Genomic DNA, 113,282 nt, shown 5'->3' on the forward strand with positions numbered 1-113,282 from the left:
CTGGCGCACGTCGCGGAGAACATCACCAATCTCGTGACGAAGAACTACCATCTTGCGCTCCTTAGGCTCCCGGTGTGCGTCTTCCGCCAACCCTACATCCCGCCAGCGGATCACGCCGTTCACGGATACGGGTTGCTTAACCATGTGTATCGTCCTGCTCCCTGTGAGTACGGACTGCGGCGGTACCGCAGACTGTCCAAAGATCGTAATAAAGGAACCTTGGCGGTTCCTGATACTAACAACTGACGCCCTGCCGGTTTTGTTCCCGCCTGCGCAGCTTCCCGATTCGTCCGTTGCGCTAACGGTCTTCCAGCACTGACGCCAGCATGGAGAGTGCTTCACTGCAGGCCGCTGTTCGAATGGCCGTACGGTCCCCCGGGAACAGAAACTCCCGGAAGGAGGTCCCTTCGGAAGTAGCGATCCCCACGAACACGGTACCAACCGGTTTGCCGTCGTGTGTCTCAGGCCCGGCGACGCCGGTGGTGGAGACCCCGACGTCGGCGCCGAGAACACGCCGCGCTCCGGCCGCCATGTGCTCAGCCACCCTCCCGTCGACGGATCCGGCTTCGGCCAGAAGCTCGGCCGGAACCCCGAGGACGGACAGCTTGATTCCATTTTGATACGCAACCACGCCGCCCTGCAAAACCGCGGAAGCGCCGGGCACGGACCCCAGTTCGGCGCAAAGCATGCCCGCGGTGAGCGACTCGGCAGTCGCTACGGTCTGTCCCGCCTTCCGGGCTGCGGCCAGCACCTCGCCCGCCAGGACAGCGGCAGGCTCGTCGCTCATGCGCGTTTGCCGGCGCGGCGCAGCTTGACGGCCTGCAGGACGTAATCGATGCCCGTGACGACCGTGATGACGAGCGCGGCGGCCATAAGGACGGCTCCGATCCACCATGCCCAGGCGCCAAGCCACGCGGTCAGCGGAAGCAGGAACACAAAGATGGCGAAGGTCTGGACGACGGTCTTGAGCTTGCCGCCCCGGGAGGCGGCCATAACGCCGTACCGGATCACGACGAAGCGCATGAGCGTGATGCCCAGTTCGCGGACCAGGATAACGATGGTCACCCACCACCACAGCTCGCCCAGCAGGGAAAGCATCACCAGCGCCGAACCGATCAGCAGCTTGTCGGCAATCGGATCGGCGATCTTGCCGAAGTCGGTAATCAGCCCGCGGCTGCGGGCAATGTCGCCGTCGAGCTTGTCGGTGTAGATGGCGACGGCGAAGGTTGCCACGGCGAGCCAGCGGAACAGGCCGTCACGGCCGTCGTCGGACGCAAGGAACCAGATAAAGAGCGGAACCATCAGGATCCGCGCCACCGTCAGGGCATTGGCGATATTGAGGGTCGGAACCCTATCGGTAGGAGAATTGCTCACGTCTTCAGCGTAGCGAAGTTTCACCGGCCGGTAAGGTTCCAGGCGTCTTCGGAACCGTCCGGGTCGTCCGCGTCGTCGTGGTAGTCGCTCGCCTGCGGCCTGCCCTCCAGGTCAGCAGCCACCAGGTCCGTCGGTCCGGCAGGGTCGAAGCCGTGGTTGGCATTGGCGTTCTCCGCCAGCGCCGCAGCTCCGGCTCCCCCGGACGGTGCAGGGGCTTCACCTCCGCTGATGGCAGCGAGGGTGGCGGCCAGGTCATCCGGCTTCACGAGAACGTCGCGGGCCTTGGAACCTTCGGACGGTCCCACCACGCCGCGGGATTCCAGCAGGTCCATGAGCCGGCCGGCCTTCGCGAAGCCCACGCGCAGCTTGCGCTGGAGCATGGAGGTGGAACCGAACTGCGTGGTCACTACGAGTTCGGTTGCCTGGAGCAGGACGTCGAGGTCGTCTCCGATGTCGTCGTCGATCTGCTTCTTCGGCGCCGTGACCGCTACGTCTTCGCGGTAGACGGCCTGCAGCTGGCCCTTGACGTGCTCAACGACCCGGTGGATCTCCGACTCGGTAACCCAAGCCCCCTGCACACGGATGGGCTTGTTGGACCCCATCGGGAGGAACAGGGCATCGCCCTGGCCCAGGAGCTTTTCGGCGCCGGGCTGGTCCAGCACCACGCGGGAGTCGGTCACCGAGGAGGTGGCGAACGCCATGCGGGAGGGGACGTTCGCCTTGATCAGGCCGGTGACGACGTCGACGGAGGGCCGCTGGGTGGCCAGCACCAGGTGGATGCCGGCGGCGCGGGCAAGCTGGGTGATGCGCACAATGGAGTCTTCGACGTCCCGCGGGGCGACCATCATGAGGTCGGCGAGCTCGTCCACGATCACCAGCAGGTACGGGTAGGCCCGGATGACCCGCTTGGATCCGGCCGGGGGCACCACCTTGCCGTTGCGGACGGCCTTGTTGAAGTCGTCGATGTGCTTGAAGCCGAAGTTCGCGAGGTCGTCGTAACGGGTGTCCATTTCGCGGACCACCCACTGCAGCGCTTCCGCGGCCTTCTTCGGGTTGGTAATGATCGGGGTGATCAGGTGCGGTACGCCTTCATAGGCGGTCAGTTCCACACGCTTGGGGTCCACCATCACCATGCGCACTTCATCAGGTGTGGAGCGCATCAGGATGGACGTGATCATCGAGTTCACGAAGGAGGACTTACCGGCACCGGTGGCGCCGGCCACCAGCAGGTGGGGCATCTTGGCCAGGTTGGCGACCACGAAGCCGCCTTCGACGTCCTTGCCGACGCCCATCACCATGGGGTGCTCGGTCTTCCGTGCGGAGTTGGACCGCAGGACATCGCCCAGGGCAACAACTTCCTTGTCCGCGTTGGGGATTTCAATGCCGATGGCGGACTTGCCCGGAATGGGCGACAGGATGCGTACGTCGGAGCTCGCCACGGCGTAGGCAATGTTCTTGGACAACGCGGTGACGCGTTCCACCTTGGTGCCTTCGCCGAGTTCGATCTCGTAGCGCGTCACCGTCGGGCCGCGGGAGAACCCGGTGACCTTGGCGTCCACGTTGAACTGCTCGAGCGTGTGCGTCAGTGCCGCCACGACGGCGTCGTTGGCTTCGGAGCGTTCCTTTGCCGGCGGTCCCGGGGGCAGGAAGTCCGACGGCGGCAGCGTATAGGTGATGTCGCCGGAGAGCTGCAGCTGCTCGGTGCGCTGCGGGATGGGCGTGGCCGGAGGCACGGGCTGGACCGGCCGGGAAGGCACCGGTGCTACGGGCGGAACGGCCGCCAGGTTCAGGACTTCGGTGGCGCCGGGGACCGTGCTGATGGCCTCGGTGGGCGGCTCGGCGGTGTCCGTGCCGCCGTCGACGGGCAGGCCCTGGTTGCGCCGGATCTTCTGCGTGGCCAGTTCGGACTGGGTGGGACGCCGGACTCCCGGGGGTACCGCCGGTGCGGCGGCGGCAGCGGCAGCGGCTGCCTCTTCTTCTTCGTCCTGCAGCAGCGCGCGTTCAAACGCTTCATCGCCGGCGAAGCCGTCCTGCACGGCGGCGGCCTCGGCTTCTTTCTCACGCCGGGTCTTGCGGGGCTTGCGGACCTTTTCCGGCTTCGGCGAGCCGTAGAGGTAGCTCTGGTCGTGTGCCTCAGGATCATCGGGGTCCAGGTCCTGGCCCATGAGGTGTTCATACATTGCCCGCAGGCGCAGCGGAATATGGCGGAACGGCGTGGCCGTGATGATCAGGACACTCACGAACACCAGCAGCGAAAGGAGGACCAGCACCGGCCATTGAGTCAGGGCGGCGGACAACGGCCCGGCCACGAGGAAGCCGACGATGCCTCCGGAGGCCCAGAGCCGGTCGAAACCGTCAGACAAAGCTGGTAAGCCGCCGGCAATGTGCGTGATGCCCGAGCCGGCCAGCAGCATGATCACGAGGCCGATGCTGATCCTGCTGTTGGCGCGGTGCCGCTCCGGGTAGCGGAACAGGCGCACTGCGCCGGCGGTGAGCATAAAGGGCAGCACCACGGCCATCCAGCCGAATGTGCCGGCCGCGCCGGCGTGGATCACGTCGGCGACGGGACCGCGCAGGGCCCACCACTCGACGGTGGCAACGGCGAGGGCAAGCAGGATCAGGAAGAATCCGGTCCCGTCGCGGCGGATTTCGCGCTCGGGAGAGACATCGGCGCCGAGCTTGCGGACGCCGGCCCCGGCGAGGCGGGAGATGCCCATCCAGGCGCTCTCCACCGCGCGCAGCGGCAGCGGCAGCTGGTCCGGGGGCGCCTGGCGCGACACGGAGGTCCCCCGGCCCCCGGATCCGCCGCGCGCGCTGGACTTGCCTGATGTCTTGCTTGAGCTGCCGCCGGCGCTCCGGGCCGTTGTCCGGCCGGAGGCACCGCTGCGTGCGGCAGGGGAAGTACGAGTCGCCATACCAGCCACGCTACCCGATGCCGCCCCCGATACCCTGAATTTACGCGGCCGGGAAGGGCTTTGGGACTACTTACCCACCGCGTAGCACGGCGCGGACTAGGCCTCGACCACTACCGGCACGATCATGGGACGGCGCCGCAGCCGGCGGTTGACCCAGGTGCCCACGACCCGCCGGACCACCTGCTGCAGCTGGTAGGTGGTGTGATCGGTGTTGGAGCGCACAGCCTCTTCCAGTGCCGCACTGATCTTGGGGATGATCTCGTCGAAGACCGCGTCGCCCTCGGCAAAGCCGCGCGCGTGGATCTCGGGGCCGGAGACGATGGTTCCGGTGCTGCGGTTCACCACGGAAATGATGGAGATGAAGCCTTCTTCACTGAGGATCCGCCGGTCCTTCAGATCGGTGTCGGTGATCGCTCCGACGCTGGACCCGTCCACGTAGACGAAGCCGCACTCTACTTCCCCGACCACGCGGGCCTTGCCGTCGCGCAGATCGACCACAGTGCCGTCGTCGGCCAGGATGATGTTCTGCTCGGGGACACCGGTGGCAGCGGCCAGGCGGCCGTTGGCGATGAGGTGCCGCGTCTCGCCGTGCACCGGCATGGCGTTTTTCGGCCGCAGGATGTTGTAGCAGTAGAGCAGTTCCCCGGCGGCGGCGTGCCCGGAGACGTGGATTTTCGCGTTGCCCTTGTGCACGACGTCTGCGCCTAGGCGCATCAGTCCGTTGATCACGCGGAAAACGGCGTTTTCGTTGCCCGGAATCAGGGACGAAGCCAGGATGACGGTGTCCCCCTTGCCGATGCGGATCCGGTGGTCGCCGTTCGCCATCCGGGACAGGGCAGCCATGGGTTCGCCCTGGGATCCGGTGGACATCAGCACCACCTTGTTGTCCGGCAGGTCGTCGACGTTCTTCAGGTCCACGAGGATTCCCTCGGGCACGTGGAGGTAGCCGAGCTTTTCGGCGATCGCCATGTTGCGCACCATGGACCGGCCGACGAAGCAGACGAACCGGTTGTGCGCGGCGGCGGCGTCGAGGACCTGCTGGACGCGGTGGATGTGGGAGGAGAAGGAAGCGACGATGATCCGCTTGTCCACCTTGCCGAACAGTTCCTGCAGCACCGGGCCGATTTCGCGTTCCGCGGTGGTGAAGCCGGGGACGTCGGCGTTGGTCGAGTCGGCCATAAACAGGTCCACGCCCTCTTCGCCCAGCCGGGCGAAGGCGCGCAGGTCGGTGATCCGGCCGTCCAGGGGCAGCTGGTCCATCTTGAAGTCGCCGGTGTGCAGCACGGTGCCGGCTTCGGTCCGGATGAACACGGCCAGCGCATCGGGGATGGAGTGGTTGACCGCTACGAATTCGCACTCGAACGGACCGAGCTGTTCGATCTGCCCCTCGGTGACCGTCAGGGAGAACGGCTTGATGCGGTGTTCCTGCAGCTTCGCCTCCACCAGCGCCAGCGTCAGCTGCGAGCCGATCAGCGGAATGTCGTTCTTCAACCGCAGCAGGTACGGCACCGCGCCGATGTGGTCCTCATGTCCGTGGGTGAGCACGACGCCGACCACGTCGTCCAGGCGGTCCTCGATGTAGGAGAAGTCCGGCAGGATGAGGTCGACGCCGGGCTGTGTTTCCTCGGGGAAGAGGACACCGCAGTCCACGATGAGCAGCTTGCCGTCGATTTCGAAGACGGCCATGTTCCGGCCGATTTCCCCGAGGCCGCCCAACGCGACGATCCTCAGGGTGCCCGCCTCCAGCGGCGGCGGGGTCAGCAGGCCGGGTCCGGCGGTTTCGGGGGTTTCGCTCATGATTGCTTACGCCTCGGTCCGGGAGAAGTCCATGCCGGCTTCTGCCAGATCGGTCAGGATGGTTTCCATCTCGACGGCGTCGGGCGCCACCAGCGGCAACCGGACGGTCGCAGTGGGAAGAACCTTCTGCATCGCCAGGATCTGCTTGGTCGAAACGGTGCCGGGAATGTGGGTCATCACCGCACGGACCACCGGATCCAGTTCGAAGTGGATGCGGCGGGCGGTGGCGAAGTCCCCGGCTGCCGCGGCGTCGACCAGGGCGCGGAACTGCGCAGTGGCGACGTGCGCGGACACGCTGACCACGCCGACGGCGCCGGCCACCATCCAGGGCAGGGTCAGGCCGTCGTCGCCCGCGTACACGTCGAGGGTGGTGTTGGCCAGGACCCGGGTGATGCCGGCGAAGTCACCCTTCGCGTCCTTCAGGGCCAGGATCCGGGGGTTCTCCGCCAGCTTGAAGATAGTGGAGGTGCTGAGGGCGATGCCGGCGCGGCCGGGAATGTCGTACACCATGACCGGCAGGTCGGTGGCTGCGGTGACGGCGTCGAAGTGCGCGATCACGCCGGCCTGCGTGGGCTTGTTGTAATACGGGGTAACCACCAGCTGGCCATCAACGCCGGCACGCTCTGCACGGCGGGCCATCTCCACCGAGTGGGACGTGTGGTTGGTGCCGGTGCCGGCAATAACCTTGGCACGGCCGCCAACGGTCTCGGCGACCACGCGGAACAGGTCTTCCTTCTCACTGTCTTCCAGCGTGGAGGTTTCACCGGTGGTGCCGGAAACCACCAGGCCGTCGCAGCCGTCTTCGACGAGCTTGTTCGCGAGGTAGGCAGTGGCATCGAAGTCCACTTCTCCGTCCTCGGTAAACGGGGTCACCATGGCGGTGACGAGGGTGCCGAAAGGAAGCGTGCTGTTTTGGAAATCCATGGGTAAAACGTTACCCGCTAAGCAGCGCAATGGGACAACAAGGCGTAGGAAGTGGGAGCCGGCCGAGCTTCAGGGGGCGACGGCCTTCTGCAGTGTCCTGTGAGACGATTCTGTGCATGAACCAACGCCGCCTGACCGGCATCGATGCTGCCCGCGGAATCGCCCTGCTGGGCATGATCGCCACGCACGTACTGCCGCTCTACAACCAGGAAACCGGCGATCCCAGCCTGACCGGGCTGGTGTTCTCCGGACGTTCCTCGGCGTTGTTCGCGGTGGTTGCCGGCGTCGGGCTGGCGCTGCTGACCGGCGGCAGCGAACCCCATGAGGCGAAGGCAGTGAACCGGGACCGGCGTGGAATTGCCGTGCGGGCGCTGATCATCGCCCTGGTGGGCCTGATCCTGGGCGGACTCGAAACCACCATCGCCGTCATCCTCTTCCATTACGCCGTGCTGTTCCTGCTGGCGCTGCCGTTCCTCGGCATGCCGCTGCGCCGGCTGGCCGTCTGGGCCGGGGCCTGGCTGCTGCTGTCCCCGGTGCTTGCCTACGTGGTGAGGGACTGGCTGATCCGGAACCTGTCGCCGTCGGACATCAGTGGGAACATCACCTGGGAGGCGTTCCTCTCCCCCGCCGCGCTGGCAGCGGACGTCTTCGTCACGGGGTTCTATCCGGTGCTGCAGTGGCTGAGCTATATCCTGCTGGGGCTCGTGATCGGGCGCCTGGCGCTGACCAGCCTGCCGGTGCAGGTGGGACTGCTCACGGGCGGGGTGTTTGCCGCCGTGACCGCCAAGTTGGTCTCTAATTACCTGCTTGATGAGCTGGGCGGTTTTGATGTCCTCCGGGCCACGGAGTCCGGGCAGCAGTGGCCGCTGGCACGGATGTTGGAGGTCAATCTCAGCTCGGTGGAGCAGACCGGTTCCTGGTGGTGGCTCGCCCTGTCAGGACCGCACTCCAACACCAGCCTGGACATGCTGCACGCCGCCGGCACTGCCGCCGCCGTGCTGGGCGTCTGCCTGCTGTTGACACGTGCCCGGCCGCTCCTCCTGCTGCCCCTGTCCGCTGCCGGCGCCATGACCCTCACGCTTTACAGCCTGCACGTGTGGGTAATGACCATGGTGGACCAGCAAAGTCCGCCCCTGGAACCGATGCCGGTGTACTGGATCCAAGTGGCGATCCTGGTGGTGCTGGCCGTACTGTTCCAGCGCATCGACGCACGCGGCCCGCTGGAACTGGTCACCTCGGGTGCCTCGCGGCTGGCCCGCGGCAAGGGCGGCCGGACCGCGGCCCCGGCCCGGCAGAAGCGCTAGGCTCCGGGCTGGTTCCGGGTTCCCGCATAGAGCCTGCCGGCCTGCCGCATGGTGCGCCGGGCGCGGGTACGGTCCCCGGCGGCGTCGTACGCGCAGGACAGCCGGAACCAGCTGCGCCAATCCTCGGGCGCCGCCTCGGTTTCGGCCTTGTACTGAGGGAACTGTGCGTCCGCGGCTTCCCGCACAATCCGCCCCGCAGGTGTCCGCGGGAGGTCATCCACCGGCAGCCGGCCTTCCTCGGCAAGGATCCGGGCCATCTGCTCCGTCCGGTTGCCGAACATCAGTTCGCGGATGAGCGCCCAGGCGCCCACCACGGGCAGCACCAGATAGGCAAGGCCCATCAGCTTGGCCGGAATCTCGTCGGAGGTGAGCAGCAGCCAGCCGCGCTGCCCGGAGACCACCAGATAAAAGAAGAGCAGCAGGGTCACCAGGGCCACGCCGAGCTTGGCGCGGTTGGAGAAAAGGCCGGTGAAGAAAGACAACGTGTTCCTTAGTCGTTCAGGTTGAGGTAGCCGTCAAGTCCGACGGTCAGTCCGGGATGGTCGGCGACCTGCCGCAGGCCCAGCAGGACGCCGGGCATGAAGGAGGCGCGGTCGAAGGAATCATGCCGGATGGTCAGCTGCTCGCCCGGACCGCCCAGGAGCACTTCCTGGTGGGCCACCAGCCCGCGCAGCCGCACGGAATGCACGTGCACTCCGTCCACCTCCGCGCCGCGCGCTCCCGGCAGCGCCTTGGTGGTGGCATCCGGAGAGGGAGCTACGCCGGCCTCGGCGCGTGCGGCGGCGATCAGCTGGGCGGTGCGTACGGCCGTTCCCGAGGGGGCGTCCACCTTGTCCGGGTGGTGCAGCTCAATCAGTTCCACCGATTCGAAGTAGCGGGCGGCCTTGGCGGCGAAGGCCGAGGCCAGCACCGAGCCGAGGGCGAAGTTCGGCGCGATGAGCACACCGGTGCCGGGGGACGTTTCCAGCAGGTCCGCCAGGCGGCCGAGCCGTTCGGCATCCCATCCGGTGGTGCCGACGACGGCGTGCATGCCGTGTTCGACGGCGAAGCGGACGTTGGCCTCGGTGTTGTCCGGCACGGTCAGGTCCACCACATACCGGGCACCGGCCGAGACGAGGGTTTCAAGCGGGTCGGTACGGCCCAGCGCTGCAACGAGTTCCATGTCTTCGGCGGCCTCGACGGCGGCAACGGCCTCGGACCCCATGCGGCCTGCGGCCCCGAGGACCGCTACGGCAAGTTTTTCGCTCATAGGCTCCAGATTACCGGTCAGGGCCGGTCGCTGACGCCCACCCACTCGGTGCTGCCGTCCGTGAAGCCCTGCTCCTTCCAGATGGGCACGTTCGCTTTGACCGTGTCCACGAGCTCGGAGCACGCCGCGAACGCGGTGCCCCGGTGGGCCGAGGCGACGGCCGCCACCAGGGCGGCGTCGCCGATCTCCAGGGCTCCGGTGCGGTGCGCCACCCAGATCCGGACGCCGTCGTACTTCGCCGCGATCCCGGCGGCCACCTCGCCGAGCACGGACTGTGCCGTGGGGTGGGCGCTGTAGGCGAGGGCGGTGACGGACTTGCCGTCGTCGTGGTTGCGGACGATGCCGCTGAAGAGGACCACCGCGCCGCAGTCCGGCGACCATGCGCCGTGTTCGGCCTCGGCGCTGCTCAGCGGATCCGCGGAAACCGTGGCATGGACAACTTCGCTAGTGTTCACGCTTTCCCTCCAGCTGGCCGCAGATGTGGCCGATGATCGGTTCCAGTACGGCGAGTCCGTCCGCCACCGCTCCCGGGGAACCGGGCAGGTTGACTACGAAGGTGCGGCCGGCGGTGCCGGCGAAGCCGCGGCTGATGGCGGCCATCGGCGTCGAGGCCAGCCCCTTGGCGCGGATCGCTTCCATGACTCCGGGCACGTGGCGGTCCAGGAGGGGCTCGGTGGACTCGGGGGTGACGTCGTCCGGGCTGAGCCCGGTGCCTCCGCTGGTCAGCAGCACCGAAGGTTCCAGCGCAAGGATGCGCTGCAGCGACGCGCCGACCTCCGCGCCGTCGGGCACCACTTCGGCCAGCACAATGTCATAGCCCAGGGCGTACAGCCAGTCGGCGATCAGCGGGCCGCATTCGTCCTGGTAGGTGCCGGCCGCCGCGCGGGTGGAGGCAATCAGGACCCCTGCGGTGCGGCGGGGTGACGGAGTGCTCACAACGCCCAGTCTCCGCTTTTGCCGCCGGACTTGGCCAGCACCATGATGTCGGTGATGCGGGCATGTTTGTCGACGGCCTTGATCATGTCGTACAGCGTCAGCGCGGCCACGGAGGCGGCGGTCAGCGCCTCCATTTCGACGCCGGTGAGTGCCTTGGTCTTCACGGTGGCTTCCACAACGACGTCGCCCTCCCGAGGGGTGAAGTCCACGGTGACCTTCGTCAGGGGCAGCGGATGGCACAGCGGGATGAGGTTGGACGTCTGCTTGGCGGCCATGATGCCGGCGACCCGGGCCACGGCGAGTGCGTCCCCCTTCGGCAGCCCGCCGTCGGCAATCAGGCGAACCACTTCGGCGGTGCTGCGCAGCACTGCCTGCGCCGTGGCCTGGCGCGTGGTTTCGGTCTTGGCGGATACATCCACCATGTGCGCGGAGCCGTCCTCGCGGACGTGGGTCAGTCCCGCGGGGTGGAGGTCTTCGGGTTCGGCGCTCACGGCTGGGTCCTTTCGGGCACGGCGTCCGGGCAGGACACAGTTGCGGTTATTCCAGTAGCAATACTGTCACTTCTGCGCCGGCTTCGAGGTGCTCGGTACCCACGGGGACGGAGATCAGGGCGTTGGAGGAGGCGAGGGCATGGACCAAATGGGACCCGGGTCCGCCCACCGGTTCCACCGTTCCGGCCGTGTACCGGCCGCGGCGCACCTGGTGCTTCCCGGCGGGGCTGCCGAGCGGGGCGGTGAGGCGGGCGGGCACTTCCGCCCGGGGCCGCGGGGCACCGGTGACGGCACTCAGGGCCGGGCGCAGGAACATCTCGAAGGACACCAGTGAGCTGACCGGGTTGCCGGGGAAACCGAGGAACGGGACGCCGTCCACCGTGCCGATGCCCTGCGGTCCGCCCGGCTGCATGGCCACGGACAGGAACGCCGTGTCCTGCGCAGCGAGGCCCTGACGCACCACCTCGTAGGCTCCCTTGCTGATGCCGCCCGAGGTGAGGACCAGGTCCGGGGTGTCGGCGGCGATGTCGGCCCGGAGCCGGTCGGTGAACTCCTGCGGAGAGTCGGCCAGGATCCGGGACCGGAGCACCTCGGCGCCAGCCTCCTGCAAGGAGCTCCGGAGCAGGGTGGTGTTGGCGTCGTGGATCTGGCCCGGCCCGAGCGGCATGCCCGGTTCAATGACTTCGTCCCCGGTGGTCAGCAGCAGCACCCGCGGCCGGGCCCGGACGGTGACGCGGTCCAGGCCAAGAGCCGCGAGCAGGCCGAGCTGCAGCGGTCCCAGCACGGCTCCGGCGGGCAGCGCCGGGGTTCCTGCGGCAATATCGCTGCCCGCCCTGCGGACGAACTGCCCGGCGGGCACATCCGCCGGGACCGCCACGGCGCTGCCGGCCTGTCCGGCGGGCAGGAAGTAATCAGGGGTGCATGCCTCGATCGGGACGACGGCGTCGGCACCCTCGGGCAGCATGGCACCGGTCATAACGGGGGCGGCCGTGCCGGGAAGCAGCGGCGGCGGTGCCGAGCCGGCCGGAATGGGCGCGGCCGTGGCCAGGCGGACCCTGCCGGGAGCGGCAGGCGGGTTCCCGGCGGCGAGGTCGGCAACACGGACCGCGTAACCGTCCATCTGCGAGTTCGTGAAGGGCGGCAGGTTCCCCGGCGCCCGCACGTCGGCGGCAAGGAGCCGCCCGGCCGCGGCGTTCAGCACCACGGTCTCGTGGGCGGGCGGATGGTTCCGGAACCAGGTCCGCAGGAGGTCCTCCACGGCTTGCCGGTGGGCCGCCACCGTCCGGGGACCGCCGGGAGCAGCGGATGCCGGTGCAGGGGCACCCTGTGGAGCCGGTTCTACCGACATGGTCCTCCTTGGGAGATGGGACGGTGTCGAGGCGCGAAAAAAACTCAGCGCACCGTCACCCGAATTGTATGCAGGCCGGTGGCTCCGTCGGGAAGCACGGGCCGTTTTTCTTCCGCCTGCCGTACGCCGTTTGCATCCACGGCCCGGACCGCGATGTCGTGCCCGCCCGGTGCCAGCTCCACTGCGATCCGGTACTGCCGCCACGTATCCGCGGAGATCCCGGGAGCCAGCTCCGCGTCCTGCCAGCCGCTGTCGTCCACGCGGACCTGCACGGCGCTGATCCCGGTGTGCTGCGCCCACGCGACGCCGGCCACGGTGACCGTGCCGGCGGAGACCGGTGCACGGCCGGGAACGTCGATCCGGGAGGAGAGCTTGACCGGGCCGCGCTCGCCCCAGCCCCGGTCCGTCCAGTAGGCCGTTTCATCCGCGAACCGGGTGACCCGCAGCTCGGTGACCCATTTGGTCGCAGACACGTATCCGTACAGTCCGGGGACAACCACCCGGACGGGGAAACCGTGTTCCAGCGGCAGCGGTTCCCCGTTCATGCCCACGGCCAGCAGCGCATCCCGGTCATCCGTCAGTGCTTCCAAAGGGGTGGAAGCGCTCCACCCGTCCCGGCTCGTGGAGAGCACCATGTCCGCCCCCGGCTGCACCCCTGCCCGGGCCAGCAGGTCCCTGACGGGCATTCCCAGCCACCGGGCGTTGCCGATCAAATTCCCGCCCACCTCGTTGGAAACACAGGCGAGGGTGACGTAGCTTTCCTGCAGCGGCGCAGCGAGGAGTTCCGCGTAGTCCAGTTCCACTTCACGGTCCACCATGCCGGTCACCCGCAGCCGCCAATCCGCCGGGTCGATCAGCGGCACCCTCAGGGCCGTGTCGATCCGGTAAAAATCGGCAGCGGGTGTCACCAGCGGTGCCAGGCCGTCGACGGCGAGCTCGGCTCCGGCGGGTATCGCTGCCGCACGCCGGGACGGTACCGGCAACCGGACCGTTTCGCGCAGGGCCGTGACACCCACCTGTCCCCCGCGGGCTATGCCGGCCAGCGCGGCACCGAGCAGGGCCACCGCTGCTCCCCCGCCCACCGAGGTCATTACCGTACGGCGGCGCACCGCGGCGTCGTCGTCCGTCTGCGCCGCGGCGAGGTCCCGGATCCGCGCCGTGAGCGCCCGCAGGACCAGGACGGCGACGACGCCGGCGGCCAGCGGCGGCAGGAGTGCCAGCAGCGAGAACTGCTGCCGGGTAAGGACGGCTGCCAGGCCGGCTGCCCCGAAGAGACCCAGGACCGCCGCGCCCGCCGGCGGACGGCGCAGCTCCAGGACACCCGCGGCAGCGGAGGCAAGGGCGATGACCAGTCCCATGCCCACCAGCAGCGCGGCCTTGTCCGCCGTCCCGAAGAGGTTGATTGCGGCGTCTTTGACCGGTCCGGGAACGAAGTCGATGACCACGGATCCGACGGCGGACACCGGGGAAAGCGACGGGCTGGCGATGGCGGCGAGCAGCTCACCGGCGCCGACGCCCAGTCCGGCGGCGACCAGTCCTGCGGCCGCCGACCACCGCCGGTTGGCCCGCTCCGGACCTGCGGCGGAGCCCCGGGTGCGCCGTCCAGCGGCACTCATCGCGGCAGCAGCCGTCCGGTGGCGATCCGGGCCAGCAGCAGGACCAGCAGGTACAGGGCGATAAGCATCAGGCAGATGCCCAGGGCCGCCTGCGGCTGGTTGGAGTTCAGGCTCAGTTCGATCTGCAGCGGCAGGGTCCGGGTGCTCCCTTCGATGCTCCCCGCGAAGGTGATGGTGGCCCCGTATTCGCCCAGCGACCGGGCGAAGGCCAGCAACGTACCCGCCACGATGCCCGGCAGCGCCAGCGGCAAGGTGATGTGGCGCAGGATCGCGGTGGGACCTGCCCCGGACGTGGCGGCGGCCATTTCCAGGTCCCGGTCCACGGCGGACAGGCTGTTCAGCGACGCGACCACGAAGAACGGCAGGGAAACAAACACCTGGACAATAACGACGGCGGCCGGCGAGTACCCCACGTCCAGTCCCATGGTGCCGAGCAGCTTCCCCGCAATCCCCTGCCGGCCCCAGAAGTACAGCAGGGCGATGCCGGAGACAACGGGTGAGAGCACCAGCGGGATCAGCAGGATTCCGCGCATCAACTGGATCCACGGTCCCTCCAGCTTGCTGAGCAGCACGGCCAGCGGCAGCCCCAGCAGGACGCAGAGAAGCGTGGAGCCGGCCGAGGTGGCCAGGGAGAGGCCCAGCGCAGTGCGGGCCGCGTCGGAGCCGAGCAGTTCCGGCAGCGACGTCCAGGGGACGTTGAGCAGCAGCGCCGCGACGGGTCCGGCGCACAGGAGCAGGGCGATGCCGGCCGGCAGCCACAGCCAGGCGGGCGTCGTGGCGCGTGCCTCCCGGCTCATGGCGGACGCGGAGCCGGATGCCGCTTCGAATTCCTGCGTCCTAAGGGGCATCGTTGCTCCCCGGGTCCGCCGGACCGAACCCCGCCTCGGCAAGGATGGCTGCCGCTTCCGGACCCGTAAGCCACTCGTAGAATGCTGCCGCGTCGGGGTTGCCGGCACCTTCAGCGGTCAGCCCCGCCGGATACCGGTTAGGGTCGGGATCCTCCAGCGGCAGGTAGGTCACGCCGGACCCGGCGGCGGCCAGGGCATCGGTCCGGTAGACAAACCCGGCATCGGCCTGGCCGCTGGTCACCTTGGTCAGCACCGAGCGGACGCTGTCCTCCAGGCTCGGTGCGGGAACGGCTACGCCGGCTGCTTCGAGGACCCGTGATGTTGCCCGTCCGCACGGAACGGAGGGTGCGCACAGGGCCGCCCGGACGCCGTCGCCCGCAACATCGCGTAATACGCGGATCCCGGCGGGGTTGTCCGCGGCCAGGGCCAGGACCAGGTTGTTGCTGGCCAGCACCGTCTCCCGGTCCAGTCCGTTCCGCAGGGGTTCGAGTGCCTCAAGGTCGGCGGTAATCACAACGTCCGCTTCGGCGCCGGACTGCAGCTGCGCTACGAGCTGGCTGCTGGAGCCGATGTTGACGCGCAGCCGCCCGCCGCCGTCGTAAGCCGCATTCAGCTGCTCGACCACATCCGTGAGCGAGGAAGCGGCAAAGACCGTGATGCCGGTTCCGCTGCGGTCGGCTGCGCCGGTGGTGTCCGCGGAGGTGCATGCGGCTGTGGAAGCGGCAAGAACCATCACGGCGCACGCTGCCAAAGTCCGGCGGCCCCGGGGAACAAAACGCATTTATAGAGCCTAACTGTCAAAAGGCGTAACCTCGAGGAATGGGAACACAGCTGGGAATGCCTGCAGTACGCCCTTCCCCCAGTACACCAGAAATCAGCACGCCCGAAGCCGCGGCACCGGGCAACGGTTCTTCCGCTGCCGTCTCGGCTCCGCCCTCCCCCGCGTCTGCCCTGGCGCTTGCCCCGGCGGACGGACTGCTGGACCGGCACGGCCGTCGGGCCACGGACATGCGGCTGTCGCTGACGGATAAATGCAACCTGCGCTGCACGTACTGCATGCCCGCCGAAGGGCTCAACTGGCTGGCCAGGGACAAAGTACTTGGCCGGGACGAAATCGTCCGCCTGGTCCGCCTCGGCGTCGACCGGCTGGGCGTGCGCGAGCTGCGATTGACCGGCGGTGAACCGCTGGTGCGTGCGGATCTGGTGGACATTGTTGCCGGTATCCGCGCCAACCACCCTGAGCTGCCGATTTCCCTGACCACCAACGGGCTCGGCCTGGACAAGAAAGCCCAGGCACTCAAGGACGCCGGCCTGACCCGCATCAACGTGTCCCTGGATTCCCTCCACCCGGACACCTTTGCCCAGCTCACCCGCCGCCCGTTCCTGGACCGGGTGCTGCACGGGGTGGAGGAAGCCGCCCGGGTGGGCCTGGGCCTGGTCAAGATCAATGCCGTGCTGATGCGGGGAATCAACGACGCCGAGGCGCCGGACCTGCTGGAGTGGGCGGTCAGCCGCGGCTTCGAACTGCGGTTCATTGAGCAGATGCCCCTGGACGCGGACCACGGATGGACGCGGGACGGAATGATCACCGCCGCCGAGATGCGGTCCCTGCTGGAACGCGATTTCGTCCTGACCCCTGATCCCCGGGAGCGCAACGGCGCACCGGCCCAGCGCTGGGAGGTCCGCCGGCACACGGACCCGGCAACGGTTGTCGGGACCGTCGGCATCATTGCTTCCGTCACCGAACCCTTCTGCGCCGAGTGCGTCCGCACCCGGATTACTGCCGAGGGTAAGGTCCGCAGCTGCCTGTTTTCGCACGAGGAGACGGACCTGCTGGCACTGCTGCGCAGCGGTGTGGACGACGACGCCGTCGTCCGCCGCTGGCAGGAGGCCATGTGGGGCAAGCCCAAGGCACACGGCATGGGCCATGCCGGGCTCGGCGACTCCGACTATGTCCAGCCCGAACGAACCATGAGCGCGATAGGCGGCTAAGTGCTGATCAGATACTTCGGCGCTGCGAAGGCAGCAGCCGGCACGGAAGAAGAACACCTGGATGAAGGGCCGCTGACGCTGGCCGAGCTGGCGGAAAAGCTTGCGGCCCGGTACCCCTCACCGGGTGCAGGCATCCCCGCTCTCGGTACGGTGATTGCGCGCAGCACGTTCCTGGTCAATGAAACGGCTGCCCGGAACCCGGACCTGCTGCTGCAGCCGGGGGACGTCGTGGACATCCTGCCGCCCTTCGCCGGCGGATAGGCTCAGGAGCCCGGCGGTTAAACAGCAAAGGCACACCCGGGACGCGGACCGCGCCGGGTGTGCCTTTCGTAAAGGGGCTAGAAGCCCAGTTCCGCTGCTGATTCGAACGGACCCACCACGGTGATGGTGCGGGGGGCTGCGGCCAGTTCTACAGCCAGCTCCTGGACCTGTTCCGCCGTGACTGAATGGATCCGGCGCAGGGACTCATCGATGTCGATGAACTCGCCGCTGACCAGCTCCGCCCGGCCCAGGCGGGACATCCGCGAGCCGGAGTCCTCCAGGCCCAGCACCATGCCGCCGGAGATCTGACCCAGGGCCTTGGCCAGTTCGGCAGGCTCGACGCCGCCCGCGGCCAGCCGCTCGAGTTCGCTGCCGAGCAGGTCGATGACCTGGCGGGTCTTGGCAGGCGAGCAGCCTGCATACATGCCGAAGTAGCCGGCGTCGGCGTACGACGCCGAGAAGGAGTAGGTGGAGTACACCAGTCCGCGCTTCTCGCGGATCTCCTGGAACAGGCGGGAGGACATGCCGCCGCCGAGGATCGTGTTCAGCACGCTCATGGCAAAGCGGCGGTCATCCGTCGCGGTCAGCGAGGGGCAGCCCATCACGATGTTGGCCTGCTCCACCGGACGGTTGATGACGTGGACTCCGGCGGTGCCGGAGATCGACGCCGGCGCGGTGTCCCGGCGCGGCGCGGGCGTTGCCGCCGGGTCCAGTTCCCAGCCTGCGGTCTGCAGCGCCTGCAGCACGAGCGCGCAGACCTGCTCGTGGTCCAGTCCCCCGGCAGCGGTGACTACCAGTTCCTCCGGACGGTAGTACCGCCGGTAGTGGTCAAGGACCGCAACGCGGGACACGCTGCGGATGGCGTCGGGAGTGCCGCCGATGGGACGGCCGAGGGCGTGGTCGCCGAGGACGGCTTCGGAAAACTTTTCGTGGCAGAGATCGGCCGGATCGTCATTGTCCATGGCGATCTCTTCGAGGATGACGTCGCGTTCCTGTTCCAGTTCCTCAGGATCCAGGACGGCGGACGTGACCATGTCGGTGATGACGTCTATGGCCATCGGAAGATCGGTATCCAGCACCCGTGCGTAGTAGCAGGTGCTTTCCTTGGCGGTGGCCGCATTGGACTCGCCGCCTACCTCGTCAAACGCCGAGGCGATGTCCAGCGCCGAGCGGCGGCTGGTGCCCTTGAACAGCAGATGCTCAAGGAAGTGTGTGGAGCCGTGCCGGCCCGCGGCTTCATCCCGCGAGCCGACACCAACCCAGAATCCGATGGCCGTGCTGCGCTGGCCCGGCATTTCCTCCGTCAGGACCCGGACGCCGCCGGGCAATACCGAACGGCGCACGACGGCGCCTCCCGGAGTGCCGACGACAAGGGTCGGGTCGGAGGAAAGAGTGGTCAGCGGAAGCTGGACAACCGTCCCGTGCCCCTTCGGTGAGGAAGGGGACACGGGACGGTTTCCATCGGAGTAGTCCGGCATTTACTCTGCAGACTCGGTTTCTGCTGCTTCTTCGCCTTCGGCGTCTTCAGCAACCACCGGGGAGAGCGAAAGCTTTCCGCGGTCATCGATCTTGGTGATTTCCACCTGGACCTTCTGGCCCACGGAGACGACGTCGTCGACGTTGTCCACGCGCTTGCCGCCGGCGAGCTTACGCAGCTCGGAGATGTGCAGCAGGCCGTCCTTGCCCGGGGTCAGGGAGACAAAAGCACCGAAGGTGGTGGTCTTGACTACCGTGCCGAGGTAACGCTCGCCGATCTCGGGGACCTGCGGGTTGGCGATCGCGTTGATCGCCGAGCGGGCAGCCTCGGCGGAGCCGCCGTCGGTTGCGCCGATGAGGACGGTGCCGTCATCTTCAATGGAGATGTCAGCGCCGGTGTCCTCCTGGATCTGGTTGATCATCTTGCCCTTCGGGCCGATGACCTCGCCGATCTTGTCCACGGGGATCTTGACCGAGATGATGCGCGGGGCGAACTCGGAGAGCTCGTCCGGTGCGTCGATCGCGGCCTGCATCACGTCGAGGATGTGCAGGCGGGCTTCGCGGGCCTGCTTCAGTGCTGCTGCCAGCACGGAGGCGGGGATACCGTCGAGCTTGGTGTCCAGCTGGATGGCCGTGACGAACTCGGAGGTACCGGCAACCTTGAAGTCCATGTCGCCGAAGGCATCTTCGGCGCCGAGGATATCGGTCAGGGCTGCGTAGCGGGTTTCGCCGTCAACCTGGTCGGAGACCAGGCCCATGGCGATACCTGCCACCGGAGCGCGCAGCGGAACACCGGCGTTGAGCATGGACAGCGTCGAGGCGCAGACCGAACCCATGGAGGTGGAACCGTTGGAGCTCAGGGCTTCGGAGACCTGGCGGATGGCGTACGGGAATTCTTCACGCGTGGGCAGCACCGGCATCAGGGCGCGCTCTGCAAGTGCGCCGTGGCCGATTTCGCGGCGCTTGGGCGAACCCACGCGGCCGGTCTCACCGGTGGAGTACGGCGGGAAGTTGTAGTTGTGCATGTAGCGCTTGCGCGTTACCGGCGACAGCGAGTCGATCTGCTGTTCCATCTTCAGCATGTTCAGCGTGGTGACACCCATGATCTGGGTTTCGCCGCGCTCGAAGATGGCCGAACCGTGCACGCGGGGCAGAACCTCTACCTCGGCGGTGAGCTGACGGATGTCCGTCAGGCCGCGGCCGTCGATGCGGACCTGCTCCTTGAGGATGCGCTGGCGCACAACCTGCTTGGTGACGGAACGGAAAGCAGCGGAGACTTCGCCTTCGCGGCCTTCGAACTTCTCAGCCAGTGCGGCCTTGACTTCGTTCTTCAGCTCGTCGGCGGCAGCGTCGCGCTCCTGCTTGTCGGCGATCGAGAAGACCTTGGCCAGCTTCTCCCCGGCAGCGGCTTCAACGGCCTCGTACACGTCGTCCTGGTAATCCAGGAAGATCGGGAACTCGACGGTGGGCTTGGCGGCGCGTGCAGCCAGGTCCGACTGGGCGTCGCAAAGGACCTTGATGAACGGCTTCGCCGCTTCCAGGCCTTCTGCAACAACCTCTTCGGTCGGGGCGGTGGCGCCCTCTTCCTTGATGAGGTTCCAGGCGTTGTCGGTGGCTTCGGCTTCCACCATCATGATGGCGACGTCGTCACCGGCAATGCGGCCGGCTACCACCATGGAGAACACGGCGCGCTCCAGCTCGGAGTGCTTCGGGAAGGCAACCCACTGGCCGTCGACCAGGGCAACGCGGACGCCGCCGATCGGGCCGGAGAACGGGAGGCCGCTCAGCTGGGTGGACATGGAGGAAGCGTTGATCGCAACCACGTCGTAGAGAACGTCCGGGTTGATCGCCAGGACGGTGACCACAATCTGGACCTCGTTGCGCAGGCCCTTGACGAACGCGGGGCGCAGCGGGCGGTCCATCAGGCGGCAGGCCAGGATGGCTTCGGTGGACGGACGGCCTTCGCGGCGGAAGAACGAGCCCGGGATGCGGCCGGCAGCGTACATACGCTCCTCGACGTCCACGGTCAGCGGGAAGAAGTCGAAACCTTCACGCGGGGACTTGCCGGCGGACGTGGCCGAGAGCAGGGCGGTGTCTTCGTCAATGTAGACCATCGCCGAACCGGCTGCCTGCTGGGCAAGGCGGCCGGTTTCGAACCGGATAACGCGCTTGCCGTACTTGCCGTTGTCAATAACGGCTTCTGAGAACTGAATTTCGGGACCCTCCATATGAGAGTCACCTCCGTTTCTTCTGTGGGCGGAGGCACCCAGCACCGTATCGAACTTCTTTCCGCGCGGCACGGGCCGCACGTTCAACACCCGGTCTTCGATCGAGGTCCTCGGGCAGATTCTCCCGGAGACCACTACCGAGGACCGCGAATGCTGCGATGCTGGCTGACTCCTGTGATGTGTGCTTCTTTACTGCTTTACTTCTGTGGTTCTTTTACTGCATAACTACCTTCGCCGGCCCCCTATGGTGGAGACCGAAATCAGACAGGTGCGCTTCCGGCTTTCCCGGTGTCCATGCCTGCCTGCGCAAAAGGCGGCTCCCCGTGCAGTGCACAGGTGCCGCCTTTCACAAAGACTATCGACGCAGGCCGAGGCGCTCAATGAGCGTACGGTAGCGGGCGATGTCGGTCTCGCGCAGGTAGGTCAGCATGCGACGACGACGACCAACCAGGGCCATCAGGCCGCGGCGGGTGTGGTGGTCATGCTTGTGGGTCTTCAGGTGCTCGGTCAGGTCGAGGATGCGCCGTGAAAGCACAGCAACCTGAACCTCGGGGGAACCGGTGTCCCCTTCAGCGCGAGCGAATTCCCGAATGATCTCCTGCTTGACGGCGGGATCGAGTGCCAATGTAACTCCTAGAGTTGTGCCGTGAGGCCCGAGTCAGCACTTCGCTGCCGGGAATCTTTCTGTCCTGGGGCGTCAGCCCCGGAACATAAAGAAATTCAGCCGCCACGGACCGCAGCCGAATTTGAAACCAGTTTACCTGCCCGTGCCGCTTTCTGTCGAAAGGACCTCACGGGTGCGTTCGACGTCGAGGCGCATCTGGGCCACCAGCGCCTCGGGGCCGGTGTACGCCACCATGCCCCGGAGCCGGTCCACGAATTCCACCACCACGTGCTGGCCGTACAGGTTGAAGTCCTCGATCTCTTCGGCCGGCCGGTCGATGACATGTGCTTCCACCTGGCGGCTCACGCCCTCGAAGGTGGGGTTGGAGCCCACAGACACGGCGGCGGGCCAACGGGCGCCGGCCTCGTCCACCAGCCAGCCGGCGTAGATGCCGTCGGCGGGGATGAGGCCTGAAGACTCCGGGGCGAGGTTGGCGGTGGGGAAACCCAGTTCGCGGCCGCGTGCCGCCCCGTGCACCACTTCGCCGCGCATCCGGTGGGTCCGTCCGAGCAGGCGGGCAGCGGTGCGGACATCACCTTCCCGCAGTGCCTCGCGGATCCAGGTGGAGGAACAGCGCCGGCCGGAGTCCGGGCCGTCCGGGAGTGCGCCGAAATCCTCCACCGCTTCCACGGCGAACCCGAGCTCGCGGCCGAGTTCACGCATGGTGTCCAGGTCTCCGGCGTTGCCCCGTCCGAAGCGGACGTCGTGGCCGATGACGACTGTCTTGACGTGGAGTGCCTCAACCAGGACCGTGCGGACAAATTCCTCTGCGGTCAGGGAAGCCAGCTCCAGCGTGTAATGCATCATCAGCAGGCCGTCCAGCCCGGTGTCGGCCAGCGCCTGCACCCGGTCCACGAGGCCCATGATCAGTTCCGGCGCGCTCTGGGGCCGGTGAACCTGCGCAGGGTGGGGATCAAAGGAGATGGCGACGGCGGCTGCATCCTGGGCGCGCGCCACCTTGACCAGGCGGTTGAGCACATGCTGGTGGCCCAGATGCACGCCGTCGAAGTTGCCGATGGTGATTACTGTCGGACCAATGTCGGCAGGTATTTCCGCCAGGTCATTCCAGTAGTACACGCAGGCTCCTTAGCAGCATTTTCCAGCGCCGGTCGAACGGCTGGTCCAGGTTTCCGGGCGGCTATCGCCGCGCCGGGACCTATCCATTATGTCCGATCTGCGCCGCTTACCGGGAACCGCCCGCAATCCCGGTATCTCCCCCGGCCTGCTGGCTGTACTCGCGGCGCAGGTCGGATGTCTTGGCGATGAAACGGTGCCAGACCAGCAGCGCCGGCGGGAAGGCCAGCTCAACGATCATCAACACAATGAACGTGAAGTGCGGGGTTCCGGAGAAGGCCCAGGAAAGCACACGGCCGATGCCGCCCAGGAACACCATCAGGCAGACGAGCCAGAGCATGTTCGCCCACTGGAACTTCACGGCAATGGCCACGAATGCCGCACCTACGCCCACCATCATGGCGGCGAAGAACCGGTACTGGCTTTCCAGGGTGGGATTGACCTCTCCCCCGGCTGCCTCCGGCAGGCCTGCCGTGCCGGTAATGAGGTTGTAGAGGCCGAAGCCGGCCACCAGGATGCCCACACCGATGACGACGGCGCGGAAGACGCCCCAGTCGTCACTGCTCTTGAAGGGCTTGGCCGCCTTCGGCTGCTTTGCTGCCCTGCCGGGCTTGCCGGCGGATTGCTTGCCGGACTGCGTCCGGCGGGTCGAGGAATTCGTCGTGCCCGGCGCCGAGGTCCCCGGCGTCGATGTCCCCGGCGCCTTCGGTGCCTGGCTTCCCGGCCCGTCCGTGCCCGAAGGGCTGTTCCTGTCGCCCGGTGTCGGCGCTGCGTTGCTCATGGCTCCCCCTTTGACGGAGTTGGAACTGAAGTTGTTCCTGCCATCGTCTCACGCACCCGCGCGAAACAGGTAAGCATGCTTATTTCAGCGGCGCGCGTCTGCGCGGTGCCGGTAAAGCCACCACAACCCGACGATCGGCAGGATCAACGGCACGTACCCGTACCCGCTGCCGAAGCCGGACCAGACCGTGTCGTCGGGCAGCGCGGCGGGGTCGATCAGCCCGAAGATTCCGACAGCGAGCACACCGGCCATTTCCACTCCCACGGCCGCCACGGAGATCCGGTAAGCGGTGGCGCCGGAGCGGGCCAGGCCGACGGTGGCCACGATGTAGACCACGGCGGCGAAGGCGGACAGCAGGTAGGCCACCGGCGCATGCTCGAACTTAGTGAGGATCTGGAACGCAGCGCGGGCCGACGCCGCCAAGGCGAAAATCGCGTAAACGGCTACCAGCAGCCGGCCGGGCCCTGCATTGCGGGCCTCGGGAGCGGACCGGTCCGCCGATTCGGCGTCGTCGGGGTTAGTACTGCGGTTCATAGAAGTGTTGCTCCGTCCCAGATCTGTTCCATCCGGAACAGCATGACAAATACGGTGATTCCCACGGCGGAAAGCACGATGTTGCTCCAGCGGCTCCGGTCCAGAAGCGACCACCAGACCGCCCCGACCGGAATGACCAGCGCGGTCAGCAGATACCCCCAGAACTCCCAGGCTTCTCCGGCGATGCCCTCCCCTCCGGCGAGGCGGATCAGGGAAGCGGCACCGTAGACCAGCAGGAAGAGTTCGACGGCGGCCGCAGACACGATGGTGAGGTCGTTCGGTCCCTGCTTCAGGACGGCGGCACCGATGCACAGCACCACGGACACCAGGCAGACGAGGGAACCGACAAGGAACAGCGGATCCATTTACGCCTTCTCGTTTCCGGGTGTGAAGACCAGCAGCGCCTTTGCCTGCTCGCCCTTGTCCTCGAGCAGTCCCACCACCCGGCCGTCCGGATCGATGGCCGCGACCGGTCCCGGCTGTCCGTTGCCGGTGGCGCCGATCCGGCGGCCGTGCGAGAGGTCCTCGGCTTCGGCCGCGGACAGGCTGCGGACCGGGAAAAGGTCGGCGGCGGCGTCGTCGAGGTCCAGGACCCGCAGGTCCTCGGCCAGTTCCTCGAGGGTGGAGGCCTGCTCCAGGCTGAACGGTCCCACGCAGGTGCGGCGCAGGGCGGTCAGGTGCCCGCCGACGCCGAGTGCGGCACCGAGGTCGCGGGCCAGGGCGCGGATGTAGGTGCCGGAGGAGCAGTCGACGGTGACGTCGACGTCGCGCAGCCGCCCGCCGTTCTCGCGCCGGATGTCGTGGACCTCGAACCGGGAGACGGTAACCGGCCGCGCGGGCAGGTTCACTTCCCCGCCGGCGCGGACCTTCGCGTAGGAACGTTCGCCGTTGACCTTGATCGCGCTGACGCTGCTGGGGACCTGCTGGATGTCGCCGGTCAGGTTCGCCACCGCAGCCCGGATTTCCTCGTCCGTCACGGCGGCGGCAATGGTTTCCGTCGTGACTTCACCCTCGGCGTCGTCCGTGACGGTCGCCTGGCCGAGCCGGATGGTGGCCTCGTAGGTCTTGGTGGTGCCGACAATGTAGGTCAGCAGGCGGGTGGCTTTGTTGATGCCCACCACCAGCACGCCGGTGGCCATCGGATCCAGGGTGCCTGCGTGCCCGACCTTCCGGGTGCCTGCCAGCCTCCGCAGGCGTCCGACCACGTCGTGGCTCGTCCATCCCTGCGGCTTGTCCACAATAATCAGTCCTGAACGGACCTGCCCTGAATTCACGCCTTTCAGTATATGTTGCGGTGCGCGCCGTCCGTTCCGCACCGCAGCCGCCCCCTGGCGGCGATAGCATTCGGATATGGCACAGCTCTCACCCCACGTCCGGAAAGTCCCGGCCAACCAGATCCGTGAAATCACCCAGGCCGCCTGGGCCACGCCGGACGCGATTGTCCTGAGTATCGGCGAGCCCGGCTTCCCCACCCCCGGGCATATCCTCGACGCCGCCCGGGCCACGCTTGACCGGGACGAAACCGGTTACACCCCGAATGCGGGCATCGCTCCCCTGCGCTCCGCCTTCGCCCGGCATGCGGGTGCCGCCTGCGGGAAGGAGATCACCCCGGAGCGGGTTTTCGTCACGGCGGGGGCGCAGCAGGGCCTGCATCTGGCCATGAGCCTGCTCCTGGACGCCGGAGACGAAGTCCTGGTGCCGAACCCCGGGTATCCGACGTTCGCGATGACCGCCGAACTCCTGCACGCGGTGCCGGTGGAGTACCCGCTGTATCCGGAGTACGGGTTCCAGCCGAGGATCGAAGACATCGAAGCCCTGCTGACGCCGCGCACCCGGGTGCTGCTGCTGAACTCCCCGTCCAATCCCCTGGGCGCCGTGTTCAGCGGCGAACTGACCCGTTCCCTGGTGGAGCTGGCACGGCGGCACGACCTATGGATCCTTTCGGACGAGTGCTACGAGGCCTTCACATTCGATGTGCCGCATGTGAGCCCCCTGGCGTTCGACGGCGACGCCGGGGAACGTGTGATCACTTCCCTCACCTTGTCCAAGACCTACGGCCTGACCGGGCTGCGCATCGGCGCGCTGGTGCTGCCGGAGGGGCTGGAACCGGTCCTGAGCACGGTCATGGAGTCCATCGTGTCCTGTGTGGCCTCCCCGTCGCAGTATGCGGCCCTGGCCGCACTCACCGGACCACAGGACTACGTGGACACGGCGTCCGCGCATTACCGGGCCAACCGGGATGCTGCCTGCTCCGTCCTTGCCGAAAAGGGCATCCCCTATCTCGAGGCGCAGGGGGCCTTCTACCTCTGGGCGGACGTCTCCCACGCGACGGGAGGAAACGTCCGGGCCTGGACCATCCGCTTCCTTTCCGAGCACGGCGTCGCCGTGGCCCCGGGCACTGCGTTCGGATCCATCGGCGAGGGCTGGATCCGGATTGCGCTGTGCGGGGACCGCGCGGAGCTGCTGGAAGGCGTAAGCCGGCTGCCGGCGCCTCCCGGGCCTGCCTGAGGTCCTTGGCACCGCGCGAGGGCCTCGGGCCGGAGGGCAGCAAAAAGGGAGCGGCTCCGTCAAACGGAACCGCTCCCTTTTCAGGGTCTAGGACCTACTTCGCGTCCGAGTCGACCGGCGCATCGGATTCGAGGTCTTCGTCGAAGTCCTCTTCGTCCTTGCGGTACGGATCGGCGTCGCCTGCGTAGCTGGCGCCTTCCTTGAGCGCTGCCAGTTCGGCGTCGCGCTTCTTGGCTTCCCGGATCAGTTCCTCGAGGTGGCCGGCGTTGACCGGGATCTCGTCGGCAACGAATTCGAGCGTCGGCGTCAGCCGGACTGTGATGTTCTTGCCCACCTCGGCGCGCAGGATTCCGCGTGCGGATTCCAGGGCTGCCTTGGTGTCTGCCTGCTGTTCCTCGTCGCCGAAGACCGTGTAGTACAAAGTGGCGTGCTGCAGATCATTGGTGACCCGTGCATCGGTGATGGTCACGAATCCCAGCCGGGGATCCTTGATCCGCCGCTCGAGCGCCTGGGCAACTACTACCTTGATACGGTCAGCGAGTTTCGCAGCGCGTGCTGGATCTGCCATTACCTCTCCTTACTAAGACTGGAAACAAGTACCCGCAGGCCGCCGGGAGACCCGGCGGCCTGCGGCCGCGGATTAGACGCGCGGCTTCTCGCGCATCTCGAAGGTCTCGATGATGTCGCCTTCGCGCAGGTCGTTGAACGAGCCCAGGCCGATACCACATTCGAAGTCCGTCCGGACCTCGGTGGCGTCGTCCTTGAACCGCTTGAGCGAGTCCACGGTGAGGTTTTCACCGATGAGCTTGCCGTCGCGGGTGACCCGTGCCTTGGCGTTGCGTCGGATAACACCGGAGCGGACGATCGAGCCGGCAATGTTTCCGAACTTGGAGGAACGGAAGACTTCGCGGACCTCGGCGGTGCCGAGCTGGACTTCCTCGTACTCGGGCTTGAGCATGCCCTTGAGTGCGAGCTCAATGTCATCGATTGCTGCGTAGATGACGGAGTAGAAGCGCATGTCCACGCCTTCACGCTCTGCCAGGTCGGCAACGCGCTCGGCCGGCTTGACGTTGAAGCCGATGATGACGGCGTTGTCCACCGTCGCCAGGTTGACGTCGTTCTGCGTGATGGCACCGACGCCGCGGTGGATGACGCGCAGCTGCACGCCTTCGCCGACGTCGATCTTGAGCAGCGAGTCTTCCAGGGCTTCGACTGCACCGGAAACGTCACCCTTGAGGATGAGGTTAAGGGTGTCGACCTTGCCGTCAGCAACTGCCTGGTCGAAGTCCTCGAGGCTGATGCGCTTGCGGCGCTTCGCCAGGGCGGCGTTACGGTCCGCAGCCTCACGCTTTTCAGCGATCTGGCGGGCGGTGCGCTCGTCGTCGGTAACGAAGAACGTGTCGCCGGCGCGGGGAACGTTGGACAGGCCGAGCACCTGGACCGGACGCGAGGGTCCGGCTTCGGTGACGTTGTCGCCGTTCTCGTCGAACATGGCACGGACACGGCCGTGGGCCGTACCCGCCACGATGGTGTCGCCGACCTTCAGCGTTCCGGACTGGACCAGGACAGTTGCTACTGCACCGCGGCCCTTGTCCAGGTTGGCTTCGATCGCGATACCGCGGGCGTCCTTGTTCGGGTTGGCGCGCATGTCCAGGGCAGCATCTGCGGTAAGCAGAACGGCCTCGAGCAGGGCGTCGATGTTGAGGTTCTGGCGGGCAGAGACCTCCACGAACATGGTGTCGCCACCGTATTCTTCGGGAACCAGTCCGTATTCGGTCAGCTGGCCGCGGACCTTCTCCGGGTTGGCGCCTTCCTTGTCGATCTTGTTCACTGCGACCACGATCGGCACGTTGGCTGCCTGTGCGTGGTTGAGTGCTTCCACCGTCTGCGGCATAACGCCGTCGTCGGCTGCGACAACCAGGACTGCAATGTCGGTGACCTTCGCACCACGGGCACGCATGGCGGTGAACGCCTCGTGGCCCGGAGTATCGATGAAGGTGACGGCCCGCTCGATGCCCTCGTGATCGAAGGCGATCTGGTAGGCACCGATGTGCTGGGTGATACCGCCGTGTTCGCCTTCCACAACGTTCGAGTTGCGGATGGCGTCCAGCAGGCGGGTCTTACCGTGGTCAACGTGACCCATGACGGTGACTACCGGAGGACGTGCCTCAAGCTCGTCGTCGCCTTCGGCTTCCAGCTCTGCCTCGAAGTCGATGTCGAACGTGCTCAGCAGTTCGCGCTCTTCGTCTTCGGGCGAGACAACCTGGATCTTGTAGCCCAGTTCAGCGCCCAGGATGTCGAAGGTGCCTTCATCCAGGGACTGCGTGGCCGTTGCCATTTCACCGAGGTGGAACAGTACGGTCACCAGTGCTGCCGGGTTTGCCTCGATCTTGTCAGCGAAGTCCGTGATGGACGCGCCGCGGCGCAGCCGGACAACAGTGTTGCCGTCGCCGCGGGGTACCGAAACGCCACCCAGCGACGGAGCTGACATCTGCTCCAGTTCCTGCCGCTTCGCGCGCTTCGACTTGCGCTGCTTGCCGCGTCCTGCGCCGCCCTTGCCGAAAGCACCGGCAGTGCCGCCGCGTCCGCGGCCGCCCTTACCGAAGCCGCCGCCAACAGGTGCGCCGCCGCCGCCGGTACCCGGGGCTCCGCCCGGTCCGCGGCGCGGTCCTGCTGCACCCGGACGTCCCGGAGCTGCCGGACGCTCGGTGCGGTTGGGCATCATGCCCGGTGTGGGGCGTGCGCCGCCGGCGCCCGCTCCTGCCGGACGGGGAGTACCCGGACGCGGTGCGCCGGGACGGGGAGCACCGGGACGCGGTGCACCCGGACGCGGTGCGCCGGGACGGGGTCCACCTGCACCGGCTGCGGGACGGGGGCCTGCGGCACCCGGCGTACCGGAGCGTTCGGCCTCATCGCGGCGTCCACCCGGACGCGGCATGCCCTGCGAGGTAGCGAAGGGGTTGTTACCCGGACGCGGTGCGCCGGCACCACGTTCGCCGTCGCCGCGGCCACGCGGACGCGGCATGCCCTGGGAGGGTGCAAACGGGTTGTTACCGGGGCGGGGTCCACCAGCGCCCGGACGCGGTGCGCCGGGACGAGGTGCCGAAGAGGCCGGTGCCTTGGCGGCGTCGTCCTTGCCGGCTTCGGGTGCAGCAGGTTCCGCGGCCGGAGCCGGTGCTGCGGGTGCCTCAGCTGCGGGTGCAGCCGGTGCTGCGGGTGCCGGAGCAGCCTCAGCGGGAGCGGCCGGTGCCGGAGCGGCGGGCTGCTCGGCTGCGGGAGCTGCCGGGGCAGGCTTCGCGGAGCCGGGCTTCGGGGACGGGGCCGAAGGCTTGGACGCGGAAGCGTCAGCCTTGGCGGGGGCTGCCGGGGAAGCAGCAGCCTTGTTTTCAGACGCCGGGAAGGCGCCTCGAAGTTTCTTGACTACCGGGGCCTCAATAGTTGATGAGGCGGAACGGACGAATTCGCCCAGTTCCTGCAGTTTTGCAACTGCATCCTTCGAGGTAATGCCGAGCTCTTTAGCAAGCTCGTGTACGCGGACCTTGGCCACATTTCTCCTGTCTCGGTCCGCACCGAGCCAGGTACGAACCGTCTATTTACTGCGGGCTTCCACTGCAGTTGCAGCGGGGCCCATCACAGAGCACAACAAAGTACTCATCGCTGGGTACTCATCGGGTTTCCATCAGATTTCTGACCCGCTTTCAGGTTGGACGGTTTTGAGTCCGTTCCCGGTCGGAACGTCCTCAAGGGCCTTGAACCAACGTTCCACGTCCGATATTCCCACGGAACCCCTGAAGGCCCGCGGAAATCCTGAACGTTTCACTGCCAATCTCAGGCATGCCGTGTCGGGGTGCAACCAGGCACCCCTTCCAGGCATTCGGCGGTCCTCATCGACACGGACGGCGTTGCCGCCTTCCATGCTGACACGAACCAACCGCAGCAGAACAGCTTGGTCATCCTTTTTCCTGCACCCTATGCACGTCCGCAAGGGAACGTGCCTGGATACCCGATTTCCCGCGGCAGCGCCGGAAGCGGCTGCCGATGAATGGGACGCGGAGGGTGACCCGGCCTTATACATTCTAGCGCCTTTCTTGTCCGGCGCTGCATTCGCTTCCGGCACCGGAGCCTAGGAGGCCTTCGCGTCGGAAACGATATCGATCCGCCAGCCGGTCAGCTTGGCCGCAAGGCGGGCATTCTGGCCTTCCTTGCCGATCGCCAGGGAGAGCTGGTAGTCGGGAACCACCACGCGTGCGGACCTCAGGTCCTCGTCCGTGATGGTCACGGAGTTCACGCGCGACGGCGAGAGGGAGTTGGCGATGAACGTCGCCGGGTCCTCGCTGAAGTCGACAATGTCGATCTTCTCGTCATGCAGTTCGTTCATGACCGCACGTACGCGGGAGCCCATCTCGCCGATGCAGGCACCCTTGGCATTGATGCCGGGAACATTGGCCTTGACGGCAATCTTGGAACGGTGTCCGGCTTCCCGCGCCAGTGCCACGATTTCGACGCTGCCGTCGGCAATTTCCGGAACTTCCAGTTCGAAAAGCTTGCGGACCAGGCCGGGGTGGGAGCGGGAGAGCGTGATGGACGGGCCCTTGAAACCGCGGCGCACGTCCACAACGAAAGCGCGCAGGCGGGAACCGTGGAGGTACTTCTCCCCCGGGACCTGCTCGGGCGGGGGCAGCAGCGCCTCCACCGAACCCAGGTTCACCTGGATCATGTGCGGGTTGTTGCCCTGCTGGATCTGGCCGGAGACCAGTTCGCCTTCACGGCCCTTGAACTCGCCCAGGATGTTGTCATCCTCGACGTCGCGCAGCCGCTGCAGGATGATCTGCCGGGCCGTGCTGGCGGCGATCCGGCCGAAGCCGGCGGGAGTGTCGTCGAACTCCCCCACCGCCGTTCCGTCGTCGTCGAGCTCAGCAGCCCAGATCGTGACGTGACCGGTCTTCCGGTCCAGTTCCGCCCGCGCCTGCTCCTGGGCGCCGTTGGTCTTGTGGTAGGCAACCAGCAGAGCCTGCTCAATGGTCGGCACCAGCAGATCCAGGGGGATCTCCCGCTCGCGTTCCAGCAGCCTCAGCGCACTCATATCTATTTCCATCTAGGCCTCCTCAGCTGTGGTTTCATCATCCGGGGCGTCCTCGCCTGCCGGGTCGTCTTCAAGGTGGGCGAATTCAACTTCAACGCGCCCCTTGCGGATGTCGGCGAATGCCAGGCGGACCGGGTCCCCCTGTTTGGCCTTCATCCCTTTCTTGACCGGGAGTTCCGGTATCAACGTAATGCCGTCGTCTTCGACGGAGATAAGCCGTCCCATCACGTCGTCCCCGCGCTCAACGGAAACGGACACCATCCGTCCTACGTTGCGGCGCCAGTGGCGCGGCTCGGTGAGGGGACGGGAAACCCCCGGGGATGAAACCTCGAGGTTGTAGGGGCGTCCGTCATCGCCCGGATCATTGTCCATGGCTTCGGAAATCACTTGGGCTGCGGACGAAATCCGGTCAAGGCTGACGCCTCCGGGCTGGTCCTCGGGAAGGTCCACGATCACGTGGACGGTGCGGTGGGCACCGGCCAGTTTGATCTCGATGTCCTCGAGGAACAGATCCTGCATCTCTACCGTGGGGGCCAGGTAATTCTTGAGCCGCTGCGTCTCCGCGGCTACTTCTGCACGCATCGCATTCCTGCGGTAATCCGACGACGTGTCTTTTTTGGGGTTGGGCCGAACCGCCATAGCTGCCTCCCACTAGATGTTGTTGTAGTCCTAGACTACCGACATTCCTGTGCCCTTGAGGCATCGATGCAGATGAGAGCGCGTTCGTGACATCATCGACTGTTGTGGATGCACCCTTGGAAAACCCCGGACCCGAGCCCGCGACTGCCCGCCGGTTCACCCGCTGGGGGGCCGGTGTGGGGCGTCTTGTGTTGTTCCTCGCACTGGGAGCCGTGGTCCTCAGCTTCGGCCTGGTGGCCGGTACCGGGGACGCAACGGAGCGCACCCGTTCCTTTTCACAGATTGCCCTGACCGAGGCACGGAACAGCGCGCGGAGCCTATCCGCGGAGGCGGGCGTGCTGGCCGCGGCGGGAAAGAACCCCGAAGCAGCCGAGCTCCTCGCGCAGGCCGAGGGACTGCGCGATCAGGCTGCGCTGCTGACCAGCACCGGGCGCGACCCCTCCGCGGCCCGGGACAGCTTCGAGGAACCGCTGGATGTATCCGGCACAGAGGACGGGGCACGCTCCCCCGGAGCCCCCGGAGCTCCCGATGTGCCGGACGCCAAGGACCTCGAGCCCTACGTACAGGCACTGGCGGCATCTGCACAGGCCAACCTGCAGTCCGCATGGCGGGCGGACGCCGGCACGGCGCGCCTGCTGGCCGCGGCCGGGGCCGCGCAGCAGGTCTGGGCCGCTCGTACCGCCGGCCTTTACGGACTGGACTTGCCGGAGACCAACGGTCCGCACGCCGGAGATCCGGCTGCCGAAAGCGAAGCGGCCGACGAGCCGGCAGCGGATAAGAGGTTGTCCAACTGTCCGGATGCCGGCACCGGAGAAAAGACCGCCGACACGGCAGCAGGAACTCCCTCCGGCAGCGCAGCCGCCGGTTCCGCGGCCCCCAATGCAGCCGCTGCCTTGAAGGCGGCCATTGACGCGGAATTCGGGACCGCCTACGCCTATGAGGTCGCCTTGGCGCAGGATCCCTCCGCAGCCACCCGCAGTGAGCAGTGGCAGGCGCGCATGGCCGCACACGAGTCCCGGGGCACGGACGCTGTGGCCTACCTGCCCGATCTATGCCTGCCGGCGGTTCCTCCGGTGGCCGCCTACCGCCTGGATGCAGGTTTCCTGCGGAATCCCGCCGACGCCCTGCCCGCACTGGAACAGCAGTTCCCGGCGGTCTACGCTGACCTCGTGGCGTTGAGCGAAGGAGACCTCCGCGGCTGGGCGATCGGCCGGCTCGCCGCCGTTTCAGAGGAACTGTATCTGCAGGCGGAAACCGTCCCCGCAACTCCCGGTCTGGACGCTGTCCCGGAGGATCTGCCGTGGAACTGACTGCCCGGCCCGCAGTCCCCCGTTCGGCAGCCGCCGCCCCCCCCGCCGCAACCGTAGCCGCAACCTGCTAGGAGAACTGCATGGCACCCGCCGTCGTCGTACCTGACGCCCTGCGCCGGCGCTACCTTGGCACCCGGGACGGCCGTACCTGGCTGGCGGGCCTGCCCGAACTGGTGGAGACCAGCCTTGCTGCTTTCCGGTTCACTCCGGATCCGCCCGGTGCCGCACCCTGGCACGGGCACGGAGCACTGGTGCTGCCCGTGCGTTCCGCCAACGGCAGCCCCGCTGTGCTGAAGTTCCCGTTTCCGCATCCGGAGGCAGCCACCGAGCCTGCTGCCCTGGCCCTGTGGGACGGGAAAGGGGCCGTACGGCTGCTGGACCGGGACGCGACCGGAACCTGCCTGGTCCTGGAACGCCTGGACCCCGACCGCACGCTGCTATCCGTGGACATGGACGCTGCCGTACGAATCTGGGGAACACTCGTGCGCCGGCTCAGCCTGCCGGAATCCGATTCACCCCACTGGGCGGCCGTCCCTTCCCTGGCCGAGCACGCCGAACAGCTCTCGGACGAGCTGCCCGCCGAGTGGGACGCCCTGGGGCGTCCGTTTGAACGCTGGCTGCTGGAGGCCGCGCTGGAGGTCTGCCAGACCCGCGGCGCGGTGGGAAGGCGCTCCGGACGGGACGTCCTGGTCCACACTGACCTGCACTATGCCAACATTTTGGCCCGCCCCGGACAACCCGGCGACTACGCGGCCATCGACCCGCAGGCGGTCTTCGGCGAGGCCGAGTACGCCGTGGCTCCGATGCTGTGGAACCGCCTGCATGACCTGGATGCCTCGGCGCCGGAAGCCGCACTGCTGGCCCGGCTGGACGGGCTGTGCACCGCCGCCGGCCTGGACCGGAACGCGGCCCTCGACTGGAGCGTCCTGCGTGAGGTGACCAACGCGCTGGATTACGTGCGCGAAGGGCAGCACGGCGACGCGCAGCGGTCCGTCTGGGTGGCATCGGCGCTGACCGGCCGGCGGCATCCGGGCATTCCGCCGGTACAGGAGCTGCCGGCGGCCTAGCCGCGGATGTTCTCCACCCAGACGTCGTGGCCGAGCTTGACGATCAGGGCGGCGACGACCACCAGGAAAACTATCCGGATGAATTTGCTGCCCTGCTTTACCGCCATCCGCGCGCCGAGATAGCCGCCGATCATATTCGCGAAGCCGAGCACCAGCCCCAGCCCCCAGAGCAGCGATCCGTTTGGCAGGAAAAACGCCAGGGCGCCGAGGTTGGTTGCCATGTTCACGATCTTGGCCTTGGCGCTGGCTGCGAGGAAGTTGTAGCCGAGCAGCGTGACCATGGCAATGATCAGGAATGAGCCGGTCCCCGGGCCGATCAGCCCGTCGTAGAAGCCGATCACCAGGCCGATACCGGCCGCGGTTCCGTAGTGCCGGCGACCGGTGTGGCGCAGTTTCGTCAGCTCGCCCACGGTGGGCTTGGTTGCGGTGAACACCGCCACCGCGACGAGGGCCACCACGATGATGGGCTTGAAGACCGACGACGGAAGCGAGGCTGCCAGGATGGCCCCGCCGAAGCTCCCGGCCAAGGCGATGCCGGCCATCGGCAGCGCCGTGCGCAGGTCCGGATGGGCGCGCCGATAATAGGTCACGGCACTGGTGGTAGTGCCGAAAATGGAGCCCATCTTGTTGGTCGCCAGGGCCTGGACCGGGCTGATCCCCGGTACGAGGAGGAGCGCGGGAAGCTGGATCAGCCCGCCGCCGCCCACCACTGCATCCACCCAGCCAGCGGCCAGGCCTGCCACCACCACAAGCGCGATGGTGGCAAGCGTGACTTCCTCGAGACCGGAGACCACGAAGGGCTACTGCGCTGCGGCGCGGCGCACGTACTCCACCGCTTCAGCAACAGGCACGTTCTCGGCGTTGCCCGTGGCACGGTCCTTGATTTCCACTACGCCGTCCGCCAGCCCGCGGCCAACCACCAGGATGGTCGGGACGCCGATCAGTTCGGCGTCGCCGAACTTCACGCCCGGGGACACCTTGGGGCGGTCGTCATAGATGACTTCCAGTCCCGCAGCCTCGAGCTCTTCGGAGAGCTGTGCGGCGGCGTCGAAAATTTCGGAGCCGCGGCCCGTGGCGACCACATGCACGTCGGCGGGCGCCACCGAGCGGGGCCAGATGATCCCCTTGTCGTCGTGGTGTGATTCGGCGAGGGCGGCCACCGCACGGGTTACGCCGACGCCGTAGGAACCCATGGTCACGGTAGCGAGCTTGCCGTTGCGGTCCAGGACCTTCAGGCCCAGGGCGTCGGCGTACTTGCGGCCGAGCTGGAAGATGTGGCCCATTTCGATGCCGCGGGCCGCTTCGAGCGGGCCCGAGCCGTCCGGAGCCTCGTCGCCTTCGCGCACCTCAACGGCCTCAATGGTGCCGTCCCAGGTGAAATCGCGGCCGGCGACCAGGCCGATGACGTGCTTGCCGGCCTCGTTGGCGCCGGTGATCCAGCTGGTGCCGGTGACCACGCGGGGATCCACGAGGTAAAGCAGGCCGGTGGCGGATTCTGTGCCCAGGATCGGCTCGGCCGTGCTGAGGCCCGGACCGATGTAGCCCTTGACCAGGCCGGGGTGCTTCTTAAGGTCTTCGTCCGTGGCGGCGTCGACGGCCAGCTCGCCGCCCATTCCCACGTGGGAGCTGATGTTGGCTTCAATGCGCTTGAGGTCGACGGCGCGGTCGCCAGGAACACCGACAACCACAATGCGGCGTTCCCCGGTGGGCAGGGTGACGGCCAGGACCACGTTCTTCAGGGTGTCCGCAGCAGTCCATTCGCCTGTTTCCCTCGGGAAGCGGGCGTTGACGTCGTTCACGAGGGTTTCAATGGTGGGGGTGTCGGGAGTGTCCACCACGCGGGCTTCCGGCGCGCCGGTGTAGTCGATGTCCGCGGGCACCACGGTAGTGACCGCTTCGACGTTGGCAGCGTAGCCGCCGGCCGAGCGCACATAGGTGTCTTCACCCACGGCCATCGGGTGCAGGAACTCCTCGCTCTTGGACCCGCCCATGGCGCCGGAGACAGCCGAGACGACGACGATTTCCAAGCCGAGGCGCTCGAAGATCCGCAGGTAGGCCTCGCGGTGTGCCTGGTAGCTGGCGTCCAGGCCCTCGTCGTCCATGTCGAAGGAGTAGGAGTCCTTCATGATGAACTCGCGGCCGCGGAGCAGGCCGGCGCGCGGCCGTGCCTCGTCGCGGTACTTGGTCTGGATCTGGAACAGGGACACCGGGAGGTCCTTGTAGGAGTTGTAGAGGTCCTTGACCAGGAGGGTGAACATTTCCTCATGGGTCGGTGCCAGCAGGTAGTCCGCGCCCTTGCGGTCCTGCAGCCGGAACAGGTTGTCGCCGTATTCCGTCCAGCGGTTGGAGGTCTCGTACGGCTCGCGCGGCAGCAGCGCCGGGAAGTGCACTTCCTGGGCGCCGATGGCGGCCATTTCCTCACGGATGATGTTCTCGACCTTGCCCAGCACCCGCAGGCCCAGCGGCAGCCAGGAGTAGATGCCCGGCGCTGCCCGGCGGATGTAGCCGGCACGGACCAGAAGCCGGTGGCTGGCGACGTCGGCGTCGGCCGGGTCTTCGCGCAGGGTGCGCAGGAAAAGGGTGGAAAGTCGAAGGACCACGCTGGGAATCCGTTTCTGCAGCCATACGGCTGCATCTCTCAAGAATGTATGCCCTACTAATCTAACGCGCCCGGCTCTCGTTGCCGGACAGGCGTACGACGACGGCGGGGCCGGACCTGCAGTGCAGGTGCGGCCCCGCCGGAATCGGGTGAGGCGCCGGTGAGGCGCCGGTTACTTCTTTTCCAGCTCCGCGTACACCGCGTTGATGGCTTCCTCCGCGTCAGCGATGGCGGTGGCCTCGTCGGCCGGGTCGAACAGGGTGGCGCTGATTTGGACTGTGCCCGAGATCCCGATGACATGGATAGCCATTCCCTCGGAGCCGCTGCGGTCGATCGTCGTCCGGTATGCCTGGGTGGTAGGCGCCTCGGTTGAGGCCTCAATCTTCTCCAAAGCAGCGGCGAGCTGCGCTTCCCCGTTGGCCATCTGGATTTCCGCACAGTCGGCGGGTGCCGTTTCGCTGCCATCGACCTGCTTTTCAAGGACCGATGCGTCTGCATAGCTGACCAGCGTCAGCACATCCGAGTCGTTGACGCCGCCAAAGGCGAGGTTGCCTTCCTGGATTTTCCTGTCGAACGTGGACGAAAGCAGCGCGGCGCACTGTTCGGGCTTGATGGTGATGTCCGTGTAGGACGCTTCCTCGAACTGAGGCCGCAGCATCTCATCGTTTTCGACGTTGCCTGTCAGGACGCCGTCCTCCGTGACGGCCACCAAGGCGTCTTCCAGCTCATCCGCCGAATACTGGTCCTGGCCGACTGCCAGCGTGGGGGTGGGCGAGGACTCAGCCGACGCGGATCCCGAATCGCCGTCGGAGCTGCCGCAGCCCGAAAGTACAAAGACGCCGGCCACGAGCAGGGCGCCGGCCTTAATGGTTTTCTTCAATTTTCCCCCAATTTGATGTTTCTCCGGCCGCAATCCGGCAGCACATCTTTGTTTTGCTGCCGACATTGGTGCCAAGACTTCCGGATAGGAAGTTCACTGAGAATCCTAACCACGTGATCCGGCTCACCCTAAATCGGGGCTAGCCCTCCACACGGTCCAATACCTCTTCGAGGATCGGAGCAACGTAGCGGATGCTTTCCTGGGGGTCGGCCTCGTGGAGGGTGATCTGGACCGAGTTCGTGCCGGCCCAGGCGGTCAGTACCACCGAGGTCTGCGTGACGCCGTCGATACTCTGGCGGGTGACGTATGCCTGCGACGCGTCGCCGACGGTAGGCATGTCAAGCGATTCACCAGCCAGGGAAACTGTCCGCCCGTTGGCGGTCAGGCTGTACTCGGGGCAGGACGCGAGCTGCCGCTTACTCATCTTGGATTCTTCCGCAACGGCCTCTTCACTGGACCAGCTAATGACGGAGATGGTGTCCGGCATGCCCGGGGCGTTGCCCTCGATAGCCAAGGCACCCATACTGGCCTCGCGGAGAGCCTTCGTCGGATCGGTGCCTTCGGTCGGGTTGCAGGGGCTGTACTCGACACTCTTCATGGCCTCCACGCTCTGGGCCGTGTTCTGCTTCAGCTGTGCCTCTTCCAGCACCGTGCCGCCGATGTCCAGATCGGTGTTCACCTCGCTCAGGACGGCCGCCAGCTCCGCACCGCTGAGTGCACCACCACCGGTTCCGCCGGCCCGTTTGGACGCAGGGGACGTGGCTGACGGGGACGGCTCCGCCGACTTGGCGGGTTTGGCGGGCCTCGACGGCGACGGTTTCCCGGTTTCGGTGGCGGCCGCTCCGCCGTCCCGGGCAGCAGGCTCATCGCCTCCTCCGCAGCCAGTCAGGACCAAGGCCAGTGCCAGACCGGCGCCTGCGGCTCCTGCCCACCGGGATCCGGCATTCCGGACTGCGATTGTCTTTGCGGTGAAAGCTACCATTTTGCTGATCCCCCAACGTCGTCGTCGGCGGACAGGGTTCCTGCCCGCGCCTTCGCAACGGGACGGGTGGCAGGCATACTGCCAGGCGTATTGCACCTGCTCCCCCGTGCCTGAGTGCGTGCCCAGAGCCTACGGCATCCGGGACACCGCACCGACCAAGCCGGGCGGGGGCAGGGCCGGGGCAGGGGCGGGGGCAGGTTAGAACAGGATGGTGGCGAAGGTACCCACCTGGTCGAAGCCGACGGCCTCATAGGTGGCCCGCGCGGGGGCGTTATAGGAGTTCACGTACAGGCTGACAACCGGGGCAACGTCCAGCGCGGCGTCAACGACGGCGGACATGTAGGACCGGCTCAGCCCCTGTCCACGGTATTCCGGATTCATCCAGACGCCCTGCACCTGTACGGCCTGCTTGGAGACCGTACCGAGCTCGGCCTTGAACACGACCCGCCCGGCGGCGTCGAAGTCCACCAGCGACTGACGGCGTTCAATCAGCCCCTTGACCCGCTGCCGGTAGTGCCGGTCTCCGTTGGCCACCGGGGAGTACCCCACTTCCTCCTCGAACATGGCCGTGCAGGCGGGCAGCAGCACATCGAGCTCGTCAAGGCGTGCAGGACGCAGCCCCGGCGCCGCAACGACGCCGGAGGGCTCGGCAATCTGCAGCAGGGGCTGCTCCGGACGGACGTCGAACGGCTTGGGGGAAACGTTCCGGAGCTCGGACCAGAGGGAGAGCACCGCCTCGGAGGGACCGAAAATGGACGAAAACCGGTTCCGCGACTTGGCCAGATACTGTCCGACCTCCGGGCCGGTATCGGCGTCCAGGGCAACGGGCACCACGTTCACACCGGACCAGCACGCACCGATCAGCGTGCCGCCGTCGAACACTCCCACAATCCGTCCGCCTGCAGAGGTGGGTGCTGCCGTCCGGGCCGTCTCCAGATGGGAAAGCATAAAAATGTTGGCCACCGGGTCAGCGGCGGCCAGATCCCACAGTGCAACGGTGTCGTCGTCGCGCAGGATCCGCAGCGCCGCGCTCGAGGAGGCGCTGCGGATATCGGACTTAGCTGACGGTAACCATGGGGCCACCCGTCCCAGCATCCTCGCCATCGGGTTCTCCCATATCTTCTGCGATCCTCATCGCTTCTTCGATGAGGGTCTCCACAATCTGGTCTTCGGGGACGGTCTTGATGACTTCACCCTTGACAAAGATCTGGCCCTTGCCGTTACCGGAGGCTACACCCAGGTCCGCTTCGCGCGCTTCACCGGGTCCGTTTACTACGCAACCCATGACGGCAACGCGCAGCGGGATGGTCATGCCTTCGAGGCCTGCCGTGACCTGCTCGGCCAGCGTGTAGACGTCCACCTGGGCGCGGCCGCAGGACGGGCAGGAAACAATTTCAAGCTTGCGGGGCCGCAGGTTCAGCGACTGCAGGATCTGGTTTCCAACCTTGATCTCCTCTACCGGAGGAGCGGAGAGGGACACGCGGATGGTGTCGCCGATGCCCTTGGACAGCAACGCGCCGAAAGCGGTGGCGGACTTGATGGTGCCCTGGAAGGCCGGACCGGCTTCGGTCACGCCCAGGTGCAGCGGCCAGTCGCCGCGTTCGGCCAGCAGCTCGTACGCGCGCACCATGACCACCGGGTCATTGTGCTTCACGGAGATCTTGAAGTCGTGGAAGTCGTGTTCCTCGAAGAGGGATGCTTCCCAGACGGCGGATTCAACCAGCGCCTCCGGGGTTGCCTTGCCGTACTTGGCCAGCAGCCGCGGGTCCAGGGAACCGGCGTTGACACCGATGCGGATGGAGACGCCGGCGGCCTTCGCCTCATTGGCGATCTGCTTGACCTGGTCGTCAAACTTTCGGATGTTTCCCGGGTTCACGCGCACCGCTGCGCAGCCGGCGTCGATCGCGGCAAAGACATACTTCGGCTGGAAGTGGATGTCGGCAATCACGGGGATCTGGGACTTCTTCGCGATGATCGGCAGTGCCGCAGCATCGTCGGCGCTGGGGCAGGCGACACGCACAATGTCACAGCCGGAGGCCGTCAGTTCGGCGATCTGCTGCAGGGTTGCGTTGATGTCCGTGGTGGGGGTGGTGGTCATGGACTGAACGCTGATCGGCGAGTCCGAGCCAACTCCAACGGAGCCCACTTTGATCTGGCGGGTCTTGCGGCGGGGCGCAAGCGTGGGCGGCGGTGCAGCTGGCATTCCAAGGTTGACCGAGGTCAAAACGTCCTCCATGTGCCGAAACGGCAGGTATTAGGCTGTGAAGCGCGCGCTAATGAAACGCGCCCTTCCTATTATCACCCCGCCCCGGACAGAGACTGCTGGGGGCGGGCGAATATCACTGTGGGCTTAGAACGTCCGGGCTACGCGAGGTCGGAGAACGCGCCGAGTGCGGGTTTCCAGGCAGTGGTCTTCATGCCGGAAATGGCGCCGACGACGGCGAACGGATCCTGCTTCAGCAGGGTAAGCAGGCCGGCTTCATCCTCTGCAACAACCAAAAGCAGCGCTCCGGCGCCGTCCACGAACGCGCCCGCAGACAGGACATGTCCCTCATCCACAAGCTGCTGCAGCCACTGGCGGTGTGCGGGACGGTGCTGGTCGCGGAGCTGGGCCGAATCGGCGTCGTAGACATACTCAACTGCAAAAATACTCATATCCCCAAGCCTACGGGATGCCCGGACTGCTGCAGAAAGGCGGTACCGCAGCGACCGGTTACAGCAGGAGCAACCGGACGGGAACGGCTACTGCCACGGCCCACAGCATGGAGGCCAGGGTGCCGATGATGAAGCGCTCCGCCGCCGCCGGGGTCTCCTTGAGCTCGGCGTACCGTCCGAGCCCCTTCACTGCCACGACGTAGGCGATCGCCACCGGCTCGTCGGCGAGGACCGCTGCGGCCACCGCGAGGCGTTCCAGCATGCCGATGGCCAGACCGCCGCGGAGGACGGCGGTCGGTGGCGGAGGCGGCGGGCTCTGGACCGCGCTGGCCAGGCGCAGCACGCCGGCGGTCACGGGCCAGCCGAGCAGCGCGGCGGCCAGGAGACCGGTCACTACCCACACAATCGTCATTTATCCGTCCTTCGTTGAGCTGATCCCGTTCCGCCTGCGAGGTCATCGGCACGCTCCAGCAATACCGCCGCTGCAGGCCGTGCAGCCCACTCCTCCTGCCAGCCGCCCCGCCGGACTGCCTTGCTCACTGCCTGGGAACTGATGCCGAGCTTACGGGCTGCAGCAGTCTGCGAACCCCATTTTGCGGGGTCCACGTGTTGCAGGATCCGCCATTCGGCGTCCGTGCGTTCGGCGATCAGGCGGCCGAGCAGGACCAGGACTGCCTCTGCTTCGGGGGCGCCCGCCGATCCCTCCACCGCAACGGATGGCCGGTCGCCGCTTTTCTTGGCCCGGTCCACCGCCCGCCGGGCAGCGACAAAAGCCGGCCCCCCTGCTTCGCGGGGACTGAGCGGCAGGGGTTCATGGACGCGGCCGACGCCGACACCCACGTACCAGTCCCCGTCCCGCAGGACCCGGAGAACGGCATCGGTAGCGGTCTGTGCCGACTCGCAGACGCCTTGGACTTCGTCGCCGACCGACCGCTCGAAGGGCAGCAGCATCGGCAGGTCCGCGAGGGCAGCCAAGAGCTGCGGCACCTTGTCTCGGCTGCCCTGGCTGTTGCGCTGGTCTATTGTGAGGACGAACATCTTGCAACCGTAAGCGTGTGCAAGTCAGATTGCAACCATATTTGGGCTCATTTTCCTTTGCAACTGTGCCACCGGAGCGGTTGAAACCCCTGACGCGGACACAGCGTCCCACCCGGTGGTGCAGGTGTGGCGGATGTGACCCCGGGAGCGCTCATCCGTCCCAGACCGTGGGATCCTCTGCGGTTTCCCCATTTGAAAGCACCCGGCGCGGACACAGCATCCCACCCGATGGTGCAGGTGCGGCGGATGTGACCTCGGGAGCGTTCATCCGTCCCAGACCGTGGGATCCTCTGCGGCGCTCGGGGCTGGAAGCCCGAAGGCCTACGCCGGCACGTCCTGCCCGGGCCAGGCAGGACAGGAGCCGTTCCGGTTTGCGGCAGGACACCAGCACGGCGTGGAGGATTTGTCCGATGGTCATAGAGCGACATAGGCCGTCCGCCTCAGCATCCTGAGAGCCTTGTGCGTCGCATGATCCACGCCGGGTTCCCCCGTATCGGCCGGCTGCACTGATTCTGCTGCCGGTTTGGGATACTGCTGCCGGTTTGGGAAATCCCTGCCGCTGCGCAGTGGCAGGGATTTCCCAAACCGGCAGGCTTTTCCCAAAACGGAGGGAATCCGCCCGGGGTCTGCAGCCTGAAACCTTCCGCCGTGCCATGGACGGGTGGGTCAGCCACCTGCAGTTCCGGAAAAACCCTGCGGTTTGTCGCATTCCCTGCGCCGCGCGACGCAGGGATCCGGACAAACTGCAGGGATCTGGACAAACCCGAGGAAATTGCCGGCAACATCCCTGCCCTGCGCCGGAACGGACAACGGCCGCGCAGACACCCGGGTAGACGGGTCTCCAGGACAACGGCCGCGCAGACACCCTGGTTAGAAGGGCCGCAGGGGACGCACGCAGCCCCGGTAGCCGGGCTAGCCGAGGTGAATGACCGTGCAGGGGCCCGGATAAGGCGGCTTTAATATCCCGGCGAGCTCTGCGAGCAAGGGATTTCGTTGCCGCCGTTCCGGGCGCCGGAACGGCAACCGGCAACCGGCAACCGGCAACCGGCAACCGGCAAACCTAGTTGAACAGGCTGACCGGCTTCACGATGTCCGCATAGATCAGCAGGGCGCCCATCCCCATCAGCAGCACCGCCACGGCGTATGTCAGCGGAAGCAGCTTCGCCATGTCGAAGGGGCCCGGGTCCGGGCGGCGGAACAGCTTCGCCACGCGGCGCCGCAGTCCCTCCCACAGGGCACCGGCAACGTGGCCGCCGTCCAGGGGCAGCAGCGGAATAAGGTTGAAGACAAACAACGCCAGGTTGACGCTGGCAACCAGTCCAATAAGTGTGGCCACCCGGTCCGACAGCGGAATGACTTCCTGCGAGGAAATCTCGCCGGCAATGCGGCCGACGCCCACCACGCTCATGGGTCCGTTCGGGTCCCGGGGTTCGGAGGAGAACGCTGCCTGGGCAACGTCCACCAGGCGCTGGGGAAGGTTGACCACCACGCCGGCGATGTTGACCAGGTTGTCCCCCACCGCAGGCAGCACAGCCGTGGCCGGCTGGTTCACCAGTTCCTGCTCCGCGCCGACTCCGATGAAGCCCACTTCCTCCGTGAGGTAGTTGCCGGCGTCGTCGGTCTTGGCGGCGCCGTCCTCGCCCAGCACCGGGCGTTCGGTGAGCAGCGGCGTGATGCTGGTGGAGGTCTCGACACCGTCACGCTCGAAGGTCAACGGAACCGTCTTGCCGGCAGCCTCACGGATCCAGCCCGTCAGCTCTGCCCAGGACGTAACGTCCCGGCCGTCGAACTTCGTGATGGTGTCTCCGGGAAGCAGACCGGCCTCGTAGGCGGGTGCGGCAGGATCGGATTCCGTGCAGTCGGTCTGGCCCGTGGCGGCCTGCTGCTCGGCAGTGATCACGCATTTGTTGACCTCAGCCAGCGTGGTGGTGGTCTGGGCGGTGCCGAAACCCATCAGCAGGACGGCAAAAAGCACGACGCCGATCAGCAGGTTCATGAACGGCCCGCCGAGCATGATGATGATCCGCTTGTACACGGGAAGCTTATAGAAGACCCGGTTCTCGTCCCCCTCGACCAGGCGGTCGGTCTCGGCCTGGCGCGCTTCGGTGGCGAGCTGCTGGAACATGCCGGTGCTGGAACGCCGCACCTCGCCGTCGTGCTCCTTGTTGGGCGGGAACATTCCGACCATGGAAACATAACCACCCAGGGGCAGGGCCTTGACGCCGTATTCGGTTTCGCCGCGGGTCCGGGAGAAGACGGTGGGTCCGAACCCGATCATGTACTGGGTGACCCGCACCTTGAAGGCCTTGGCCGGCAGCAGGTGGCCTACCTCGTGCAGGGCGATGGAGGCAGCAATCCCGACCGCCACGAACAGCACGCCAAGGATGAAAAGCAGAATGGTCAACGGGCTTCCTTCAGTTCAACTGCGGGTCTTGTCATCTTCCACAACGCTTCCGCGCAGCGGCACGTGCCCACTCCTCGGCCGCCAGCAGCGACTCAAGGGTGAGCGGCCCCGATTCCGGAGCTTCCTCAAGTACGGCGGCGATCGTATCAACGATGTCTGTGAACCCGATCAATCCGTCGTGGAAAGCATCCACGGCTTCCTCGTTGGCGGCGTTGTAGACGGCCATGCGCGTGCCCCCGGCAGCGGCGGCCTGCTTGGCCAGCGCCACGGCGGGGAAGGCCTCCTCATCCAGGGGTTCGAAGGTCCATTCCGTGGCCTGGGTCCAGTCGCAGGGCCGGGCGGCGCCGGGCACCCGGTGCGGCCAGCCCATGCCCAGCGCGATCGGCAGCCGCATATCCGGCGGCGATACCTGGGCAATGGTGGACCCGTCTACAAACTGCACCATGGAATGCACCATGGACTGCGGATGGACGACGACGTCGATCCGGTCCAGCGGGATATCGAACAACAGGTGCGCCTCGATGACTTCCAAGGCCTTGTTGACCATGCTGGCCGAGTTGGTGGTGATCACCCGTCCCATGTTCCAGGTCGGGTGCGCCAGGGCCTGTTCCGGCGTGACGTCCGCCAGTTCGGCACGCTTGCGGCCGCGGAACGGACCGCCCGAGGCCGTCACCACCAGCCGGTCCACTTCAGCGTGGGTGCCCGAGCGCAGGGCCTGCGCGAGGGCCGAATGCTCGGAGTCCACCGGAACCAGCTGCCCGGGAGCAGCGGCACGCTTGACCAGTTCCCCGCCCACGATCAGGGATTCCTTGTTCGCCAGGGCCAGCAGGTGTCCGGCAGCCAGGGCCGCCAACGTGGGTTCCAGTCCGATCGACCCGGTGATGCCGTTGAGCACAACGTCGGCTTCGGTCCAGGCCGCGATAGCGGTCGCCGCGGACTTACCGACAAACAGTTCAGGTGAATATCCCGTGATGCCGGCGGCCGCTGCGGCGTCAGAGATGTGCCGGTGCAGGGTGGGGAGGTCGACGGCGGCGCAGCCTACGGCCTCCGCCCGGGTGTGCACGGCTTGCCGGGCCAGGAGCTCCAGGTTGGATCCGCCGGCGGCCAGCGCCACAATGCGGAACCGCTCCGGTGCACCGTCCGCCACGTCGATGGCCTGCGTTCCAATCGACCCGGTGGAGCCGAGCAGGACTATTCGCCGCGGCAGATGGTCCGAACCGGGCCGGCGGGAACGGACGTAGTCGGAGTCGGAGGAGATCGAGTCGGAAGGCTGCATGCCTCCAGTATCCCGCAGCCCGCTGATCTTCGGCATCGTCGCCCGCCGACGGAACCAGGTCGCGCGGAACCAGGTCGCCCGCCGACGGAACCAGGTCGCGCGGAACCAGGCAACGCAGCATCTGGAACTAGCGGGCCGGCTGCAGTGCCTGCACGGCGTCGGGAATGGGCGTGGTCCCGGAGACCAGGCCCAGCGCCTGGTGGACGCCGTTGCCGGTCTTGAGCAGCTCGGCGAGGACGGCGGCGACGTCGGCGCGCGGGACGGACTCGCGGTCCACCTCGGGGGCGAGTTCCACCAGGCCAACCGGGGCGTCGTTGGTCAGGATGCCCGGCCGGACGATTGTCCAGTCCAGCTGGCTGCGCGCCATCAGGTCTTCTTCGGCGGCGAGCTTGGCCACCAGGTAGGCGTACATCACCTCGTCCATCGACTCCGGGCGGGCACCGCCCCGCACGGCGTCCAGGCCGCCGGAGGAGATCTGGAGGAACCGGCCGGCTCCTGCCTGCTCGGCGGCGTCGGCGAGCAGTACGGCGGCGGCGCGGTCCACGGTGTCCTTGCGGGCCGCTCCGCTTCCGGGTCCGGCACCGGCGGCAAAGACGGCCGCCTCCGCACCGGTGAGGACCTGCACAACGTCCTCCAGGGTGCTGTTCTCCAGGTCCAGCACCACCGGCGCGACGCCGTCCGCCTCCAGGTCCGCTGCTTGGTCCGGGTTGCGGATCAGGCCGGCAACATCGTGTCCGTCCGCCGCCATGAGGCGTCCCAGTTCGCGTGCGATTCTTCCGTGGGCTCCCGCTATGACTATGCGCATGATGAAAGAGTAGCGGCCGTCACCTTCGGATGATTCCCCGTCCGCAACAATCCCTGTCCGGAAAATTAGCCCTGCGCGCGGCGCAGCGTCTGCTCGGCCTGCTTCAGCAGCGGACCGTCGATCATCTGTCCGCGGAAGTTAAACACTCCCCCGTGGTTCCCGGCCTCGGCCAGGACCTGCTCGGCGTAGGTGACGTCCGCGGGGTCCGGGGCGTAGGCGGCGCGCACGGCGGCGACCTGGCCGGGATGGATGCAGGCCTTGGCGGCGAAACCGGAAGCGACGGCGTCGCGCGCTTCGACCTCCAGCCCCTCGGTATCCGGGATGTTGCCGTAGATCGAGTCGATGGCCCCCTTGCCGAAGGCACCGGCGGCAAGCAGGACCGTGGAGCGGGCCTGCACGGCGACGCTGCGGTAGGTGCCGTCCTGGTGGCGGCTGGATTCCCCGCCGAGCGACGCCAGCAGGTCCTCGGCGCCCCACATCAGGGCGGCCACATTTTCGGCAGCGGCAATGTCCGCGGCCCGGACCACGCCGAGAGCGGTTTCCAGCAGTGCGACGACGGTGAAGCCGGCGAGCGCCCGGGCGACGGCGGGTCCGTCCTCCGTCTTGGCCAGCATCACGGTGCGGTACGGGGTCTGCTTCAACGCGGCCAGGTCTTTGTCGAAGTCCTCCGTCCCGAGGGGATTGACCCGGACAATGGTGCGTTCGGGGTCCAGTTCCGCGGCAATGAGGTTCTTCCGGGCCGCTTCCTTGTCGCGGGGAGCGACGGCGTCCTCGAGGTCCAGGATGACGGCGTCCGCCCGCTCGGCAGCCTTACCGAAGCGTTCCGGCCGGTCCCCCGGGCAGAAAAGCAGTGCTGGTCCCATGGGGAAGGTGGTCATCGCTGTACTCCTAGGTCTTTCCGGTTGTGCTTGCCGATCCAACCTATCGCGTGCCGGCGCCCGCCTCCCGCGCGGCGTAGCCCTCCTCCGTCCACATCAGGGCGGTCCGGGTGCACCGCCCCACAATGTCACCGTTTTGGTTCCTGCCGGTGTGGGTCAGCGTGACGATCCCCTGCCCGGGCCGGGAAGAGGAGAGCCGCTTGTCCGCGACTTCGGTTTCGGTATAAAGGGTGTCGCCGTGGAAGAGCGGGTGCGGGAAGCTGATCTCCCCCAGTCCCAGCTGCGCCACCAGCGTGCCCTGCGTCAGCTGCGCCACCGACTGGCCCACCATCGTGGCCAGGGTGAACATCGAGTTCACCAGCCGCTGTCCAAACGGCTGGACCTCACTGTAGGCGGCATCCAGGTGCAGGCCCTGGGTGTTCATGGTCAGGGTGGTGAACAGGACGTTGTCCGCCTCGGTGACGGTGCGGCCGGGCCGGTGACGGTAAACGGCCCCCGGCTCGAACTCCTCGTACCAGAGGCCGCGCTGCTCAATGACCCGCGGTGCCATTGCGAGGTCCTCGGTGCCGGCGTCGGGCTCCTCATACGTCAAGGGAAACCTCCAACGGGGCATCCGTGCCCGCAACCACTTCCTCGACGCTGACGCCGGGGGCGGTCTCGCGCAGGATCAGCCCCTCCGGTCCCACCTCGATCACGGCCAGGTCGGTGACGATCAGGTCCACGCAGCCCTTTCCGGTCAGCGGCAGGGAGCATTCGCGCACGATCTTGGGCCGTCCCGCCCGGTCCAGGTGCTCCATCATGACGATCACGCGCTTGGCACCGAACACCAGGTCCATTGCTCCGCCCATGCCCTTGACCATCTTTCCGGGCACCATCCAGTTGGCCAGGTCGCCGTTTGCGGCCACTTCCATGGCGCCCAGGACGGCGACGTCCACGTGCCCGCCGCGCACCATGCCGAAGGAGGCGCCGGAATCAAAGAAGGACGCACCGCTGTTCACGGTGACGGTTTCCTTCCCGGCATTGATCAGGTCCGGGTCCAGCTGGTCTTCGGTGGGGTACGGGCCGACGCCGAGGATTCCGTTCTCGGAGTGCAGCACCACTTCCACGCCTTCGGGGATGTAGTTCGGAATCAGCGTGGGCATGCCGATGCCGAGGTTCACGTATTCGCCGTCGTGCAGCTCGCGGGCTACCCGGGCGGCCAGTTTCTGCCGGGTCAGTGCCATCTCAGGACTCCTTGCTTCCGTTGGTGCTGCCGGTGCCGGCCGTGACCGTCCGCTTCTCTATGCGTTTCTCTGTATCGGGTGCCAGGACCACCCGCTGCACGAAGATTCCCGGGACGTGGATGTGTTCGGGGTCCAGCTCCCCCGGTTCCACCAGCTCTTCGACCTCGGCGATGGTGATGCGCCCGGCCATGGCGCAGAGCGGGTTGAAGTTCATGGCCGTGGCATGGAAGACCAGGTTTCCGTGCCGGTCTCCCTTCGCTGCATGGACCAGGGCGAAGTCGGGGGTCAGTGACTCCTCCAGCACATAGTCCGCGCCGTGAAAGCTGCGGACCTCCTTCGGGTCGGAGGCCAGCGCCACGCCGCCCTCGGCGTCGTACTTCTGCGGCAGCCCGCCCTCGGACACCTGCGTGCCTACCCCGGCCGGGGTGTAGAACGCCGGGATGCCCGCGCCGCCGGCGCGCAGCTTCTCGGCGAGGGTGCCCTGCGGGGTCAGCACCACTTCCAGTTCTCCGGCGAGGAACTGGCGGGCAAATTCCTTGTTCTCCCCGACATAGGAGCTGACGGTGCGTCGGATCCGGTGGTCGGCGAGCAGCCGGCCCAGCCCCCAGTCGTCCACTCCGCAGTTGTTGCTGACGGTTTCCAGGTCCGTAGTGCCCGCGTCATGCAGGGCGTCGATCAACGCCACCGGAATGCCGCAGAGGCCGAAGCCGCCCACGGCCAGGGAAGCGCCGTCCGGAATATCGGCGACGGCCTCGGCCGCACCGGGGTACACCTTGTTGATCATGGCTGTGTCCGTTCGTTCTCAGTTGGCAAAGTCACCGTCGGTTGTTACAGGCCCATACTGCGGGCAATCAGCATCAACTGCACCTCAGTAGTTCCCTCCCCGATTTCCAGGATCTTGGAATCGCGGTAATGCCGCGCCACCGGGAACTCGTTGATGAAACCGTAGCCGCCGAAGATCTGGGTGGCGTCGCGTGCGTTGTCCATGGCGGCTTCTCCGGCAACCATCTTGGCGATCGCAGCCTGCGTCTTGAACGGACGTCCGGCGAGCATGCGTGCGGCGGCGTCGTAGTAGGCAAGGCGGGCCGTGTGCGCCCGGGCCTGCATGCGCGCGATCTTGAAGGAGATCGACTGGTAGGTACCGATGGCCGCACCGAACGCCTCGCGTTCCTTGGCGTACCGCAGGGATTCATCCACGCAGCCCTGGGCGGCACCGGTGGCAAGCGCCGCGATGGCGATGCGGCCCTCGTCCAGGATCTGCAGGAAGTTGGCGAAGCCCCGCCCCCGGGCACCCAGCAGGTTCGCCTCCGGCACCCGGACGTCGGTGAGGGTCAGCGGGTGCGTGTCCGAGGCATTCCAGCCCACCTTGTTGTACGGCTTTTCGGCCGTGAAGCCGGGGGTTTCGGTCGGCACGAGGATGGTGGAAATGAGCTTCCGGACGGAGCCGTCCGGCTCGGTGACGGTGTCCGTCACGGCCGTGACAGTCACCAGGCGGGTGATGTCGGTGCCGGAGTTGGTGATGAACTCCTTGCTGCCGTTGATCACCCACTGCCCGTCCTCGAGCCGGGCGGTGGTCTTGGTGCCGCCGGCGTCGGAGCCTGCCTCGCGTTCGGTGAGGCCGAACCCTGCGAGCGCCTCGCCGCTGGCGAGCAGGGGCAGCCACTGCTGTTTCTGCTCTTCATTGCCGAATCGGTACACGGGCATGGCACCGAGCGAGACCCCGGCTTCCAGCGTGATGGCCACGGACTGGTCCACCCGGGCGATCTGCTCCAGCGCGAGGGCCAGGGCGAAGTAGTCCCCGCCCATGCCGCCGTATTCCTCCGGGAAGGGCAGCCCGAACAGTCCCATCTCCCCCATCTGGGCGATGACCTTGTACGGGAAGCTGTGCTCCGCGTCGTGCTGGGCGGACACCGGGGCGATGACTTCGTCAGCGAAGTCGCGCACCGTGTCGGAGAGGTCCTGGTATTCCTCGCTGAGTTCAAAGTCGGGCATGGTCTGCTCCTTGTTCGTTGTGCGGGTCTGTTGCGGCGTCGGTGCCGGAGTCCGTTTCCGGCGTGAGTGTGGCCAGGACCTGGTCGGCCTTCACCAGGTCTCCGGGCTTCAAGCTGAGGGAAACGATGCCGGCCATGGGTGCCCGGAGCTGGTGTTCCATCTTCATGGCTTCGACGCTGAGCAGCGGCGCCCCGGCGGGCACCCGGTCTCCGTCTGCCACGGCCACTGCCACGACGGTGCCCGGCATCGGGGAGCGCACCACCGGGTCCGCTTCGCCGGCAACGCGTCCGGCCGCCGCCATGTGCCGGTCCAGTTGCTCACGCCGGCTGCGCAGACGCAGCCGGACCGTGAACAGCTCTCCGGCCGTTCCTCCGGCCAGCCAGAACGCCCCGGTTTCCGGTTCGGCGGCAACGGTGAAGGTGTGCAGGACCCCGTCCAGGGAAACGCTCACGCGTCCCCCTTCGCGGGTATCGCTGCCCGCCAGCAGGCCGGCGATGTGCGTTGTCCCGCCGATCCGCACCGTTGCGTCCCGTGCGGTGCCGGTAACACCCACTTCGACGTCGTCACCGCCGGGTACGGGGGCGGCAAAGACCAGGTGCAGGGGCGTGCCCCCGGGGTTGCCGTTCCCGCCCCCGCTGCCTGCGCCGCTTCCGGCGATCCGCCAGCCGTCCGCCCGCCGCCACGGTGAATCCGACGCCGTGTCCGCCAGGTCCTGCGCGTACAGCAGGGCGGCAGCGGCGAACTCGGGGAGCTGCGGGCTCCGGAACTTCAGTCCGGGAAGGCGCCGCTCGATCAGGGTGGTGTCCAGCCGCCCGGCACGGACATCGGGATCGGCCAGCAGCAGGCGGAGGTATTCCACGTTGGTGCCGATGCCCAGCACTGCGGTACCCGCGAGCGCCGTGTCCAGCCGGTTCAGTGCGGCGGCACGGTCCGGCCCCCAGGCGATGACCTTGGCCAGCATCGGGTCATAGCTGGAGGACACGGCCAGTCCGGGCAGCAGGGAGGAATCCACTCGGACGCCGTCGCCCACGGGTTCGCGCAGCCACTGCACCGAGCCCGACGTCGGCAGGAAGTCCCGTTCCGGGTCCTCCGCGTAGATCCGGGCTTCCACCGCATGCCCCGTGAGGGTGACGTCTTCCTGCTTGAGGGACAGCGGATGGCCGGCGGCAATGCGGACCTGCTCGGCCACGAGGTCCACGCCCGTGACCATTTCGGTCACCGGATGTTCCACCTGCAGGCGGGTGTTCATTTCCATAAAGAAGAACTCGTCGGGGGCGGCGTCGGAGACCAGGAACTCCACGGTTCCCGCGCCGGTGTAGTCCACGGAGCGGGCGGCATTGCAGGCCGCCTCGCCGATGCGTTCCCGGGTGGCCGCGTCCAGCAGCACGGAGGGTGCTTCCTCGATGACTTTCTGGTGCCGCCGCTGCAGGGAGCATTCCCGCTCCCCCAGATGGACCACGTTCCCGTGAGTGTCCGCGAGGATCTGCACCTCGATGTGGCGGGGTGAAGAGACCAGGCGTTCCAGGAACAGGGTGTCGTCGCCGAAGGCCGAGGCAGCCACCCGCCGGGCCGTCTGCAGTGCCGCCGGCAGGTCCCCGGGATTCTGTACGGCCTGCATGCCTTTACCGCCGCCGCCGGCGGACGGTTTGATCAGGATGGGATAGCCGACGTCGGCCGCAGCCGTCAGCAGCCGGGCATCGTCCAGGCCCGGTTCGGCGATCCCGGGCACCACCGGCACGCCGTGTGCCTGCACATGGTTCTTGGCGCGGATCTTGTCGCCCATCAACTCCAGGGACCGGACCGGCGGACCGATGAAGGTGATTCCGGCGTCGGCCAGGGCAGAGGCGAAGTCCGCGTTTTCGCTCAGGAAACCGTAGCCGGGATGGACCGCCTGCGCGCCGGTGCTGCGGCAGGCGGCGAGCACGGCGTCCACGGACAGGTAGCTCTGCCGGGCCGGCGCCGGACCGAGCCGGACCGCGAGGTCGGCTTCGCGCACATGGCGGGCACCGGCGTCGTCGTCGCTGTAGACGGCCACGGAACGGATCCCCAGGGTCTTCAGGGTGCGGATCACACGGCAGGCGATTTCGCCGCGGTTGGCGACCAGGACGGTGTCGAAAAGCGGTGCGGCGTTATAGGGCTGCGGGGTCATAGTCGCTCACATCCGGAACAGGCCGAAGGAGGTCTCCGGCAGGGGTGCGTTGGCGCAGACGTCCAGGGCCAGGCCCAGGACGGTGCGGGTGTCGAGTGGGTCAATGATGCCGTCGTCCCACAGCCGTGCCGTGGAGTAATACGGGCTGCCCTGGGTTTCGTAGGTTTCGCGGATCGGTGCTTTGAAGGCTTCCTCGTCCTCCGCCGGCCATTCCTCGCCGCGGCCCTCGAGCTGGTCCCGCTTGACGGTGGCCAGTACAGACGAAGCCTGGGCTCCGCCCATGACGGAAATCCGGGCGGCCGGCCACATCCACATAAAGCGCGGCGAGTACGCCCGGCCGCACATGGAGTAGTTGCCGGCACCGAAGGAACCGCCCACCACCACCGTCAGTTTGGGGACCCGGCAGGTGGCCACCGCGGTGACCATCTTGGCACCGTTCTTGGCGATTCCGCCGGCTTCGTAGTCCCGGCCGACCATGAACCCGGAGATGTTCTGCAGGAACACCAGGGGGATGCCGCGCTGGTCGCACAGCTCAATGAAGTGGGCTCCCTTGAGCGCGGATTCGCTGAAGAGCACGCCGTTGTTGGCGACAATGCCGATCCGGTGGCCGTGCAGCCGGGCGAAACCGGTGACGAGGGTGGTGCCGTACTCCTTTTTGAACTCGTGGAACTCGCTGGCGTCCACCAGCCGGGCGATCAGTTCGCGTACGTCATAGGGGGTCTGCAGGTCGGTGGGAACGGTGCCGTAGATTTCCGCGGGGTCCTCGGCGGGCGGCCGGGACTCGGCGATGTCCCACACCGGTTCCTGCTGCGGGAAGGTCTCCACGATGCTGCGCACTATCTCCAGGGCGTGTGCGTCGTTTTCGGCCAGATGGTCGGTGACGCCGCTGGTGCGCGAGTGCACGTCTCCGCCGCCGAGTTCTTCCGCGGTGACGATCTCGCCGATGGCGGCCTTCACCAGCGGCGGACCGCCCAGGAAGATGGTCCCCTGGTTGCGCACGATGACGGTTTCGTCGCTCATCGCCGGGACATAAGCGCCGCCGGCGGTGCAGGAGCCCAGCACGGCGGCAATCTGGGGGATTTTCCGCGCGGACATCTGCGCCTGATTGAAGAAAATCCGGCCGAAATGTTCCCGGTCGGGAAAAACCTCGTCCTGCCGGGGAAGGAAAGCCCCGCCGGAGTCCACCAGGTAAATACACGGCAGCCGGTTTTCCAGGGCGATTTCCTGTGCCCGCAGGTGCTTTTTGACCGTCATCGGATAGTACGTTCCGCCCTTGACCGTGGCGTCATTGGACAGGACCATCACCTGCCGGCCCTGCACCAGGCCGATGCCGGCGATCAGTCCCGCACCGGGGCACTCGCCGTCGTACATGTCCGCAGCGGCCAGCGGCGCCACCTCAAGGAAGGGGCTGCCCTCGTCCAGGAGGCGGATGACCCGGTCGCGGGGCAACAGTTTTCCACGTGCGGTGTGCCGCTCGCGGGACCGCAGCGGTCCGCCGGCGGCGGCGTCCGCCAGCCGTCCGCGCAGTTCATGTACCAGCGCCTGCTGCGCCGCGGCATTGGCGGCAAACGCGGCCGAAGCCGTATCCAGCCCGGATTTCAGAGTCTCCATTGACGTCTTTCTGCAACAGTTGCGAGCAAAAACCCGGCAGCATGCTGAGTTAATAACCCCTAACCCAAGTCAGGTTATTGGTTATTAACTCACCTGTCCACCACAATAGGAATAAATGCGCAGTCCAATCAGAAGGGGTGGGAATGGACGTAGCAAAAGACGAAGCAACAGCAGAGGCCCGAATGACCGGGCGCAGCCAGGCAAAGGCCTCCCGTCGGGCAGTAATGCTCGACGCCGCCGCATCCCTGTTTGCCGAACGCGGCTACAACGGTGTCTCCATTGAGGAGCTCGGGGCCGCCGCAGGGGTCAGCGGACCGGCGGTCTACCGGCATTTCAGCGGCAAACCGGCGGTGCTCTCCGCCCTCTTGATCGGCGTCAGCGAAGACCTGCTGGAGGGCGGGAAGGCGGTGGTCGCCGAGTCTGCGACACCCGAAATCGCCCTGCGCGGCCTGGTGGAATTCCAGGTTGATTTCGCGTTGCGCCAGGCGGACGTGATCCGGGTCCAGGACCGGGATCTGGGCAGCCTGCCGGAAAGCGACGAGCGGCGCGTACGCTCCCTGCAGCGCCAGTACGTCGAGGTCTGGGTGGATGCGCTTTCCGCGCTGCACCCCGGCTCCGATCTCCCGTTGCTGCGGCACCGGGCGCAGGGTGTCTTCGGCCTGATCAATTCCACCTCCCATACCGTCCGCGGCCGGATCAGTGCCCGCGAGACGGCAAGGCTGCGTACGCTGCTCGATAGAATGGCGTGGGCGGCCTTGAACGCCCAATAGCTGTCAGGCCTGCCGGCTCTCCCGGCAGGCAGAACTCCACCCCCGAGCAGAAAGACCTGCCGTGATTGAGCTTCGTGCCGTAGTTCCCGCCGACCTGGAGGAGTTTTTCTCCCACCAGCTGGATCCGAGTGCCAACCATATGGCCGCGTTCAGCGCCAAGAACCCGGCGGACCGCGGCGTCTTTGACCACCATTGGCAGAGCATCCTGAACGATCCGACCGTTACCGTGCGCACCATTGTGGCCGACGGCGAAGTAGTGGGCAGCATCCTCGCCTACCGGGACGGCGACATTCCCGAGATCAGCTACTGGATCGACAAGGCGCACTGGGGGCAGGGCCTCACCACCGCTGCAGTGGGATTGTTCCTTGAGGAATTCGCCGAACGCCCGATCCGGGCACGTGCTGTAGCGGACAATGTCAGCTCCATCCGCATCCTGGAGAAATACGGCTTCACCGTCATCGGTGAAACGCAGGGCTTCGCCAATGCCCGCGGCGCCGTGGTCAAGGAACTCGAGCTCGAGCTTCGCTAGCTCCCACGCTTTTCTTGCCACGCCGGACCGGGAAGCGCGTGCCTGCACGGCACCGGGCCCGGATTCCCTTCGGATTGTCGGAATCCCTACGGTTTGTGGCAAACCCTACGCCGCGCTGCGCAGGGATCCTGACAATCCGGAGGGATCTGGACACAACGAAGGAACGGCCGGGCAGAGTCCGCCCCGGGCACCGCCACGCGGGTCCGACGTAGGCGCCCGGATAAGGCGGCTTTAATATCCCCGCGAGCTCTGCGAGCAAGGGATTTCGTTGCCGCCGTTCCGGGCACCGAAGCGGGCACCGAAGCTGTCTCCGACGCCGGCCCTGGCTGCGGCAGCACTCATCAAGGGCCGTCCCGGAAATCTCCGGGGCGGCCCTTTATGCTTCTAGGCCATGGCCAGTGCCAGTGCGGGCTCGGCCAGAACGGCTCCCACTTCGCTCAGGAACCCGGCCCCCTGCTCCCCGTCGACAAGCCGGTGGTCAAACGAAAGGCTCAGCGTCATCACCGAGCGCAGGGCAATCTCTCCGTTGTACTCCCACGGCTGCCGGCGGACCGCCCCCAGCGCCAGGATGCCTGCCTCTCCCGGATTCAGGATGGGAGTCCCGGCGTCGACGCCGAACACTCCCACGTTGGAGATGGAGATGGTCCCGCCCGCCAGGTCCGCCGGCTGCGTCCTGCCCTCCCGTGCGGTCTGCGCCAGGGATGTCACCGCAGCTGCCAGGCCATGCAGGCTCAGCGCCTGGGCGTCCTTGATATTGGGAACCATCAGCCCGCGCGGCGTGGCCGCGGCAATGCCGAGGTTCACGTAGTTGTAGCGGACGATTTCCTTTGTCTGCTCATCCCACCGCGAATTCAGCGACGGGAACCGCCTCAGTCCCAGGCAGACCGCCTTGGCCGCCAGCGTCAGCGGTGACAGCTTCAAGCCGTTGAAGGCCGGCTGCTGCCGGAGCCGTTCCAGCAGCTCCATGGTGGGAGTGACATCCACCGTGAGGAAGACCGTGGCGTGGGGAGCAGTGAAGGCGCTGGCCACCATGGCGGCCGCAGTATGCTTCCGCATGCCGGAGATCGCTGTCCGTTCCTCCCGCCCTGCAGGTGCCGGCGGGGCGGGCACGGCAGCGGCGGCGTCGGGTACGGACGTTTGCGTCGTTTCGGCCTCCGGTGAAGCAGCGCGGACGACGTCGGTACGCACCACGAGCCCGCCCGGACCCGACCCCTGCACCTGGGTGAGATCCACTCCCATATCCCGTGCCAGCTTGCGGACCGGCGGGGTGGATCGCGGACGCTCCCGCACCGGAGCAGCTGCAGGCACAGGCACAGGCACAGGCACAGATAGGGACTCTGCAGGCACAACAGCAGGGGCCGCGGCAGGGACGGTACCCGGGGCAGGAGCCTGCCCGCGGCGGCGTCGGGCGGGGCGGCCGGTGGCGTCCGGCACCGCGCCGTACCCCACCAGGTTCGGCTCCCGCTTGGCCTGCACCGGCTCGCCGGCCTCGCCTGCCTCGGCACCCGCCGGCACCGCCACCTCGAATGAGACGATCGGGGATCCAACCTCGACCACCATTCCGGCCTGCTCGTGCAGGTGCGCCACTATCCCGGCATACGGGGACGGCAGCTCAACGACTGCCTTGGCGGTCTCCACATCGGCAATCACCTGGTTCAGCTGTACGGTGTCGCCCACGCTGACGTGCCAGTTCAGGATCTCGGACTCGGTAAGCCCCTCCCCCAGATCCGGGAGGCGGAATTCGCGCAGCATCAGCTCGCCGCCGATCCGGAAGCGACGGCGGCCAGGGAACTGGGCCGGTCCATGGCGCAGTCCACTCCATCGAGGATGCGGTCGAGGTCCGGCAGGTGGTGGGACTCGAGCCGGGAGGCCGGGTACGGGATGTCAAAGCCCGTGACCCGCACGGGCGCATGCTCGAGGTATTCGAAGCACCGCTCGGTGATGCTTGCCGCGATTTCCGCGCCCAGGCCGCCGGACTGGGCGGCCTCGTGCGTGATCACCAACCGCCCGGTCTTGCGGACGGAGGCCTCCACGGTGGTGAAGTCGATCGGCGCGAGCGAACGCAGGTCGATGACCTCCACCGAGACGCCCTCGTCCGAGGCCGCCACGGCGGCGTCACGGGCGGTGGGGACAAGCGGGCCGTAGGCCACCAGTGTCACGTCGCTGCCCTCGTTCAGGACCCGCGCGGAGCCCATGGACAGCTGGGGCGCCGCTGCTTCGTCCACCTCACCCTTGACGTGGTAGCGCCGTTTCGGCTCAAAGTAGAGCACCGGGTCGTCGGAAGCGATGGCCTGCTGGATCATCGTGTATGCGTCCTGCGGGTTGGACACGCTGATGACGCGCAGCCCGGAGGTATGGGTGAAATAAGCCTCCGGTGATTCGGAATGGTGTTCGGGCGATCCGATGCCGCCGCCGAACGGCACCCGGATGGTCAGCGGCAACTTCACTGCTCCGCGGGTCCGGTAGTGCATCTTCGCCACCTGGGAAACAATCTGGTCGAACGCCGGGTAGATGAAGCCGTCGAACTGGATCTCCACCACGGGGCGGTAGCCGCGGAACGCCAGTCCCACGGCCGTGCCCATGATGCCGGATTCGGCGAGCGGGGTGTCGACTACCCGCAGCGGACCGAAGTCCTTCTGCAGGCCGTCGGTGATCCGGAAGACACCGCCGAGTTTGCCGACGTCCTCGCCCATAATAAGGACGCGGGGATCCTGTTCCATCGCCCGGCGCAGGCCGGCATTGATGGCCCGCCCGAAAGTCATGCTGGTCATTAGCGGTTCTCCTCGCCAGCGAAACCGCTGAGATAGCGCGAGTACTGCTCCTGCTGGCGGTCCAGCCAGGAGTGGGGCTCGGAATAGACATGGGCAAAAACATCCGCGGGGAGCGGATCCGGCATCCCGAGGCATGCCGCGCGCAGCTCGGCGGCCACGTCGTCGGCCCGGCGGCCCGCTTCGGCGGCGAACTCGTCGCTGAACAGGTCCATGGAAGCCAGCAGCGCCTGCAGCCGGGACAGCGGATCCTTTCGCCGCCACTGGTCCAGTTCGGCCTGGTCCCGGTAGCGCGTGGGATCGTCGGCCGTGGTGTGCGGCCCCATCCGGTAGGTGACCGCTTCAATGAAGGTCGGCCCGTTGCCGGAGCGGGCCCGGTCCAGTGCTTCCCGGGTTGCGGCCATCACCCCAAGTACGTCGTTGCCGTCCACCCGGATGGACGGGATGCCGAAGCCCGGGGCCCGGTTGGCGATGGGGACCTGTGCCTGCAGCGTCACGGGTTCGGAGATGGCCCACTGGTTGTTTGAGCAGAAGAAAACCACCGGGGAGTTGAAGCTCGAGGCAAAGACCATCGCCTCGCTGACGTCCCCCTGGCTGGTGGCGCCGTCGCCGAAGTAGCTGATGACGGCGTCGTCGGTCCCGTCGCGGGTGATCCCCATGGCGTAACCGGCAGCGTGCAGGGCCTGGGCACCGATGATGACCTGGGTGGGCGCCATGTTCACTTGATACGGATCCCAACCGGCACCGGCGTTGCCGCGCCAGACCCGCATCAGGTCACCTACCTCCACGCCGCGGCAGTAGGCCACGCCGTTCTCCCGGTAGCTGGGGAAAACGAAGTCGGAGGAGCGCAGGGACCGCACGGAGCCGATCTGGGCGGCTTCCTGGCCGAGCAGCGGAGGCCACAGCCCCAGCTCGCCCTGCCGCTGCAGGGCGGTGGCTTCGGTGTCGATTCGGCGGATGACCGCCATGTCGATGTAGAGCTCCTGCAACCGGGCGCCGTCGATATCCTCGATCCAGCGGTCATACAGGGGGTCTGGGGTGCGGACGCCGTCGGGGGTGACGAGCTGTACGTACGGGTCGGTGGGTGAGCTGCCGGAGTTTTCCGGGTGCCGCACCGGGGTATGCAGGGACACTTGGATACGCATCCTTCCGTGTTTGGGCCTCTGGGGTGGCGGGGCCAAACCGACGCCGGGCTCCGTTGCCCGGGTAAATGTGACCCTACTCACACTTAGCACCCGGCACAACCATTCCCGCAAAGACCGAGCATCCTGCCCTATAAACGACTAAAACGCCGTGCTAGCGTTGCGCACTATGCAGCCCCTCGACACCACCGACCTACGCCTCCTCCTTGCCCTGGCGGAGGATTCAACCCGTACGGCCGTGGCCCTGGCTGCAGTCCTCGGCCTCTCCCGGAATACGGTCCAGGCCCGGCTGGCCGGATTGGAACGCAAAGGAGCGTTCCTGCCGTTTGAACGCCGGATCAGCACTGCCGCACTCGGATACCCCCTGATGGCGTTTGTGCATGTCCATGTCCATCAGCCGAGCCTGGCGCGGATTACCGAGGACCTGGCCGGGCTGCCCGAGGTTATCGAAGCCCACGGCCTCACCGGAGATGCCGACATCCTGCTTCGCGTCGTAGCGGCGGACGCCGAAGATCTGTTCCGCATCAACAAGCAGATCCTCGCCGTTGAAGGCGTCCAGCGCTGCGACACCAACCTGGCGATGGGTGAACTCATTCCCCTGCGGGCCGCTCCCCTGCTGCGCCGCGGCGCTGAACTGCCGCAGCCGCCGTCGTCGGGCCCCGAACAGCGGGAGCACTCCCCGGCCACAACAAAGGCAGGCCCCGCCTGAGCGGAACCTGCCTTTGCTGAGGCTGTTGCCCCCTAGTGGTCGACGGCCTTCTCGGCGCCGACGCCGGTCAGGGACCGGACTTCCATCTCCGCCTGCTTGATGGCGGATTCGGTGTTCTTATCCAGTACGGTGCCCAGCCAGCCCAGGAAGAAGGCCAGCGGGATGGACACGATTCCCGGGTTGTTCAGCGGGAACCAGTCAAAGTCCGCGCTGGCGATCATTGAAGTTTCCGCACCGGAGACAACCGGCGAGAAGGCAATGAGCACAATCGCGGAGCCGAGGCCGCCGTACATGCTCCACAGCGCGCCCTGGGTAGAGAACTTCCGCCAGTAGAGCGAGTAGACGATGGTCGGCAGGTTGGCGCTGGCCGCCACTGCGAAGGCCAGGGCCACCAGGAAGGCGACGTTCTGCCCCTGGGCACCGATACCGCCCAGGATCGAGATGATGCCGATAACCACCACCGTGGTGCGGGCTACCTTGACCTCTCCGTCTGCGTCCACCTGTCCCTTGCGGATGACATTGGCGTAGATGTCGTGGGCGAAGGAGGCCGCTGCCGTGATGGTCAGGCCGGCAACCACCGCCAGGATGGTGGCGAAGGCGACGGCGGATATCAGTCCCAGCAGCACCGGCCCGCCCAGCGCAAACGCCAGCAGGGGTGCAGCCGAGTTCACTCCGCCGGGAGCGCCCTTGATGGCCTCCGAGCCGATCAGCGCCGCGGCGCCGTAGCCCAGGACCAGGGTGAACAGGTAGAAGATGCCGATCAGCCAGATGGCCCATACAACGGACCGCCGGGCTTCCTTGGCGGTGGGCACCGTGTAGAAGCGCATCAGCACGTGCGGCAGGGCGGCGGTGCCCAGCACCAGCGCCAGTCCGAGGGAGACGAAGTCCAGCTTGGAGGTGTCCGACTTGCCGTACTGCAGCCCCGGATCGAGGATGGCGGGGTTGCCGGTGGTCTCGACGGCTGCCCCCAGCAGGTCCGAGAGGTTGAAGTTGTGCAGGGCCAGGACCCAGACGGTCATGATGGCTGCGCCGGCAATCAGCAGGAAGGCTTTGATGATCTGCACCCAGGTGGTGCCCTTCATGCCGCCGATCAATACGTAGATGATCATCAGCGCGCCGACGACGGTAATCACCAGGGACTGCCCGATCTTGCTGTCGATGCCCATCAGCAGGGAGACCAGTCCGCCTGCGCCGGCCATCTGCGCCAGGAGGTAGAAGAAGCAGACGGCCAGGGTGGTGATGGCTGCCGCAATCCGGACCGGACGCTGCTTGAGCCGGAAGGAGAGCACGTCGGCCATGGTGAACTTGCCGGTGTTGCGGAGCATTTCAGCAACCAGCAGCAGGGCCACCAGCCAGGCGACGAGGAAGCCGATGGAGTACAGGAACCCGTCATAGCCGTTGACGGCGATGGCCCCGACAATGCCGAGGAACGAGGCCGCGGACAGGTAGTCGCCGGCAATGGCGGTGCCGTTCTGCGGCCCCGTGAAGGACCGGCCGGCGGCGTAGTAGTCGGCTGCCGTCTTGTTGTTGCGGCTCGCGCGCAGCACCACCACGAGGGTGACTGCCACGAAGACACCGAAGATGATCATGTTGAGCAGACCGGTGTCCTTAATGGACTCGGCCGTGACATCAGTGGCGGCGGAAATGTGCAGGGTGTTCACTTGGTCTCCTCCGGACGGCTTACTCCATGGGCCTCAAGGTCGCGCCGGAGGTCCGCCGCAATGGGATCCATCTTGCGGTTGGCGTAGCTGACGTACGCCATGGTGATGCCGAACGTGCTGACGAACTGCAGCAGGCCAAGGATCAGGCCGACGTTGATGTTGCCGATCACCGGGGTGGACATGAATCCGTGGGCGTAGTCGGCCAGAAGGACGTACGCGAAATACCAGACCAGGAAAACCACGGCCATGGGGAAAATAAAGCTTCGCTGGCGCTTGCGCAGTTCCTGGAACTCAGGCGAGCTCTGGACCTCCCGGAAATCCACCTGTTCCGGGTGCGCAGCGTGTGAAACCGGCTGCTCTTCAGCCATTGTTCCTCCTCTGTTGGGAGCCCGCTCCGCGCGCTGCATCCACCTATGGAGGTCAGGACACGACGCTGTGCAAGCTGTGACGCTCATCACTTTCCTATAGTCCCTGCACAGGTGTACGCCTGCCGCACCAAACCGTCGGTGAACGGTTGGTTCCGTGCGGTGAACGGCGCTCGACGGCGCTCGACGGCGTTGAACGGCCGGGATCACCGCCGGGCCGCTAGGGTTGGTGCATGCTCAGTCCCGCCGTCGATATAGCCCTGGTCTGCGCCGTCGCCGTCCTGACCATCGCGGCCGTGGGCGCGCTTGGCTTCCGCCTCAGCCGCTCCCAGCGGGACCTCGGGTCCGACGCCGAGCAGGCCACCTACGCGACCCTGCATACGGCGTCGCTCGCCTCGGCGCATCTCCGTGCGGGCCTGTCCCCCGCCGGGGCCCGCAAGGCCAGCCGGCACCTGCGCGACCTGCTGGACTGCGACACCCTGGTGATCACCGATGCCTCGGCGGTCCTGGCCTGGGACGGTTCCGTGAACGACACGCCGTTCCGGCGCCAGCGGCTGTTGTCCGCCGCCGCACTGGTCCTGGAATCCGGCCGGACCCGGGCCTTCCGGGGCGCGGCGCTGCGGGCCTTGGGCCTTGGCGGCGGTGAGCTGCTGGTCTCCCCGCTTGCGGTCAACGGCCAGACGGTGGGCACGGTAGCGGTGTTCGCCCCGACGGTCCGGGCCGGGTTGGTCCGGGCGGCCAATGAAGTGGCGGCCTGGCTCGCCACACAGGTGGAACTGGCGGAACTGGATGCCTCCCGGGCGCAGTTGATGGAGGCCGAAGTGCGGGCGCTTCGGGCGCAGATCAGCCCGCACTTCATCTACAACTCCCTGAACGCCATCGCTTCCTATATCAATACGGATCCGGCCCGTGCCCGGGAGCTGGTGGTCGAGTTCGCCGATTTCACCCGATATTCCTTCCGCCGGCACGGCAACTTCACCACCATCGCCCAGGAACTGGAATCCGTGGACCGGTACCTGTTGCTCGAACGTGCGCGCTTCGGTGAACGGCTCAAGGTGGCCCTGCAGATCGCCCCGGAGGTGCTGGGAACCGTCATCCCCTTCCTGTCCCTGCAGCCGCTGGTGGAGAACTCCGTCCGCCACGGCCTGGAAACCAAGGACGGGCAGGGGCGGATCACCATTGCAGCCGTCGACGCCGGAGCGGACGCGGTGATCACCATCGAGGACAACGGGGTGGGCATGGACCCCGAGTACCTGCGCTCCGTTTTGGCCGGGCATGCGGACGGTGACCATGTGGGTCTGCGCAACGTCGATGTGCGGCTGCGGCAGGTGTACGGCGACAGCCACGGCCTCGTGATTGACACTGCTCCCGGCGCCGGCACCCTGATCACCATGCGTGTGCCCAAGTCGCAGCCGGAGAACCGTCCGACGAACGCGTAATCTGGTGTCCATGCGCAAACCCCTCCGGCCGCTCACCGTCGTAGTTGCCGACGACGAAGCCCCCGCCGTCGAGGAACTCGCCTATCTTCTGGGACAGGATGCCCGGGTCGGTACGGTGTACCGGGCCGCCAGCGGCGCCCAGGCGCTGCAGGAGATCGAGGCCCGCGATGTCGACGCCGTCTTCCTCGACATCCATATGCCGGGTCTCTCGGGGCTGGAAATCGCCAAGGCCCTCAGCCGCAGGGAGCGCCCGCCCGCCGTCGTCTTCGTGACCGCGGACGAGGACCAGGCACTGCGGGCCTTTGACCTTGCGGCCCTGGATTACCTGCTCAAGCCGGTGCGGCCGGAGCGGTTGTCCGAGTCGGTGCGCCGGATCTGCGAACTCGCAGCCGATACCGAGGCGGAGGACGCCGACGTCGTCACCGTGGTCCAGGGCGCGACGACGAGGATCATCCCCCGCGGCGACATCCGCTATGTCCAGGCGCAGGGCGACTATGCCCGGCTGCATACGGCCGAGGCCAGCTACCTGATCCGGGTTCCCCTCGCGGATCTGGAAGAGCAGTGGGCGGACGCCGGGTTTGTCCGCATCCACCGGTCCTATCTGGTGGCGCGGAACCATATCCGGCAGGTGCGGCTGAGCGGAGGGCGGGCAAGCGTGCAGCTGGGCGAGGTGGACCTTCCGGTCAGCCGGCGGCACCTGCCTGCCGTGCGCAACACGCTCGACGCCGGCCGGGTTCGGCCCACGGCATGAGCGGGGACGCCGCGCCGGGTTCCGCCCCGGTCCCCCAGCGGGTCCGGGTGACCTCGCCCGGCACGGGGGCAGCTCCGTTCCCCGTTTCCCGCGAATTGGACGAACAGTCCGAGGTGGGCGAGTTGATCATCGGCTCGCTGATCCGCAGCCAGCTCCGGCTGGCACTGGTGGTGGGCGGCGGATTCCTGCTGATCCTGCTCAGCGTGCCGGTGCTGCTGGCCTTTCTGCCGGTGATAGCCGAGCTCTCGATCCTCGGGGTGCCCGCGCCGTGGATCCTGCTCGGCGTGGGCGTTTACCCGCTCGTCATCGGCTGCGGACTGCTCTACGTGCTCAGTGCCCAGCGGAACGAAACCCGCTACCGCGACCTGGTGGACGGGCGGTAGCCGGTGGACTGGGATGTAGCGGCGGGCATGAGCCCGGGCGTCGGCTACACGGCACTCACGCTGGTGTCCGCAGCGACTCTGCTGATCGGTTTCTACGGCCTGCGGGTCTCGCGGACCACGAGTGACTTCTACGTGGCCTCCCGGACGGTGAAACCCTGGTGGAATGCCTCGGCCATTGGAGGCGAATACCTCTCCGCAGCGAGTTTCCTGGGCGTGGCCGGGCTGATTGTCGCCTCCGGCGTGGACGCGCTGTGGTTCCCCATCGGCTATACCGGCGGCTACCTGATGCTCCTGCTCTTCGTGGCGGCTCCGCTGCGCCGGTCCGGGGCGTACACCGTTCCGGACTTCGCCTCCGCCCGGTTGGAATCCCTTCCGGTGCGGCGGCTGACCAGCCTGTTGGTGATCGCCATCGGCTGGCTCTACATCGTCCCGCAGCTGCACGGCGCCGCCCTCACCATGCGCATCACCACCGGGCTGCCCGCATGGATCGGCTGCCTGGTGGTGACCGGCGTCGTCTGCCTGAGCGTGGTCACCGGAGGGATGCGTTCCATCACCTTTGTCCAGGCTTTCCAGTACTGGCTGAAGCTGGTGGCGATAGCCGTACCTGTGCTGTTTATCCTCTTCCGCCTCGCCGGTGACGGCCCGCCCGGTGACGGCGGCACCCAGCTCCTGGCGGAGGCACTTAATCCGGAGACCCATGCCCCGCTGTACCGCAACATTTCGCTGAGCATCGCGCTGCTCTGCGGCACGCTGGGCCTGCCGCACGTGCTGGTCCGCTTCTACACCAACCCCGACGGGCCTTCAGCCCGGCGGACCACGCTGATTGTCCTAGGCCTGCTGTCCCTGTTCTACATCTTTCCGATCACATACGGAGTGCTGGGCAGGATCTATGCTCCGGATCTGGCCGGCGGCGGAGCAGCAGACTCGGTGGTGCTCCTACTCCCGGGCCGGGTGTTCGACGGCGCCGCCGGGGACCTCCTGGCTGCACTGGTAACGGCCGGTGCCTTCGCCGCGTTCCTCTCCACCAGCAGCGGATTGACGGTCTCATTGGCGGGCGTGATCAGCCAGGAATTCTTCCGCGGAAGTGTGTCCGGATTCCGTGTCTCGGCGGTGCTGGCCGCCGTCGTACCGCTGGCGGTTGCACTGCTCACCGAGTCGTCTGCCCTCGCCGGGAGCATTGGAATGGTGTTCGCGTTCACCGCTTCCACCCTGTGTCCGCTGTTAGTGCTGGGAATCTGGTGGCGGCGCCTGACGGCCGCCGGAGCCGGCGCCGGGATGTTGACCGGCGGGGTGCTGTGCGGCGGGGCGATGGCCGCCGCGGCCGTCCTGCCGCGGGCAGGTGCCGGCATTCCCGCCTGGATCGAACAGCCGGCCGCCTGGACGGTTCCCGCAGCGTTTGCCGTGATGGTGGTGGTATCCCGGCTGACTGCAGAATCCGCGCCGAACGGGGCGGCGAAGTTCATGGCGCAGCTGCACACGCCGGAACCACTGGACCGGCCCCGACCGGGAACCGGTACAGGGGCGAGCTAGGCCGGCTTTAGTCGATGGACGCCATCAGTTCGACCACGCGGTCGAGGAAGGCATCCACCTGGCTTTCCTCGTACCCCTGCTCACCCTTGGCCTCACGGAAGACGGCGCGGCGCACCACGTCCACGCTGAGGGGCCGGTCGTGTTCAAAGTATCCGAGCAGTTCGTTGCACAGCGCGTCGACGTCCTCGACGTTGTAGCTGGTGACGCGTTTCTTGCCGGGACGGCGGAACCGCTCCCCCGGCTTACGGTGCAGGCGTGCCCTCAGGACCGCGGACATCCGCCCGATCTGCAGCAGCCAGGCTTCTTCGCCACGGTCGGCAATCAGGCGGTCCCGTTCCCGCTGGGCGAAAACGTCCTCCAGCCGGTCCAGTGCGGCGTCCACCGCCTGCGGTTCGTAACCGCCCTTCGCCGGGTCGAAAGCCATGGACCGGACGTCCGCACTGGTCACCGGATTAGCCGAGGTGGAATCCGAGTTGTAGTAGTTCCTGGCTTTGGTCAGGAACTCATCGACCTGGCGGATGTTGTAGCCGTAGTCCCGTCGTCCCACGCGTTCGAAAGGGGCACTGGCCTGCCGCACATCGTCCATGAATAAATTGTTCCTCTGTGGTTTTTCCCCGCGGAGTGATTGCCGCTGGAACCGGTTGTCCCTACAGGGCTCTGCCGGGCATCGTCTGAAAACTCTGAAACATCTTACGATGCCCGCGGCTCGGACGTGATCCGGCACACCGGCCGTTGCCGGACCGTTACGGTTGCTCCTGCTAGGAAGCAGTTGAAAGCAGCACCGACAACAGGAACACCACCGGGGAGGCGAAGACCACGGAGTCCAGCCGGTCCATTACTCCGCCGTGTCCCGGCAGGAGGTTGGACATATCCTTCACACCCAGTTCCCGCTTGACCATCGACTCGGAGAAGTCGCCGGCGGTGGCCGCGGCCACTGTCGCCACTGCAAGCACCACGCCGAACCACCAGGGCTGGTCCAGGAACAGGACTGCGGCGCCGACGCCCACGATGGCCGCTCCGGCGGCAGAGCCGCCAAAGCCTTCCCACGACTTTTTCGGACTGATCTTGGGTGCCATCGGGTGCTTGCCGAAGAAGGCACCTACCAGGTACCCGAAGGTGTCGTTGGAGACCACGAGCAGGAGCAGTACGGCAACGCGGACCTGCCCGTCGGGTTCGCGCAGCAGCAAGAGCGCAAAGCTCAACAGGAACGGCACCCAGAGAACCACGAAGATTCCCGCGAGAATGCTCTGGATTGCTTCGGCAGCGGTGTCGATGCTCCGCCACAGGAGGATGGCCACCGCCGTGGCGACCATCGCGAACGCCAATGCTTCCGTGCCGCCGAAGAACGCCGCGAACGGCAGCGCAACGGAACCGACCAGCACCGGTACCTGCGGAACTTTCATGCCGCGCACCTCGAGCGCACGGTTCACTTCCCAGACACCGACAGCAGCGAAACCTACTGCAATGATGACGATGGCGAACGGGAAAAAGAGCAGCCCGCTGAGCAGTGAGCCGAGCAGGATCACACCAACGGCGATGGCAGCAGGCAGGTTGCGTCCCGCGCGCGAGACCTTTACGGGTTTCTCGGCAGTGCGGCGGCCCCGGGCGGCGCGGCCGCCGACCTGTCCTGGATCAGCTGCGCTCATGTCCTTGGCCTTTGCTGCTGCCGGAACTGTCTCGACGGACGGTGAACCGCCAGCCCGGGTTGGAGGCTGGGCGTCACTCATCAGACCTCGAGAAGCTCGGCTTCCTTGCGCTTAAGGAGCTCGTCGATGGAATCCGTATGCGCCTTGGTCAGTGCATCGAGATCCTTTTCGGCACGGGCGCCGTCGTCCTCGCCCACCTCGCTGTCCTTGACCAGGCGGTCGATGCCGTCCTTGGCCTTGCGGCGGATGTTGCGGACGGAAACCTTTGCGTCCTCGGCCTTGCCGCGGACGATCTTGACGTATTCCTTACGGCGGTCCTGTGTCAGCTCCGGCATGATGACCCGGATGACCTTGCCGTCGTTCGACGGGTTGGCGCCGACCTCGGAATCGCTCAGCGCCCGTTCGATGGCGCGCAGGGCGCTGACATCGTAGGGGGTGATGAGCAGTGTGCGGGCGTCAGGAGTGGCGAAGGATGCCAGCTGCTGCAGCTGCGTCGGGGAACCGTAGTAGTCCACCAGTACCCGGTTGAACAGCGCCGGGTTGGCGCGGCCTGTGCGGACGGAGGAGAAGTCCTCCTTAGCAACTTCCACCGCCTTGTCCATCTTGTCGGCGGCCTCTTTCAAGGTGTCTTCGATCACGGTCTCTCCTCATAAAACAGTGTCCACCAAGCGCTGTCGGCTTAGTGGCCGGACTCTAATATCATCCTAAGCCAAAAGGGTGCGGGTTCCCTGCACCGAGCCTGCGAGGTGTAGGGAAACCCTTTCGGCGCAAAAGGGTGCGGGTTCCCTGCACCGAGCCTGCGAGCCCGCACCCCTATGCCTACCCGGCGTCGCCGCAAGGTGAAGTTCCGAACACCGCAGACCGTGAGCCTGCGGTCCGGTCCCGGAGGGACCTGGAGGAAGGCGGCTTTAAATTCCGGAGGCCGCCTGCGGCCGAGGGGATTTCGTTGCCGCCGTTCCAGGTCCCGCAGGGACCAGCTGCCAAACGCTAGTTCGAAACGATGGTGCCGATCTTCTCGCCTCGGAGGGCGCGGGTTACGTTGCCTTCACCCTCCATGCCGAAGACAACCATGTTCAGGTCATTGTCCTTGCACATGGTCATGGCCGTCTGGTCCATGACGCGGATGTCCTGGCGCAGGGCGTCGTCGTACGTCAGGGTCTCCAGCCGTACTGCAGTGGAATCCTTGTTCGGATCCGCGGTGTAGACGCCGTCCACTCCGCTCTTGGCCATCAGCACCTCGTCTGCGTGGACTTCCAGCGCACGCTGGGCGGCCACCGTGTCAGTGGAGAAGTACGGCAGGCCTGCGCCGGCACCGAAGATGACCACACGGCCCTTTTCCAGGTGCCGGATGGCGCGCCGCGGAATGTAGGCCTCGGCCACCTGTCCCATAGTGATGGCGCTCTGCACACGGGTCTCGACGCCGGCCTGCTCCAGGAAGTCCTGCAGCGCGAGGCAGTTCATCACGGTGCCGAGCATGCCCATGTAGTCCGCACGGGAGCGGTCCATGCCGCTGGTGGACAGCTCCGCGCCGCGGAAAAAGTTGCCGCCGCCGACGACGATGGCCACCTCAACCTCGCCCACGGTTGCAGCGATCTGCTTGGCCACTGCCCGCACGGTATCCGGGTCCACACCGAGCTTGCCGCCGCCGAACACCTCTCCCGAGAGCTTCAGCAGGACGCGTCGTCGCGGGGAATCGGTTTCTTTCAATACGTGGGCCATTGTGCCTCCCGGGCATAGGTGCTGGTGCTGCTTTAAGACTAGTGAGCTGTTCTGGACAGGCAAAAGGGGTGGTCACCCGTGGTGACCACCCCCTCTGTCATGATGACGTTTCCGTCGAAACCGTTGTTACCTAAATAATTAGGCGCCTACACGGAAGCGGGCGAAGCCGGCCGGTGCAACACCGGCTTCTTCGAGAACCTTGCCCACGGTCTTCTTGGCATCCTTGGCGAACGGCTGGTCCACCAGGACGATTTCCTTGAAGAAACCGGTCAGGCGGCCTTCAACGATCTTCGGCAGTGCGCCCTCGGGCTTGCCCTCGGCGCGTGCAGTCTCGTCAGCGATGCGGCGTTCGTTCTCAACCGTCTCAGCCGGAACTTCGTCACGGGTCAGGTAGGTCGGAGCATATGCAGCGGTGTGCACGGCCACGTCGTGGGCGGCGGTAGCGGCTTCTGCGCCCTCGCCGTCAACGGCGAACAGCACGCCGACCTGTGCCGGAAGATCCTTGGAGGTCTTGTGCAGGTACGCATCAACAGTCTTGCCTTCGATGCGTGCCACGCGGCGGACAACAACCTTCTCGCCCAGGATGGCGCCTTCTTCGACAACAACCTCGGACAGCGGCTTGCCGTCGACGTTGTAGGCGAGGAGGGTTTCGGCGTCGGCAGCAGCAGATTCAACCGCAGTGGCCAGGACCTTGTCCGCCAGTTCGATGAACTTCGGGGACTTGGCAACGAAGTCGGTCTCGCAGTTGAGCTCGATCATGACGCCAACCGTGCCGTCGATGACCTTGGCGGCAACCAGGCCTTCAGCGGTGGAACGGCCTTCACGCTTGGTCGCGCCCTTCAGGCCCTTGATGCGGATAAGCTCCATGGCCTTGTCGGCATCGCCGTTAGCCTCGTCCAGAGCCTTCTTTACATCCATCATGCCTGCGCCGGTGCGCTCGCGCAGTGCCTTGATATCAGCAGCAGTGTAGTTCGCCATTTGGACTCCAGTCCTCCCGTAATAAGTATTGGTGCGGTTCTGCCAGTGCGGCTGGCCGGTAAACCGGCCAGCCGCACCACAACCCATGTCCAGGGGATGAATTCCCCCGGACTAAGGAAATACGTTCTTTACTTCTCGGTTACTTCAGCTGCCGGGGCGTCGACGATGGCGTCAACGTCAGCGGCGGGAGCTTCGGCGGCCGGAGCAGCTTCGGCAGCGGGAGCTTCAGCAGCGGCGTCAGCGGCCGGGGTCTCAGCAGCACCTTCGAGGAGCTCGCGCTCCCACTCGGCCAACGGCTCGGCCGGGGCTTCCGTGTTGCCGGACTTGTTGTGGCGGACGATCAGGCCCTCGGCCACGGCGTCGGCAATGACGCGGGTCAGCAGGTTCACGGAGCGGATGGCGTCGTCGTTGCCCGGGATCGGGAAGTCGACGTCGTCCGGATCGCAGTTGCTGTCGAGGATGGCAACAACGGGGATGTTCAGCTTCTTGGCCTCGTCAATGGCGAGGTGTTCCTTCTGCGTGTCAACAATCCAGAGCAGGGACGGAGCCTTGGTCAGGTTGCGGATACCGCCGAGGTTGGTTTCCAGCTTCGTCAGTTCACGACGAAGGAGCAGCAGCTCCTTCTTGGTGTGACCGGAAGCGGCGACGTCCTCGAAGTTGATCTCTTCGAGTTCCTTCATGCGCTGGATCCGCTTGGCGACAGTCTGGAAGTTGGTGAGCATGCCACCGAGCCAGCGCTGGTTGACGTAGGGCTGGCCAACACGGGTGGCCTGCTCTGCGATAGCTTCCTGTGCCTGCTTCTTGGTACCGACGAACAGGACGGTTCCGCCGTGGGCCACAGTGGCCTTGACGAACTCGAACGCACGGTCGATGTAGGACAGCGACTGCTGCAGGTCAATGATGTAGATGCCGTTGCGCTCGGTGAAGATGAAGCGCTTCATCTTCGGGTTCCAACGGCGGGTCTGGTGACCAAAGTGAACGCCGCTGTCGAGCAGCTGGCGCATGGTAACGACGGGCATGTCGTCACTCCTTCCGGCAGCAGCCGTGCGCACGGCGCACTGGTCCTACTGCCAATTGACGGTTTTAGCTGTACACCCGGGCGGGCGAAGCTCCTGGTATCCATCAGCCGCTGCCCTGTAGGAGCCGCGGCGTGCTTCCCCTGCCGGCGTTTGCCGGACCGTTGGAGACGCACCCCCGGTGACGGGGATAATTGGGATACGCGTAGTCAGCTTCCGTACCTGTGGGCTGAACCGGTGGACTGAATCCGGCCGGAGAAACCCGGGACCGGACCTGGACTGAAACGTCCGGGCAGGTCCCATGGCACAGCAAGCTGCTCCGTCAAGTGTACTACAGCGCCGGACCCCTGCCATCCGGCGTCAACCTTCCCTCCCCACCCGGCTTCCGGTCCCCGCAATCCCACAGTGCGCTCGGGGGAAACAGCAACGGAAGCCTGTGCGGATGCACTGTTGCTCCATGAAGCGAACACATGCCCTGCTGCTCGCGGCGGTATTGGCAGTCTTTGTCCCCGGGGCTGCGGCAGTCGGCCCGCTGTCTGCTGCCACTGCTGCTCGCACTGCCACTGCCACGGCCCCTGCCCCTGCCTATTCCCCTCCCTGGACGTGGCCACTGGCTCCGGCGCCGGCCCTCCTCCGGCCATTCGATCCCCCGGCACGGCAGTGGCTGGCAGGGCACCGGGGTATCGACGTCGCCGCCGCCGAAGGCTCCGCCGTCCTGGCTCCTGCCGACGGACGCGTGATTTTTGCCCGCCGGGTGGTGGACCGGCCGGTCCTGACCATTGACCACGGGGGTGGCTTGAAGAGCAGTTTCGAACCGGTCGAGGCTTCCGTGCCGGTGGGCACCGTCGTGTCCAAGGGAACGGCGGTGGGGTCCGTCCGACCGGGATCACACTGCGGTCCCGGGTGCATGCATTGGGGCGTCCGCCTGAACGGGGAGTACGTGGACCCGCTCGCTTATGTGTCCGACCGCCGGCCTTCGGTGCTCCTTCCGCTGGGGCCGAGGACCTCCCGGTAAACGTCCCGGTTAAACGTCCCGGTTAAACGTCCCGGCCGGACCCTTTGCAGGATCCGGCCGGGGTTCTTTACTGGTCTAGCGGACGTTGATTCCGAAAGGGGCTATACGAACGCAGCCACTCCGGTGATCGCCCGGCCGGTAACCAGGGTATTGATCTCGTACGTGCCTTCGTACGAGTAGATGGCCTCCGCGTCAGCGAAGATCTTAGCCATGCCGTAGTCGGTGACAATGCCATTTCCGCCCAGGATGCTGCGGCCCAGTGCAACGGACTCGCGCATACGGGCAGTGGTGAAGGCCTTGGCGAGGGCAGACTGTTCGTCCTTGGCCTGCCCAAGGTCTTCGAGCTGCGCCAGACGGACCATCATGCCCAGCGAGGCGACGGTGTTGCCCAGGATCTTCACCAGCTGTTCCTGCACCAGCTGGAAGGATGCCAGCGGCTTGCCGAACTGCTTGCGCTCAACCGCGTACTTGCGGGCGACGTCGAAGGCAGCCATCTGCTGTCCCACGGCCTGCCACGCCACGGCCAGACGGGTGACCTTCAGGACCTTGTTGGTGTCGCGGAAGCTGTTTGCGCCCTTGAGGTGGAAGTCATCGCTCACCACCACGTTGTCGAGGACAATGTCCGCGTTCTGGACCGTACGCAGGGCGATCTTGTTTTCAATCTTCGTAGCCGTGTAGCCGGGGGTCTTGGTGTCCACCAGGAAACCCTTAACCTGGTTGTCCTCAAGGTCGCGGGCGTAAATAACTACCCAGTCGGAGAACGTCGCATTGCCGATCCAGCGCTTTTCGCCGTTGAGGATCCAGTTGTCCCCCTCGCGGCGGGCGGTAGTGCGGGTGCCGCCGGCAACGTCGGATCCGCCCAGCGGTTCCGTCAGGCCGAAGGCGCCGATCTTCTTCATGGCGTAGATGTCCGGCAGCCAGGCTGCCTTCTGCTCCTCGGAGGCCAGGGCCTCGATGGATCCGGTGAAGAGACCGTCGTGGACACCCATGAAGGTGGCGAAGGACGTGTCCGCGCGCGTCATCTCTGCATGGCAGAGGCCGGCGAAAAGGTTGGAGTAGCCCTGTCGGTAAACCGGGCTCATAACGTCCAGTTCGGCAATCTTGGGGATCATGTGGTGCGGGAATTCCCCGGCGTTCCACCAATCAGCGGCATGCGGCTTGACCTCGGCGGCAAGCCAGGCACGGATCTCGTGCAGGCGGTCGCGCTCCTTGTCGGTGAGCAGGTCCTCGAATGCGTAGAAGTCGCCGTCCGGGTACGGAAGGTTGTCGACGTCGATAATTCCCATGGAAAAATGTCCTTAGCTGCTGATCATCGGTGATCCGCTGGTGCCCATCCGGGAACCGGCTGAGCCCATGTTACCCACCAGTAACAACGATCACAACGTCTGCGGAAAATTGTCTCCGACGGCGTGCTGCGGCTCTGACCCACTCGTAGTACAGATAACGGGCCTATCCGGGCCCCGTAGCCCCGTCAGCTGTACAACCGATGCCCACCCGGCGGCTAAAGCGCTTCGCCGGTATTGCCAGGCAAAAGAAAACACCCCGGTCCGAAGACCGGGGTGTTACTTATGTCGCGACGGAACGATGTCCACGACTCATCACAGGGTAGGGCTGGTGGGGCTTGAACCCACGACCCACGGATTATGAGTCCGCTGCTCTGACCAGCTGAGCTACAGCCCCCGGGTGCCCAAGAGGCAACGATGCCATCCTAGTGGGTCCGGGGACTGGACAACCAATCAGCCCGCGTTGACGCGTTTCCCCGGATCCCCGCGGTAGAGATCTTCAAAGGTGGACAGCGTGGCTTCCAGGCTGTGCCGGTCCACCATCTCGCGGCTGGTCCGGCCCATTTTCTCCCGCTCGTCGGCGGGCAGTTCCAGGATTTCGGTGATGCGCCCGGCCAGCTCTGAGCTGTCACCCGGCGTAAACAGGTAGCCGTTGCGTCCCTTGTCCACGAGGTGCGGCAACGCCATCGCATCGGCCAGCAGCACGGGCTTCGACGCCGACATAGCTTCCAGCGTCACCAGCGACTGCAGCTCCGCGGTACCCGGCATGCAGAACAGGTCGGCTTTGAGGTACGCCTCCCGCAGCTCTTCGTCGGAGACCAACCCGCGGAAGACCACCCGGCCCTGCAGCCCCAGCCGCTGGACCTGGGCTTCCAGCGCGGTCCGGACCTCGCCGCCGCCGATGATCTCCGCCCGCACCCCGAGGTGGGCCGGAGTCTTCGCTACGGCGTCGATCAGCACGTCCACGTGCTTCTCTTCAGCCAGCCGGCCGACGAAAAGAACGGTGGGAGCTTCGTGCGGGGGAATCTGCTCTCCGTCATGCAACTCGTAAACCGACGCGTCGATGCCATTGGACAGCGGCATCACGTCATGCAGGAAGGCGTGGCGGTACATCGCCTCGGCAGCCAGCGGCGTCGGCGTGGTGACCACCTGCGCCTGGCCCATCACCTTGCCCATGTCCTTCCAGGAGTTGGTCGCGACGATCCGCTTCACCCACTTGGGGAAAGGCAGGAACGGATCCAGGTTCGCCGGCATGAAGTGGTTGGTCGCAATGACGCGGATACCGCGCTTACGGGCCTCGTAGAGCGTGTACTCCCCCACCATGTAGTGGCACTGGATGTGCACGACGTCGGGCTGCACCCGATCGAACAGCAGCGCGATTTCCTTTTTGATCTCCCAAGGCAGGCAGATCCGCCAGTATTCGTGGGTAGGGACCCCGTGGGAACGGAGCCGGTGGACCGGCCACTCCCCCTCTAGGTCGCTGCGGCTGCCGCCGTTGACATCATTGGGAGCAAGTACGTGGACGTTGTGCCCACGCCCGTGCATCCCGCGGGCCAGCCGGTAGCCGAACTGCGCGGCGCCGTTCAGGTGTGGAGGATACGTGTCACAAGCGATGAGGACAGTCAGCGGTTTGTCTACCGGGGCGTCGGTCACGTTGTAGGTCCTGCTTTCGGATTTTTTGAAACGGGCTTTTGCCGCCTCCGCTCTTCGTTCCGACGCTGGATAACGTCAGGGTGATACCTCGAGAGGGCAACGACCCCAACAATAGCAATCAAGGCCGCCACGGACATGGCCACCGCGGCCACGGCCGGAACATCCGGCCGCAATTCGTGCAGGACTCCAATGCCGATGGCGATTCCCACCATGGGGTCGATTACCGTCAGCCCCGCAATCACCAGGTCCGGCGGGCCGCTGGAATAGGCGTTCTGCACGAACCAGGAACCGAGGGCACCGGCAGCGGCGATCGCCACGATGGTGTACCAGGGCACGTTCAGCAGGAACCGGCCGTTCGGGTTGAGCAGGTCCCCGGCAATCACCTTGGTCAGGACTGCAACAAAGCCGAACAGGATGCCGGCACCGAGGATGTGCGCAATAGCCCGGAGCCGTTTCCCGAAGAACACGTTCAGGCCACCGAAGAAGATCACGACGACGGCGAGAATGAGGACAATTGTCACTTCCTGACGCGGCTCCACCACCTGCTCCGACCGGGTGACCATGATGGCCAGCGACACGAAGAGCATGCTGCCGGCCACACACGCGGTAATCGCCGCAACCGTAATCCGGTTCATGTGCAGGCCCTGGTCCCGTGAATTCACTACGGTCGTAATGACCAGCGCGATGGAACCGATCGGCTGCACCACCGTCAGCGGCGCCATCGACAGTGCGGCCACGTTCAGGGCCATGCCGGTCCCCAGCAGTAAGAGACCGAAAAGCCAGCGCGGGTTGCGCAGCAGACGGCTGATCTGGGAGGAGTTCAGCCCCAGTCCGCCCGTGTCCGCCTTGACTGCACTGCCTTGGCGCTGGGCACCGAAGGCAAGGAAGAAGGCGCTGGCCAGGGCGCAGGCTACCGCGATACCTACCATCGGCCCGGTCCAGGAGCTGCCGTGCGGTCCGCGGTAACGGACTCCGTCCTAGGGTGCATGACCGGTTCCGGTTCCGGCCGGGACCAGCCCGCGCTGGTGCAGGTATTTGCGCCACGCTGCGACAAGGTATCCGGCGGCTGCCACGATGTGGCCGATGCAGCCCAGTGCCAGCACGGCGGAACCGGAAACAGCGAGCCAGTGATGGTCAAATCCCTCCACCCGGTCCAGCAGCAGCAGGGGTGCACCCAGCAGAAGCAACGCGGTGCGGATTTTCCCGACGATACTCACCGGCAGGTCGGGGTTTCCCCGGAACAGCAGGAGGGAGTTGGCGATCAGGACGGCGTCGGGGATGGCGATGCTCAGGATCAACCAGACCGGTGCGATGCCGTCTGCCACAAAGGTGGCGGCCACAATGATCAGTGCGAGCCTGTCGGCGACCGGATCCAGCCACTGGCCGGCAGCGGAGACCTGGTTCAGCCTGCGGGCAAGATAGCCGTCGATCCAGTCCGTGCAGCCCACTGCCACCAAGGTGAGGAACGCACTCCCATACCGGTCCTGGCTGATGAACAGCACAAACAGGGGGATACCGAGAAAGCGAAGGACCGTGACCAGATTCGGTAAAGTCCAGAACCGTTCCAATACGGTTATTTCCGTATCGGGACGCGTTCCGGCACCGATAAATCTGATCACGGTCCGTTCCCCTCGTCAAAGATGTACGAGTACAGCTTACTTTCGCGCGAGCCGACGGGACATGAGCAGCAGTGCCAGCAGGGAGGCAGCCATTACCGAAAGCGGCTGCCAGCGTTCCTTGATCATGGCCAGCACGTCGTCGGCCGTGGAGGGACCGGCGGTGCTGTCTTCCTTGCCGCGGGCTGCAGCGGCACGGCGGGACTTGAGCTCCTGGATGCGGGCCTTGACGTCCACCTTCTCGCCGAGCCCGTCACGGACCGCAGCGAGGTGCTCGCGGCGCTGCCGCGCACGGGTGCGCAGTTCCTCCGGAGTGGGCTGCTTCGGACCTTCAGGCTTCTCGTCCTTCTCGGCCTTCTTGTCCTTCTTTTCCTTCGGTTCCTTGGGCTTGTCCAGCGTGTCCGGATCGAAGCTGCGGCCTTCCTTCAGCACGCCGACGTCGTAGCGGATGCCGCGGATGGCTTCCTCCGGAAGCAGCGGGAGGGTCTTCTTGAAGCGGCTGTAGCCGATGAATCCGGCGATGCCTGCGATCACCAGGAACAGTGCGGCGACCAGCAGGGCGGCCAGCCAGCCCGGCAGAACCAGCGACAGTGCCAGGATGCCGGCTACCAGCAGCGAAATGGCCAGCGCGGCGACCATAAGCAGCGCCACCACCATAAACGCGGCAGCAATGCCGGCCTTGATGCCCTTTTGCTTCATTTCGGCTGTGGCGAGGGCGAACTCGTCATTCAGCTGACGCGGCGTCAGGCGGGCCATGACTTTCGCCAGCCCAACCAGCGACGAGCTCCCCGCCGTTCGCTGTGTCCGAGTGCTAGCGGAGCGGTTCATGCGCCCAGCCTCCGTCCCCTGTTCAGTATTCACCGTTGCCATAACCCCAAATTACCATTCTCCTCAGTGTTATCAGTTTGCCCATCCGCACCAGCTGCGCGTCAGGACGTTTCGAGGCCCTCGCGGTCCTCGAGTTCGCGGCCGGACAGCTCGGGAAGTTTGGTCTTCACGAACCAGAAGGACAGCACCGCGAACGCGGTAAAGATGGCGTACATGATCCAGACCCCGAAGTTATCGCTGACCCACGGGAAGGCAAGGGTAACAATGAAATTGAAGATCCAGTTGACCATCGCGCCCAGGCCCAGGGCCAGGGACCGGATGTTATTCGGGAAGACCTCGCCCAGGGTGACCCACATGACCGGCCCCCAGGTCGCCGCAAAGAAGACCACGAACAGGTTCGCGCCCACCAGGGCAACCGGACCCCAGATACCGGGGAGGGAGACTTCGCCGTCTACGTCCACGGCCTGGAAGAACGAAACCGTGGCTGCCAGCAGGCCCACGAACATACCGGCCGAGCCGATCATCAGCAGCTTGCGGCGGCCGATGCGGTCCACGAAGGCGATGGCAACCAGCGTCATCACGACGTTCACGATCGAGGTGATCACCGACGTCGTAAAGGAATCGCTTTCGCTGAAGCCCACGGACCGCCACAGAGTGGTGGAGTAGTAGAAGATCGCATTGATGCCGACCAGCTGCTGGAATGCGGCAATGGCCATACCGACCCACAGGATGGGCTGGAGCCCGAACTTGGGACCGCGCAGGTCCCGGAACGTCGGCTGCGGGCTCTTGAAGCTGTCGCGGATGTCGGCAATCTTGCGGTCCGTATCCGTCACGCCTGAGATGGTGGTGAGCACCTTGGCGGCTTCCGCGTCGCGGTTCTTCCGGACCAGGTACTGCGGGGATTCCGGAATGGTGAGTGCCAGGACACCGTAGACGATGGCGGGGACGACGCCGACCAGCAGCATCCAGCGCCAGGCCGGGAGGCCCCACCACAGTTCACCGAGCGCGCTGCCTGCGGTGTTCGCCAGGAAGGCGTCGGAGAGCAGGGCGGCAAAGATACCGATCGTGATTGCCAGCTGCTGGACTGAACCCAGCGCACCGCGCCATTTTGCGGGTGCAACTTCGGCAATGTAACCGGGGGCGATGACGGACGCGGTACCGATGGCCAGGCCGCCGACCAGCCGCCAGAGCATGAGGTCCCACTCAGAGAAGGCCAGTGCCGATCCCACGGAGTTGGCCGCAAACAGCACCGCGGCACCGACCATAACCAGTTTCCGGCCCAGCTTGTCCGCCAGCTGGCCGGCAAACCATGCACCGGCAGCACAGCCGAGCAGCGTGATGGCCACGGTAAAGCCCAGGATGCCCGGGCTGAGCGTGAATTCCTCGCCGATGGCATCCACCGCACCGTTGATCACTGCGGTATCGAACCCGAAGAGCAATCCGCCCACCGCTGCGGCAACGGTGACACCAATCACCTTGCCGGGGTGGGCCACCCGTTCGGATCCGCCTTTGTTAGGTCCTGGCTGCGTCGCGCCCATCGACCGTTCCTCGTTTTCTACTCAAACTAGCTGCGTACACGTGACTGGTGTCAAAACACTTAAGCCTACGCATAACACTAAGCATGCTTGTTCATGCACGGTAGCCGGAGTGCGCCTCCAGGAGCAGAAAGGCTGGACAACCATCCGCACCAAGTCGAGGTCCCGGCCCTTGAATTGCGGCCCGGGCGCGGGGCTGGCCGTCCCGCCGGGGAATCGGAACCGGGCGGGAAGAACCAGCCCGGTGTCGCTCACCTCACAGGTTTCCGGCTCCGGCGCGGGCAGAGGCGGCTACCCGGAAGCGGCCGCCGCTGCGGCTGGAACGGCGGGGTGGCGCCGCGCGAGGTCCGGCCAGCGTGCTTCCCCGCGCTTTGTCCGGATCCCTGCGTTTTGTGCAGATCGCTGCACCGCGCATCGCAGGAAACCGGACAAAGTGCAGGTATCCCGACAAACTGCGGGAGGACCGCTGGAGTTCGCACGAAAAAGGGCCTGCGACACGGGAAAACCCGGTCACAGACCCTTTGCTGGCTCCCCCGACTGGACTCGAACCAGTAACCCTTCGATTAACAGTCGAATGCTCTGCCAATTGAGCTACGGGGGAAAGCGGCGTCCTCAACTATACAGGAAGTTCCCGGTGCTTCCGAACCAAGGCCGCTCCGCGCGCTGTTGGGCTGCGGATACGGAGGACGTGAGACAGTTGCGCATGGTCAAACAGGTCCGGAAAGTCGTCTGCTATGCGGTACAGCAGGACCATCTGCTGGTTTTCACCCATAAGGGAGTGCCCTTGGAAGTCACGGGTGTACAGGTCCCGGCGGGAACTATCCGGCCCGGTGAAGAGCCGGCCGATGCTGCAGTCCGCGAACTGCAGGAGGAAACCAGATTACCCGGCAAGGTCTCGGCATATCTCGGCGAGTCCCGGTACGACCTGCGGCCGATGCGCCATGAGACTGCCGCCCGGCACTTCTTCTCGATGGAAGTCCCTTCCATGGATCCGGCCGCCCGCTGGGACGCAGGAGAGCCGGATCCGGAGCACGGCGGGCCGCCCGCGGCCTGGACCTGCTGGTGGATGCCGCTGGCCCAGGCGCACGTCCTCGCTGCCGGGCTCGGTGCCAATCTTGGTGAGCTCGGGCAGCACAAAAAAGACCCCCGATCCGCATAGCTGCAGATCAGGGGCCTTCTTAGTTGCTCCCCCGACTGGACTCGAACCAGTAACCCTTCGATTAACAGTCGAATGCTCTGCCAATTGAGCTACGGGGGAAAGCGGCAGGTTTTACTTTACAGAGATTCCGCGCCGAAACGAAATCGGCACCCTGCCGGAGGAGTCCGGGCGGTTACTGGTCTCCCCGCAGTGCCCGTCGCTGCATCTCCAGCTCCATGAGCTCACGATTGAGCTGGTGGAACAGTTCCGGATCGGCGTTGGGGTCCAGGCGCTGCAACTGCCCCAGCTTTTCGGCCTTGAGGTGCGTCACCTGCAGCTCAAAGAGCCGGTTCAAAATGTCCCGGCAGTACAGTGCCAGCGCATCGGCATCCCGGGCCGGCAGCGGCGTCACGGCCAGCTCGCTGACGAAACCCCGCAGCGGCTCCGGCAGTTCCTCGCGGACCCGTTCCACCCAGGATGCCGGCGCGGTTCCGGCTTCCCCCGCGGCACGGATCGCGTCGTGGACAGCAACATAGGCCGGAACCGTGAACCGGGCGGCCTTGAAGCGTTCCCACTGTCCGGCGTCGAGCATGCCCGGCTGCTGCAGGGCGACTTCCAGCGCCTGCCGTTCCATCCGGGCAGCGGGATCACTCGGGTTGGGACGGCTGAACCCGGATGAAGGCTCCGGCTGCTGCTGCTCGTTCTGCTGCCCCTGCCACTGCCGCGGGGATTGCTCATCGCGCCGGCCGTACTGCTGCTGGCCCCCTCGCTGCTGGCCGTATTGCTGCTGGCCCCCGCCCTGCTGGCCGCCTCGCTGGCCGTATTGCTGCCGGGTCTGCTGCCCTTCCTGGCGCCGTCCGGCCGGTGCTGCCTGTCCGGCATTGTCTCCGCCGGTCCCCGCTGTTCCGCGCTTGGCTGCGGCATTGACCGCCCGGCTGACGTCGTCGACGTCGGTGCCCAGCCACCCGGCGAGTTCCCGGGCATAGGCCGGACGCATGGCCGGGTCACGAATGTCCGCCACCACCGGTGCCGCGGCGCGCAGCGCGGAAACGCGGCCCTCCACGGTGTTGAGATCGAACTTGCGCAGCGTGGAGCGGATAGCGAACTCGAAGAGCGGACGCCGGGAAGCGATCAGCTCGGCGACGGCGGAGTCGCCGTGCGTCTGGCGGATGTCGCACGGGTCCATGCCGTTGGGGTCCACTGCCACGTAGGTCTGGGCGGTGAAGCGCTGATCCTCTTCGAAGGCGCGCAGTGCTGCCTTCTGTCCCGCGGCATCGCCGTCGAAGGTGAAGATGACCTCCCCCCCGGTGCCGTCGTCGGAGAGCAGCCGGCGGGCGATCTTGATGTGGTCGGTGCCGAAGGCGGTGCCGCAGGTGGCGACGGCGGTGGTGATGCCGGCCAGATGGCATGCCATAACGTCGGTGTAGCCTTCCACGACCACCAGCTGCCGGGTTTTGGCAATGTCCCGTTTGGCCAGGTCGATGCCGTAGAGGACCTGGGATTTCTTGTAGAGCGGCGTTTCGGGAGTGTTGAGGTACTTGGGGCCTTGGTCGTCTTCGTAGAGCTTGCGCGCGCCGAAGCCGATCACGGCACCGGTGAGGTCGCGGATGGGCCAGATCAGCCGGCCCCGGAAGCGGTCATAGAACCGGGAAGCATCCGAACCGGTGGAGAACATTCCGGTTTCGGCCAGTTCCTCGCGGGTGAAGCCCTTGGACGTGAGGTGCTTGAGCAGCGAATCCCACCCCTGCGGTGCGTAGCCGACCCCGAAGTGCTCCGCTGCTGCCGGGTCGAAGCCGCGTTCCTGGAGGAAGTTCCGGGCAGCGGCGGCGCCCTGGGTGCCGAGCTGGCTGCGGAAGAACTCCGCCGCCACCTTGTGCGCATCCAGCAGGCGCTGGCGCTTGCCCACGTCTTCGCGGCGGGGTCCGGTGCCGCCGTCTTCGTAGTGCAGTTCGTAGCCGAGCCGGGCGGCGAGTTTCTCCACCGTTTCGGAGAAGGTGCCGTGGTCCATCTTCTGCACGAAGGAGATGACGTCGCCGCTCTCACCGCAGCCGAAGCAGTGGTACGTGCCCACCTGCGGGCGGACGTGGAAGGACGGCGAGCGCTCGTCGTGGAAGGGGCACAGCCCCTTGAAGGAGCCGATACCCGCCGATTTCAGGGTCACATAACCGTCGATCACGGCCTTGATATCAGTGCGCAGCCGCACTTCATCGATGTCTTCACGCTTGATCAGTCCGGCCATAGCATCCAGTCTATTCTTCCCGGCCAAACCGGCCGGGAAGCCCCGGCAAAGCGGGGAAGAGGCGCTCGGCGTCCGCGAATGAAGCCGCGGGCACCGAACGCCTCCGATATCCGGTTCCCTTAGTTCTCCTCTTTAGGACGCCGGCCGAGGAAGATCCCCAGGCCGCCGATCAGGCACAGCCCTGCGCCCAGCGCCAGATAGGCACCGGCGGATACCTCCAAGCCGGTAGCAGGCAGGTACGGCCGGCTCGGCTTGTACCCGGCCGGCGCCGGCCGATCCGCGGAACCCGAACCCGCTACGAAGCTGAACGTGTTGGACACCTCTGCCGTGGCGGTACCCATGGCCGGGATGGTGACCGGAGCCGGAAGGGCCGAGACCACTTGCACCGCAGACGTGGCCCCGCTGGCTGTCTCCGTCACCGTGCATTCACTGCCCGCAGCCAGACCGCCGAATTCAGCGGTCACGTCCCCCGTGGCGCCGGCGGGAATGCTCACGGTTTCATCCAGCACCGAACCGTCCGGGCCGCACCGGATCTGCAGGATAATCTCCCCCTGCTCCCCCGCAGCCTCACCGGCAATGACCTTGGTGACGGCAAGCGTGCCCGGGAGAAACGCATAGGTATTCGTCACGGTGGTGTCGACGGTATCGCCTGCGAGTATTTCGACGTCGGCGGGCACATCAGTGTCCACGGTGACGGCGGCGGTGGCCCCGGTCACCGGTTCCGTAATGGCGCAGGAGGCGCCTGCCGGGATATTCGAGAACACCGCGCCCACGTCTTCGGTGGTTCCGGCCGGAACCTGCGAGGTCTCCTCGAACACCGTCACCCCGTCCAGGGTGCACAGGACAGCGACCTCCACGGACTCCTGGTTTCCTGCCGCATCACCGGCAATGACCTTGGTGACGGTCAGGGAGCCCGGGTTCACCGCGTAGGTATTGGTGACGGTAGCTTCCTCCGTTTGCCCGGCGGCTATGGTCACATCCTCAGGCAGCTCCACGGTGACACCCACTGCAGGCGTTTCACCCGTTGCGGGTTCAGAGACAGCGCAACTCGCACCTTCCGGGATTCCACTGACAGTGCCGGGAACGGTTCCTCCGGCGCCTGCTTCAATGGTGATGTCCTCGCGGATCACCTCTTCTCCGTCGGCGGTGCAGACGACCTCGACCGTGATGGGACCCTGCTCCCGGGCTGCCGGGCCGGCAATCACCTTGTCAACTATCAGGGCCCCGGGATTCACGGTGTACGTATCCGTCACTGTGACCTCCACGCCGTCGCCCGCGGGGACGGTGACAGTTCCGCCCGCTGGATCAACCACGGTTTCCACACTGACCTCGGTGGTGGCGCCGTTGGCGGTCTCGGTGACCGTGCAGGCGGCTCCCGCAGGCAGGTCCTCAAACTCCTCGGTGGTCGGTTCCGTGGTGCCGGCCGCAACGGTCACGGTCGTGTTCAGGACCGTCGCGCCTGCAGCGGTGCAGGTTACCTGCAGCGTAACAACGCCCTGTCTGCCCGCCCCGGGGCCGGCGATGTCCTTTCGGACAGCGAGGGTGCCCGTAGTGAAGGTGTAGTCATTGGTCAGGGCGGCAGTAACGCTGCTTGCGGCCGGAACCGTTACGGTCCCTTCCCCGGTCACCGTAACGGCCACTGCGTCGCTTGAACCATCGGCTGTTTCCGTCACGGTGCAGCTGGTTCCGGTAGCCAGGTCGGGGAATTCGGCAGCCTCCGGAGTAATGGTTCCCGCGGGGATGGTGACCGTGGTGTCCAGCACGGTGGTCCCGTCCAGGGTGCAGACCACGGAGATCGTCACCTCGCCCTGGGCCCCGGCCGCCTCCCCGGTGTTGGTTTTGGTGACTACCAGCGTTCCCGGCGTAAAGGTATAGGTGTCGGTGACCGCCGCCGTCGCAGTGGTTCCGGACACGATGGTGACGGCGCCGGGCAGGATGGTGCTGACCTGGACGCTGTCATTGGTTCCGGGTGTCGGTTCGGTGACGGTGCAGGTGGAGCCTGCCGGAATGTCGTCGAAGGTCTGCGAAGGCGTACCTGTCGCTTCCGCCTCGATGGTGAAAGTGAACTGGCTCCCGGTGCCGCAGTCGATATTAATGACCACGGCGCCTTGGTTACCGGCGGCCGGACCGGCAATCGTCTTCGTGACGGTAAGGGAGCCCACCTCGGTGAAGGCTGCGGCTGCCGTCGCATTGGAGCTGAGTTCCCGCGTGACAGCCAGGATCAGCTTCTGGGCGTTGTCCACCCCCGGTGTTGCCGCGTCGTAGAGATAGACGTTGCCTGTGGGTACGGTGACCGCGGCCCTGGCCGTAAGGTTTGCCGGTCCCGTTGCGCCCGTGTCGCTGCGCACCCAGATCTGCGTTCCGCTGGGCACCGGACTGTTCAACGGAACGGTCCCGTCGGCGTCGGCGTAGAGGCTGAACCCCTCATCCACCGTTACTTCGATTTCGTCCGCTTCCGACGTCACCGTGTGCGGCCCTGCCACTCCGGTCACGGGTGCTCCGGTAGTGGGCGGAGTAATTGCGATCGCCGGAGGGTCTGGCTCCTCCAGGGGACCGGCGTCGATGGTGTCGTTCACTATCCCGGCGACGGTCGAGTAGAGAGAACTCTGCCGATTGAGGACAAACCCGTCCGTAAAGAACCAAATGGCAGCCTGCACTGCGGCGGCCTTGTTGTTGACGTTGCCTGCCGGAAGGTTGGTACTCGGATAGTAGGTGTTCAGGATCCGGTTGACGTACCCGATGTTGGGAACGTTGGACTCATCCCACGAGCCGTTTTCGTAGCCGATTCCCGTTCTCGTGGAGGTGCGCAGGTCGATGCAGTACATCTCGGCAGTGGTGGTGCCGCTGGCGTCCTGGGTATTGATGATGCCGGCAAAGTTGACGTTTTCCGTCTGGTACCCGGCCGGAACACCGGCGGGATACGCGTCAATGGGCCAGGTTTGCCCCAGGGGCGGCAGCCCTCCCGACACCCTTGTCCCGGCACCCAGCGAGGTGATCACGATGTCAGTGTTCGAGTTGTTGGCAGGAGGCGCACCAAGAAGAGGCCCGGGATCCAGGGCGGCCTGCGCGGGCAGCCCCAGCGGCAACATCGCCAGGCCTAGCAGGAAAACCAGGAGGCTCCGAGAGTGGAACCGTCGGCTTTCTTTCCTGACGCGACGTAGCTTACGGGAACGGGTTGACTGCTGTGTGCTCATGGCGGTCCTCGGGTACGCGTGTTCGGCCGACCGCCCGGCGATAGTGAATCACCGGACGCTGGACCACCCCGCGCCAAAGGCTAACGGGGCAAGCACCCCACCGCCAGAGAGCTGACCGCAATCCCTACCAGAGCGCCGGAACCGGACCTACCAGCCGCTCGTGGAGGGCGAGTGCCGAACCGTCCGTCAGCGAGGCCACCTGGTCGACGACGACGCGGAGCCGGGCGCCGTCGTCGGCCGCGTCCCGCCAATCGGCGGCGAACATCGGGTCCAGATGCTTATCCCCGGTTGCGGAGAGCTGGGCGACGAGGGCCGTGAGGATTTCACGCTGGCGTTCGTACAGCGGCTGGCGCTGGTCAGTGGTCATAACGAACGTGGTGGCCAGGCCCTTCATGACGGCGATTTCCAGCTGGGTGTCCTCGGGGACCACCATTTCGGCGTTGTACCGGGTCAGCGGATCGGTGCCGTAGATGCCGCGCGTCGCTTCGAGGGCGCTGTTGCAGAACCGGCCGATGAGCTGGCTGGTCATGTCCTTCAGCGCCGCCATCGCACGGCGGCTGCCGTCCGATTCGCGCACCCACACATTGGTGGCTTCCAGCCGGGCGAGGGCCGCATCAATGGCGGCGGCCTCGACGCCGGGCAGGTACCACTGCTGCGTGTAGCCGACCACGCGGGCACGCTGGTCGGGATTGTCCAGCCACTTGAGCTGGACGTGGCCGGCCACAATCGCGTCTTCGACGTCGTGCACCGAGTAGGAGATGTCGTCCGCCAGGTCCATCACCTGCGCTTCAAGGCAGGACCGGCCGTCCGGGGCACCGTCGCGCAGCCAGGTGAAGACGGGCAGGTCATCCTCGTACACGCCGAACTTCGTGGTGCGGTGCCCGTTCACCAGCGGAGCGTTGGCAATGGACCACGGGTATTTGGTGGCGGCGTCCAGGCTGGCGCGGGTCAGGTTCAGCCCGGCGGGCGTGCCGTCGGGAGCAATGATCTTCGGTTCCAGCCGGGTCAGCAGCCGCAGCGTCTGCGCGTTGCCTTCGAAGCCGCCGATCGCATGAGCAATATCGTTCAGCGCGGTCTCGCCGTTGTGGCCGAAGGGCGGGTGCCCCAGGTCATGGGACAGGCACGCGGCGTCGACGACGTCGGGATCGCAGCCGAGCGCATTGCCCAGTTCCCGGCCCACCTGCGCCACTTCGAGGCTGTGCGTCAGCCGGGTACGGACGAAGTCGTCCGTGTCCGGGGCGACCACCTGGGTTTTGGCACCGAGCCGGCGCAGCGCGGAGGAATGCAGCACCCGCGCACGGTCGCGGCCGAACTGCGTGCGGTTGGTGTTTTTAGCCGGTTCCGATACCCAGCGGGCCAGGTCAACTTCGGTATAGCCTGCGGTTTCTACTGCCTGCGGGAAGGTCATGGGTTGCTTTAGCCGCCTGATACGTCGAGTTCAGCTGCGGAGATGATGGATTTCTGGGCGGCATTGAGTTCCCGCCCGTCCAGCCAGCCTTCCGGCAGCGCTGTCTTTTTGGGTGTTCCGGCCCGTCCGCGCGGCCCCTCGGCGTCTGTGCCGGGGTACGGAGCATCGGGGTCCAGCTGGTCAAGCAGTTCACGGAGGACCGCCAGGGACGGTACCGTCGCCAGTTTAGCGCGGAGGTCTCCCCCGACTACGTAGCCCTTGAAGTACCACGCCATGTGCTTGCGGATGTCGCGCAGGGCAATCACTTCGTCGCCGAAGGTCTCCACCAGCAGTTCGGCATGCCGGTACACGCTGTCGGACACCTGCTTCAATCCGGGCCGGTGCCGCTCGGTGCTCCCCTCGAAGGCGGCTTCCAGGTCCCCGAAGAGCCACGGGCGGCCCTGGCAGCCGCGTCCGATGACGACGCCGTCCACACCGGTTTCGCGCACCATGCGGATGGCGTCCTCTGCGGACCAGATGTCGCCGTTGCCCAGGACGTTCATGTCCGGCAGGGCTTCGCGCAGTTCCGCGATGGCGGACCAGTCGGCCTTGCCGGAGTAGAACTGCGACGCCGTACGGCCGTGCAGGGTCACGGCAGCCACGCCGGAGTCGCGGGCGATCTTCCCGGCGTCAAGGAAGGTCAGGTGGTCCTCGTCAATGCCCTTGCGCATCTTGATGGTCAGCGGCACGTTGCCCCGGGAGGCTTCCTTCACCGCTGTCTGCACAATCGCGGTGAACAGGTCCAGCTTCCACGGCAGGGCCGAACCGCCGCCCTTGCGGGTGACCTTGGGGACCGGGCAGCCGAAGTTCAGGTCAATGTGGTCGGCGCGGTCCTCCTCGACCAGGAGGCGGACGGCTGCACCGACGGTCTTGGGGTCCACACCGTAGAGCTGGACGGAACGGACCTTTTCGTCGTCGTCGTGCTTGATGATCCGCATGGATTCCGGCGAGCGTTCCACGAGGGCACGGGAGGTGACCATCTCAGTCACGTACAGCCCTCCCCCGTATTCACGGCAGAGCCGGCGGAAGGCCTTGTTGGTGATGCCGGCCATGGGTGCCAGGATCACCGGGGTGTCCACGGTGATCGGGCCTAGTTGCAGCGGGGGAAGCTCAAGCTTGAGTTCCGGAGATAAAACAGTCACCCCTCTATTCTCGCAAGCCGATGCAAATCCGATACCTCCCGGCACCTAGCCCGTGAAACGCCGCCGGCGCGGGGAATTGACACCGCTCCCCTGCCGCCCCTAGCGTGCTGGTGACCTGCATCACTTTTCACTTCCGCATCAATCGGTTTCGCCGCTGCAACCGAAGATTCGAGGTTCCCTATGACCACCGCTGCCAAAAGCACCTCCGCACCGTCCGAGAAGGGGCTGGCCCGCGTAGCCCAGGTGATGGCCCGGTGGACGGAGAAGTGGTTCCCGGACGCGTATGTCTTCGCCCTCGGCGGCGTGGTTCTGGTCGCGTTGGCGGCCCTGCTGAACGGTTCCTCGCCGCAGGCCGTGGTGGACTCCTTCGGGAACGGCTTCTGGGACCTCACGGCCTTTACCCTGCAGATGGCGATGGTGGTGCTTACCGGCTACACCGTGGCTACGTCCCCGCCGGTGGCACGGCTGATTGCACGGCTGGCGCTTGTTCCGCAGACAGCGGCCACCGCCGTGAGCTTTGTTGCGTTCCTGTCCATGTCCGTGTCCTTCCTGAACTGGGGGCTCAGCTTGGTCTTCGGCGGTCTGCTGGCACGGGCGATTGCCCGCCGGCGCGACCTCCAGGTGGATTACCGTGCCCTGGGTGCCGCGGCGTTTATGGGGCTGGGAGCCGTGTGGGCGCTGGGACTCTCTTCCTCCGCCGCGCAGCTGCAGGCGACGGCGGCCTCCCTGCCGCCCGCGCTGTTGGAAATCACCGGGGTGCTCGACTTCGGCAAAACCATCTTCACCTGGCAGTCCCTCCTGACCTGCGCTATCCTGATCGCGCTGACCACCGTCATCGCCCACTTCTCCGCTCCGCGCGGGGCTGCTATCCGCACTGCGCGGGACCTCGGCGTGGACCTGGACGATTCCCCGGAACCGGCGGCCCAGCGCGAACGGCCCGGCGAGTGGCTGGAGTACAGCCGCATCCTGCCGGTACTGCTCGGCCTGCTCACCGTCGGCTGGCTGGTATCGCAGTTCCTGACCAAGCCCTTCCTGACCGTGATCTCGAGCCTGAACGGCTATCTGCTGGTGTTCCTGATCCTGGGCCTGGTGCTGCACGGCACCCCGCGCAACTTCCTCCAGGCGGTAACCAAAGCCGTTCCGGCGACGGCCGGCATCCTGGTGCAGTTCCCCCTGTATGCGGCCATGGCGGCCATCCTGACCAAGGCCGAGGGGTCCGGCGGCATGACCGTTTCCGAGCATCTGGCCGAGTTCTTCACCAGCATCGGTTCCGGCGGCGGCTTTGCCGTGGTCATCGCCGTCTACACCGCCATCCTCGGCCTCTTTGTCCCTTCCGGCGGCGGGAAGTGGCTGGTGGAAGCGCCCTACGTGATGCAGTCCGCCACCGACGTCGAAATGAACCTTGGCTGGACCGTGCAGATCTACAACATTGCCGAGGCCCTGCCGAACCTGGTGAACCCCTTCTTTATGCTCCCGCTGCTGGCGGTGTTGAAACTGCGCGCCCGGGACCTGGTGGGATTCACCTTCCTTCAGTTCACCATCCATCTCCCGGTGGTGCTGCTGCTGGTCTGGCTGCTGGGCATGACCTTCAGCTTCGAACCTCCCGTGATGCCTCCGGAGGCACCTGCACCGGCACCGTAATCCTGCCCGGGTCCGCGGCATCTAAGATCGAAGGGACAGCACTTCCCTTCCGTCTAAGGACTCATTGCCGCATGCCTCGCGAATCCGGCACCAAGCGCGCCATACTCGACGCCGCATTGGACCTGGCCGCCGCCAACGGCATCTCCGGAACCACCATGGATGATGTGGCCGAACGGGCCGGGGTGGCCAAAGGCAGCCTCTATTACAACTTCTCCTCCAAGGACAAGCTCTTCGAGCAGCTCCTGCTGGAGGGTGTGGGCACCCTGACCGAGTGCCTCCGGAATGCGCGCAGCGGCCTGACCGGCTGGCAGGCCATCGAGTCGATGGTCCGCGCCCTGCTGGAACTGCTGTCCGAAAACCGGGCCCTGGCCAAGCTCATGGCCGCGGAGATCCTGCGCACCGACCGCACCTGGCAGCGTTCCCTGCACCTGCTGCGGCAGGAGGCGCTGGCCGAGTTCGTGGAGCCCATCCGTCAGACCGGCGGGCCCGACGGCCTTCCCGACGGCGGTTCCGACCGGCTGACCCTGATTGCGGGCAGCGTCTTCGGTGCCACCCTGATGGGTGCGCTCGACTGGCTGGTGTTCGATCCGGAACGCTCCGTGGAAGACGTGGCCGCAGCCGTGCTGTACGCCCTGTCCGGGCGGCTGCAGGCCTGAGCCACGAGGCAAAGGACACGACGCAAAAGAGGCGGCCCCGCATATCGCGGGGCCGCCTCTTTTCGTTCTGCCTAGAAAGGCTAGTCGCTGAGGATCAGCGTTTCACTGCCGACCTGACGGGCCACGCCCGCCTTGATCAGCGGTTCCAGGGCCCGGACCACTGCGGTCATGGACTCGTCCACTTCCAGCTGCACCGGGTACTGGTACGCAAGCATGGCCACCAGGGACTCCACCGCGGCCTGGGCTTCGTCGAGGTCCAGGGTGGTGTCATAACCGACCAGCACGTCGGCGGGTTCGTCCGTGCGTTCCTGCGTGTAGCTCACCGCGAAGGCGGCAATCTTTCCGCCGTCCTTCTTCGGCTTATCCCGCAGCACCACGGCGCCGGAGGCTCCGGTGGCGTCGTTGAGCAGCATCTGCTGGGCCCGGCCGAGGGTCATGTCGGCGCGGTCCCAGTCATGCACGGCGTTGTAGAACTGCGTGACTGACTGGGTCAGTTCCACCGAACCGGTGGCTGCCTCGTCCAGCTGGGGTCCGTCGTCGGTGAACACGGGCAGCTTCAGCTTGCCCGGTTCCACCAGCACTACGCAGGACCGCTGGATCGGGGTGAGCCCGGCGGCTTCGGCGAACGCGGCGGCCGGGGTGCCCGGCTCCACCTTCGCGCGCAGCTTGGTTACGCCCGACGGCGCCGACTCGGCTTCCTTGCGCAGCATGTCCAGCAGGGTGGTGCCCAGGCCGGCGCGCCGGTTTTCCCGGGCCACCTCCACGTAGGCCCACAGCCGGTCCGGGTGCAGGCTCGTTTCGTAAACGACGCCGGCGGCTACCGGAATGCCGTCGTCTTCGGCCACGATGCAGCGGCTCCACGGCTCGTTGGAGGACGGACGCAGCACGGCACGGAACTGTCCGGCCTGCGCACTCTCCGGGTCGCCCCAGAGCTGGTTGAGCTTGAGATCGTCATCTTCACGCCATTCGCGGAACGAAATAGCCATTACGCGCCGATCAGCCGTTCGGCCAGGTAGCCCTCGACCTTGTCCAGGCTCACGCGTTCCTGCGCCATGGAGTCGCGTTCGCGCACGGTCACGGCGTGGTCTTCGAGCGTGTCGAAGTCGACGGTGATGCAGAACGGGGTGCCGATTTCGTCCTGGCGGCGGTACCGGCGGCCAATGGCGCCGGCGTCGTCGAAGTCGATGTTCCAGTTGCGGCGCAGCTGTGCGGCGAGGTCCTTGGCCTTGGGCGAAAGGTCCTCGTTGCGGCTCAGCGGCAGGACGGCGGCCTTGACCGGTGCCAGGCGCGGATCCAGCTTCAGGACGGTGCGCTTGTCGACGCCTCCCTTCGCGTTGGGTGCCTCGTCCTCGGTGTAGGAGTCCACGAGGAACGCCATGAAGGAACGGGTCAGGCCGGCGGCGGGCTCGATCACGTACGGGGTGAAGCGTTCGTTCGTGGCCTGGTTGAAGTAGCTCAGGTCCGTGCCGGAGTGCTTGGAGTGCGTGCCGAGGTCGAAGTCGGTGCGGTTGGCAATGCCCTCGAGCTCGCCCCACTCGGAGCCCTGGAAGCCGAAGCGGTATTCCACGTCAGTGGTGCCCTTGGAGTAGTGGCTGAGCTTTTCCAGCGGGTGCTCGAAGAGGCGCAGGTTCTCCGGGTTGATGCCCAGTTCTGTGTACCAGTTGAACCGGTTTTCGATCCAGTACTTGTGCCATTCCTCGTCCGTGCCCGGCTCGACGAAGAACTCCATTTCCATCTGCTCGAACTCGCGGGTGCGGAAGATGAAGTTGCCCGGCGTGATTTCGTTGCGGAAGCTCTTGCCGATCTGGCCGATGCCGAACGGCGGCTTCTTGCGCGAAGTGGTCAGCACGTTGTTGAAGTTCACGAAGATGCCCTGCGCGGTTTCGGGGCGCAGGTAGTGCATGCCTTCTTCATTGGCCACGGGGCCGAGGAAGGTCTTGAGCAGTCCGGAGAATTCCTGCGGCTCGGTCCACTGGCCCTTGGTGCCGCAGTTGGCGCAGGCAATGTCGGCCAGGCCGTTTTCGGGGGCGTGGCCCTTCTTTTCCTCGTAGGCCTCTTCGAGGTGGTCGGCCCGGTAGCGCTTGTGGCAGCTCAGGCACTCCACCAGCGGATCCGAGAACACCTCAACGTGTCCGGATGCTTCCCAGACCTGGCGCGGAAGGATAACGGCGGAATCCAGCCCGACGACGTCGTCGCGGCCGCGGACCATGTGCTGCCACCACTGCTTCTTGATGTTTTCCTTGAGTTCGACACCCAGGGGACCGTAATCCCATGCGGACCGGGACCCGCCGTAAATCTCTCCCGACTGGAAGACGAACCCCCGGCGCTTGGCCAGGGAGATGATGGGATCCAGCTTGGATTTGGTCGAAGCCATGGAATGGTACCGCCGTTCTTTTCGTGTCGAGAGGGCCGCTGGGTGCGGTCCTCTTCTGGTGTCCCTGGGGCATCCGCACCACCGCAAAAAGGGTGCACGATTCTGAGCCGCCCGGGCAAAGCTACAACTACCAGCTTAAGGCGGCGATGCCCTGCTGACCTACCGGGGCCGCATTGGCGGCGTTTTCCGGGTTCAGCGCAGGGCGGGATCAGGTGTTTGTCCGGCCGGTACGACGACGGCGGAACGGGCCGCCGCCGGGCATGTTCCACGGCAGCGTGGCCAGCACGATGGCAAGCAGCGTCAGCAACGTGCCGAGCACGGTTGCCGCCACCACCACGGAGCCCGGCGCCGGGAAGACAATGTCCAGCAGCAGCGAGCCGATCAGCTGCCCGCCGATGAGCCCGAGGCTGGTCAGCAGGACGCCCAAGCTGCGCACCAGCAGGGCGCCGACGCCGATGAAGATGCATCCCAGCGGCCCGCCCAGGTACAGCCACCACTCGCCGGGCAGGGGGTTGCCCGGTCCTGAAACCGCAACCTTGATCCCCCACATCACGGCCAGCAGGACGGTGCCGGAAATGAAGTTCACCAGCGTGGCGGTGATGGGGGTGCCGTAATGCATGCCCGTGGTGCCGTTCATGGCCTGCTGGAAACTCATCAGCATGCCCGCGGTCAGGGGCAGCAATACCGGCAGGAGCCATTCGGAGGGCTCGCCCCCGGCGCCGAGCTTGGGGCTGACGGCCCAGGCCACGGCCGCAATGGTCAGGACCGCGCCCACCACGCGCATCACGGTCAGGGCCTTTTTGCCGGCCGGACCGATGCCGAGCCGGTCCACCACCAGCCCGGTGAGGGTCTGCCCGGCGACGGCGGCGACGGTGAACACTGCCACGCCCAGGACGGCGACGGTCAGGGTCTGGGACAGCACGAAGTAGCCGCCGATCATGCCGGCCAGGACGTAGTAGCGCGGGAAGCGCCGTTCCCGCAGCGCGGGAATCAGCTGCCCGGCGCCGGCGCGGCCGCGGGGCAGGGCAAGGCTGATGCCGACCATAACCACCAGCCCGACCAGGAAGCTGACCAGCGCGGCGGCCAGGCCGTCGTCGAGCCGTTCCCCCAGGGCGCCGTTGACGCGGGCCTGGGACGGGATGGCAACCCCGGCGAGCAGGGACAGGGGCAGACCGATCAGCGGGGACATCCGCACAGCATTTGGCACCCGACTACCCTACAACTGGAAACAGCGCGGGCCGGACGGCGGCGGCCGCGGTGGGCGCGGCGGGAAAGTCGGGCAGAATGGAGGCATGAGTTCTTCCGATGCCCAAGACCTTCCCATCCGCGACGAAATGATCCGCCTGGGCCAGCTGCTCAAGCTTGCCAATCTGGCCGAGGACGGTATCCAGGCCAAACAGCTGATCGAAGACGGCATGGTTAAGGTCAACGGCGACATTGAAGAGCGCCGCGGCCGCCAGCTTCATGCCGGCGACCTGGTCTCCGTCAACGGCGAGACGGTGCGGATTACCCGCGAGGGCTAGTTCGCGCGGGTGTTGGCGCGCAGCACCGTATGGACCAGGAACTCCTTCACATGGCCCAGCTCCTGCATATTGATGCCGTGGCCCATGTTGGAGTAAAGGATCTTGGTCAGCGCGGTGTGGGCATTGAGCCAGGCGTGGGTGTATTCGATCCGCGGCGCGTCGATCACCGGGTCAGCCTGGTCTCGGCCCCAGAAGAACTGCATGCCGCCCGGCTGCAGTTCGTCGTCGTGGAAGAACGGGTTGTCCTGCGCAGGGACCACAAAACCGGACAGCCCTACGACGGCGGCGAAGTCCTGCGGACGGTGCCGCATCAGGGTGGTGGCCACGGCCATCCCCATCGAAAAGCCCAGCAGGCTCACGCTGGTGTGACCTTCCCGAACGGTGTCGAGCCACGCGGCGACGTCCGCCACGGAGTCCACCACTGCGTCCACTGAGTAATCGGCGTCGCTCATCAGCGGGAACCAGGTGTAGCCCGGCCCGGAGGCCTGCGGCGCCCGGACCGAGGCGATGGTGAAGTCCGAGGGCAGGTAATCGGCCAGTCCCATCAGGTCCTCTTCATTGGCCAGGTATCCGTGGAAGAGGACCAGCAGCGGGGTACCCGCCCTTTCAGCTTCGGGTTTGGGCCAGAGGACAACAGGATTCCACGCGGATTTCGTCATGCTTTTATTCTGGCATGCCGGTATTTACAACCTACGGTCGCGTAGCCGAGGGCCGGTTTGCAAGTATTGACCGGTGAGTACAAATTCTTTGCCCGAAGCCGTTTCCGCCCCCGATTTCCGGCAGGAGCAGCGGCCGCTGCACCTCTGGTCCCGGTTCGTGGCCATGGGCGATTCCTTTACCGAAGGCATCGGCGATCCCAATCCGGACAGTCCGGGCGGCAACCGCGGCTGGGCGGACCGGGTGGCGGAGGAACTGGCTTCGGGACAGCCCGACTTTGCCTACGCGAACCTCGCCATCCGGGGACGGCTGCTGAACCAGATCATCGACGAGCAGCTCGAGCCGGCCCTTGCCCTGAAACCGGATCTGGTCACCATCTGCGCAGGCGGCAACGACGTGATCCGCCCCGGCGGCGATCCGGACCGGCTGGCCGAACGCATGGACGGCGCCGTTGCCCGGCTGCGCGGATCAGGTGCCGGAGTTGTCCTGTTCACCGGCCCGGACCTCGGGAGCACCCCCGTGCTGGGCGGCGTCCGGGGCCGGGCGGCGATCTACAACGAAAACCTGCGGACCATAGCCAACCGGCACGGCGTCATCATTGCCGACATGTGGGCACTGCGCGAATTGAATGATCAGCAGATGTGGGCTCCGGACCGCCTGCATTTCTCTCCGCTGGGACACCACACCATTGCCGCCATGGTGCTGGATACCCTGCAGGTGCCGCATTCACTGCAGCCGCTGGAAACCAAGCCGCTGCCCGCGAAGAACTGGCGGACGGCCCGCTCCGAAGACATGGTCTGGGCCCGCGAATTCCTGTTCCCGTGGGTGGTCCGCCGGGTGCGGCACCAGTCCTCGGGCGACGGGATCTCCGCCAAACGTCCCGAGGCCGGCCCGATGTTCGGGCAGCGGATGCCGCAGGGGTCAGCCGACTAGAGCTGTTTTTTCAGGAACCGCCCGCCTCCTGTGCCTGGTCGGTTTTTTCGGCCTGCTCAATCAGGTTCGCCAGGTGGAACGCCCACCCTTCCCGGTGGGCTGCGGAGAGTTCGGCGCCCGCTCCGGCGTCGAGCGCCGCAAAGCCGCTTTCCGTCACCGCTACGCCCGTGGCGTCTATCTCATCGGTCAGTTCGAAGCTGACCACGGTGTAGGCGCCCCATTCGGGCGCCGTCCAGCGGAAGGAAAGCAGCCGTCCGGGAGCGACGGCCAGCACCGTGCCGGTGGCTGTGTGCTCCACTCCGTCCTCGCTCCACCGTTCCCTCAGGGGCGCCCCCGGATGCGCAGCGAAGTCCATGTCCGGCCACCAGGACGCCCGGTTATCCACGAGCACGTGCCAGAGAACCTCCGGGGTGCACTGCGCCCGGCCGGAAAGCGAGATCCGATCTGCCATGGGGAATGTTCTCCCACGAATTGCCGCGGCGGACAAGGGGTAGGCCCCTGTTGTCCGCCTGCCTACCCGAACACCTCCCGTTTCAAGGCACCGGAAATCTCCCGGACGCTGGTCAGGAAACCGTCGTGCCCGATGGGCGCCCGGATGAGATGCACCTGCGTTCCCCGGGGAAGGGCCGCTGCCAGATCCGCCGACTGCTGGGGAAGGTAAAGCCGGTCCGATTCCACCGCGGCAATGAAGAAGTCCGCCGTCGTGCCTGCGAGCGCCGCACGCAGGGTTCCCCGGCCCCGGGCGACGTCGTGGCTGACCAGGGCTTCGGTGAGCACCAGATAGCTGTTGGCATCAAACCTGTCGGCCAGCTTCCGGGCCTGGTGATCCAGGTAGCTCTCCACGGAGTAGCGGCCCCTTCCGGCCGGGTAGGCCGCCCCGAAGGGGTCTTCGGCAGCCTGCGGGGAGCGCCCGAACCGGTATTCCAGTTCCGGTTCGGACCGGTAGGTAATGTGCGCGATCCGGCGGGCCAGTCCCAGGCCGGCCAGCGGAGGTGTGCCGTTGTAATAGTCCCCTCCGTTGAAAGCCGGATCCAGGCGGATAGCGGCCAGCTGCGCCTGGGCAAACGCGATCTGCTCGGCAGTGCTGGCTGCGGTTGCCGCGATTACCCCGCAGTGCAGCACCCGGTCCGGCTCGGTCACCGCCCATTCCAGCGCCCGCGCTCCCCCGAGCGAACCGCCCAGCACGGTATGCCATCTGGCGATGCCCAGCCGGTCCGCCAGCCGCGCCTCCGCCCGGACCGAATCCCTCACGGTGACGAAGGGAAACCGTGATCCCCAGGGCAATCCGTCCGGGTCAGCCGAGGCAGGCCCGGTGGAGCCGTAGCAACCGCCCAGCATGTTGATCGAGACCACGAAGTACCGGTTAGTGTCCACGGTCCGGCCCGGACCCACAAACTCCTCCCACCAGCCCGGTTCGGTGCTGCTCCCGCGGGCTACGTGGGTGCTGCCGGTCAGCGCATGCGGAATCAGCACGGCGTTGCCGGCGTCCGGGTCCAGCTGCCCCCACGTCTCGTAGGCCAGTACGACGTCGGGCAGGTACCCGCCGGTTTCCAGTTCCAGTCCGCCGATGGAGGCGTACTCCAGCACCCCGTCCTTTTCGGCGGGGTGCTGCAGCGGCGTCTGCAGCGACTCGCGCTGCGGAGCCGGGTGCCGGGGCACGGAAGCTACGCTCCCTTGGCGGCCCGGAACCCCGCGTCGAGGTCCGCGAGGATGTCATCGATGTGCTCGATGCCCACCGAGAGCCGGACCAGTCCCGGGCTGACGCCGGCGGCCAGCTGCGCTTCGGCACCCAGCTGGCTGTGGGTGGTCGACGCCGGGTGGATCACCAGGGAACGGACATCTCCGACGTTGGCCACGTGTGAGTGCAGCTCCAGTCCGTCCACAAAACGCTTGCCGGCGTCGATGCCGCCCTCGATCTCGAAGGAGACAATGGCGCCGGTGCCGCGCGGGCCGTATTTGCGGCCGCGTTCAAACCACGGACTGGACTCCAGCCCCGCGTACGCAACCGACACGACGTCGTCGTGCCCTTCCAGCCAGTTCGCTACGGCAACGGCGTTGGCTACGTGCCGCTCCAGCCGCAGGCTCAGCGTTTCCAGCCCCTGGGCAATCAGGAACGCGTTGAACGGCGACACCGCGGACCCGAGGTCCCGCAGCAGCTGCACCCGCGCCTTGAGGATGAAGGCTAGGTTCGCGCCGAGGGCTCCGTTGACGCCCAGGTCCCTTGCGTAGACGAGCCCGTTGTAGCTTTCGTCCGGGGTATTGAACCCGGGGAACTTCTCCGGATCGGCGGCGAAATCGAAGTTGCCCGAATCGACGATGACGCCGGCAATGGCAGTCCCGTGCCCGCCGAGGTACTTCGTGGCCGAGTGGACCACAATGTCGGCTCCCCATTCAATCGGACGGATGAGGTACGGCGTCGACAACGTGTTGTCCACGATCAGCGGTACGCCCGCCTCGTGGGCCACGGCGCTGATGCCTTCCAGGTCCAGGACATCCTGCCGGGGGTTGGAGACCACCTCGCCGAAGAAGGCCTTGGTGTTGGGCCGGACGGCGTCGCGCCAGTGGTCCAGGTTGTCCGGGTCCTGCACGAAGGTGGTCTCGATGCCGAACCGTTTCAGGGTGTGCTTCAGGAGGTTGTAGGTGCCGCCGTAAAGGCTGGGACTGGCGACCACATGGTCGCCGGCCTGCGCCAGGTTCAGCAGCGCGAAGGTTTCGGCCGCCTGCCCGGACGCGAGCAGCAGGGCTCCGACGCCGCCTTCAAGGGAGGCGATCCGGTTTTCCACCGCCTCCTGAGTGGGGTTGCCGATCCGGGTGTAGATCGGTTCCAGTTCGGCCAGGGCAAACCGGTTGGCGGCCGCCTCTGCACTCGGAAAAACGAAGGACGTGGTCTGGTAGATCGGCAGGGCACGTGCGCCGGTGACGGCGTCGGGCTCCTGGCCTACATGGATCTGGCGGGTTTCAAATGACCAATCTGCACTCATGATGCTCCCTCAAACCAGGGGCCGCACAACGCCGCCGGGGTGCATCCGGGTACGCCGGATGGTGCACCTGATTACGGTGGGGCTGTGGGACCCGCGCTTGCCGGACGCCCGTTTGGCGTACGGCCAGGTCTTCACCCGGGGCACCCCACCGCGGTTGGAGGGTTGCCGGCCAGCAAGCCGGGGCTATCTGCTGGCACTCATGACCTGCACCTATGGAAACCGATATGCCGCCGTCGCGCAACCTCTATGACGCAACGTGAAATACCGGAGCTTTTGGGCCCTGATTCGGCGCTGCGGCAGGGAACATTCCGCACTTAGGCTTCCCTTGGTCGAGACGCGTATCACAACGTGCCACAATGGGCCGCATGCGCTTGGACCATGTTTCTTATGCCTGTGAATCCGACGGTCTTTTGGCCACCACCGAGAGGATTGCTGCTGCTCTCGGCGCCGATTACGTGAAGGGTGGCGTCCACCCCCGATTCGGTACCCGCAATATGATCCTGCCCCTGGCCAACAACCAGTACGTCGAGGTGGTGGAGGTCCTGAACCACCCGGCGTCGGACAAGGCCCCGTTCGGCCAGGCCGTGCGCCAGCGCTCCGAATGCGGCGGCGGATGGATGGGCTGGTGTGTTGCCGTTGACGATCTTTCCCCCTTCGAGGAACGCCTCGGCCGGGCCTCCGTGCCGGGCAACCGTAAGTTCCCCGACGGCCAGGAGCTGACCTGGCGGCAGATCGGCATCAACGGATTGATTGCCGATCCGCAGGTGCCCTATCTGCTCCGCTGGGATGACGGCACCGACGAGCTGCACCCCTCCAACGCCATTCCCGGGATGCCGGGATCGGTGAAGCTGAAGTCCCTGACCATTGCCGGCTCCGCTGCACGCGTCACCGACTGGCTGGGCCATCCCGTGGAGAAGCCGCTGGAGAACGTGGATGTCACGTGGATTGCACCGGCGGGTACACCGGGCATCATGTCCGTCACCTTCGACACTGCGAACGGTCCTGTCGAGATCTAGCACTGCGGTTTCTTCTGCCGGTCTGGGATTTTGCTGCCGGTTTGGGGTTTTCCTGCACGTTCGGGGGTTTCCTGCGGTTTGTCCCAGCGGTGCGTCCGTATCCCTGCGGTCTGTCCAGTTCCCCGCGGTACGTCCCTGCACTCTGTCCGTATCCCTGCGGTATGTACGATTCCCTACACCGCGCGGCGCAGGAAATGTCACAAACCGCAGGGCTTTGCAGTGCCCGCCGGCCCCACAAACCGGCGGGCTCGCTACAAACCGCAGGGCCGTGCCAGGCCGAGGCGTCCGAGGTTTGTCCACAATGAGGTTTGTCCACAAAAGGGAGGCATACCCTCGCGGGTCCGCGGTTACCCATCCACCTTTGAGCCCATGGATCCGGAGCTCATTTTCACAGCCGATGCTGAAGCCCACGGTACCGACCGCCGTGCCTTAGCCTCGAGTTGCCGGTCCGGTCAGCTGATCCGCCTCCGTGCCGGGGTCTACGTGCAGGCGGAAGAGTGGCAGCACCTTTCGCCCTGGGAACAGCAACGGGTGCGAATCCGGGCAGCCGTGGAACAGGGGCACGGTCAGCGTATCCTTATCCAGCAATCTGCTGCCGTCATGTGGGGGCTGCCCGTCATTGGAAACTCTGCTGAGGTTCTGCTGTTGGCCGCACCTCCCATTCATGGCCAGCGCCGTGGTGGGCTCCACTGGGTTGAGCGTCAGTTGTTGGAACCGCTCACTGCCTTGGAAGAGGTGCCCCTGACGTCCCGGGCGCAGACCGTTTTGGACATGGCTGCCTATCTCCCTTTCGAGCATGCGGTTCCCGCCATGGACCACGTGCTTCGGGCGGATCCTGTTCGTGGTTTGCCTCCCCTTGGAAAGGACCATCTGCGGGAAACAGCCGGGAACCTGCCCAGTCAGGTAAAGCGGCTGCGTGCTCGACAGGTAATCGACTTCGCCGATGCACGCTCCGAGTCGGCGGGCGAGTCCTATTCCCGGGCCGCCATTCACAGGCAGCGCTTTCTTCCGCCCGAGCTCCAGCAACAATTCAACACCTCTGCTGGCCGCTTCCGGGTCGACTTTTATTGGCGAGAGCAGAGGCTCGTTGGGGAGTTTGACGGCGCCGTGAAATACGGTCGGGGCGATGCAGCCCTTGCCCCTTCGTGGGACACACTGCGTCAGGAGAAACGACGCGAAGATGCCATCCGTGAAACAGGGGTCAGTTTCGTTCGCTGGTCTTGGGAAGATATCGCCAAAGAGGCACAGCACCCGGAGTCCTTGGTGCAACGCTTGGTCCGCGCTGGGCTCCCCCGTTCCCGGCGCCGCTGATTTCCCTCCGATTTGTCCGGATCCCTGCGGTCTGTGGCAATCCCAGCTCCGCGCGGTGCAGGGAATCGGACAACCTTCAGGGATACCGACAACCTGCAGGGATCGATCCAAGCAACTCGGCAGCAAAACCCCTCAGGACCTTCAGCCCCCAGCAGCCCGGCGAAGCCCCGCGTTGAGTCCCCGCACCAGGCCGGCGTCGATCTTCACCACCCGGCGGTCATAGGTCAGCAGTCCGTTGACCTCGTCCTCGACGTCGGTGAGCTGGGTGTACACGGTGGCGGCCAGCCCGCCGGCAACCGCAGGTTCAACCTGCCGCCGGTGCAGCCGCTCGTAGGCCCGGGCCAGTGCACGCCGGGACCGGAACCGCCGGTAGCCGAACGCCTTGTCGTTGAAGGTGTGCCCGGGGACCCTCAGGCTGTACCCGCCGTATTCGGACAGCACCACTGCACGGGACCCGGCCAGCCAGCTCTTCCGCAGCCGGAAGGGCACGAAGTACACGTGCACGCTTTTGAGGTCTCCCCCGCCCTGGTCGTGCCAGCCGCTGGCGTGGTCGATGGTCCGGGTCGGGTCCAGGCTCCGAAGCAGGTCGGCGACGGCATTGGCATCGAACTGGCCCCATCCTTCATTGAACGGCACCCACACCACTATCGACGGGCTGTTGCCCAGCAGTTCCACCGTGCCGTGCAGTTCGGCCAGGAACTGTTCCCTGCCCTGCTCGTCGGCCCGCCCGAACGCGGCGTAGTCGTCGTCGGACCGGTGCGCTGCACCCACCGCGGGAGCAGTGACCACGGCGTGCTTATAGGCCGTGCCGCCGTTGACGAGGTCCTGCCACACGAGGATGCCCAGCCGGTCGGCATGGTAGTACCAGCGCAGCGGTTCGATCTTGATGTGCTTGCGCAGCATGTTGAAGCCCAGGTCCTTCGCCGCACGGATGTCGGAGGCCAGGGCCTCGTCCGACGGCGCGGTGTACAGCCCGTCCGGCCAGTACCCCTGGTCCAGCAGGCCCGCGTGGAAATACGGCCGCCCGTTCAGCAGCAGCCGCAGGTGCCCGGCGTCGTCGGGCCCCGTGCCTACGGTCCGCAGCGCCGTGTAGCTGCGCACGCGGTCGGTTTCCCTGCCGTCCGTAAGCAGCCGCACGGTGACGTCGTAAAGGAACGGGTTCTCCGGGGACCAGAGGTGCGGATCCGGAACCGGGATCCGCACCGGGGTTCCGGGAACGACGACGGCGGCCGCCACATGCTGCCCGCCCGCGGACACGGTGACTTCCGCCTGCAGGTCAGTGCTGTCCGCGGCGGAGCGGAGATCGTCGACCAGGACGGTGGCAGTGACCGAGGTAAGATCCGGCACCAGAACCAGCCGGGAAATGCTCGCCTGCGGCACCGCTTCCAGCCAGACCGTCTGCCAGATCCCGGACTGTGCGGTGTACCAGATGCCTCCCCGGTCCAGGGTCTGCTTGCCGCGGCTGGCGGAACCTGTGTTGCTCAGGTCCCGGACCCGGACTACTACTTCGTGCTGGCCGCCGGGGAAATCGCCGGCCGGACCCGCAGCCAGCGCGTCGGTGATGTCCAGGGAGAACGGCAGGTAGCCGCCGTCGTGCCCGCCCACGGGAATGCCGTTGACCGTGACCCGGCAGCTCGAGTCCACGGCACCGAAGTGCAGCAGTACCCGCTCCCCCGCGAACCCCTCCGGCAGTGTCACCGTCCGCCGGTACCAGAGCAGCTGCTGCGGCTGGAGGTGCCGGTTCACCCCGGACAGCGGCGCCTCGGGTGAGAACGGCACCAGGATGCGTCCGTCCCAGTCCCCGGGCGCCTGCTCCCGATGCGCGCCGGTGATGGCGTACTGCCAGTAGCCGTTGAGATTGAGGTAGCTGTCGCGGGCCAGCTGGGGTCGGGGGTATTCCGGCAGGACGGATTCGGGGTCCAGGGCTGCGCCCCACGGGGTCATCAGTGTCACCGGGCCATCCTATGTGCCTCTTGGTTGGGATGCCCGCCGCTCAGTCGCCGATCCCGATGGCGGAACCGAACAGCGCAAACCCGACAAACCCGGCAATGTCCACCAGCGCGTGCGCGATCACCAGCGGCATCACCCGGCGCGTCTTGTAGTAGGCATAGCCAAAGAGCAGGCCCATCAGGAAGTTCCCGATACCGGGGCCGATCCCTTGGTACAGGTGGTAGCTGGCCCGGATCAGGGCGCTCGTGAGGATGATCGCCGGCGTCCCCCAGCCCAGCTGCCGCAGCCGCAGGAACAGATAGCCGACCACAATGACTTCCTCCAGTACGGCGTGCCGCATGGCCGAGAGGATCAGCACCGGCAGCGTCCACCAGTAGGTGTCCAGGGCTGCCGGGACCAGTGCGGTGGTAATGCCCAGGGCCCGCCCTGCGGCGTAGACGCCAAGCGTGCCGATACCGATGACCGCTGCCAGGGCAACCCCCAGGCCGAAGTCCCGAAGCGGCCGGGCAAAGGTGAAACCGATCCGGCGGAACGCGGACTTCCCCGGTTCGGTCAGCAGGAACAGGACCAGCGCCACCGGCAGCAGGGAGAAGAAGATCCCCAGCAGCTGGTACGCCAGGTCGAAGTACGGCCGATCATCGAGGACGGGATTCAGCGTGGTGGTCTGGTCGCCCAGCGGCGCTTCGGTGGCCTTTTCAATGAGTTCGACGACGGCGTAAACCCCGGACCTGCCGAGCGAAAGCCCCAGCACAATCAGGATTTCGAACACCAGCATCCTGCGGGCCCGCGGATCCAGGGATTCGGCGGGGGCGGAGGGGAAGGCAGCGCGCATGGACACCATTGTGCCGGACGGGGCGGGGTGCCGGAGCCGGACTTACCAGCGCTCGTATGGAACCTGGACCATGCCTTGCATTCCCGATCGAGTCAGCAACATTTACCGGTTTCCGCTCTGAAATTGGTAAATCGTGCAGACTCGATCCCGTCCGGCCCCGCGCCCGCACCCCGCAGCCCCGCAGTCCCTACTCCCGCACCCCGTAGCCCAGCTCAGCGGCGTACCTGCACCCCGGCCCGAAACACCATCCCGGTCAGCGGCATGCCGGGCCGGTACGCCAGATGGGCTGCCGAGGGGGCGTTGAGCAGCTGCAGGTCGGCACGGTGCCCGACGGCGAGCGACCCGACAGCCCGTGCACCGTCCCGGTCGGCCCCGGTGTGTACCCGCAGTGCCAGAGCGCCGCCGTACGTCGCGGCCCGGACGGCTTCGTGCACGGTCAGGCCCATCTGGAGCACGGCAGTGGCGACGCAGAAAGCCATGGAGCTGGTGAAGGAGGTTCCCGGGTTGCAGTTGGAAGCCAAGGCCACCTGCACCCCGGCGTCCCGCAACTGCCGTGCCGGAGCCAGCGGTGCCCGGGTGGACAGGTCACAGGCCGGCAGACACGTCGCGACGGTCCCTGGGACTCCGGCACCGGAGTCCCACCCGGACCAGCTGTCCGCGAGCGCGGCGACGTCGTCGTCGGACAGGTGGTTCACGTGGTCGACGCTGGCCGCCCCGAACTCCACGGCGAGCCGCACCCCCGCCCCCAAACCCAACTGGTTCCCGTGCACCCGCAACCCCAGGCCCGCATCCCGGGCTGCCTGCAGCACCCGGCGCGACTGCTCCTCGCTGAAAGCGCCCTTTTCGCAGAAGACATCCGCCCACTGCACATACGGCCGCACCGCGGCAAGCATGTCGGTGCAGACCAGGTCCGTGTACTCGTCGGCGTCGGCGCCGTCCGGCACCAGGTGCGCACCCAGGAACGTGACGGCGTCCGCCACCGTCGAGGCGATCCGGGCATGCCGGCGTTCCTCCTCCACGCTCAGCCCGTAGCCGGTCTTGGTTTCCAGGTACGTGGTCCCGCCCGCTGCGGCCTCCGCGGCCCGGGCCAGGAGCATCCGGGTCAGGTCATAGTCCGACGCCGCCCGGGTTGCCTCCGTGGTGACGGCGATCCCGCCGGCTTCGTAGGCCTGCCCTGCCATCCGCGCTTCGAACTCCGCGCTGCGGTCCCCGGCAAACACCAGATGGGTGTGCGAGTCCACCCAGCCCGGCAGCCCGGCCCGCCCGCCGGCGTCGATGACCTCATCGGCCGCCGGAGCGTTCCCCGCCGGGCCGATCCAGCTGATCCGTTCCCCCTCGAACACCATGGCGGCGTTCTTCAGGACCGGAGCCTCCGCCGAGTAGTCCTGGGTGGAAAGTTCGCCGATGTTGGTGATCAGTGTCGAGGCGGAGCTCATGGGCGCCGGGTTCCTTCCAAGCGGGTTTCGTGTACTGGTGCGGCCGCAGAGTCGACGGCGGCAATGGCCTCCCGCAGCAGGGCGGCCGGGTTTCCCAGCGAAGTGTGTGAACCGTTCCGGGCGCGCAGCCGGCCGCCGACGACGACGGCGGACACGTCCGCAGCGGTGGCGGAGAATGCCAGCTGGTCGGGCCGCGACCCGGCGGTGCGCAGGCTGTGCGGGTCCACGGCCATGAGGTCGCACGCCTTCCCCGGTTCCAGCCCGGGCGCTGTCCGTCCTTGGGCGCGCGCACCGGCGTCGGACACGGCGAAATGCAGATCGTTCGGAGCGAAGGCCCCGCGCCTACCGGTCCGCAGCCGCTCTCCGTATTCCAGTGCCCGCATTTCCAGCCACGGATCGACGACGGCGTGCTGGTCGCTGCCCAGCGCCAGGGCAACTCCCGCGTCCCGCAGTGCTGCCGCCGGTCCGAGTCCGTCAGCGAGGTCGGCTTCCGTGCTGGGGCAGAACACCGCGGTGGCCCCGGCCTCTCCCAACAGGGCGATGTCGGCGTCAGTCAGGTGCGTCGCGTGGACCACTGAGAGCCGCGGGCCGAGCAGCCCGTACCGATGCAGCAGCCCGGTGGGGGTCAGCCCGGTCGCAGCCAGGCAGTCCGCGTTTTCCTGCGGCTGTTCGGACAGATGGATGTGCAGCGGAATCCCGGCCGGCAACTGCTCCGCGATGCGTGCCAGCGCCGCTTCCGGCACTGCGCGGACCGAGTGCAGGGCGGCTCCGACACTCACCTGCTCGTGATCAAACCGCTCCCCGACCGCCGCCTGCAGCGAAGCGAACCGCTCCAGCCAGGCATCGGCGTCGGCGTCCCCGAACCGCTGCTGCCGGGCGTCCAGCGGTGTCCCCAAACTGCGTGTTCCGGAACCGCCGGGCCCGAAACCGCCGGAAAGATAGCAGGTGTCCAGGAGAGTCAGCCGGATGCCGGCGGCAACCGCGGCTCGGGCCAGGGCCAGTTCCATGGCGTGGTCCGGGTAGGCGGACCCGTCCGGGGCGTGGTGCACATAGTGGAATTCGGCCACGCTGGTGTATCCCGAGACCACCATTTCGGCGAACACCGCCGTCGCCAACTGCTCATAGAGATCCGGCGTGAGGGCGCCGGCGGCCGAGTACATCTGCTCGCGCCAGCTCCAGAAGTCCCCGGCGGTGTGGGTACGTCCACGCAGTATCCGGTGGAAGGCGTGCGAGTGGGCGTTCGCGGCTGCAGGAAAGACGACGCCGGGCAGCAGCAGGTCCCCGGGTTCGGCTTCCGTTCCGGGGACGGCTGCCGTGACCCTGCCGGCGGAGTCGACCGTCAGCCGAATGCCGTCCCGAATACTGCCGTCGTGCCACCCGGACTCGCACCAGACGGCAGCACCCGACGGACCCGCGGCATCTGTCACAGCAGCGCCTCCAGCGAGTCCGCAAGGGCCACTGCTCCGGCTTCGGCGTCGTCGGCCTCCACGTGTTCCTCCGGGGAATGCGAGATCCCGGTCGGGTTGCGCACAAACAGCATTCCGGAAGGCACGTGTCCGGCGAGGATGCCGGCGTCGTGCCCCGCCCCCGTGGCCAGCACCGGGGCCCCCGGCAGAGCCAGTTCCAGGCTGCGGCCCAGTGCGGCATCGAAGGTCACCGAGCCGGTCCAGGATTCCGGCGTCAGGGACACGGTGCAGCCTTCGAACGCGGCGATCTTCTGCGCCTTGCCGTGGATGGTTTCCACGAGGGCCAACGCGACGGCATCGTCGGGGTGCCGGGCATCGAGCCACACGTCCACCCGGGATGCGATGACGTTGGTGCCCCCGGGAACGGGCGAGATCCGGCCCACTGTCGCCCGGGCGCCGTCGACGGCGGCGGCAGCCTTCTGCACGGCCACGATGATGTGCGCGGCGGCAACCATGGGGTCGGCGCGGTCATCCATGGCGGTGGTGCCGGCGTGGTTGCCCTGCCCGGAGACACTGATCCGCCAGCGGCCGTGGCCCAGGACGGATCCGCCCACGGCAACGGCCGGTCCGTCCTCGCCGAGCCCGCGGCCCTGCTCCACGTGCAGTTCCACGAAGTCACCGATCCGGGCCAGCGCCTCGTCGTCGCGTCCCAGCCGTGCGGGGTCGAGTCCGTTGGCCCGGGCGGCGTCCGCGAAGGTGGTGCCGTCGGCATCGCGCAGGTTCCGGGCCTTGTCCGGGTCAATTTCGCCGGTCAGCAGCCGCGAACCCAGGCAAGCGACCCCGAAGCGGGATCCTTCCTCTTCCGGGAAGACGGTGATGGCCAGGGAGCGGTTGCGGCTAATTCCCCGCCCGCGCAGCAGGTCCACGGCGGCGAGCGCGGAGGCCACCCCCAGCGGCCCGTCGAACGCTCCGCCGCCCGGCACCGAGTCCAGGTGGCTGCCCGTCACCAGTGCCCCGCGTTCGGGTTGCCCCCACCAGGCCCAGAGGATGCCGTTGCGGTCTGTCTCCACATCCAGGCCACGGCTCTGCGCCTCCTGGACGAACCACTCGCGGAGTGTCAGCTCCGGCGTGGAGAACACCGGGCGCGAGTATCCGCCGCGCTGGGAATCCCGTCCGACGTCGGCAATGGAAGCGAGCAGGCCGGTAACAGTGTCCATGGTTCTCTCCAGGCGGGATGCTTATTCGTTCATGGGGATGCGGATGCCGCGCTCGGCGGCGACGTCCGCGGCCCGGGAGTACCCGGCGTCCGCGTGCCGCATCACCCCGGTGCCCGGATCATTGGTCAGCAGGGTTTCCAGTTTACGGGCGGCCAGCGCGGTTCCGTCGGCCACGCCCACCTGCCCGGCGTGGATGGACCGGCCGATGCCCACACCGCCGCCGTGGTGCAGGGACACCCAGGTGGCACCGGACGCGGTGTTCAGCAGGGCGTTGAGCAGGGGCCAGTCCGCGATGGCGTCCGAACCGTCGGCCATGGCTTCGGTCTCCCGGTACGGTGAGGCCACCGACCCCGAATCCAAATGGTCCCGGCCGATCACAATGGGCGCGCTCACCTTGCCCTCGGCGACGAGCCGGTTGAACAGGAGCCCGGCCTTGGCACGGTCTCCGTAGCCCAGCCAGCAGATCCGCGCGGGCAGGCCCTCGAACTCCACGTGTTGGGCAGCTGCGTCGATCCAGCGGTGCAGGGGCAGGTTCTCCGGGAACAGTTCCTTGATGGCTGCATCGGTCACCGCGATGTCCTGCGGATCTCCGGAGAGCGCCACCCAGCGGAACGGACCCATTCCCTCGCAGAACAACGGACGGATGTAGGCGGGGACGAAGCCGGGGAAGTCGAAGGCCCGCGCATAGCCGCCCTGGCGTGCCTCGTCGCGGATGGAATTGCCGTAGTCGAACACTTCGGCGCCCGCGTCCTGGAACCCGACCATGGCGGCAACGTGCCGGGCCATGGATTCGCGGGCCTGCTTGGTGAAGCCTTCCGGATCCGCGGCGGCTTCGGCCTGCCAGCGGTCCACGGGGATGCCGGCGGGCAGGTAGCTCAGCGGGTCGTGGGCGGAGGTCTGGTCGGTGACAATGTCGACCGTGATCTCTCCGGCCTGCTGCCGTCGCAGCAGTTCCTCGAACACCTCCGCGGCGTTGCCCACCAGCCCCACGGACAGGGCACGTTTTTCGTTCCGTGCCGCCATAACGCGGGCGACGGCGGTGTCCAGGTCCGGCGCCACCTCGTCCAGGTAGCGCTTCCCGACGCGGCGGGCCAGGCGTGCCTCGTCGACGTCGACAATCAGGACCGCTCCCCCGTTCAGCGTGACTGCGAGCGGCTGCGCGCCGCCCATTCCGCCGCAGCCGCCGGTCAGGGTCAGGGTGCCCGCGAGGGTGGCGTTTTCGTCGGCGAAGAGCTTCCGGGCCACGGCGGCGAAGGTTTCAAAGGTGCCCTGCAGGATGCCCTGGGTGCCGATGTAGATCCACGAACCGGCGGTCATCTGCCCGTACATCAGCAGGCCCTCCGCTTCCAGCCGGCGGAACTCGGGCCAGGTGGCCCAGTCCCCCACCAGGTTGGAGTTGGCGATCAGCACGCGCGGCGCCCATTCGTGGGTGCGGAAAACCCCCACCGGTTTGCCCGACTGCACCAGCAGCGTTTCATCATCGGCCAGTGTGGAGAGGGTCCGGATGATGGCGTCGTAGGCTTCCCAGCTGCGGGCGGCCCGGCCGGTGCCGCCGTAGACCACCAGGTCCTCGGGCCGTTCGGCCACTTCCGGGTCCAGGTTGTTCATCAGCATCCGCAGCGGCGCCTCGGTCTGCCAACTGTGCGCGGTGAGGGCGGTGCCGCGCGGTGCCCGGATGCGGCGGGACGGGTCAGAGGTGGAAGACATAGCCAGACCGTAGCCCCGGGGCGGTTCAGCGCGCAGCCGGCCCGGGATAGATGTCTGGGATACCAGACGCATTGGGAGCGGGCTGCGGGCGGGCGCCCAGCCGGCGGGAAAGCTCGGCGGCGCACCGCAGCAGATCGGGCAGGACCCGGTCCGCCATGGCCTCGATCGGGTGCGCCGGAGCCGCCTCGATGCCCGCTGCCGGTGCGCGGTTGGGTGCGGTCAGGGTCAGGCCGGCGACCGTATGCCCGGAGCGGTCCGGTACGGGCACGGCAATGGACGAGAATCCCTCGGTGACTTCGTTCTCCTCCCAGGCATAGCCGCGCCCCCGGATCTCCTTAAGCAGGCCCGGCAGGCCGGCACCGCTGCTCCGGGAGGACCGGACAGCCCCCGGGTCCGGATAGAGCGCCTTCAGCTGCGCCCCTGTCATTCCGGCCAGCAGGACCCGGCCGCTGGCAGTGCGGTGGGCCGGGAGGCGGATGCCGGCGTCGGTCACCAGCGGCTGCTGGCGCGGAGCCCGTTCCTCGATCACGTAGATCACGTCCGTTCCCTGCAGCACCGCCAGATGCGCGGTGAAGCGGGTCCGGGCAACCAGCCCGCGCAGCGGGAACCGGGCAATGCGCTGCAGCGGAGCCTGCCGGGCATAGCCGGTGCCCAGTTCGTGGGCGGTGGCTCCGAGGGCATACCGCCGTTCTTCCGGCAGGTGCACGGCAAAACCATCGCTGACCAGCGCCGCGAGCAGGTGGTACGTGGTGGAGCGCGGCAACGAAAGGTCCCGCGCGACGGCGGACGCGCTGACCGGTCCGGCCTGCTGTCCCAGATAGCGCAGGATGGCCAGGACCTGGGCTGCGGCCGGGACCTGGACACGGGTATAGGCGGCGGGCATGTCCAGAGTCTAGGCCCGTGTCTGGGATCCCAGAAGCTGAATCCGCCCGGGTTCGCCCCTGCACCGGGTTGAACGGGCAAGATGGATAGCAACCGGGGCCGTCCAAGCGCAGAAGGAACAAGCATGCAGCTACGCAACAACAACGTGGACGCCGCCGTGGAACTGGGGGTTGGTCCGCTCTCCGGGGAGGATATCCTCGACGTCGCCCGGCACGGCGTGCAGGTGACGCTGGCTCCCGACGCCCTGGCTGCCATGGCCGCCTCGCGCGGGGTCATCGAGGCTCTCGCCGCAGATGACAAGCCGCACTACGGCGTCTCCACCGGGTTCGGTGCCCTGGCGGTCAAGCAGATCCCGCCGGAGCAGCGGATCCAGCTGCAGCGCTCGCTGATCCGCAGCCACGCGGCGTCGTCGGGGTCCGAAGTGGACCGGGAGGTGGTGCGCGCCCTGATGCTCAACCGCCTGGCTACGCTGGCCACCGGCCGGACCGGAGTACGTCCCGCCGTCGCGCTGGCCTACGCCGGGATGCTCAACGCGGGCATCACCCCGGTGGTGGGCGAGTACGGCTCACTGGGCTGCTCCGGAGACCTCGCTCCCCTCTCGCACTGTGCCCTGGCGCTGATGGGCGAAGGGGAAGTGCGCGACGCCGGCGGGCAGCTGGTGACCGCTTCGGCAGCGCTCGCCGCGGCCGGACTGGAACCGGTGGAGCTGCAGGAGAAGGAGGGGCTGGCGCTCATTAACGGCACGGACGGGATGCTGGGCATGCTGACCCTGGCCATCGCGGACCTGCACCGGCTGCTGGCCACGGCGGACCTCGCCGCAGCCATGAGCGTGGAAGGCCTGCTCGGCAGCGACAGTGTGTTTGCCGCAGACCTCCAGGCACTGCGGCCCCAGCCCGGGCAAGGCGAATCAGCAGCGAACATCCGCTCGGTCCTGTCCGGATCCGCGTTGATCGAGGAGCAGAAGACCGGCGGGTTTACCCGGGTGCAGGATGCCTACTCGCTGCGCTGTGCACCCCAGGTCCACGGCGCCGCCCGCTCCACGCTGCTGCATGCCGAAGCCGTGGCGGCAGCCGAGCGGGCCTCAGCCATCGACAACCCGGTGGTGACGCTGGACGGACGGTTGGAATCCAACGGCAACTTCCACGGCGCCCCGGTGGCCTATGTGCTGGATTTCCTGGCCATCGCCGTCGCGGACGTTGCGTCCATGAGCGAGCGGCGCACCGACCGGTTCCTGGACCGGTCCCGCAGCCACGGCCTCAATGCCTTCCTGGCCCACGACCCCGGTGTGGACTCCGGGCACATGATCGCCCAGTACACGCAGGCCGGCATCGTCTCGGAGCTCAAGCGCCTGGC

104 protein-coding genes, 3 tRNA genes and 1 riboswitch (2 of these 108 running past the window's edge) are annotated in these 113,282 nt (G+C 66.7%); of the genes, 22 read left to right on the forward strand and 85 right to left on the reverse strand.

The genetic code is table 11. The annotated features are described in order from the left end of the window. From LOC56_RS15390 to dapA, 6 genes are all read right to left on the reverse strand, one after another. On the reverse strand, positions 1-144 hold the start of the coding sequence (locus LOC56_RS15390) for a helix-turn-helix domain-containing protein (RefSeq protein ID WP_269438011.1). It extends 282 nt beyond the left edge of the window; the window shows 144 of its 426 coding nt (coding positions 1-144); the start codon lies at positions 142-144; its stop codon lies beyond the left edge, outside the window. A 154-nt stretch (positions 145-298) separates the two neighbouring features. Next, a complete protein-coding gene (locus LOC56_RS15395; protein ID WP_229953146.1) occupies positions 299-787 on the reverse strand; it encodes a CinA family protein in 489 nt (162 codons plus the stop codon). Continuing rightward, positions 784-1,374: a CDP-diacylglycerol--glycerol-3-phosphate 3-phosphatidyltransferase gene (gene pgsA / locus LOC56_RS15400; RefSeq protein ID WP_331460961.1), complete on the reverse strand. Its 591-nt coding sequence runs from the start codon at positions 1,372-1,374 to the stop codon at positions 784-786. The genes LOC56_RS15395 and pgsA overlap by 4 nt, the downstream gene beginning before the upstream one ends. Before the next feature lie 20 nt (positions 1,375-1,394). Continuing rightward, positions 1,395-4,289 (reverse strand): FtsK/SpoIIIE family DNA translocase, encoded by a 2,895-nt coding sequence (locus LOC56_RS15405; protein ID WP_229953147.1) that lies wholly within the window; start codon positions 4,287-4,289, stop codon positions 1,395-1,397. 96 nt (positions 4,290-4,385) lie between these two features. After that, positions 4,386-6,086, reverse strand: coding sequence for a ribonuclease J (locus LOC56_RS15410; RefSeq protein ID WP_229953148.1), 1,701 nt, complete (start codon positions 6,084-6,086; stop codon positions 4,386-4,388). A 6-nt stretch (positions 6,087-6,092) separates the two neighbouring features. Next, entirely contained in the window at positions 6,093-7,010 is a 918-nt protein-coding gene (dapA, locus tag LOC56_RS15415) for a 4-hydroxy-tetrahydrodipicolinate synthase (RefSeq protein ID WP_229953149.1), read from the reverse strand. A 116-nt stretch (positions 7,011-7,126) separates the two neighbouring features. On the opposite strand from dapA, the gene LOC56_RS15420 reads away from it, so the two are divergent. Then, positions 7,127-8,314 (forward strand): heparan-alpha-glucosaminide N-acetyltransferase domain-containing protein, encoded by a 1,188-nt coding sequence (locus LOC56_RS15420; RefSeq protein ID WP_229953150.1) that lies wholly within the window; start codon positions 7,127-7,129, stop codon positions 8,312-8,314. On the opposite strand, the gene LOC56_RS15425 is transcribed toward LOC56_RS15420, so the two are convergent. Genes LOC56_RS15425 through modA form a run of 9 tightly spaced genes read right to left on the reverse strand, consistent with a single transcriptional unit; the run spans position 8,311 to position 15,583 of the window. Further along, positions 8,311-8,796: a hypothetical protein gene (locus LOC56_RS15425; RefSeq protein WP_229953151.1), complete on the reverse strand. Its 486-nt coding sequence runs from the start codon at positions 8,794-8,796 to the stop codon at positions 8,311-8,313. The two genes, LOC56_RS15420 and LOC56_RS15425, sit on opposite strands and share 4 nt — an antisense overlap. A gap of 8 nt (positions 8,797-8,804) precedes the next feature. Further along, positions 8,805-9,563, reverse strand: a complete 759-nt coding sequence (gene dapB, locus LOC56_RS15430) for a 4-hydroxy-tetrahydrodipicolinate reductase (protein ID WP_229953152.1) — start codon at positions 9,561-9,563, stop codon at positions 8,805-8,807. A 17-nt stretch (positions 9,564-9,580) separates the two neighbouring features. Then, a complete protein-coding gene (locus tag LOC56_RS15435; protein ID WP_229953153.1) occupies positions 9,581-10,018 on the reverse strand; it encodes a molybdenum cofactor biosynthesis protein MoaE in 438 nt (145 codons plus the stop codon). Next, a complete protein-coding gene (locus LOC56_RS15440) occupies positions 10,008-10,499 on the reverse strand; it encodes a MogA/MoaB family molybdenum cofactor biosynthesis protein (protein ID WP_229953154.1) in 492 nt (163 codons plus the stop codon). The genes LOC56_RS15435 and LOC56_RS15440 overlap by 11 nt, the downstream gene beginning before the upstream one ends. Next, a complete protein-coding gene (moaC, locus tag LOC56_RS15445; RefSeq protein ID WP_331460962.1) occupies positions 10,496-10,990 on the reverse strand; it encodes a cyclic pyranopterin monophosphate synthase MoaC in 495 nt (164 codons plus the stop codon). Before moaC ends, LOC56_RS15440 begins: the two co-directional genes overlap by 4 nt. Positions 10,991-11,036: 46 nt before the next feature. Continuing rightward, a complete protein-coding gene (locus tag LOC56_RS15450; RefSeq protein WP_229953155.1) occupies positions 11,037-12,338 on the reverse strand; it encodes a molybdopterin molybdotransferase MoeA in 1,302 nt (433 codons plus the stop codon). A 44-nt stretch (positions 12,339-12,382) separates the two neighbouring features. Beyond that, on the reverse strand, positions 12,383-13,954 hold the full coding sequence (locus LOC56_RS15455) for a molybdopterin-dependent oxidoreductase (protein WP_229953156.1): 1,572 nt from the start codon (positions 13,952-13,954) through the stop codon (positions 12,383-12,385). Beyond that, the gene (locus tag LOC56_RS15460) at positions 13,951-14,802 is read right to left on the reverse strand and encodes a molybdate ABC transporter permease subunit (RefSeq protein ID WP_229953157.1); all 852 of its coding nucleotides are present in this window, start codon (positions 14,800-14,802) and stop codon (positions 13,951-13,953) included. Before LOC56_RS15460 ends, LOC56_RS15455 begins: the two co-directional genes overlap by 4 nt. Further along, positions 14,792-15,583 carry a molybdate ABC transporter substrate-binding protein gene (modA, locus tag LOC56_RS15465; protein WP_229953158.1) on the reverse strand — a complete coding sequence of 264 codons (792 nt, stop codon included), beginning with the start codon at positions 15,581-15,583 and terminating at the stop codon, positions 14,792-14,794. The genes LOC56_RS15460 and modA overlap by 11 nt, the downstream gene beginning before the upstream one ends. Before the next feature lie 56 nt (positions 15,584-15,639). Here modA and moaA point away from each other — a divergent pair, with 56 nt between their 5' ends. Beyond that, positions 15,640-16,794 carry a GTP 3',8-cyclase MoaA gene (gene moaA / locus LOC56_RS15470; protein ID WP_442860115.1) on the forward strand — a complete coding sequence of 385 codons (1,155 nt, stop codon included), beginning with the start codon at positions 15,640-15,642 and terminating at the stop codon, positions 16,792-16,794. After that, entirely contained in the window at positions 16,795-17,055 is a 261-nt protein-coding gene (locus LOC56_RS15475; protein ID WP_227924487.1) for a MoaD/ThiS family protein, read from the forward strand. It begins immediately after the preceding gene. A 77-nt stretch (positions 17,056-17,132) separates the two neighbouring features. On the opposite strand, the gene LOC56_RS15480 is transcribed toward LOC56_RS15475, so the two are convergent. From LOC56_RS15480 to truB, 8 genes are all read right to left on the reverse strand, one after another. Next, positions 17,133-18,533 carry a M16 family metallopeptidase gene (locus LOC56_RS15480; protein ID WP_442860116.1) on the reverse strand — a complete coding sequence of 467 codons (1,401 nt, stop codon included), beginning with the start codon at positions 18,531-18,533 and terminating at the stop codon, positions 17,133-17,135. Further along, on the reverse strand, positions 18,534-20,759 hold the full coding sequence (locus LOC56_RS15485; protein ID WP_227924486.1) for a polyribonucleotide nucleotidyltransferase: 2,226 nt from the start codon (positions 20,757-20,759) through the stop codon (positions 18,534-18,536). Between the two features lie 355 nt (positions 20,760-21,114). Further along, positions 21,115-21,384 (reverse strand): 30S ribosomal protein S15, encoded by a 270-nt coding sequence (gene rpsO, locus LOC56_RS15490; RefSeq protein WP_229953160.1) that lies wholly within the window; start codon positions 21,382-21,384, stop codon positions 21,115-21,117. A gap of 132 nt (positions 21,385-21,516) precedes the next feature. Next, positions 21,517-22,500, reverse strand: a complete 984-nt coding sequence (locus tag LOC56_RS15495) for a bifunctional riboflavin kinase/FAD synthetase (RefSeq protein WP_229953161.1) — start codon at positions 22,498-22,500, stop codon at positions 21,517-21,519. Between the two features lie 106 nt (positions 22,501-22,606). Beyond that, positions 22,607-23,278, reverse strand: coding sequence for a DUF4345 domain-containing protein (locus tag LOC56_RS15500; protein ID WP_229953162.1), 672 nt, complete (start codon positions 23,276-23,278; stop codon positions 22,607-22,609). An 84-nt stretch (positions 23,279-23,362) separates the two neighbouring features. Next, positions 23,363-23,812: a hypothetical protein gene (locus LOC56_RS15505; RefSeq protein ID WP_229953163.1), complete on the reverse strand. Its 450-nt coding sequence runs from the start codon at positions 23,810-23,812 to the stop codon at positions 23,363-23,365. Next, entirely contained in the window at positions 23,809-24,177 is a 369-nt protein-coding gene (locus tag LOC56_RS15510) for a hypothetical protein (RefSeq protein WP_229953164.1), read from the reverse strand. Before LOC56_RS15510 ends, LOC56_RS15505 begins: the two co-directional genes overlap by 4 nt. Next, positions 24,178-25,086 (reverse strand): tRNA pseudouridine(55) synthase TruB, encoded by a 909-nt coding sequence (gene truB, locus LOC56_RS15515; protein WP_229953165.1) that lies wholly within the window; start codon positions 25,084-25,086, stop codon positions 24,178-24,180. Positions 25,087-25,162: 76 nt separating this feature from the next. Between truB and LOC56_RS15520 the strand changes: the two genes are divergently transcribed. Then, positions 25,163-26,320, forward strand: a complete 1,158-nt coding sequence (locus LOC56_RS15520; protein WP_229953166.1) for a pyridoxal phosphate-dependent aminotransferase — start codon at positions 25,163-25,165, stop codon at positions 26,318-26,320. Positions 26,321-26,414: 94 nt separating this feature from the next. On the opposite strand, the gene rbfA is transcribed toward LOC56_RS15520, so the two are convergent. The 5 genes from rbfA to rimP form a co-directional block, all read right to left on the reverse strand. After that, on the reverse strand, positions 26,415-26,888 hold the full coding sequence (gene rbfA, locus LOC56_RS15525; RefSeq protein ID WP_229953167.1) for a 30S ribosome-binding factor RbfA: 474 nt from the start codon (positions 26,886-26,888) through the stop codon (positions 26,415-26,417). Positions 26,889-26,960: 72 nt separating this feature from the next. Next, on the reverse strand, positions 26,961-29,867 hold the full coding sequence (gene infB, locus LOC56_RS15530; protein ID WP_229953168.1) for a translation initiation factor IF-2: 2,907 nt from the start codon (positions 29,865-29,867) through the stop codon (positions 26,961-26,963). 132 nt (positions 29,868-29,999) lie between these two features. Next, a complete protein-coding gene (locus LOC56_RS15535; RefSeq protein ID WP_229953169.1) occupies positions 30,000-30,395 on the reverse strand; it encodes a YlxR family protein in 396 nt (131 codons plus the stop codon). Positions 30,396-30,443: 48 nt separating this feature from the next. Further along, complete coding sequence (nusA, locus tag LOC56_RS15540; protein WP_229953170.1) at positions 30,444-31,415, reverse strand: transcription termination factor NusA; 972 nt, start codon at positions 31,413-31,415, stop codon at positions 30,444-30,446. Continuing rightward, positions 31,416-32,042 (reverse strand): ribosome maturation factor RimP, encoded by a 627-nt coding sequence (gene rimP, locus LOC56_RS15545; RefSeq protein ID WP_370646495.1) that lies wholly within the window; start codon positions 32,040-32,042, stop codon positions 31,416-31,418. Between the two features lie 86 nt (positions 32,043-32,128). Between rimP and LOC56_RS16345 the strand changes: the two genes are divergently transcribed. Together LOC56_RS16345 and LOC56_RS15555 are read left to right on the forward strand one after the other, a co-directional pair. Beyond that, positions 32,129-33,352 (forward strand): DUF4439 domain-containing protein, encoded by a 1,224-nt coding sequence (locus LOC56_RS16345; RefSeq protein WP_229953172.1) that lies wholly within the window; start codon positions 32,129-32,131, stop codon positions 33,350-33,352. Between the two features lie 80 nt (positions 33,353-33,432). Beyond that, positions 33,433-34,419, forward strand: coding sequence for an aminoglycoside phosphotransferase family protein (locus tag LOC56_RS15555; protein WP_229953173.1), 987 nt, complete (start codon positions 33,433-33,435; stop codon positions 34,417-34,419). Here LOC56_RS15555 and LOC56_RS15560 read toward each other — a convergent pair. The 19 genes from LOC56_RS15560 to LOC56_RS15650 all read right to left on the reverse strand — a co-directional run bounded on the left by LOC56_RS15560 (position 34,416) and on the right by LOC56_RS15650 (position 54,911). Beyond that, the gene (locus tag LOC56_RS15560; protein WP_229953174.1) at positions 34,416-35,213 is read right to left on the reverse strand and encodes a sulfite exporter TauE/SafE family protein; all 798 of its coding nucleotides are present in this window, start codon (positions 35,211-35,213) and stop codon (positions 34,416-34,418) included. The genes LOC56_RS15555 and LOC56_RS15560 overlap by 4 nt on opposite strands. A gap of 6 nt (positions 35,214-35,219) precedes the next feature. Then, positions 35,220-37,019 (reverse strand): proline--tRNA ligase, encoded by a 1,800-nt coding sequence (locus tag LOC56_RS15565; RefSeq protein WP_229953272.1) that lies wholly within the window; start codon positions 37,017-37,019, stop codon positions 35,220-35,222. A gap of 171 nt (positions 37,020-37,190) precedes the next feature. Then, the gene (locus LOC56_RS15570) at positions 37,191-37,898 is read right to left on the reverse strand and encodes a hypothetical protein (protein ID WP_229953175.1); all 708 of its coding nucleotides are present in this window, start codon (positions 37,896-37,898) and stop codon (positions 37,191-37,193) included. Positions 37,899-38,037: 139 nt separating this feature from the next. Then, positions 38,038-38,880, reverse strand: coding sequence for a hypothetical protein (locus tag LOC56_RS15575; protein WP_229953176.1), 843 nt, complete (start codon positions 38,878-38,880; stop codon positions 38,038-38,040). A 198-nt stretch (positions 38,881-39,078) separates the two neighbouring features. Continuing rightward, on the reverse strand, positions 39,079-39,963 hold the full coding sequence (locus LOC56_RS15580; protein WP_331460963.1) for a GNAT family N-acetyltransferase: 885 nt from the start codon (positions 39,961-39,963) through the stop codon (positions 39,079-39,081). After that, positions 39,938-41,104: a flavodoxin-dependent (E)-4-hydroxy-3-methylbut-2-enyl-diphosphate synthase gene (gene ispG / locus LOC56_RS15585; RefSeq protein ID WP_229953274.1), complete on the reverse strand. Its 1,167-nt coding sequence runs from the start codon at positions 41,102-41,104 to the stop codon at positions 39,938-39,940. The genes LOC56_RS15580 and ispG overlap by 26 nt, the downstream gene beginning before the upstream one ends. A gap of 140 nt (positions 41,105-41,244) precedes the next feature. After that, positions 41,245-41,535, reverse strand: a complete 291-nt coding sequence (locus LOC56_RS15590; protein WP_229953177.1) for a YciI family protein — start codon at positions 41,533-41,535, stop codon at positions 41,245-41,247. A gap of 58 nt (positions 41,536-41,593) precedes the next feature. After that, positions 41,594-41,947, reverse strand: a complete 354-nt coding sequence (locus tag LOC56_RS15595; protein ID WP_229953178.1) for a hypothetical protein — start codon at positions 41,945-41,947, stop codon at positions 41,594-41,596. Further along, on the reverse strand, positions 41,944-42,573 hold the full coding sequence (locus LOC56_RS15600) for a helix-turn-helix domain-containing protein (RefSeq protein WP_229953179.1): 630 nt from the start codon (positions 42,571-42,573) through the stop codon (positions 41,944-41,946). Before LOC56_RS15600 ends, LOC56_RS15595 begins: the two co-directional genes overlap by 4 nt. Positions 42,574-43,633: 1,060 nt before the next feature. After that, positions 43,634-44,977: a M50 family metallopeptidase gene (locus tag LOC56_RS15605; protein ID WP_229953180.1), complete on the reverse strand. Its 1,344-nt coding sequence runs from the start codon at positions 44,975-44,977 to the stop codon at positions 43,634-43,636. Between the two features lie 31 nt (positions 44,978-45,008). Further along, positions 45,009-46,253, reverse strand: a complete 1,245-nt coding sequence (dxr, locus tag LOC56_RS15610) for a 1-deoxy-D-xylulose-5-phosphate reductoisomerase (RefSeq protein WP_229953181.1) — start codon at positions 46,251-46,253, stop codon at positions 45,009-45,011. A 127-nt stretch (positions 46,254-46,380) separates the two neighbouring features. Continuing rightward, a complete protein-coding gene (locus tag LOC56_RS15615) occupies positions 46,381-47,058 on the reverse strand; it encodes an NAD(P)-binding oxidoreductase (protein ID WP_229953182.1) in 678 nt (225 codons plus the stop codon). Positions 47,059-47,123: 65 nt separating this feature from the next. After that, entirely contained in the window at positions 47,124-47,936 is an 813-nt protein-coding gene (locus LOC56_RS15620; RefSeq protein WP_229953183.1) for an HpcH/HpaI aldolase/citrate lyase family protein, read from the reverse strand. A 43-nt stretch (positions 47,937-47,979) separates the two neighbouring features. Continuing rightward, entirely contained in the window at positions 47,980-48,486 is a 507-nt protein-coding gene (locus LOC56_RS15625; protein WP_229953275.1) for a MaoC family dehydratase, read from the reverse strand. A gap of 31 nt (positions 48,487-48,517) precedes the next feature. Then, the gene (locus LOC56_RS15630) at positions 48,518-49,159 is read right to left on the reverse strand and encodes a CoA transferase subunit B (RefSeq protein WP_229953184.1); all 642 of its coding nucleotides are present in this window, start codon (positions 49,157-49,159) and stop codon (positions 48,518-48,520) included. 1 nt (position 49,160) lies between these two features. Continuing rightward, positions 49,161-49,943 carry a CoA transferase subunit A gene (locus tag LOC56_RS15635; RefSeq protein ID WP_229953185.1) on the reverse strand — a complete coding sequence of 261 codons (783 nt, stop codon included), beginning with the start codon at positions 49,941-49,943 and terminating at the stop codon, positions 49,161-49,163. A 44-nt stretch (positions 49,944-49,987) separates the two neighbouring features. Beyond that, on the reverse strand, positions 49,988-51,151 hold the full coding sequence (locus LOC56_RS15640) for an acyl-CoA dehydrogenase family protein (RefSeq protein WP_229953186.1): 1,164 nt from the start codon (positions 51,149-51,151) through the stop codon (positions 49,988-49,990). Then, positions 51,138-53,300 (reverse strand): acetyl/propionyl/methylcrotonyl-CoA carboxylase subunit alpha, encoded by a 2,163-nt coding sequence (locus LOC56_RS15645; protein ID WP_229953187.1) that lies wholly within the window; start codon positions 53,298-53,300, stop codon positions 51,138-51,140. The genes LOC56_RS15640 and LOC56_RS15645 overlap by 14 nt, the downstream gene beginning before the upstream one ends. A 6-nt stretch (positions 53,301-53,306) precedes the next feature. Beyond that, on the reverse strand, positions 53,307-54,911 hold the full coding sequence (locus tag LOC56_RS15650; protein WP_229953188.1) for a carboxyl transferase domain-containing protein: 1,605 nt from the start codon (positions 54,909-54,911) through the stop codon (positions 53,307-53,309). Between the two features lie 143 nt (positions 54,912-55,054). On the opposite strand from LOC56_RS15650, the gene LOC56_RS15655 reads away from it, so the two are divergent. Beyond that, on the forward strand, positions 55,055-55,681 hold the full coding sequence (locus tag LOC56_RS15655; protein WP_229953189.1) for a TetR/AcrR family transcriptional regulator: 627 nt from the start codon (positions 55,055-55,057) through the stop codon (positions 55,679-55,681). 61 nt (positions 55,682-55,742) lie between these two features. After that, positions 55,743-56,210 carry a GNAT family N-acetyltransferase gene (locus LOC56_RS15660; RefSeq protein ID WP_229953190.1) on the forward strand — a complete coding sequence of 156 codons (468 nt, stop codon included), beginning with the start codon at positions 55,743-55,745 and terminating at the stop codon, positions 56,208-56,210. Between the two features lie 384 nt (positions 56,211-56,594). On the opposite strand, the gene LOC56_RS15665 is transcribed toward LOC56_RS15660, so the two are convergent. The 3 genes from LOC56_RS15665 to pdhA are packed head-to-tail and all read right to left on the reverse strand — an operon-like array spanning position 56,595 to position 60,111. Then, positions 56,595-57,962, reverse strand: coding sequence for a dihydrolipoamide acetyltransferase family protein (locus tag LOC56_RS15665; protein WP_229953191.1), 1,368 nt, complete (start codon positions 57,960-57,962; stop codon positions 56,595-56,597). Beyond that, on the reverse strand, positions 57,962-58,981 hold the full coding sequence (locus LOC56_RS15670) for an alpha-ketoacid dehydrogenase subunit beta (protein WP_229953192.1): 1,020 nt from the start codon (positions 58,979-58,981) through the stop codon (positions 57,962-57,964). The genes LOC56_RS15665 and LOC56_RS15670 overlap by 1 nt, the downstream gene beginning before the upstream one ends. Further along, positions 58,981-60,111: a pyruvate dehydrogenase (acetyl-transferring) E1 component subunit alpha gene (gene pdhA / locus LOC56_RS15675; protein WP_442860118.1), complete on the reverse strand. Its 1,131-nt coding sequence runs from the start codon at positions 60,109-60,111 to the stop codon at positions 58,981-58,983. The genes LOC56_RS15670 and pdhA overlap by 1 nt, the downstream gene beginning before the upstream one ends. Positions 60,112-60,289: 178 nt before the next feature. Between pdhA and LOC56_RS15680 the strand changes: the two genes are divergently transcribed. Further along, complete coding sequence (locus tag LOC56_RS15680; RefSeq protein ID WP_229953193.1) at positions 60,290-60,829, forward strand: Lrp/AsnC family transcriptional regulator; 540 nt, start codon at positions 60,290-60,292, stop codon at positions 60,827-60,829. Between the two features lie 32 nt (positions 60,830-60,861). On the opposite strand, the gene LOC56_RS15685 is transcribed toward LOC56_RS15680, so the two are convergent. Both LOC56_RS15685 and LOC56_RS15690 read right to left on the reverse strand, forming a co-directional pair. After that, positions 60,862-62,418, reverse strand: a complete 1,557-nt coding sequence (locus tag LOC56_RS15685; RefSeq protein ID WP_231703921.1) for a sodium/solute symporter — start codon at positions 62,416-62,418, stop codon at positions 60,862-60,864. Positions 62,419-62,486: 68 nt separating this feature from the next. Then, entirely contained in the window at positions 62,487-62,858 is a 372-nt protein-coding gene (locus tag LOC56_RS15690) for a DUF485 domain-containing protein (protein ID WP_229953195.1), read from the reverse strand. Positions 62,859-63,088: 230 nt separating this feature from the next. Here LOC56_RS15690 and LOC56_RS15695 point away from each other — a divergent pair, with 230 nt between their 5' ends. The 4 genes from LOC56_RS15695 to LOC56_RS15710 are packed head-to-tail and all read left to right on the forward strand — an operon-like array spanning position 63,089 to position 66,958. Continuing rightward, positions 63,089-64,294: a sensor histidine kinase gene (locus LOC56_RS15695; protein WP_229953196.1), complete on the forward strand. Its 1,206-nt coding sequence runs from the start codon at positions 63,089-63,091 to the stop codon at positions 64,292-64,294. Between the two features lie 10 nt (positions 64,295-64,304). Continuing rightward, entirely contained in the window at positions 64,305-65,045 is a 741-nt protein-coding gene (locus LOC56_RS15700; RefSeq protein WP_229953197.1) for a LytR/AlgR family response regulator transcription factor, read from the forward strand. Then, positions 65,042-65,428: a hypothetical protein gene (locus LOC56_RS15705; protein WP_229953198.1), complete on the forward strand. Its 387-nt coding sequence runs from the start codon at positions 65,042-65,044 to the stop codon at positions 65,426-65,428. The genes LOC56_RS15700 and LOC56_RS15705 overlap by 4 nt, the downstream gene beginning before the upstream one ends. 27 nt (positions 65,429-65,455) lie before the next feature. Then, entirely contained in the window at positions 65,456-66,958 is a 1,503-nt protein-coding gene (locus LOC56_RS15710; protein WP_229953277.1) for a sodium/solute symporter, read from the forward strand. 7 nt (positions 66,959-66,965) lie between these two features. Here LOC56_RS15710 and LOC56_RS15715 read toward each other — a convergent pair whose 3' ends face one another. The 6 genes from LOC56_RS15715 to rpsB all read right to left on the reverse strand — a co-directional run bounded on the left by LOC56_RS15715 (position 66,966) and on the right by rpsB (position 72,320). After that, on the reverse strand, positions 66,966-67,544 hold the full coding sequence (locus LOC56_RS15715; RefSeq protein WP_229953200.1) for a DivIVA domain-containing protein: 579 nt from the start codon (positions 67,542-67,544) through the stop codon (positions 66,966-66,968). Between the two features lie 172 nt (positions 67,545-67,716). Further along, positions 67,717-68,604 carry a phosphatidate cytidylyltransferase gene (locus LOC56_RS15720; RefSeq protein ID WP_229953201.1) on the reverse strand — a complete coding sequence of 296 codons (888 nt, stop codon included), beginning with the start codon at positions 68,602-68,604 and terminating at the stop codon, positions 67,717-67,719. Between the two features lie 80 nt (positions 68,605-68,684). Then, complete coding sequence (gene frr / locus LOC56_RS15725) at positions 68,685-69,242, reverse strand: ribosome recycling factor (protein WP_227924437.1); 558 nt, start codon at positions 69,240-69,242, stop codon at positions 68,685-68,687. Between the two features lie 349 nt (positions 69,243-69,591). Then, positions 69,592-70,311 (reverse strand): UMP kinase, encoded by a 720-nt coding sequence (gene pyrH / locus LOC56_RS15730; protein ID WP_308219743.1) that lies wholly within the window; start codon positions 70,309-70,311, stop codon positions 69,592-69,594. A 150-nt stretch (positions 70,312-70,461) separates the two neighbouring features. Further along, positions 70,462-71,301, reverse strand: a complete 840-nt coding sequence (gene tsf, locus LOC56_RS15735) for a translation elongation factor Ts (RefSeq protein WP_229953203.1) — start codon at positions 71,299-71,301, stop codon at positions 70,462-70,464. A 128-nt stretch (positions 71,302-71,429) separates the two neighbouring features. Further along, positions 71,430-72,320, reverse strand: a complete 891-nt coding sequence (gene rpsB / locus LOC56_RS15740; protein WP_229953204.1) for a 30S ribosomal protein S2 — start codon at positions 72,318-72,320, stop codon at positions 71,430-71,432. A gap of 454 nt (positions 72,321-72,774) precedes the next feature. Here rpsB and LOC56_RS15745 point away from each other — a divergent pair, with 454 nt between their 5' ends. Next, positions 72,775-73,332: a M23 family metallopeptidase gene (locus tag LOC56_RS15745; RefSeq protein WP_229953205.1), complete on the forward strand. Its 558-nt coding sequence runs from the start codon at positions 72,775-72,777 to the stop codon at positions 73,330-73,332. A gap of 101 nt (positions 73,333-73,433) precedes the next feature. Here the strand turns inward: LOC56_RS15745 and LOC56_RS15750 are convergent, their stop codons facing one another. From LOC56_RS15750 to LOC56_RS15785, 8 genes are all read right to left on the reverse strand, one after another. Further along, a complete protein-coding gene (locus tag LOC56_RS15750) occupies positions 73,434-74,618 on the reverse strand; it encodes an acyl-CoA dehydrogenase family protein (RefSeq protein WP_229953206.1) in 1,185 nt (394 codons plus the stop codon). A 320-nt stretch (positions 74,619-74,938) separates the two neighbouring features. Further along, positions 74,939-75,012: transfer RNA gene (locus LOC56_RS15755), tRNA-Ile, on the reverse strand. A gap of 56 nt (positions 75,013-75,068) precedes the next feature. Next, a complete protein-coding gene (locus tag LOC56_RS15760) occupies positions 75,069-76,268 on the reverse strand; it encodes a glycosyltransferase (protein WP_229953207.1) in 1,200 nt (399 codons plus the stop codon). After that, positions 76,265-77,197, reverse strand: coding sequence for a DMT family transporter (locus tag LOC56_RS15765; RefSeq protein WP_229953208.1), 933 nt, complete (start codon positions 77,195-77,197; stop codon positions 76,265-76,267). Before LOC56_RS15765 ends, LOC56_RS15760 begins: the two co-directional genes overlap by 4 nt. A 48-nt stretch (positions 77,198-77,245) precedes the next feature. Continuing rightward, positions 77,246-77,887, reverse strand: a complete 642-nt coding sequence (locus LOC56_RS15770) for a CDP-alcohol phosphatidyltransferase family protein (RefSeq protein WP_331460964.1) — start codon at positions 77,885-77,887, stop codon at positions 77,246-77,248. 36 nt (positions 77,888-77,923) lie between these two features. Continuing rightward, a complete protein-coding gene (locus LOC56_RS15775) occupies positions 77,924-78,712 on the reverse strand; it encodes a phage holin family protein (protein WP_229953209.1) in 789 nt (262 codons plus the stop codon). 101 nt (positions 78,713-78,813) lie between these two features. Further along, on the reverse strand, positions 78,814-80,250 hold the full coding sequence (locus LOC56_RS15780) for a sugar porter family MFS transporter (protein WP_229953210.1): 1,437 nt from the start codon (positions 80,248-80,250) through the stop codon (positions 78,814-78,816). Positions 80,251-80,772: 522 nt separating this feature from the next. Beyond that, positions 80,773-80,848, reverse strand: a tRNA-Asn gene (locus tag LOC56_RS15785). 102 nt (positions 80,849-80,950) lie between these two features. Here LOC56_RS15785 and LOC56_RS15790 point away from each other — a divergent pair. Beyond that, entirely contained in the window at positions 80,951-81,406 is a 456-nt protein-coding gene (locus LOC56_RS15790; RefSeq protein ID WP_229953211.1) for an NUDIX domain-containing protein, read from the forward strand. A gap of 26 nt (positions 81,407-81,432) precedes the next feature. On the opposite strand, the gene LOC56_RS15795 is transcribed toward LOC56_RS15790, so the two are convergent. The 5 genes from LOC56_RS15795 to dusB form a co-directional block, all read right to left on the reverse strand. Beyond that, positions 81,433-81,505, reverse strand: a tRNA-Asn gene (locus LOC56_RS15795). Between the two features lie 73 nt (positions 81,506-81,578). Next, on the reverse strand, positions 81,579-83,624 hold the full coding sequence (dnaG, locus tag LOC56_RS15800; protein WP_229953212.1) for a DNA primase: 2,046 nt from the start codon (positions 83,622-83,624) through the stop codon (positions 81,579-81,581). Positions 83,625-83,743: 119 nt separating this feature from the next. Beyond that, complete coding sequence (locus LOC56_RS15805) at positions 83,744-86,713, reverse strand: thioester domain-containing protein (RefSeq protein WP_229953214.1); 2,970 nt, start codon at positions 86,711-86,713, stop codon at positions 83,744-83,746. Between the two features lie 229 nt (positions 86,714-86,942). Then, entirely contained in the window at positions 86,943-88,226 is a 1,284-nt protein-coding gene (locus tag LOC56_RS15810) for a deoxyguanosinetriphosphate triphosphohydrolase (protein WP_229953215.1), read from the reverse strand. Between the two features lie 8 nt (positions 88,227-88,234). Continuing rightward, entirely contained in the window at positions 88,235-89,407 is a 1,173-nt protein-coding gene (gene dusB / locus LOC56_RS15815; protein ID WP_229953216.1) for a tRNA dihydrouridine synthase DusB, read from the reverse strand. A 180-nt stretch (positions 89,408-89,587) separates the two neighbouring features. On the opposite strand from dusB, the gene LOC56_RS15820 reads away from it, so the two are divergent. Together LOC56_RS15820 and LOC56_RS15825 are read left to right on the forward strand one after the other, a co-directional pair. Then, on the forward strand, positions 89,588-91,048 hold the full coding sequence (locus LOC56_RS15820) for a short-chain fatty acid transporter (protein WP_229953217.1): 1,461 nt from the start codon (positions 89,588-89,590) through the stop codon (positions 91,046-91,048). Positions 91,049-91,119: 71 nt separating this feature from the next. Beyond that, on the forward strand, positions 91,120-91,704 hold the full coding sequence (locus LOC56_RS15825) for a TetR/AcrR family transcriptional regulator (RefSeq protein WP_229953218.1): 585 nt from the start codon (positions 91,120-91,122) through the stop codon (positions 91,702-91,704). Positions 91,705-91,784: 80 nt separating this feature from the next. Here LOC56_RS15825 and LOC56_RS15830 read toward each other — a convergent pair whose 3' ends face one another. The 3 genes from LOC56_RS15830 to LOC56_RS15840 all read right to left on the reverse strand — a co-directional run bounded on the left by LOC56_RS15830 (position 91,785) and on the right by LOC56_RS15840 (position 95,285). Then, a complete protein-coding gene (locus LOC56_RS15830) occupies positions 91,785-92,690 on the reverse strand; it encodes a GNAT family N-acetyltransferase (RefSeq protein WP_229953219.1) in 906 nt (301 codons plus the stop codon). Beyond that, entirely contained in the window at positions 92,690-94,078 is a 1,389-nt protein-coding gene (locus LOC56_RS15835) for a glycine--tRNA ligase (RefSeq protein ID WP_229953220.1), read from the reverse strand. The genes LOC56_RS15830 and LOC56_RS15835 overlap by 1 nt, the downstream gene beginning before the upstream one ends. 208 nt (positions 94,079-94,286) lie before the next feature. Then, positions 94,287-95,285, reverse strand: coding sequence for a DMT family transporter (locus LOC56_RS15840; RefSeq protein ID WP_229953221.1), 999 nt, complete (start codon positions 95,283-95,285; stop codon positions 94,287-94,289). A gap of 85 nt (positions 95,286-95,370) precedes the next feature. Between LOC56_RS15840 and LOC56_RS15845 the strand changes: the two genes are divergently transcribed. Further along, positions 95,371-95,601 (forward strand): RNA-binding S4 domain-containing protein, encoded by a 231-nt coding sequence (locus LOC56_RS15845; RefSeq protein ID WP_229953222.1) that lies wholly within the window; start codon positions 95,371-95,373, stop codon positions 95,599-95,601. Here LOC56_RS15845 and LOC56_RS15850 read toward each other — a convergent pair. Further along, on the reverse strand, positions 95,598-96,260 hold the full coding sequence (locus tag LOC56_RS15850; RefSeq protein ID WP_229953224.1) for an alpha/beta hydrolase: 663 nt from the start codon (positions 96,258-96,260) through the stop codon (positions 95,598-95,600). The genes LOC56_RS15845 and LOC56_RS15850 overlap by 4 nt on opposite strands. A gap of 88 nt (positions 96,261-96,348) precedes the next feature. On the opposite strand from LOC56_RS15850, the gene LOC56_RS15855 reads away from it, so the two are divergent. Beyond that, complete coding sequence (locus LOC56_RS15855) at positions 96,349-97,191, forward strand: SGNH/GDSL hydrolase family protein (RefSeq protein ID WP_442860119.1); 843 nt, start codon at positions 96,349-96,351, stop codon at positions 97,189-97,191. A gap of 10 nt (positions 97,192-97,201) precedes the next feature. Here the strand turns inward: LOC56_RS15855 and LOC56_RS15860 are convergent, their stop codons facing one another. The 3 genes from LOC56_RS15860 to LOC56_RS15870 all read right to left on the reverse strand — a co-directional run bounded on the left by LOC56_RS15860 (position 97,202) and on the right by LOC56_RS15870 (position 100,172). Beyond that, entirely contained in the window at positions 97,202-97,642 is a 441-nt protein-coding gene (locus LOC56_RS15860; protein WP_229953225.1) for an SRPBCC domain-containing protein, read from the reverse strand. A 62-nt stretch (positions 97,643-97,704) separates the two neighbouring features. Then, the gene (gene metX / locus LOC56_RS15865; protein ID WP_229953280.1) at positions 97,705-98,817 is read right to left on the reverse strand and encodes a homoserine O-acetyltransferase MetX; all 1,113 of its coding nucleotides are present in this window, start codon (positions 98,815-98,817) and stop codon (positions 97,705-97,707) included. Between the two features lie 38 nt (positions 98,818-98,855). Then, a complete protein-coding gene (locus LOC56_RS15870) occupies positions 98,856-100,172 on the reverse strand; it encodes a bifunctional o-acetylhomoserine/o-acetylserine sulfhydrylase (protein WP_227924411.1) in 1,317 nt (438 codons plus the stop codon). Positions 100,173-100,260: 88 nt separating this feature from the next. After that, positions 100,261-100,377: riboswitch (SAM riboswitch) on the reverse strand. 160 nt (positions 100,378-100,537) lie between these two features. Here LOC56_RS15870 and LOC56_RS15875 point away from each other — a divergent pair. Both LOC56_RS15875 and LOC56_RS15880 read left to right on the forward strand, forming a co-directional pair. Then, on the forward strand, positions 100,538-101,188 hold the full coding sequence (locus LOC56_RS15875) for a VOC family protein (RefSeq protein WP_229953226.1): 651 nt from the start codon (positions 100,538-100,540) through the stop codon (positions 101,186-101,188). A 369-nt stretch (positions 101,189-101,557) separates the two neighbouring features. Then, positions 101,558-102,499 (forward strand): endonuclease domain-containing protein, encoded by a 942-nt coding sequence (locus LOC56_RS15880; RefSeq protein WP_229953227.1) that lies wholly within the window; start codon positions 101,558-101,560, stop codon positions 102,497-102,499. Between the two features lie 141 nt (positions 102,500-102,640). Here LOC56_RS15880 and LOC56_RS15885 read toward each other — a convergent pair whose 3' ends face one another. From LOC56_RS15885 to LOC56_RS15915, 7 genes are all read right to left on the reverse strand, one after another. Continuing rightward, positions 102,641-104,443, reverse strand: coding sequence for a glycoside hydrolase family 2 protein (locus LOC56_RS15885; protein ID WP_229953281.1), 1,803 nt, complete (start codon positions 104,441-104,443; stop codon positions 102,641-102,643). Between the two features lie 49 nt (positions 104,444-104,492). Next, positions 104,493-105,281, reverse strand: coding sequence for a CPBP family intramembrane glutamic endopeptidase (locus LOC56_RS15890; RefSeq protein ID WP_229953229.1), 789 nt, complete (start codon positions 105,279-105,281; stop codon positions 104,493-104,495). A 212-nt stretch (positions 105,282-105,493) separates the two neighbouring features. Further along, the gene (gene hutI, locus LOC56_RS15895) at positions 105,494-106,717 is read right to left on the reverse strand and encodes an imidazolonepropionase (protein WP_229953230.1); all 1,224 of its coding nucleotides are present in this window, start codon (positions 106,715-106,717) and stop codon (positions 105,494-105,496) included. Next, positions 106,714-108,144, reverse strand: coding sequence for a formimidoylglutamate deiminase (locus tag LOC56_RS15900; RefSeq protein WP_229953232.1), 1,431 nt, complete (start codon positions 108,142-108,144; stop codon positions 106,714-106,716). Before LOC56_RS15900 ends, hutI begins: the two co-directional genes overlap by 4 nt. Beyond that, on the reverse strand, positions 108,141-109,340 hold the full coding sequence (locus LOC56_RS15905) for an allantoate amidohydrolase (RefSeq protein ID WP_229953233.1): 1,200 nt from the start codon (positions 109,338-109,340) through the stop codon (positions 108,141-108,143). The genes LOC56_RS15900 and LOC56_RS15905 overlap by 4 nt, the downstream gene beginning before the upstream one ends. Before the next feature lie 21 nt (positions 109,341-109,361). Continuing rightward, the gene (gene hutU / locus LOC56_RS15910) at positions 109,362-111,047 is read right to left on the reverse strand and encodes a urocanate hydratase (protein ID WP_229953234.1); all 1,686 of its coding nucleotides are present in this window, start codon (positions 111,045-111,047) and stop codon (positions 109,362-109,364) included. A 25-nt stretch (positions 111,048-111,072) separates the two neighbouring features. Beyond that, complete coding sequence (locus LOC56_RS15915) at positions 111,073-111,930, reverse strand: IclR family transcriptional regulator (protein ID WP_229953236.1); 858 nt, start codon at positions 111,928-111,930, stop codon at positions 111,073-111,075. 123 nt (positions 111,931-112,053) lie between these two features. Here LOC56_RS15915 and hutH point away from each other — a divergent pair, with 123 nt between their 5' ends. Further along, a protein-coding gene (hutH, locus tag LOC56_RS15920) for a histidine ammonia-lyase (protein WP_229953237.1) crosses the window boundary here: on the forward strand, positions 112,054-113,282 show its 5' portion. 349 nt of this gene lie beyond the right edge of the window; only the first 1,229 of its 1,578 coding nucleotides appear in the window; the start codon lies at positions 112,054-112,056; its stop codon lies beyond the right edge, outside the window.

The sequence above is a fragment of the Arthrobacter sp. zg-Y179 genome, assembly GCF_020907345.1.
GTDB classification, from domain to species: Bacteria; Actinomycetota; Actinomycetes; order Actinomycetales; family Micrococcaceae; genus Arthrobacter_B; species Arthrobacter_B jinronghuae.

Excerpts from the sequence above, each read along its gene's own strand:
- LOC56_RS15395 (WP_229953146.1), bottom strand. The coding sequence starts at position 787 with ATGAGCGACGAGCCTGCCGCTGTCCTGGCGGGCGAGGTGCTGGCCGCA.
- LOC56_RS15405 (WP_229953147.1), bottom strand. The coding sequence starts at position 4,289 with ATGGCGACTCGTACTTCCCCTGCCGCACGCAGCGGTGCCTCCGGCCGG.
- LOC56_RS15410 (WP_229953148.1), bottom strand. The coding sequence starts at position 6,086 with ATGAGCGAAACCCCCGAAACCGCCGGACCCGGCCTGCTGACCCCGCCG.
- dapA (WP_229953149.1), bottom strand. The coding sequence starts at position 7,010 with ATGGATTTCCAAAACAGCACGCTTCCTTTCGGCACCCTCGTCACCGCC.
- LOC56_RS15420 (WP_229953150.1), top strand. The coding sequence starts at position 7,127 with ATGAACCAACGCCGCCTGACCGGCATCGATGCTGCCCGCGGAATCGCC.
- dapB (WP_229953152.1), bottom strand. The coding sequence starts at position 9,563 with ATGAGCGAAAAACTTGCCGTAGCGGTCCTCGGGGCCGCAGGCCGCATG.
- LOC56_RS15450 (WP_229953155.1), bottom strand. The coding sequence starts at position 12,338 with ATGTCGGTAGAACCGGCTCCACAGGGTGCCCCTGCACCGGCATCCGCT.
- LOC56_RS15455 (WP_229953156.1), bottom strand. The coding sequence starts at position 13,954 with ATGAGTGCCGCTGGACGGCGCACCCGGGGCTCCGCCGCAGGTCCGGAG.
- LOC56_RS15460 (WP_229953157.1), bottom strand. The coding sequence starts at position 14,802 with ATGCCCCTTAGGACGCAGGAATTCGAAGCGGCATCCGGCTCCGCGTCC.
- modA (WP_229953158.1), bottom strand. The coding sequence starts at position 15,583 with ATGCGTTTTGTTCCCCGGGGCCGCCGGACTTTGGCAGCGTGCGCCGTG.
- moaA (WP_442860115.1), top strand. The coding sequence starts at position 15,640 with ATGCCTGCAGTACGCCCTTCCCCCAGTACACCAGAAATCAGCACGCCC.
- LOC56_RS15480 (WP_442860116.1), bottom strand. The coding sequence starts at position 18,533 with ATGCCGGACTACTCCGATGGAAACCGTCCCGTGTCCCCTTCCTCACCG.
- LOC56_RS15485 (WP_227924486.1), bottom strand. The coding sequence starts at position 20,759 with ATGGAGGGTCCCGAAATTCAGTTCTCAGAAGCCGTTATTGACAACGGC.
- LOC56_RS15500 (WP_229953162.1), bottom strand. The coding sequence starts at position 23,278 with ATGAGCAACGCAGCGCCGACACCGGGCGACAGGAACAGCCCTTCGGGC.
- LOC56_RS15505 (WP_229953163.1), bottom strand. The coding sequence starts at position 23,812 with ATGAACCGCAGTACTAACCCCGACGACGCCGAATCGGCGGACCGGTCC.
- LOC56_RS15510 (WP_229953164.1), bottom strand. The coding sequence starts at position 24,177 with ATGGATCCGCTGTTCCTTGTCGGTTCCCTCGTCTGCCTGGTGTCCGTG.
- LOC56_RS15520 (WP_229953166.1), top strand. The coding sequence starts at position 25,163 with ATGGCACAGCTCTCACCCCACGTCCGGAAAGTCCCGGCCAACCAGATC.
- rbfA (WP_229953167.1), bottom strand. The coding sequence starts at position 26,888 with ATGGCAGATCCAGCACGCGCTGCGAAACTCGCTGACCGTATCAAGGTA.
- LOC56_RS15535 (WP_229953169.1), bottom strand. The coding sequence starts at position 30,395 with ATGTATAAGGCCGGGTCACCCTCCGCGTCCCATTCATCGGCAGCCGCT.
- nusA (WP_229953170.1), bottom strand. The coding sequence starts at position 31,415 with ATGGAAATAGATATGAGTGCGCTGAGGCTGCTGGAACGCGAGCGGGAG.
- rimP (WP_370646495.1), bottom strand. The coding sequence starts at position 32,042 with ATGGCGGTTCGGCCCAACCCCAAAAAAGACACGTCGTCGGATTACCGC.
- LOC56_RS15555 (WP_229953173.1), top strand. The coding sequence starts at position 33,433 with ATGGCACCCGCCGTCGTCGTACCTGACGCCCTGCGCCGGCGCTACCTT.
- LOC56_RS15575 (WP_229953176.1), bottom strand. The coding sequence starts at position 38,880 with ATGGTAGCTTTCACCGCAAAGACAATCGCAGTCCGGAATGCCGGATCC.
- LOC56_RS15590 (WP_229953177.1), bottom strand. The coding sequence starts at position 41,535 with ATGAGTATTTTTGCAGTTGAGTATGTCTACGACGCCGATTCGGCCCAG.
- LOC56_RS15595 (WP_229953178.1), bottom strand. The coding sequence starts at position 41,947 with ATGACGATTGTGTGGGTAGTGACCGGTCTCCTGGCCGCCGCGCTGCTC.
- LOC56_RS15600 (WP_229953179.1), bottom strand. The coding sequence starts at position 42,573 with ATGTTCGTCCTCACAATAGACCAGCGCAACAGCCAGGGCAGCCGAGAC.
- dxr (WP_229953181.1), bottom strand. The coding sequence starts at position 46,253 with ATGCAGCCTTCCGACTCGATCTCCTCCGACTCCGACTACGTCCGTTCC.
- LOC56_RS15615 (WP_229953182.1), bottom strand. The coding sequence starts at position 47,058 with ATGCGCATAGTCATAGCGGGAGCCCACGGAAGAATCGCACGCGAACTG.
- LOC56_RS15620 (WP_229953183.1), bottom strand. The coding sequence starts at position 47,936 with ATGACCACCTTCCCCATGGGACCAGCACTGCTTTTCTGCCCGGGGGAC.
- LOC56_RS15625 (WP_229953275.1), bottom strand. The coding sequence starts at position 48,486 with ATGGCACCGCGGGTCATTGAGCAGCGCGGCCTCTGGTACGAGGAGTTC.
- LOC56_RS15630 (WP_229953184.1), bottom strand. The coding sequence starts at position 49,159 with ATGGCACTGACCCGGCAGAAACTGGCCGCCCGGGTAGCCCGCGAGCTG.
- LOC56_RS15635 (WP_229953185.1), bottom strand. The coding sequence starts at position 49,943 with ATGATCAACAAGGTGTACCCCGGTGCGGCCGAGGCCGTCGCCGATATT.
- LOC56_RS15640 (WP_229953186.1), bottom strand. The coding sequence starts at position 51,151 with ATGCCCGACTTTGAACTCAGCGAGGAATACCAGGACCTCTCCGACACG.
- LOC56_RS15645 (WP_229953187.1), bottom strand. The coding sequence starts at position 53,300 with ATGACCCCGCAGCCCTATAACGCCGCACCGCTTTTCGACACCGTCCTG.
- LOC56_RS15650 (WP_229953188.1), bottom strand. The coding sequence starts at position 54,911 with ATGGAGACTCTGAAATCCGGGCTGGATACGGCTTCGGCCGCGTTTGCC.
- LOC56_RS15655 (WP_229953189.1), top strand. The coding sequence starts at position 55,055 with ATGGACGTAGCAAAAGACGAAGCAACAGCAGAGGCCCGAATGACCGGG.
- LOC56_RS15665 (WP_229953191.1), bottom strand. The coding sequence starts at position 57,962 with ATGCTGCGCGAATTCCGCCTCCCGGATCTGGGGGAGGGGCTTACCGAG.
- LOC56_RS15670 (WP_229953192.1), bottom strand. The coding sequence starts at position 58,981 with ATGACCAGCATGACTTTCGGGCGGGCCATCAATGCCGGCCTGCGCCGG.
- LOC56_RS15680 (WP_229953193.1), top strand. The coding sequence starts at position 60,290 with ATGCAGCCCCTCGACACCACCGACCTACGCCTCCTCCTTGCCCTGGCG.
- LOC56_RS15685 (WP_231703921.1), bottom strand. The coding sequence starts at position 62,418 with ATGATCATCTTCGGTGTCTTCGTGGCAGTCACCCTCGTGGTGGTGCTG.
- LOC56_RS15690 (WP_229953195.1), bottom strand. The coding sequence starts at position 62,858 with ATGGCTGAAGAGCAGCCGGTTTCACACGCTGCGCACCCGGAACAGGTG.
- LOC56_RS15695 (WP_229953196.1), top strand. The coding sequence starts at position 63,089 with ATGCTCAGTCCCGCCGTCGATATAGCCCTGGTCTGCGCCGTCGCCGTC.
- LOC56_RS15700 (WP_229953197.1), top strand. The coding sequence starts at position 64,305 with ATGCGCAAACCCCTCCGGCCGCTCACCGTCGTAGTTGCCGACGACGAA.
- LOC56_RS15705 (WP_229953198.1), top strand. The coding sequence starts at position 65,042 with ATGAGCGGGGACGCCGCGCCGGGTTCCGCCCCGGTCCCCCAGCGGGTC.
- LOC56_RS15710 (WP_229953277.1), top strand. The coding sequence starts at position 65,456 with ATGAGCCCGGGCGTCGGCTACACGGCACTCACGCTGGTGTCCGCAGCG.
- LOC56_RS15715 (WP_229953200.1), bottom strand. The coding sequence starts at position 67,544 with ATGGACGATGTGCGGCAGGCCAGTGCCCCTTTCGAACGCGTGGGACGA.
- LOC56_RS15720 (WP_229953201.1), bottom strand. The coding sequence starts at position 68,604 with ATGAGCGCAGCTGATCCAGGACAGGTCGGCGGCCGCGCCGCCCGGGGC.
- tsf (WP_229953203.1), bottom strand. The coding sequence starts at position 71,301 with ATGGCGAACTACACTGCTGCTGATATCAAGGCACTGCGCGAGCGCACC.
- rpsB (WP_229953204.1), bottom strand. The coding sequence starts at position 72,320 with ATGCCCGTCGTTACCATGCGCCAGCTGCTCGACAGCGGCGTTCACTTT.
- LOC56_RS15745 (WP_229953205.1), top strand. The coding sequence starts at position 72,775 with ATGAAGCGAACACATGCCCTGCTGCTCGCGGCGGTATTGGCAGTCTTT.
- LOC56_RS15750 (WP_229953206.1), bottom strand. The coding sequence starts at position 74,618 with ATGGGAATTATCGACGTCGACAACCTTCCGTACCCGGACGGCGACTTC.
- LOC56_RS15765 (WP_229953208.1), bottom strand. The coding sequence starts at position 77,197 with ATGGTAGGTATCGCGGTAGCCTGCGCCCTGGCCAGCGCCTTCTTCCTT.
- LOC56_RS15775 (WP_229953209.1), bottom strand. The coding sequence starts at position 78,712 with ATGAACCGCTCCGCTAGCACTCGGACACAGCGAACGGCGGGGAGCTCG.
- LOC56_RS15780 (WP_229953210.1), bottom strand. The coding sequence starts at position 80,250 with ATGGGCGCGACGCAGCCAGGACCTAACAAAGGCGGATCCGAACGGGTG.
- LOC56_RS15790 (WP_229953211.1), top strand. The coding sequence starts at position 80,951 with ATGGTCAAACAGGTCCGGAAAGTCGTCTGCTATGCGGTACAGCAGGAC.
- dnaG (WP_229953212.1), bottom strand. The coding sequence starts at position 83,624 with ATGGCCGGACTGATCAAGCGTGAAGACATCGATGAAGTGCGGCTGCGC.
- LOC56_RS15805 (WP_229953214.1), bottom strand. The coding sequence starts at position 86,713 with ATGTTGCCGCTGGGGCTGCCCGCGCAGGCCGCCCTGGATCCCGGGCCT.
- LOC56_RS15810 (WP_229953215.1), bottom strand. The coding sequence starts at position 88,226 with ATGACCTTCCCGCAGGCAGTAGAAACCGCAGGCTATACCGAAGTTGAC.
- LOC56_RS15820 (WP_229953217.1), top strand. The coding sequence starts at position 89,588 with ATGACCACCGCTGCCAAAAGCACCTCCGCACCGTCCGAGAAGGGGCTG.
- LOC56_RS15825 (WP_229953218.1), top strand. The coding sequence starts at position 91,120 with ATGCCTCGCGAATCCGGCACCAAGCGCGCCATACTCGACGCCGCATTG.
- LOC56_RS15830 (WP_229953219.1), bottom strand. The coding sequence starts at position 92,690 with ATGGCTATTTCGTTCCGCGAATGGCGTGAAGATGACGATCTCAAGCTC.
- LOC56_RS15835 (WP_229953220.1), bottom strand. The coding sequence starts at position 94,078 with ATGGCTTCGACCAAATCCAAGCTGGATCCCATCATCTCCCTGGCCAAG.
- LOC56_RS15845 (WP_229953222.1), top strand. The coding sequence starts at position 95,371 with ATGAGTTCTTCCGATGCCCAAGACCTTCCCATCCGCGACGAAATGATC.
- LOC56_RS15850 (WP_229953224.1), bottom strand. The coding sequence starts at position 96,260 with ATGACGAAATCCGCGTGGAATCCTGTTGTCCTCTGGCCCAAACCCGAA.
- LOC56_RS15860 (WP_229953225.1), bottom strand. The coding sequence starts at position 97,642 with ATGGCAGATCGGATCTCGCTTTCCGGCCGGGCGCAGTGCACCCCGGAG.
- LOC56_RS15870 (WP_227924411.1), bottom strand. The coding sequence starts at position 100,172 with ATGAGTGCAGATTGGTCATTTGAAACCCGCCAGATCCATGTAGGCCAG.
- LOC56_RS15875 (WP_229953226.1), top strand. The coding sequence starts at position 100,538 with ATGCGCTTGGACCATGTTTCTTATGCCTGTGAATCCGACGGTCTTTTG.
- LOC56_RS15880 (WP_229953227.1), top strand. The coding sequence starts at position 101,558 with ATGGATCCGGAGCTCATTTTCACAGCCGATGCTGAAGCCCACGGTACC.
- LOC56_RS15885 (WP_229953281.1), bottom strand. The coding sequence starts at position 104,443 with ATGACCCCGTGGGGCGCAGCCCTGGACCCCGAATCCGTCCTGCCGGAA.
- LOC56_RS15890 (WP_229953229.1), bottom strand. The coding sequence starts at position 105,281 with ATGCGCGCTGCCTTCCCCTCCGCCCCCGCCGAATCCCTGGATCCGCGG.
- hutI (WP_229953230.1), bottom strand. The coding sequence starts at position 106,717 with ATGAGCTCCGCCTCGACACTGATCACCAACATCGGCGAACTTTCCACC.
- LOC56_RS15905 (WP_229953233.1), bottom strand. The coding sequence starts at position 109,340 with ATGGACACTGTTACCGGCCTGCTCGCTTCCATTGCCGACGTCGGACGG.
- hutU (WP_229953234.1), bottom strand. The coding sequence starts at position 111,047 with ATGTCTTCCACCTCTGACCCGTCCCGCCGCATCCGGGCACCGCGCGGC.
- LOC56_RS15915 (WP_229953236.1), bottom strand. The coding sequence starts at position 111,930 with ATGCCCGCCGCCTATACCCGTGTCCAGGTCCCGGCCGCAGCCCAGGTC.